The following is a 114,074-nucleotide window of genomic DNA, read 5'->3' on the forward strand; positions in this document are numbered from 1 at the left end:
CTAGGCCCGGACGGGCCGGGATGCCACGCGCAGGGTCGCAGGCGGATCGGGTGGCGGGGAATCCGGGGGCGGCTTCGTCGTCACGGACGGTCGCCGCGAGCGAGCGGGACTCCCGGAGAACGCCCGAGCTCCGGCGCGGAGGCCGAGCCGGCCCGTACGCCGGGCGGCACCACCGCGATGACCCCGGCTCGGGCCGTTTCCCCATGACCACGAGCATACGACGTGCCCGGCCCACATCGGGGCCGGGCACGGGGAGCGGTCAGTGGAGGCCGGCGGCGATGCTCTTGGTGAGGGTGGCGTTCTCGTCGTCGCCGTCGAGGGACCACATCATGGCGCCGCCGAGACCGCGGCTCCGGATGTAGAGGGTTTTCTGCAGGAGGACGGCCGGGTCGTCGTACGTCCAGAAGGTGTTGCCGTTGAAGAGCCAGGCGTGACCGTTCCGCAGGTCCCGGTGCACGGTGTAGCCCCGCGCCGGAAGGGTTTTGAGGGTTTTCCAGTCCTCGGTGCCGGCCGCGAACACGCCGGGGGCGGGGCCGGTGGCGGGCTGGAAGAGGCCGTTGCCGGTGCCGGTGACGCCGGTCCAGCCCTGGCCGTAGTACGGGACGCCGAGCACCAGTTCGCGGCGCGGGGCACCGCCGGCGAGCCAGGCGTTGACCGTGTTCTCGACCGAGAAGTCGGGGTTGTCGGGGGCGCCGGCCGGGACGCGGATCGCGGACTGCTGGTTGGTCCGGGCCTCCCAGGTGCCGTGGTAGTCGTAGCCCTGGAGGGTGCCGAAGTCGAGGTACTTGAAGATCTTGTTCGCCTCGAAGCCTGCGGCGATCTTGGCCGGGGCGGCGGGAAGGAACGCGGTCAGGTCGTAGTGGCGGCGGGTGCTGCGGCCGAGTTCGTCGAGCCGGGCGCGGAACTCGGCGGCGAGGAGGGTGAAGTTCTGTTTGTCCTCGGGGCGGATCACGTTGCCGGTGTTGCCGTCCGAGCCGGGCCATTCCCAGTCCAGGTCGACGCCGTCGAAGATGCCGGCGGCGACGCCCGCGGTGAGGCCGGGCAGATTGCCCTTGATCCACAGGTCCAGGCAGGACGTGACGAGTTTCTTGCGGGAGGCGTCGGTCAGGGCCGCGTCGGAGAAGTATGCCGAGCCGCTCCAGCCGCCGAGCGAGATCAGCACCCGCAGCTTCGGGTTCTTCTTCTTGAGTTCGGCGAGCTGGTTGAGGTTGCCGGAGATCGGCTGACCGGCGACGTCCCCGACGCCGTCGACGCTGCCGGCGTCGGAGAACGGGGTCTGCCAGTCGGCCCACGGGTCGGCGGAGGCGCAGACGCCGTCCGCGGTGACCGGGCCGAACGCGTAGTTGAGGTGGGTGAGCCGGGCGGCGGCGCCGGACTTCTGGACCTTCGCCAGCTGGAAGTCGCGGCCGTAGATGCCCCACTGCGTGAAGTACCCGACTTTGACGTATTTTTCAGCAGCGGAGGCGGGAGCGGGCGCGGCGGCCACGAGAACCGCCGCAGCCGCTCCAGCGGCGACCAGACTGCGGGTGAAACCCTTCATGAGCCCCCCAAGGCGAAACGGTTAAGAACGTTTCCTGATCGAGGAAACTAAACGTCTCGCACCAAGGGGGTCAATATCTCTTATCGAAGATGGGCCGTCTCGTTCACGGATCGGACGGCGATGTTGCCATCAGGCCAGATGTCCATGGTGGAAACGCCCGCCGCGTCCAGAAAGAGCCGATGCAGGAACGCATCACCGGCCGCGAGCGCATCACGGAGGATCAGCTTGATCGGCGAGACGTGCGAGACGACCACGACGACCTGACCCGGGTACGCCGAGAGGATCTTCGCCATCGCCCCGCGCACCCGCTTGGCGACCGCCTGGAACGACTCCCCCTGCGGCGGCGCCACACTCGTCGACTCCAGCCACGCCGCCATCTCGCGCGGCCAGCCCTCCTGCACCTCGGCGAAGGTCTTGCCCTCCCAGAGCCCGAAGTCGCACTCGATCAGGTCGTCCATGATCGTCACGGGCACGCCACCGACCTCGGCGGCGATCAGCTCGGCGGTCCGCACGCAGCGGCCCAGCGGCGAGGCCAGCACGGCGCCGACGTCCCGGGACAGGCCGGCCACGCGACCGGCCGCCGCCATCGCCTGGGCCTCCCCCTCGTCGGTGAGCGGCACATCGCCCCGGCCCGAGTAACGGCCCTGCGCGGTCATCGCCGTCGCGCCGTGCCGGACCAGGACCAGCCGGGTCGCGTTCTCCAGCGACGGGGGCGCCCACGAACGGGGCTTAGGCACCGACGCCTCCGGCACCGAGGTCTCCGGCAGCGGCGCGTCCTTCGGGATCTTGCCGGCGGCCTCGTCCATGGCCCGGTTGGCCAGGGCGTCGGCAGCGGTGTTGCGCTCGCGCGGGATCCAGTCGAAGGTGACCGCCTGGAACTTGGCGACCAGCCCGGCCGCCTCGGCGGCGAGCGGGCGCAGACCCGGGTTCTTGATCTGCCAGCGACCGGACATCTGCTCGATGACCAGCTTGGAGTCCATCCGGACGTCGACCCGGGTGGCGTTCAGTTCGGCGGCCGCGCGCAGGCCGGCGATCAACCCCGAGTACTCCGCGACGTTGTTCGTGGTCGTGCCCAGCGCGGCGTAGCGCTCCAGCAGGACCTCGCCGTGGGTGTCCAGGACGACCGCGCCGTAACCGGCCGGGCCGGGATTGCCCCGCGAGCCGCCGTCCGCCTCGACGACGACCCGCAGGTCACCGCTCATAGACCCGACTCCGACGTACGGACCATGATCCGGCGGCACTCCTCACAGCGCACCACCTCGTCGGCCGGGGCGGACTTCACCCGGTTCAGGTCGGCACCGTACAGCTCGATCCGGCACGCGCCGCAGCGACCGGCGTAGACCAGCGCGGCACCCATGCCGGTGTCGGTGCGGATCTTGTCGTACAGGGTGACCAGGTCGGCCGGCAGGTCGGCGGCGAGCGGGCCGCGCGACTGCGACTTGAACTCCTGCTCCTTGCCCAGCTCGGCGGAGGTCTCGTCACGCCGGCGCTCGGCGTCGGCGCGCCGCTCGACCGCCGCACTGATCCGGCTCTGCACGTCGGCCAGCGCCGCGGACGCGGTCTCCCGCTGCTCCATCAGCTCCAGCTCGGCGTCCTCCAGCTCGGACTGCCGCCGGTTCAGCGTGGCCAGCTCGTGCTGCAGGCCCTCGACCTGCTTCAGCGAACCGCCCGCGTCCAGCTGCTGCTGATCCTTAGCCTTGCGCTGACGCACCTGGTCGATGTCCTTCTCGAACCGGGAGATGTCCCGGTCCAGGTCGTCGACCGCGACCTGGGCGCGCACCCGCTCGTCCTCCAGCGCGGAGATCTCCCGGGACGCCGCCTCGATCTCGGCGAGCTCGGGCAGATTCTTCCGGCGGTGCGCGAGCTGGGCCAGCGCGGTGTCGACGGCCTGCAGGTCGAGCAAGCGGCGCTGGGCTTCCGGGGCGGCCTTCACGAGTGGGTCTCCTTCTGCGCGTACGCCGTTGAGGGCGCGGATGCGAAATGTTCGGTCCAGGGATCCGTGTCCAGGTCGGACACCACCACATCGACGGGGAAGCGCTCACGCAGCCAGGCCGCCACATCGTCCAGCCAGGGGCGCTCGGTGGCCCAGTGCGCGGCGTCGAGCAGCGCCGGGCCGCCGTTAGCGAGGTGCTCACCGGCGGGGTGGTGTCGCAGGTCAGCGCAAAGATACGCGTCGACTCCGGCGCGAGCGGCGTCGGCCAGGAACGCATCGCCGGCACCGCCGCAGACCGCCACCGTACGGACAAATCGGTCTTGATCTCCCGCGGAGCGGACCCCGGCGGAGGTGGCGGGCAGGCGCTCGGCGGCGAGGGCGGTCAGCTCGCGGAGGGTGAGCGGCTCGGCCAGCTCACCGACGCGGCCCGCGCCACGGCCCTCACCGGCGGCGGCACCCTCGGCCGGCGCCAGCGGGCGCAACCCGGTCAGGCCGAGCCGCGCGGCGAGCGCGTCGGAGACCCCGGGATTCGCGACGTCCGCGTTGGTGTGCGCGGTGTAGAGGGCGACCTCGCCACGGATCAGCTGATGCACGATGCGCCCCTTGAACGTGTCCGGGGCGAGTGAGGACACCGGCTTGAGCAGCAGCGGGTGGTGGGCGACGATCAGGTCGGCGCCGACGGCGAGAGCCTGATCGGCGGTTTCCGGAACGCAGTCCACGACGCAGAGGACGCGGGAGACGGCGTGCTCGAACTCACCGAGCACCAGGCCGACCCGGTCCCAGGACTCCGCCCAGCTGTGCGGGTAACGCGCGTCGAGCGCGTCGACCACCTGACGAACGGTAGGTACAGCGGCAGGGTCCACGAGCGGAAACTCTATACGGCTAGGAAACCGCCCCAGGCTCGACTCGGCTCGCGGCCGCGATCGGGGTGCTCACCGCCTGCAGCGCGCGACGCCACGGGAACTGCGGGCGGAAGCGGTCGGTCTGGCCCGGAGCGCCCAACCGGCACACGTCCTCGCCGTAGAGGACGTGAACACCCCAGTCACGCAGCTTGGCCAGGCTCTCGTGCAGCGACGGGTGCAGGGCCATCACCTTGTTCGTGTACGGCACGACGGCGGTGGGCACGCCGTACCCGTAGCCCTCGACGAGCAGGCCGAGGACCAGCGTGTCGGTGATCCCGGCGGCCCACTTGTTGACCGTGTTGACGGTGGCCGGCGCGACGATCATCGCGTCGGCCGGCGGCAGCACGTCCGGGTCGCCGGGACTCTTGTAATCGGTGCGGACGAGATGTCCGGTCTGGGCTTGAAGGGCCGCCACGTCGACGAACTTGCGGCCGTCCGGGGTGGTGATCACGCAGACCTCCCAGCCGTCCCGCTGAGCGAGGTCGACCAGGATTCCGACGTCCCGGGCCATCGGTGAACCGCACACGAGGATGTACAGCACACCGGGTGAGGGGTTACCCGTCATCACGCGCGGACCCCCCACCCGCCGCCCGAAGACGGAATAAAACCCCTCTCATACGCCGACTCCCATCTGTTCGGCCAGCTCCGCGATCGGAGCCGGCGGCGTGCCCCGCGTCCGGCGCAGCACGTCGGAAAGGACTTCGTGGGCGAGCGGGCGGCAGCGGATCTCCGAGGGGGCGAGACGGTCGCCCTCCAACAGCATCTCGCCGGCCTTCTCCACGTCGCCGATCTGTGTGTAGCCGCGGGCGATGTCCAGGTAGTGGTGCGCGCGCCGCTCCGGCAGCAGGGCGTGGAACCCCGCCTTCTCCATGCGGTCGTGAACCTCCACCGCCGTACGGCCGTCGCCAAGCTCGACCGCGGTGGCACAGCGATGCAGCTGCACGTTGGTCGGACCGAACGAGGTCCAGTAGTGGTTGAAGTCGCCGCCCAGCTCCATGGCCGCCTGCTCGGCGCCACTGAGCAGGTCGCGGACGGTGGCGCTGTCCCCGATCCGGGAGGCGGACATCGCGCCGTTGAGCAGCAGCATCCCGTACACGGAAAGCTGTTCCGCCTCGGGCCGGTTCGGCCCGGGCGCCAGGCGGTTGGCGATGTTGACGTTGACCTCGAGCGACGGGCGGACCCGGCCGAGAGCCAGCAGCGCGCTGCCCACGCGGTAACTGGCCAGCCCGGCGAGAAGCTGGTCGCCGGCCCGCTGGGAGACCGCGATCGATCGGTCCGCGGCGAGCCAGGAGAGCTCGTGCTCGCCGACCTTCCGCAGCGCCGACGAGGCGATCTGGTAGACCTGCCCGAGCAGGTGCGCGGCCTTCGCCGCCTGGTCACTGTTGGCATGCGCGCTGTCCGCGGCCTGCGCGTCGCGCAGCAGCTTGGGCAGTGCCCGGGCCAGCGCGCCGTACTTCGCGTGCTGGTACGTCAGCCAGGCGTGGCTGACCGCTTTGTGCATCTCCGCCAGCGGCGGCGATTGTGGCACCGCCTGGAAGAACGCACTCATCTGGTCATATCGCTCCAGAGCCGCACGAATCTCCTCGACCTCCACCTGGTCGATGCAGTTCTGCGTCTCCGGCTTGCGCTCCACCTCCTTGCCCAGCAGCAGCTGGACATCGACCTGGAGCACGTCGGCGATGTCGTACACAACGGAGAACTTGTCGAGTCGGCGGACCCCGCGCTCCACCTTGTCGACCCAGCTCTTGCTCTTGCCCAGCCGGTCTGCGAAGACCTGCTGGGACATCTTGCGCCTGCCCCGCCAGTAGGCGACGCGGCGGCCGATCGGCAGCTCGTCCACGGTGCCTCCCCCACTCACCCGGCGGCCGTTCCGCCGGTGAGCCACTCGGTGACCTGCAGTGTGAACCGCTCACGTGCGCACAGATCGCACAGCGTGTGTGATCGCCTGCTCACCGATGCTCGTAGTTTTTCTTGCAAGTTGCAAAGGGTGGATCTGACCGGCCCAACGACGTTCGTCTCGCTGGGATACGGCCGGGCCTCTCGAATCCGGGGGAGTTGGGCTATGCAGTGGAGCAGCCGTCAGCCGTTCGTCCCACCGTCGTTCGTCGATCGACTCGATCGGATCCGCCTGCGCCGGGCCGCGCAGGCTTACGCCGCACACGGCTGGGCGGTGGCGCCCGGTGCCTACCTGACCGGCGCACGGTTCGACTGCGGGCGCCCCGGCTGCCCGATCACCGGGTGCCACCCGGCCGTCGACTCCCTCGCCGAGTCGGCCACCACCGATCCGGCCCGGCTGGCCGGGTGGTGGCGGCATCGACCGCACAACGTGTTGCTCACCACCGGCGACGCCTTCGACGTGCTGGAGGTGCCGGCCGTGCTGGGCCGCCCTGCCGCGGACCGGGACGCGGGCCTGGCCGGGCCGGTCGCGGTGACCGCGGCCGGACGCTGGATGTTCCTGGTCCGGCCCGGCTGCCCGCTCCGGGCCGAACTCGACCTGCGCCTGGACGTCGTGCACCACGCGCAGGGGTCGTGGATCCCGGCGCCACCGAGCCGGATGGTCGAAGGACCGGTCCGCTGGGTGATCACGCCGGGACAGGCGAACTGGACCCTGCCCGACCCGGAACAGGTGCAGGAGACGCTCACGCGCTCGGCGAGCCGGGCGGCCCGGCCCGCGGTCGTGCCCCGTCAGCTCTCCACCATGCGCCGCGCTGCCTGAATCGGACACACCCACGCCGCCGGCCGCCTGATGGTTGCCGGCGGCAGGTTGCCGGGCGTGGGCACGGGAACACATGTCATCCGACAAGGTAGCCCCGTCCCCCGCGTGGGGCGAGTCACCTGAACGGATGATGCTGATGAAGGAAAAAATCAGAGACCGAGCTCCCGGTACGCGGTGATCACCGCTTGGGTCCGGTCGGCCAGTTCCGGTCCGCTGTCCGCGATCGGGGCGCCCCCGACCCGGGCCAGCGCCCGCTCGGCGTGCCGCGCGGTCGCCGCGACCTGCTGCTCCCGGATGAAACCCTCCCCGGCCCGGGCCGCGGTGTCGATCGCCCGCAGGATCCGGTTCGCCGCCGCGCCGGTCTCCCGCCACAGCTCGTCCGCACGATCCCACTGCGTGTCCGCGGCCAGCCGCGCCGGACTGTCGGCCGGGATGTCGGCGTCGTGCGTCGACTCCAGGCCGGCCCGCACCCGCCGCAACTCCTGACGCCGGGCCAGCAACGTGGCCAGCTCGTCCAGGGACCGGGTCAGCGAACGGTCGGCGAGCAGCGGATCGACCATGCCACCCAGCGCCGGCCAGGTCCGCCGCACCCGGTGGGAATCCGCGAGCGCCCGCGCGAACGCGTCCCGCTCCGGCTCGGTCCACAACACCCGGGACTCCGCGTCACGGGGGACGGCGAGAACGGCGGGCTGGGCCGCACGGGCCTGCCGGCGCCACGTCCAGGCGAGCAGGCCGGCACTCACGGCCGCCGGGAACCACCAGGTCAGGCCAGTGGCGGCGAGGAACGCGGAGGCGAGGAGAAGCCCGAGGGCGAGACGGCTGACGGAGGCCACGCGCACCTCGCGACCACGTCCGGAGGGCGGCCGGGGGACGGCTTCGATCATTGATCCCGTACGGCGGTGGCGGGCGCGGCCGGTCCGGGTACGCACCGGCCGGTCGGCGACGACGACCTTCTCCGCGTCCACGCCGATGTAGAGATCCGTGCTCACGCGACTCCCCGTCGTACCTGATCCGCCGGGGCGGGCCCGAACCGCCGAGGGGACACCGGCCGGACCCGCCCACCGCGGGGGTTGGCCCCGCGAGCAACAGTTGAATCGGTGAACGGCCGGGCCGGTTGAGTCACGGCCGGTTGCGTCGTCGTTGCGTCCCGGTCGCGGGATTGCGCTAGCGTCGCGAGCGTGGACGTGGTCGACCTGGTTCTCCTCAAGTACGACGGCCGGCCGCACCGCCGGGTCACCGGGCAGCTCCTCGGGGAGGACGAGTTCGGCACCTGGATCGGCACCCCGCGCGGCACGATGGTGCGTTACAGCTACGGCCTGCGGCGGGTCTCCTGGACGAAGTCGGACTCGGTCCGGCTGGTGCCACGGGACGCCTGGTGGATGGCGATGTTCTCGGCCGCGCCCAGCCGGTCGGAGATCTACTGTGACGTGATCACTCCGGTGCGGCGTACCGGGGAAACCGAGCTGACCGTGGTCGACCTGGACATCGACGTGATCCGGATGCGCGCCGGCGGCGGGGTGGTGATCGACGACGAGGACGAGTTCGCCGAGCACCGGATCCTGTTCGGATATCCGGACGACGTGGTGGCCGCGGCCACCGGCGCCGCCGCCGAACTGCACGCGGCGCTGACCGGCGACACCGAGCCGTTCGCCGGGAAATACCGCGAGTGGCTGGGCCGGGTCACCGGGCCGGGCCGGCGGGAGCCCCGGCATCGCTGAAACTGTCAGAGGGTGGTCCTACCGTCGCCGCATGACCGACACAGCACTCCGGGACTCCCCGATCACCCTCGACCGCCGCCTCCGGATCGGCGGCACGGATTATCAGGTCACCGTCTTCCCCACCGAGGATCAGCGGCTCGACCTGTGCATCGTGAGCAGCGACGACGACGGCCAGGTGGTGAGCGAGATCAGCGGCAGTCTCGCCCCGGGCGACCTGGCCGGCCTCACCGAGGTGCTCACCTCCACCCTGGCCGGCCTGATCGCGATGACCGGCACCCCCGCTCCCGGCACCGTGCCGCCGCCCGACCGGCGTGACCGCGCGCCCAACCGTGGCGCCCGCTGGGGCGCCACCGACGACGAGCGGCTCCGGGAGCGCTATCGGGCCGGCGCCGGGCAGGCCGAGCTGGCCGCCGAGCTCGGCCGCACCGCCGGTGGCATCCGGGCCCGGCTGGAGCATCTGGGCGAGATCCCACCCGGTGTCCCGTGGCGACCGGCCCGGGCCGATCCGCCGGTCGGCGCGTGACCGGCGGCGGTGGGCCGGTCCGGCATCGGCCCACCGCCCCGGCCCTCTCCCGGTCCGGCCGCCCGCCGAGCCCGGCAAGCTCTCGCTGCCGCCCTCGGTCTCCACCCCACTGGCCGCACTGACCACCGACGACCAGACCTGTCTGGACTCGGCGCGGGAGGAAAATGACCACGGCCGAGGCGAGGCCATCACCGGGATCGAGAACGTGGTGCAGCTGACCACCGAGCGCGACCGGCTGGGCTTCAGGGGTGCATCAAGTCCCGGGAAGCACCTCTGAGGACCAGGAGAAGACCGCGGCCGGGTGCCCGTCGAACACAAGGCCGGACTGAGGCTCGACGGCGGGCGCACGCAGCGCAGCAACCGACCGTGATGCGAGATGCGACGCTCGGCCCCAGGGCACAAGCACCGCAACGCAGCAACCGACCGTGATGCGGAATTCCACGCTCGGCCCCAGGGCGCAAGCACCGCAACGCAGCAACCGACCGTGATGCGGGGCTTCCGGGGGCTCGGCCCCCGGAGCCAGCATGACAACCGCCCTAGGTCCGCGCACCCCGCGGACAGGGGGTGCCCAAGGTGGTGGGCGCGGTAGGTTTCGAACCTGCGACCCCCGCTTGTAAGGTCTGCGACCCACGATCCGGGCTCGTCCTAGTGCCTCGTCTTTGAACGTTGGCCGTGTAATCCGCCGGTTCTGAGACCGTTTCGGGCAGGCTGTTCCTCTCGCGTTGTGGTGTGGGAGGTGATGCCGGGTGGGCCGACGCCCGGAAGTGTTCGTGCGGGCGCTGTCGATGGCTGAAGATCAGCGGCTGAAGAAGATCACGCGGACCGCGAAGAACCCGGTCAAGCTGCGCCGCGCGATCGTCGTTCTGATGTCCGGCCAGGGTCAGCCGGTGCCGGATATCGCGTACCTGCTCAAGGCCACCGAGGACTACGTCCGCGACGTGATCCACGCGTTCAACGAGTGGGGGTTCGACGCGCTGGACCCAAAATGGAGAGGGGGCACACCGAACAAGATCAGTGAGCCGGTCCGCGACTGGATCTGCGTGATCGCCCGGTGTGACCCCCGATTCCTGGGCCGGCCTTTCTCCGGCTGGTCGCTGTCGAAGCTGCGTGACTACCTGATCACCACCGGCCACCTGGAGACGGTCAGCGTCGAGACCGTCCGGCGGATCCTGCACGAACGCGGCGTCACCTGGCAGACGTCGAAGACCTGGAAAGCCAGCAACGACCCGGACTTCACATCGAAGATGCGAGCGGTCCGCGACCTCTACGACCATCCACCCGCCGGCGGCCGGGTCGTCTGCGTCGATGAGTTCCGGCCGCTGAACTTGCAGCCCCGGCCGGGCAAAGCCTGGAAACCGCAGGGCAAGCCAGTCCGGCTGCGGGCGACTTACCACCGTGACCACGGCGTCCGGCACATGATCGCCAGCCTCGACCTGACCACCGGGAAACTCCACTACCGGATCCGGGACCGGAAACGCTCGGCCGAGTTCCTCGACTTCCTCAAAAGCCTGCGACGCCGCTGGCCAGGCCAGCGGTTGCATCTGATCCTGGACAACTTCTCCCCGCACAAACACCCGACGGTTCGAGCCTGGTGCCAGAGCAACGACGTCGAGCTGGTCTTCCTACCGACCTACAGCTCGTGGCTGAACTGGATCGAAGCTGAGTTCGCGCGGTTATAACAGTTGCGTCACTACCTGCCGGCCAATATCAATTGCATGATTACCCGTGTGTTCGCCTAGGCGAAAACTTGTTCCTTTGACTCTTACGTCCAGCTGTGACTCGAGCATCTGGCAGAGATTGAGGAAATCGACATATTTTTGTGTTTGGCGAGGAGTGAAGGTGTCACCGTTGTGCGCAATCGCATTACGAAGCTCAATCAGTGCCGACAATCGAGCATTTACATCTTCACTAAGGGTCCTCGAAAAACCTCTGGATAGCCATTGCAATCGACTATGCCACGATGCCTTCATTTCTGACCTCTGATCCCTGATCATGGCACGCTCAAGAGGGGAGTCGGTCTGATTCTCGCGCGCTCGCAGCAGGTCATCGAGAAGATCAGTACAAGCTGTTTCCAGCGTAGTGCTGACACTCGCAACAATCCATTCCTCCGAAACCTGGCTTTGGCGGAGCGAACGGCGGATAGTCAGCAGGCGCCGCATAGCATCTTCTTGCCGCACCGAGAATCGGGTAAGCGGATCAACCATGCGACTTAGCCCATTCCACTGCAGCCTCATTTAGCGGCTGTCGATTCCGGATTGCGGCAGCCACTTGATTGAGATTATCCCTGCTGCGGCCTTTGGCCTTCTTGGCAGCCAGGGCGGCGGTCGCACTTACGCCTGCGATTGTGAGACGACTGGAACGCAGGTGTAAAGACTGCAGTTGAGCGGCTGTCAGAGAGTGAAACTTCGCCATGTACCAAGCTGATTGCGCTCGAACCAACTCAGCGCTGTCAGTCAAGCCAGCCTCCGCCAGCAAGCGAACACCAGGCAGGTCGTCGAACCTCTTCAGGTCCGCGAGACGAGAGGCCACCTCCAGCAGCCACAGAATATTCCACGATGTACGCGGCACCTGATTTAGAAGCATATCTATCGCCTCCTTCACCAGGTCGTCATCTTCTGCCGATGCATCCGCAAAGCGGATGATCGCCCCGACTACATATTCTAGGTGAGGTGGGTAGGCGAACACAAGATCGGTCAAAAGCTTAGGCGTGACCCTGTCAGACGTCTTCAGGAGGCGGATATCCCGGGCCGACGGAGGGTCAATGATCCTATTCTTTTTACGCGCCGCCTGCCATTCTTTATGCCAGTCGAGAAGAGCTTCGACAGGCTCATCCTCCTCTTCCTCATCTGCATATTCCAGCTCACCATCGGGCTCTGGCGAGCTGCTCGATCGAGTTCTTGCTTTGGGACCGACGGCCACGATCCGGGTTTTGTTGGCAGATAAGATAAGTCCGACAGCCCTTACCTCTTTGTCCAAAAGCGCCAGAACGGCCAGCGCCTCAGCCCACGTCGGCACTACGATCTTGTAGTCATCTGCAGTGCGCACCCAACGGAGGTTGGCGCGGTCGAGAGCCCTATCGACGATACTGAGATAAAGGTCGGCCAAGTAGTCGCTAGCCTCAAGCATCTGCGGAATACCGCGGCCCAGCGTAGCAAGTTCTTGTAGCACTTCCGCAAGGCTCGCTACCAATTCGTAGTCGTCAGATCGAAGGAAAAGTTCATCGACCAAAATTTGCGGAACAATGTATTCATAACATGCAGCAATGTCCGACATGACTACATATCCAGGGCTCGACTCGTCCGTCCCGAATTCTCGAAACTCTTCCCTTACGCTTTCCTGTCGAGATGATGGCTCCAGAGCGGGCTGCCCAAGGGTTACAAGCCCGGCATAGGCAATCCTCGTCGCCAGATCCATATAGACGACTGGCCTGTCTCCACTGAATCCGCGCGGCATAGGCAAGATTTCGAACTGTGGCGAATAGCCACGCTGAAGGTTGGCAACCACATGCTTAAGAATGGCGGCTGGGTTCCCGATTATGCATTCGTCCGACACCAAATTTGGCAAATGCTCTAATTTGATTGCTGCAGGGTTGGCCGCCAGCGCCAGCGAAACGCCTCGGTCCAGCAATTCTGGCGTCCACCGGATCATAGCTCTCCCAAAAGAGGTAGGACTTCAATACGTCCGGTCAGCTTACAAGAATCGGGTCGGCGTGGCGGGCGGTGATCTGAACGTCGCGGAGGATGACCCCGGTGCCGAGCATGCTGGTGACGAAGGTGTGTCGCAGCATGTGCGGGTGCATCTTCGGGATCCGCAGGTCCCAGCTTCGGCCAAGTGCCTGAGTCGCCGTGTTGGCGCGTGCCGGTCCACTCGGCTGCCACGGGCGTTGCGCAGGAACGGGCCGTCGTCACGCTCGCTGATGGCGCGGTCGATCACTCGGCCACCGCTGGAGGCAGCGGGATGAAAACGACCTTGCCGCCTTCGGGAGCAGGCTCAGAGGAGGTCGACATATCGACCATGTTGACAATCCTTCGCAACGCACGGCCGGCCTTGATCAATTCGACAGCGATTGCGCTGGCGGACCTTGTAATCGCGTAGGTCGCTGAAGGTACCAGGCTGGCCGTGTTGGGTACGGGGCTCCAGCGCAGATTCAGGTATCGGCACCCCACGGACGACGCGTTAACTGGTTGCCCGCGGGCCGGCCCTGAACCGCGGCAATGTGCCTTGCCAAGTGCCGCAGGATGCCGCCTACGGTCCTTAGAATCAGCGTATCGACTTCTCGCACTCGTACGCGAACTTTCTCATACCCAGAACTCCCGGCGTTTTGACGTTTCCAGCAGAGGCTTGCGCACCGTTGCCGTCAGGATCTGAGCAGGTTGCGCGCGCCAGTAGCTTCGATCAGTTCGCGCTGATCTCCAACGGGTGATCGCTAAGATCAGCGTGTACCCAAACGCGCTGTGCCGAAGATTGCGCACTCCGTAAGGCGACAGCCTTGTCGTGTGCAACCCGGCTACCAATGTCCCGATCAGTGTTCAGCCACGGGCCGGTCCGGCCTGTTGTCTTCGCCTTCGTCCTGCCTGCTTGGGCGGGACAACTGAGACCAAAAGTGAGACCGGAGCGGACCGTCGATCCGACGGGGTCCGCTCCGATGCTGGTCCAGGTGGTGGGCGCGGTAGGTTTCGAACCTACGACCCCCCGCTTGTAAGGCGGGTGCTCTCCCACTGAGCTACGCGCCCGGCTGCGGCTAAGCGCCGGAGTGGTCATCCTACCCTGCCGCGGATCAGGGCCCGAGTGCGCCGCAGATCACAGCCCGGGCCGAGCCTGGATGGTGATGCCGGCGGCCCGGAAGGTGCCGGCGGCGACCGCCGGGCAAGGGACGACCGCAGGCGTGGCAGGGGTGAGAGCCGCTGCGAGCGGGGCGGGGAGAGCCGCTGCAAGCGGGGCGGGGAGAGCCGCTGCAAGCGGGGCGGGGAGAGCCGCTGCAAGCGGGGCGGGGAGAGCCGCTGCGGCGGGGGCAGGGAGAGCAACCGCGGGCGTGGCTGGGGTGAGAACCGCCGCGGGCGCGGCGAGAGCGTCCGCCGGGTGGGGCAGCGGGTCAGAGGGTGGTGAGGGCGGCTCGCCAGGCGGACTGGTTACGGGTTTCGCCCGGGCCGGTCATCTCGGCGAAGCGGATCACCCCGTCGGAGGAGATCAGGAACGTGCCCCGGTTCGCGAAGCCGGTCTCCTCGTTGAGGACACCGTAGGCGCGCGCCACCGCCCCGTGTGGCCAGAAGTCGGCGAGCAGGGGGAAGTCGAAGCCTTCCTGCTCGGCCCAGACCTTGTGGCTGTAGATCGAGTCGACGCTGACGGTCAGCACCTGCACCCGGTCGTTGACGTAGTCGGCCAGGTGCTCCTGGATCTCGGTCAGCTCGCCGTGGCAGCGGCGGCTGAACGCGAGCGGGTAGAAGACCAGCAGGACTGCTTTGCGCCCGTGCAGGTCGCTCAGACGTACGTCCTGATTGTTCTGGTCCTTGAGCAGGAAATCCGGCGCCGGCGCGCCCACCTCGATCGGCACGACCCCAGACTAGCCATGCCGCCACCTGCGCTGCGCTGCGGCGTCGGCATGGCTTTCGAGCCTGAAATCGCTCGTGCCGAAGGGCCGGCGTCCTCCGGGGACGCCGACCTGGCGGGGATGGCGGCGAGCTACTTCTTCTTGGCGCCCCGAGGGGAGACGAGCCGAGCCCCGGTCCAGTCCTTGCCGGCATTCACCGTCGAGGTCTGCTGCAGGCCGGCGGTCGGCGCCGACTCGCTGATCTCGCTCGGCTCGACGTGTCCGTCGCGGCCGGCTTTCGGGGTCAGCAACCACACCACGCCGTTGTCGGCGAGGGGTCCAAGTGCGTCGGTGAGCAGCTCGAACAGGTCACCATCGCCGTCGCGGTACCACAACAGCACCGCATCGACGACCTCGTCGGTGTCCTCGTCCACCAAATCACCGACGCGTTCGGTCAGGGCGTCACGGAGCTCCTCGTCGACATCGTCGTCGTAGCCCATCTCCATGACCACCATGTTCGGCTCGAAGCCGAACCGGTCCGCCAGGCTGCGTACGCCGTCGGCCTGACCCGCGGTCGCGCTCACTGTCCAAATCCTCCTAGCCGTGAAAAGCCTCGAATTTTGCACCGGAACTGTGGGGGTAGTCCACACACTCCGGGCTCCCGGCGCAAGTGGCGCACCGAGTGTGTGGCAATTTACCGCGCCAGCAGGGCCTGGGCACCCTCTGTGATGGCATCCTCTCCCACCAGCACATGCTGAGCGGCCGGTCCCAGTGGAACGGGTGCGTCGGCGGCGGCGACCCGGCGGGCCGAGCCGACGAACGCGCCGTCGACGAGCGCCGCCAGCACGCCCTCGCCGACGCCGCCGGAGCGACGGGTCTCGTCGACGATCAGCACGCGGCCGGTCTCCAGGGACTCGCGCACCAGGTCAGCGACGGGTAACGGGTTGAGCCAGCGTAGATCGACCACCCGGGTGCCATACCCGTCGGCAGCCAGCCGCGCCGCCACTCGCAGGGACATCCGCACCCCGCCACCGTACGTGACGATCGTCAGGTCCTGCGCCGTGCCCAGGGTGTAGGTGCGTGCGCGGCCGATCGGGGCGTGCTCGTCGGCCCATCGTTCGGGTGCCGGGTAGGGCGCCAGCCACCCGTTGTCGCCTTGCTGATAGAGGTCCCTCGTCTGATACAGCGCGGCCGGTTCGAGGAAGACGCTGACGGTCCCGTCCGTCTCGGCGGCGGCCAGGCAGGTGCGCAGCATCGGCGCGGCGTCCTCGGCCCGGGCCGGCGCGGCGACGACGATCCCGGGGACGTCGCGGAGCACGGCGAGGGAGTTGTCGTTGGCGAGCGGGCCACCGATCCCGTACGGGTCGGCGAGCGCCGGGATGCGCAGCACCATCGGGTTCAGGTAGGCGCCGGAGGACAGGAACGACATGGTCGCCGCCTGCACCCGCACCTGATCCTCGCCGTTGTGCAGATCGGCCAGGCCGGCCAGTTCGGGGACCGGGAGCAGACCGGCCAGCCCGGCACCGAGTGCGAGCCCGATCACACCGGTGGCGTCGGGCAGGGTGTCGAAGACCCGGTCGCCGCCGCGCTCCCGCAGCCCCGCGGTGACGCCGTGCCGCCCGCCGCGGGTGGTGCCGGGCCCGAAGACGCGCAGCTGGGGACGGTCGGCGAGGGCGTCGGTGAGCCCGGCGTTGATGATCTGGGCCAGGGTCATCGGCCCGGCCTGCTCGGGCAGCCGCCCGCCGAAGATCTGGGCGCGCCCGGCCGCGCCCGGCCCGGTGGCGCGCTTCGCGGCGTCGGCGACGGCGTGCGCGATCCGCAGCGGGCGGCGCGGGGCCAGGGAGGCGACGATCTCGCCGACGGTGGCCAGTTTCGCCTCGCCGAGCACCTCCTCGGCGGCCTTGCGGACCTGCCAGCCGATCTCGTCGTACCGGTTGATCAACTGTTCGGGCTCGATCAGGCCGGCCTCGATCAGCAGCCGGGCGGTGCTCACCAGCGGGTCCCGGCTCAGGTCGGGTTCCGGGTCGCCGGGTTCGCCGAGCAGGCGCACCGTGCCGAGGTGCAGCACCGCGGGGCGGCGTTCGCGGCGTACGAACTCCGCCGCCTCGGCCGCGGCCTCGAAGGTGACGGCGAGATCACACCCGTCGGCGTACGTGTACCGCACGCCCGGCCGGCCGCGCAGCACCGCCGCCACCCAGCCGTCGGGGGCGGGACCGCCGGGCGCGTCGTCCTCGCAGATCAGCAGCAGCGGGATCCGCTCACCGGCCCGGTCGTGCCAGCCCGCGGCGTGCAGGGCCGCGATCGCCCCGGGCTGGTCGACGCCCTCGTCGCCGAAGCTCGCCGCGACGATCGCGTCGGCGGGGCGGTCCGGGCCGGGTGCGCGGCTCAGCCCGTACGCCAATCCGACAGCTCTCGGCAGATGACCCGCCGGCGTCGAGATCACCGGGACCAGATGCAGTTCGCGGTTGCCGAAGACCTTGTCGCGCCCGCCGCTGATCGGGTCGCGGACCGAGGCCACCACACCGCGCAGGATGTCGCGGGCGGCGTCCTCCAGCCGCTGGGTCCGGCTCTCGCGGGACCGGATGGCGGAGAGCGCGGCGCGCATGCAGTAGAACGCCGCGGCCCGGTCGTGGAGCAGGGCAGGGTCGTCGCCGCGCAGGGCCGCGGCCACGGCGGCGTTGCCCTCGTGGCCGGCCGAGGCGACGGTGTGGAAACCCTCGTTGAAGCTGCGCAGCCAGCGCGCGGCGAGGTCGAGGTGGCGGCTGGTGAGCTGGGCGTCGAAGAGTTCCAGGGCACGGGTGCCGGTCAGCGTGACGCCGTCGCGGACCGGGTCGCCCGGGGCACGCCGGTGCTCCGGGGGTCGCAGGGCCGAAACCGCGTCGCGGAACCGCTCGTCGAGGCTTTGCGGGGTGGTCACGAAATCAGCATTGCGGACCGCGGCGTGCGCTGCCACCCGCCGGAAACCCGATCACACATGTCGATCTTCCGGCGCGCCGGCCGTACCGGTGATGGAATGTCTTGATGATCATGTCCCGGCCGGCGCTCCGGGCAGCGTGGCCGACGATCACCGCGGCGCTTTTCCTGGCGCTCGATCGCTACGCATAGGCTCGCCGGATGCGTACCGAAGTGATCACCGTACGAACCGGGAACTCGCCCGTCGTCGTCGACATCACCCGTGAGGCGGAGCGGTTCGTGGCCGCCGAGAAGGACGGCCTGCTGCACGTCTTCGTGCCGCACGCGACGGCCGGGCTGGCGATCATCGAGACCGGCGCGGGCTCCGACGACGACCTGCTGACCGCGATCGACGACCTGCTGCCGGCCGAGGACAAATGGCAGCACCGGCACGGTTCCCGCGGGCACGGGCGGGATCACGTGCTGCCGGCCTGGATCCCGCCGTACGCGAGCCTGCCGGTGATCGGCGGGCGGATCGCGCTGGGCACCTGGCAGTCGATCTGTCTGGTCGATCCGAACGGCGACAACCCGGTGCGCCAAGTGCGGTTCTCGTTCCTCGCCGGGTGAGATCTTAGAAGTTACTGCTCAGTACATGTGTCGCGTATCGCTGCGCCGACCGTTAGGCGTGACGATGCCCACCGTTAAGGGGCAGGATGGAGACCTCCGGGCGATACGCCACCTTGATCGCACCGGTTCCGACAACTCACACCAAGAGGATTGCCTGTGGCCACGGAGCGCAAGCGCCCGGTGATCAGCGATGGCCTGCCGAGCCAGCTTGTGGACATCGACCCTTCGGAAACGAACGAATGGATCGAGTCCCTCGACGGAGTCATCGACGAGCGGGGCGCCAAACGAGCCCGGTACGTGATGTTGCGCCTGTTGGAGCGCGCTCGCGAACGACAGGTGGGCGTTCCGCCACTGACGTCCACCGACTACATCAACACGATCACGCCCGAGCAGGAGCCCTGGTTCCCCGGTGACGAGTTCGTGGAGCGGCGCATCCGGGCCTACGTCCGGTGGAACGCCGCCATGCTGGTGCACCGCGCGCAGCGACCCGAGATCGGCGTCGGAGGCCACATCTCGTCGTACGCGTCCAGCGCCAGCCTGTACGAGGTGGGCATGAACCACTTCTTCCGGGGCAAGGACCACCCGGGTGGCGGCGACCAGATCTTCTTCCAGGGCCATGCCTCCCCCGGCATGTACGCCCGGGCGTATCTCGAGGGCCGGCTCACCACCGACCAGCTCGACGGCTTCCGTCAGGAGCTGTCCCACGCGCCGAACAGCCTCCCGTCGTACCCGCACCCCCGGCTGATGCCGAACTTCTGGGAGTTCCCGACCGTCAGCATGGGCCTCGGCCCGATGAACGCGATCTACCAGGCGCGGTACAACCGCTACCTGCACAACCGCGGCATCAAGGACACCAGCCAGCAGCACGTCTGGGCGTTCCTCGGCGACGGCGAGATGGACGAGGTCGAGTCGCTCGGTGCGATCGGCGTCGCGGCCCGCGAGGAGCTGGACAACCTGACCTTCGTGGTCAACTGCAACCTGCAGCGGCTCGACGGCCCGGTGCGCGGCAACGGCAAGGTCATCCAGGAGCTGGAGTCGTTCTTCCGCGGCGCCGGGTGGAATGTGATCAAGGTCGTCTGGGGCCGCGAGTGGGACTCCCTGCTCGCCGCTGACACCGACGGCGCGCTGGTCAACCTGATGAACGCGACGCCCGACGGTGACTACCAGACCTACAAGGGCGAGTCCGGGGCGTACGTGCGGGAGCACTTCTTCGGCCGGGACCCGCGCACCCGCAAGCTGGTCGAGAACATGACCGACGACGAGGTGTGGAACCTCAAGCGCGGTGGCCACGACTACCGGAAGCTGTACGCGGCGTACAAGGCCGCCACCGAGCACACCGGTCAGCCGACGGTGATCCTCGCCAAGACCATCAAGGGCTGGACGCTGGGCTCGCACTTCGAGGCCCGCAACGCCACGCACCAGATGAAGAAGCTCACGCTGGCCGACCTGAAGAGCTTCCGGGACCGGCTCTACCTCGACATCAGCGACAAGCAGCTCGAGGAGAACCCGTACCTCCCGCCGTACTTCCACCCCGGTGAGAAGTCCGACGAGTACCAGTACATGCAGGAGCGCCGGCGTGACCTCGGCGGGTACGTACCGTCCCGGCGGACCAAGGCGAAGTCCCTCGCCATCCCGGACTCGTCTGCTTTCAGCGGCGTCAAGGCCGGCAGCGGCAAGCAGAAGGTCGCCACCACGATGGCCTTCGTCCGGCTGCTCAAGGACCTGATGAAGGACAAGGAGTTCGGCGCCCGGTGGGTCCCGATCATCCCGGACGAGGCCCGCACGTTCGGCATGGACTCGCTCTTCCCGACCAAGAAGATCTACTCGCCGCACGGCCAGACCTACACCTCCGTGGACCGGGAGCTGTTCCTGTCCTACAAGGAGGCGACCAACGGTCAGATCCTGCACGAGGGCATCAACGAGGCCGGCTCGACCGCGAGCTTCATCGCCGCCGGTACGTCGTACGCGACGCACGACGAGCCGATGATCCCGCTGTACATCTTCTACTCGATGTTCGGCTTCCAGCGCACCGCCGACGAGCTGTGGGCCGCGGCCGACCAGATGACCCGGGGCTTCCTGCTCGGGGCCACCGCCGGGCGTACCACGCTCAACGGTGAGGGCCTGCAGCACGAGGACGGGCACTCGCTGCTGATCGCGGCGACGAACCCGGCCGTCGTGGCGTACGACCCGGCGTTCGCCTACGAGATCGCGCACATCATGGAGAACGGCCTCCACCGGATGTACGGGGAGAAGCAGGAGAACATCTTCTACTACCTCACCATCTACAACGAGCCGGCGATCCAGCCCGCCGAGCCCGCCGGTGTGGACGTGGAAGGCCTGCTCAAGGGCATCTACCGGTACTCCGAGGGCACCGGCAACGGCCCGAAGGCGCAGCTGCTGGCGTCCGGCACCGGCATGCGCTGGGCGCTGAAGGCGCAGGAGCTGCTCGCCCAGGACTGGGGGGTCAGCGCCGACGTCTGGTCGGTCACCTCGTGGGGCGAGCTGCGCCGCGACGCGATCGAGGCGGAGGAGCACAACCTGCTCCACCCGAGCGACCAGCCGCGCAAGCCGTTCATCCAGCAGAAGCTGGAAGGCGCCGAGGGCCCGTCGGTGGCGGTCAGCGACTGGATGCGGGCGGTGCCCGACCTGATCGCCCGCTGGGTCCCGAACGGGTACACCTCGCTCGGCACCGACGGCTTCGGCATGAGCGACACCCGGCACGCGCTGCGCCGCCACTTCCACGTGGACGGCGAGTCGGTGGCCGTCGCCACGCTGCGCGAGCTCGCGCTGCGCGGCAAGATCCCGGCGCACGTGCCCGGTGAGGCCGCGAAGAAGTACGCGATCGACGACGTCAACGCGGCCCCGGTCGGGGAGACCGGCGGCGACAGCTAGTTCGTCTGACCTTCGGGGGCCCGTCGCGAAAACGCGACGGGCCTTCGTCTTGTCCGGAAGACTATGGTTTGTGCGGCTACGTATCAGTCACCAACTGATGATCCTCGGCCTCGGCAGTGTCCTGGTCACCGCGCTGGTGCTCGTCCTGGTCGGCGCCTGGCAGAGTGGCCGGTTCGCCGACAGCACCGAGAACGCCGTCAATCAGTCGAACCAGACCGAGCTGGACCGGGCCATCACCGACATCAGCACGCTGGTGTCGTCGGTCGGCAACGAGGTGCAGCGCGAGGTCGACTCCGGCATGCACAGCGCGGACGGGCTGCTCGCCCAGCACGGCGGGATGAAGCTGGACTCCCGGACCGCCGCCTGGAACGCGACGAACCAGGTCGACCAGTCGAAGCGCAAGGTGACCCTGCCCCGGGTGACGGTCGACGGCGCCTGGCTCGGGCAGAACGCCGACTTCAAGAAGGTCACCCCGTTCGTCGACGACACCGCGGACCTGGTCGGCGGCGCGGTCACGTTCTTCCAGCGGATGAACGACGCCGGTGACCTGCTGCGGGTGGCGACCACGGTGAAGGCGGCGACCGGGGCACGGGCGATCGGCACGTACATCCCGGCGACCGGGGCGGACGGGAAACCGAACCCGGTGGCGGCGGCGATCAGCTCCGGCCAGGGGTACCGCGGGGTGGCGCTGGTGGTGGGCACGCCGTACATCTCCGCCTACGACCCGATCAAGAACAGCGCCGGCAAGGTGATCGGCGCCCTCTACGTCGGCCTGCCGCAGAGCGCGGCGCTGACCAACCTGACCACGGCCATCGCCGCCTCGAAGATCCGCGAGAACGGCTGGGTCACCGTCTACAGCACCTCCTCGACCGACCGGGGCCGGGTGGTGGCGTCCAGCCTGAAGGACGCGACCGGTGACCTGACCGCGACCGACGCGAACGGCACCACGTACGTCCAGGAGATCGTCACCCGGGCGCCGCAGCTCGCCGACGGCGGGACGTGGCGGACCACCTACCGGCTGCCGGGCGCGTCCGGGGCGGCGGCCGGGAGCACCACGACGACGGTGGCGTACTACAAGCCGTACCAGTGGGCGATCGCGGTCGGCGGGTACGACGCCGACGCCGCCGAGGCGATCGCCGTGGTCCAGGGCGGCCGGAAGACCATGCTGACCGCGTTCGTCATCGCCGCGGTGCTCCTGGCGCTGCTCGGCGCGGCCGCCGCGTACTTCCAGGCGTCCAGGATCGCCGGCCGCCTGGCCGGGCTGACCGGCGCGCTGAAGCGGCTCGCCGCCCGCGACCTGACGGTGACCGTGACCGACCGCGGCCGGGACGAGATCGGGCAGGCTTCCGAGGCGCTGAACACCGCCGCCGCCGAGCTGCGCGCGGTGATGGCCGACGTGGCGTCGGCCTCGGCCCAGGTCGCCGGCACGGCCGAGCGGGTGGCCGGTGCGGGCGCCGAGCTCTCCTCGGCCGCCGAGACCGCCGCGACCCGGGCCGGGCAGGTGACCGGTTCGGCGTCGACGGTGTCGCACGTGGTGCAGACGGTCGCGGCCGGTGCCGAGCAGATGGGCGCGTCGATCACCGAGATCTCGCACAACGCCCAGGAGGCCGCGCAGGCCGGCCGGGACGGGGTGGGCCTGACCTCGGCGGCGGCCGGGGTGGTGGCCGAGCTGCGGGAGTCCACCACGAAGATCACCGACGTGGTCCGGCTGATCGCCACGATCGCCGAGCAGACGAACCTGCTCGCACTGAACGCGACGATCGAGGCGGCCCGGGCCGGCGAGACCGGCAAGGGCTTCGCCGTGGTCGCGAACGAGGTGAAGGAACTGGCGCAGGAGACCGCCCGGGCGACCGAGGACGTCACCGCCCGGGTCGCCGCGATCGAGAGCGACACGGCCCGCGCGGTCAGCTCGATCGACGCCATCTCGGCTCGGATCGCGCAGGTCAACGACTATCAGACGGCGATCGCGGCGGCGGTCGAGGAGCAGGCCGCCACGACCGCGGAAATGGCCCGCAACATCTCCGAGGCGGCCGGCGGGAGCCGCGAGATCGCGGACGGGATCAGCTCGGTCAGCGGCGCGGTGGACGGCACCCGGCAGTCGGTGGCCGCGGCGCACCAGGCCGCGGACGAGCTGAACGCGACCGCACAGCGCCTGACCGGCCTGGTCGGGCGCTTCACCGTCTAGGCCGGCACGTAGGTGACGACCTGCACGCCGGTCGAGGTCTGCCACGACTTCTTCAGGCTGAGGGCGATCTTGGTGCCGTCGTCCCAGAGCCTGCGCCCCTCGCCCTGGACCACCGGGTAGATCATGATCCGGTACTCGTCGATCAGGTTGTGCCTGGTCAGATAGTTCACCAGCGTCGCGCTGCCGTTGATCAGCAGGGTGCCCGGCTCGGTCCGGAGTCGGGCCACCTCGTCGGCGACCTCGCCGGTCAGGAACGTCGCGTTCCACTCCGGGGTCTCCAGGGTGGTGGTGGCCACGTGCTTCGGCATCGTGTTCATCTTCACGCCGAAGTCACCGGTCGCCGCCTCCATCTGCGGCCAGGCCGCCTTGAAACCCTCATACGTCCGCCGGCCCAGCAGCAACGCGTCGGCCTCGGCGAGGTTCTCCGCCTGCCAGCCGCTCAGCTCCTCGTTGAAGTAGGGGCTGCTCCAGGCCGGCTCCTCGAACACACCGTCGAGCGTGACGTACTCCACCGCGACAACCTTGCCCATGGCTCTCAGCTCCTTATTTAACGACCACGTTAATTAACTGATCGGTAAAGTACGCCGTTCCCGACCGCATGTCAAATACCCCTCGCGGGCCTCGGTAGGCTGGGTGCGTGACTGTTCGCGTACGTTTCGCCCCGTCTCCCACCGGCATGTTCCACGTCGGCGGCGCCCGTTCGGCGCTGCAGAACTGGATTTATGCCCAGCAGCACGGCGGTGTCTTCGTGCTCCGGATCGAGGACACCGACGCGGCCCGCAACAAGCCCGAGTGGACCGAGGGCATCATCTCGGCGCTCGACTGGATCGGCATCGAGCGCGGGACGTACGAGGGCCCCTACTACCAGTCGTCATACGCGGCCGACCACACCGCCGCCGCCACGAAGCTCTACGGCGAGGGCAAGGCGTACTACTGCGACTGCAAGCGTGAGGACGTGGTCGCCCGCACCGGCAACACCCACACCGGCTACGACGGCTTCTGCCGCGAGCGCGGGCTCGGGCCGGGCGAGGGCCGCGCGCTGCGCTTCCGCACCCCCGACGAGGGCGAGACCGTCGTCGTCGACCTGGTCCGCGGCAAGCCCACGTTCGAGAACAAGCTGATCGAGGACTTCGTCATCGCCCGCAGCGACGGCTCGGCCGTGTTCCTGCTGGCCAACGTCGTCGACGACATGAGCATGGGGATCACCCACGTGTTCCGGGCCGAGGAGCACCTGCCGAACACGCCGAAGCAGCAGCTGCTCTGGGAGGCGCTCGGCGTCACTCCCCCGGTCTGGGGTCACGTCCCGGTGATCGTCAACGAGAAGCGGCAGAAGCTGTCGAAGCGCCGCGACAAGGTGGCGCTCGAGTCGTACCGGGACGAGGGCTACCTCGCCGCCGCGATGCGCAACTACCTGATGCTGCTCGGCTGGGCGCCCACCGGCGACCGGGAGATCGTCCCGTGGTCGGTCGTCGAGGAGGAGTACCGGATCGAGGACGTCAACCACGCCCCGGCCTTCTTCGACGTCAAGAAGCTGCGCGCGTTCAACGGGGAGTACATCCGCGCCCTCACGCCGAACGAGTTCACCCAGGTCTGCGCCCCGTGGCTGAGCGGCACGGAGACGATCCCGGCGCCGGCGTGGGAGCCGGAGAAGTTCGACGCCGAGGTCTTCGCCGCGATCGCCCCGCTCGCCCAGACCCGGATCGCGGTGCTCTCCGAGATCGTGGAGAACGTGGACTTCCTCTTCCTCGACGAGCCGGTCAACGACGAGGCGTCGTGGGCGAAAGCGATGAAGGAGGGCGCCGCCGACATCCTGGACGACGCCGCCACCGCGTTCGCCGGTCTCACCGAGTGGACCGCCGAGGCGTTGAAGGCCGCCCTGGAGCAGGTCGGCGAGGCCCGCGGGCTGAAGCTCGGCAAGACTCAGGCCCCGGTCCGGGTCGCGATCACCGGCCGTACTGTCGGGTTGCCGCTCTTCGAGTCGATCGAGCTGCTCGGCCGGGAGCGGTCGCTGGCTCGCATCTCCGCCGCCCGGGCACGTCTTTCCGCCTGATCGGCCCCCTTTTACCGCATTCGGCGGGCCGCGACCATAGCGGTTCGTCGAATGCGGTGATGCGGTCCGCTACATGGGTGGCCGCCGACCCCACGACTTGCGGGGACTGGGTAATATTCGGCCGCTGATCAACGGCTTTACCGTCCTCCCCCCACATAGCTCCAATTCACCCTGCCGCGAGATGCGGACAGGGCGGCGCTCGGGAAGGCTGGAGGCTGCGAACAGCGTCCAGTGACCATGTCATCCACGGGCGGGGGAGGTCGGATGGTGGTTCGACGAGTAATGGAACAGGTGGCCGCGGCGGCCGGTGCGCTGGCGATCGCCGCGGCGGTGACTCTGGGCACGACCCCGGCTGTGGCGCAGGCCGCACCGTCCGGGCAGACCGGCGCCGCCGCGACGCCCAAGGCGACGCCGAAACCGAAGCCCACGCCGGACACGATCACGATCACCGGCGGTGAGCTGCCGGAGAGCGGGATCAAGGTCCTGCAGGCCGACGACCCGAAGCTGTTCCGCATGCTGATGGAAGAGGTGAGCTGGATCGCCTCGGCCACACCGCAGACGTCGACGCCGGCGAAGGACAAACTGGGTCAGGGGTACACCGTCCAGGTCCTGATCAAGGACAAGGCGACCCAGCTCTACGAGCTGTACCCGCTGGCCGCCGGCGGTCCGCGGGCCCACCGGCCGGAGAACCAGCCGTCCGGGAAGAAGACCGACGGCTGGTTCTACGGCCGCCTGTCGATGTCCGAGTCGCTGCGTCTGAGCGGCGTCCCGCTGAAGGCGAAGCCCGACGTGGTCAACGGCGGCATCGGCGGCGGCATCGGGGAGAACCTGAAGGCCGACGACAGCGATCCCGCCGCCAGCGAGTACATCGGCGAGTTCCGCCGCCTGTTCCTGCTGAACGGCGCAGTGCTGCTGATCATCCTGACCGGCCTGGCCGGGATGGCGTTCCTGATCCGCCGCCGCATCTAGCACGACCTGCAGAGACCGCCCCGATCCGCGTCAGGATCGGGGCGGTTTCCTTTACCCCGAAGATCAACTTCAAGATCTTCATGTCCCCTCTCCGCTGTGGTCGCCGATCGTCGCTCCCGCGGGGACCCTTGCGGTCCGAGCAGGGCGCGGGGCGCCCAGAACGCTCAGACCGCAAGGGCGACGTCCGTGGGTGGTCACGGTCAGAGCAACAGACCCGTCCACGGCTCCCGCCCTGGCACCGCGCCTGCGCAGCCGCCCGCCGGCGGGCTGGAGCCGGCCGCGGAGTCCCGCCCGCCGGAGCCCGCGAGGCGGACGGCTGGTCACCGCCGCGGCCGCGCTCCCGGTTCCGGCCGGGGGTCGCGTCGGTGCTCGGACGCGCGCGGGTCAGGTGCGGTCGTCTGCGGGGTGAGGGGCGGCGTGGGCGACGAGCGTGATCAGGTCAGCCAGGTCGGCGTCGAACTCCGCTTCGCGGGCCGCCGCGTCCGCCGCCTCCGAGGCCGGGTCAGGGGCCGACTCCGGGTCGGGCGGAACCCGCGGGAGGCCGCCGGTGACCTCACCCGTGGTGTAGCCCAGCAGGAAGGCGCAGATCATCCGGGCCAGCCGCGGGATCGCGGAGGCGGGCACGCCCGCGTCGTGCAGGATGCCGCGCAGGGCCGCGGTCAGCCAGGAGGCCGAGGCACCGGCCGCGGAACGGTTCAGCAGGAGCGGGAAGGCACTCGGATGCGCGTGCGCCAGGGACCGCACCGCCCGGCCCAGCGCCCGGAGCCGCTCCCGCCAGCCGAATTCCGCCAGGTCGTCGCCGACGGACGTGCCCAGTTCCAGGTGCAGCAGGTCGACGAGGCCGTCGAGCAGGGCGTCCTTGCCACCGACGTACGGGTAGAGCGCCATCGACGTCAACCCGACCCGCTCGGCGACCGCGCGCATCGACATGGCGGCCAGTCCCCGCTCGTCCACCAGTGCGAGCGCCTGGTCCAGGATCAGCCGTCTCTTGTCGTCCACCCGTTCACCTGACCAGCGGGAGCACTCGGAGCGCCGGGACGCGCCCGGAGGAGCGTGACGCTCTCACCCGACGGGGTGACGGCTCGACGACGTACGGGAAAAGCGCGAAGCGTCAGCGGAGCCCGCGCCGATCGGCGGAGCGGAAGCTCAGCACCAGCGACCCGGGGGCCGGCCGCGACCGGCGGCCCGGCGGCGTGGACGGACCGCGCCGTGCAGGTGGGCGCCGGCCCAGCCGCGCAGATCGGTCCGGCAGCCGACCCGGCCCGGGTCCGACACGACGATCGGCTCCTCGTCGGTGACCAGTGGCAGGTCCTCAAGGGCAGGATCGATCTCGGCACGCATGTCGTCCCGGTCCATCGTCTCCCCTCCTCGATCCTCGGTATCGGCTGTCGATCGGTTGGTCGGCACCGTTTCTTCATCGGCATGCGCGGGCCCGGGTGAAGGTCCGGCACGGAGCACACGATGCCAGGTCACCGACCGGAATTGCGGGAGAGGCGCACCGCTACACCGGACAAATGTCATAAAAATCATTAAACAGGCGTGGTTCGCGTCAGCTCGAGGCGGCGTGTCACTCTGGGGCCCGTGTCCACCGAAATGTCGCCCGAGTCTCCCGCGAACCCTCTCCAACCAGCGACTTTGCGCCGGATCGAGCGGCACGCGGGCGCCCTGGCGAGTTCCGCGGTGACCCGGATGGACGAAACGCTGCCGTGGTTCCGCGCACTCCCGGCCGATCAACGGTCCTGGGTGATGCTCGTCGCACAGGCCGGGGTGCGGTCACTCGTCGAATGGTTGCGCTCCGGCGCCACCGTCGCGGCCAGCACCCAGGAGATCTCCGACGAGGTGTTCGCCGCCGCGCCACGGGCCCTGGCCAGGGCCATCACACTGACTCAGACCGTTCAGCTGATCAAGGTGACGATCGACGTGGCCGAGGTGGAGGTGCCCGGTTTCGCCGCCAAAGGGGAAACGGACCTCCTGCTCCAGGCCATCCTGCGGTTCTCCCGGGAGATCGCGTTCTCGGCCGCGCGGGTCTACGCCCGGGCCGCCGAGTCCCGCGGTGCCTGGGACGCGCGGCTGCAGGCGATGCTGGTCGACGCGCTGCTCCGCGGCGACTCGTCGGACGTGCTGGCCAGCCGGGCGGCCGCGCTCGGCTGGGTCGACTCGCCGCCGGTCGCCGTCGTGGTGGGCCGCTCCCCCGGCGGTGACATCACGGCCGTGCTGCACGCGCTCTATCGGGCCGCCCGGCGCGCCCGGCTCGAAGTGATCGGCGGGCTGCACGGCGACCGGCTGGTCGCGGTCGTCGGCGGCGCGACCGACCCGGTGGTCACCGCGGCGTCGCTGAGCTCGGGGTTCGGCGACGGGCCGATCGTGGTCGGCCCGGCCGTGCCGGCGCTGGAGCAGGCCACCGAGTCGGCCCGGGCCGCCCTGGCCGGGTTCCGCGCCGCGCCGGCCTGGCCGGGGGCGCCCACCCCGGTCGCCGCCGACGACCTGCTGCCGGAACGCGCGCTGGCCGGCGATCTGGACGCACGCCGCAAACTTCGCAACGACGTCTACGGCGCCCTCGCCCGCGCCGGCGGTGGCCTGCTGGAGACGCTCGACGCGTTCTTCGCCGCGGGCGGGGTGCTGGAGAGCGCGGCCCGCGAGCTGTACGTGCACCCGAACACCGTCCGGTACCGGCTGAAGCGGGTCGCCGAGGTGAGCGCGCTGTCCCCGCTGGACGGGCGCGAGGCATTCGCCCTGCGGATGGCCCTGAGCATCGGACGCCTCGACCCGGCCGCCTGAGTGCCGAGGGTCACAGGGTGTTGAGCACTAACGACCGCAGCATCAAATGGTGCCGAACCGGGTCAACTTGACCCCCTTTTTGTAGAGAACCTACAACGTCTGTCGTAGGGTTTCGTCGCGCCCGGCACCCCCGGAACGCTCCCCCATCCGGAAGAGTCGAAGACGTGCTCGCCGTACTCTCGCCCGGCCAGGGTTCCCAGAAGCCCGGCTTCCTGATCCCCTGGCTCGAAATTCCCGGTGCCCGGGAGCGTCTGACCGCCTGGTCGGCGCTCGCCGGCGTCGACCTGGTGCACCTCGGCACCGACGCGGACGCCGAGGAGATCAAGGACACCGCCCGCACCCAGCCGCTGCTGATCGCCGCCGCACTGCTGGCCGCCGAACAGCTACCGCTGGAGCAGGTCGGCGTGGTCGCCGGCCACAGCGTCGGTGAGCTGGGGGCCGCCGCGGCCGCCGGGGTGCTCACCCCGGAGGACGCGATCACCCTGGCCGGCGTCCGTGGCCGGGAGATGGCCGCCGCCTGCGCGCTGGAGCCGACCGGGATGTCGGCCGTGCTCGGCGGCGACCCGGACGAGGTGATCGCCACGATCGAGAAGCACGGCCTGTACGCGGCGAACCGCAACGGCGCCGGTCAGGTCGTCGCGGCCGGTGCGCGGGACGCGCTCGCCGAGTTCGCGGCCACCCCGCCGGCGAAGGCCCGGGTGATCCCGCTCGCGGTCGCCGGGGCGTTCCACACACCGTTCATGGCGCCCGCCGAGACCGCGCTGGCCGCTGTAGCGAAAAACACAGCCGTCACCGACCCGGCCCGTGCGCTGTTGTCGAACCTGGACGGCACGGCGGTGGCGAGCGGGCGCGAGATGCTCGATCGCCTGGTCCGCCAGATCACCGCCGGCGTCCGGTGGGACCTGTGCATGGGCACGCTCAAGGACCTCGGCGTCACCGCGGTGATCGAGCTGCCCCCGGCCGGCACCCTGGCCGGCCTGGTCAAGCGCGAGCTGAAGGGTGCCGGCGCACCGGAGATCGTCACCCTCAACACCCCGGACGACCTGCCCGCCGCGCGCGATCTGATCGCCCGGCACGCCACACCCCAGCACTGACGCGCGCAGTCGCGACTGAAGGAGGAACAGGATGGTTGCGGGTTCCCGCATCGTCGCGATGGGTCACTACCAGCCCTCGCGCGTGGTCACCAACGAGGATCTGACGAAGACCCTCGACACCAACGACGAGTGGATCCGGAGCCGGGTCGGGATCGCGGAGCGGCGCATCGCCGACACCGAGACGGTCGCCGACATGGCCGGTTTCGCCGCCGAGAAGGCGCTCGCCGCGTCCGGGCTGACCGCCGCCGACATCGACCTGGTCGTGGTCGCGACCTGCTCGTCGATCGACCGCTGCCCGAACGTGGCCACCCGGGTGGCGAACAAGCTCGGCATCACCGCCCCCGCGGCGTACGACCTGAACACCGCCTGCTCCGGCTTCTCCTACGCGGTCGGCAGCGCGGACCACGCGATCCGCGCCGGCGCCGCCCGCAACGCGATCGTGATCGGCGCGGAGAAGCTCTCCGACGTCACCGACTGGTCGGACCGCAAGACCGCGGTCCTCTTCGGTGACGGCGCCGGCGCCGCGGTGATCACCGGGGTGCCGGACGGCGAGGAGCCCGGCGTCGGCCCGGTGCTCTGGGGTTCCGCCCCGGACAAGGGCGACGTGCTGCGGATCGAGGGCTGGCGCCCGTACATCGAGCAGGAGGGCCAGATCGTCTTCCGCTGGGCGACCACCGAGCTGGCCCCGTTCGCGATCGAGGCCTGCCGCCGGGCCGGGGTCGCCCCGTCCGAGCTGGCCGCGTTCGTGCCGCACCAGGCGAACACCCGGATCATCGACGGCATCGTGAAGCGGCTCGGCCTGAACGAGAACGCGATCGTCGCGAAGGACCTGGTCGAGTCCGGCAACACCTCGGCGGCGAGCGTGCCGCTGGCCCTGTCCAAGCTGATCGAGCGGCGCGAGGTGCCCTCGGGCGCCCCGGTGCTGCTGTTCGGTTTCGGCGGCGGTCTGACCTATGCCGGTCAGGTTGTCCGCTGCCCGTAAGCTCATCCAGCACAAACCGTAAAAAACCGAGAGGAAAAAGAACAAAAATGGCTACTCGTGAAGAGATCACCTCCGGCCTCGCCGAGATCCTCGAGGAGGTCGCCGGGGTGAACCCGGACGACGTCGCCGAGGGCAAGTCCTTCACCGACGACCTGGACGTCGACTCGCTGTCGATGGTCGAGGTCGTGGTGGCGGCCGAGGAGAAGTTCGGGGTCAAGATCCCGGACAACGAGGTCCAGAACCTCAAGACCGTCGGCGACGCCGTCACCTACATCGAGGCGAACGCCTGACATGAGCACTGTCGACGTCGTCGTCACCGGGCTCGGCGCGACGACCCCGCTGGGCGGGGACGTCGCGTCCACTTGGGACGCCATGCTCGCCGGCCGCTCCGGGGTGAGTCCGCTCACCCAGGAGTGGGCCGGGCAGTTGTCCGTCCGCATCGCCGCGCAGATCGCCGTGGATCCCTCGGAGGTCATCGAGCGCGTCCGGATGCGGCGGCTGGACCGCAGCGAGGCGATGGCCATCGTCGCCGCCAAGCAGGCCTGGGCCGACGCGGCCCTGGAGGGCACCGGGCTCGACCCGGAGCGCCTCGCGGTCAGCTTCGGCAGCGGCATCGGTGGCGCCATCACCCTGCTCGACCAGGACGACATCCTGGAGCAGTCCGGCCCGCGGCGGGTCAGCCCGCACACGGTGCCGATGCTCATGCCGAACGGCCCGGCGGCGTACGTCGGGCTCGAGGTCGGCGCCCGGGCCGGGGTCCGGGCGATGGCCAGCGCGTGCGCCACCGGCGCCGAGGCGGTCGCCCTGGGTCTCGACCTGATCCGCGCCGGTCGGGCCGACGTGGTGGTGGCCGGCAGCACCGAGGCCGTGATCCACCCGCTGCCGATCGCCGGTTTCGCCTCGATGCGCGCCATGTCGACGCGCAACGACGAGCCGGAGCGGGCGTCCCGCCCGTGGGACAAGAACCGGGACGGTTTCGTCCTCGGTGAGGGTGCCGGCGCGCTCATCCTCGAGCGTGCCGACCACGCGGCTGCTCGCGGCGCCCGGGTGTACGCCCGGCTCGCCGGCGCGGGCATCACCTCGGACGGCTACGACATCGTCCAGCCCGACCCGGAGTGCAAGGGCGGGATCCGGGCGATGTCCATGGCGATCCGGGACGCGGGTCTGACCGGCGCCGACATCAAGCACGTCAACGCCCACGCGACGTCGACCCCGGCCGGCGACATGGGCGAGGTCAAGGGCATCCGGGCCTCGGTGGGTGACCACCCGGTGATCACGTCGACGAAGTCGATGACCGGGCACCTGCTGGGCGCGGCCGGTGCGCTGGAGTCGATCGCCACCATCCTGGCGATCCGCGACAGCGTCGTTCCCCCCACGATCAACCTCGACGACCCGGACGACCGCCTGGACCTCGACGTGGCGGCGTTCAAGGCCCGCCCGCTCGACATCCCGGCGGCCATGAACAACTCGTTCGGCTTCGGCGGCCACAACGTGGCTCTGGTCTTCACGCGTCCCTGACGCCACGGACCAGGGGAAAGACATGGAGGAGCCGTGATCCGCGACCCGGGATCACGGCTCCTCGCCCTTTTCGACCACGACACGATGCGCCCGCTCGCCCCGCCGGACGAGTCGGGCGTGCTGCACGCCCGTGGCTCGGTCGACGGGACCCCGGCGATCGCGTTCGCCACCGACGCCTCCCGGATGGGCGGCGCGATCGGGGTCGACGGCTGCCGCCGGGTCGTCGAGGCGATCGACCTCGCGATCCGCGACCGGGTCCCGGTGATCGGCGTCTGGCACTCCGGCGGGGCGCGGCTCGGCGAGGGCGTGGTGGCCCTGGACGCGGCCGGGCAGATCTTCGCCGCCACGGTGCGGGCGTCCGGGCGGATCCCGCAGGTGTCGGTGCTGGCCGGGCCGACCGCCGGCAGCGCGGCCTACGCGGCGGCGCTCACCGACGTCGTGATCTCCGCGACCGGTGGCTCGCCGCGGATCGCGCACGTGCTGGCCGACGGCGACGAGGCCGCGACCGGCGCGGCCCGCCGGACGGTCCGGATGCTCGGCCATCCCGGCCGGCTGTCGCCGGACGACGTGCGGCCCGGAGGCTCGCTGGGCCGGTCACCGCGGTCCCTGGTCCAGGCCGACGCTTATGACGTACGGCCATTGCTCCGCTCCCTGCTCGACGAGGACGGCCTGGAGTTGCACGCCGGCTGGGCCCCGAACCTGGTGACCACGCTGGGCCGGTTCGCCGGTCGCACGGTCGGTGTCGTGGCCAACAACCCGCAGCACCTCGACGGCTGCCTGGACGCGCCCGCCGCCGAGAAGGCCGCCCGGTTCGTCCGCATGTGCGACGCACTGGCCCTGCCGCTGATCGTGCTCGTCGACACCCCCGGCTACCTCGCCGGCCCCGATCCGGTGGTGCTCGGCGGCGCCCAGCTCCTGCACGCGTTCGCCGAGGCCGTGGTCCCCCGGGTCACGCTCGTGACCCGTCGCGCGTACGGCGGCGCCTACCTCGCCATGAACTCCCGCGCGCTCGGCGCCTCCGCCGTCTTCGCCTGGCCCGGCACCGAACTCGCCGTCCATGATCCGGTCGCGGCCGTCCCGATCCTGCACCACCGCCGGATCGCCGCCACCCCACTCGCCGACCGCGGCGCCCTCCACGACCGGTTGGCCCGCGAGCAGGTCGAGACCGCGGCCCGGGCCCACGAGATCGGCCTGCTCGACGCCGTCATCACCCCCGACGAGACCCGCCGCCGGATCGCCGACGCCCTGGCCGCCGCCCCACCGGCTCGAGGCGCCCACAGCAACATCCCCCTGTAACCACCCCGCCCGCGGGCACGTCGCCGCGCGGCCCGCCGCGGGTCCGGCAAGCAGCGCGACTCACCGCCCTCGGCCGGCCCCCGGGGTGTCTCGACCTACCCGAACACCTCTCGAGCCCAGCCACCACCCGGCGGCCGGGCCCCGGCGGTGCCTCACCGCCCGAACACCCCTGTCCCCGCCACCGGGGGTGCCTCCACCCAGCTGAGGCCCCCGGGATCCAGCCACGAGCCGGCGGCCGGGGTGGGGGCTACTTGGCGCAGGCGCTTCGGGGCAGGCCGGCCACGGCGATCGGCGACCGGCCCGGCGCGCTCGCCTTCCCGGCGATCACCGCGGCGAGCGCCGTCAGCGACAGCCGGCTCGACGAGTACGTGGCCAGCAGCGTCGGCGACTTCGCGTAGGCGAGCAGCCCGGGCAGGTCCATCATCACGGTCACCGGCGCGTCCGGGGACAGGTCGATGGGCTTGTCGCCGTACCCCACGAGGTGGATCTCGGCCCCACCGGCCGCCCGCACCTCCACGCCGGCCGCCTGCAACGCCTTGACCAGGGTGGACCGGGCGAGTTCGCGCGACGACGGCGCGGTCACCGTGACCGGCCCGTTGACCAGCGGCCCGCTGCAGTTTCCGCGCAGCACGGTCACCGCGGCGGCGTCCAGCGCGGCGACCGCCTGCTCGTGGGCCTGCGCGCCGACCACCGACAGGTCGGGCCGGGCTGTCGCGGCGGTCCGGAACTTGAGCGTGAGGATCCGGGTGACCGCTTCCATCAGCCGCTCGCGCTTGAGGGTGCCGTTCTTGAGCCCGGCCAGGATCCCGTCCCGGGCGGCGCCGATGTCCGGCGGCATGAGCAGCATGTCGTTGCCGGCGTTGAGGGCGCGGACGGCGGCCTCGCCGGGCGCCCATTTCTTGGCCGGTTCCATGTTCATCGCGTCGGTGATCGCCACCCCGGTGAACTTCAGCTCGCCGCGCAGCACGTCGGTCATCACCTTGTGCGAGAACGTGGCGGCCACACCCTTGTCGATGGCCTGCAGGTCGAGGTGGCCGGACATCACCACGCCCACCCCGGCGTCGACGCCGGACTTGAAGGGCGGCAGGTCCTCCGCGCGCCACTGGGCCGCGGTCTGCTTGATCACCGGCAGCACCTCGTGGCTGTCGCCGGTGGTGTGCCCGTGGCCCGGGAAGTGCTTGAGGGCGGCGGAGACCCCGGCGCCCTGCAGGCCGCGGACGGCGGCGGCGACCTGCGCGGCGTTGGCCTTGGCGTCCGAGCCGAACGACCGGGAGCCGATCACCGAGCTGCCGGCCGCGCCGAGCGTGTCGGCGACCGGGGCGAAGTCGACGGTGACGCCCATCGCGGCCAGTTCCTCGCCGGCCGCGTGCCAGGCGGCCTCGGTCAGCTCGGGCCGGCCGGCGGCCCCGGCCGCGAACGCCGACGGGAGCGCGGTGACCCCGTCGGTGATCCTGGTCACCACGCCGTACTCCTGGTCGGTGCCGATCATCAGCGGCGCCCCGGCCGGCAGCTGTTTCGCGGCCGCCTGCAGCCCGTCGGTGAGCGCCCGGACCTGCTTCGGGTTCTCCACGTTCGACGTGGGATTGGTCTTGCCGGTCGGGTCGTTCTGCGTGAACGAGACCAGGATCAGACCACCGATCTTGTACTTGGCGATCATCTGGGCGGGCGTGTCCACCCCGGCCAGGCTCCGGTTGCCGGCCGCCGACCCGGCGTCGACCTGGGTGGCCGAGCCGCCGTAGGCGTACGGCATCAGCACCTGACCGGCCAGGTCCTCGTCGCTGAGCCGGGCCACCGTCTCGGCCGCCCGCACCAGCGGGTCCGCGGCCGGCGCCGAGGCCGACTCGGAGACCGCGCCGGACGCGGCGGACGCGACCGGCCCCGCGTCCGGTGGAGCCGTGGGAGCCTTCGCGTCGTTCCCGCAGGCTCCGGCGAGCAGCAGCAGCGGTGCGACAAATGCGACACGGGACAGCTTTTTCACGAACGCCATCGAATCAGGTCGCGGAAACCGCCGCCATGTGAACCCCTCAGCCCACCCGGGTCAAAAGGGTCACCGGCGCGCCGTCGCCCGCGTACCGGTACGGCTCGAGCTCGGCGTCCCACGCGGTGCCGAGTGCCTTCTCCAGGGCATGCGCCAGCGCTTCGGGAGCCCGGGCGGACGCCATGATGGCGCGCAGCCGGTCCTCGCCGATCTGGATGTCGCCCGAGGCGCCCATCGTGCCGTGGAACAGCCCACGACCGGGGACGTGCATGAAGCGCTCGCCGTCCAGTCCCGGACTCGGCTCTTCGGTCACCTCGAAACGGATCATGGGCCACTGCCGGAGGGCAGCAGCCAGCTCGGCGCCAGTTCCCGCGCGTCCGGTCCAGCTGCACTCGGCTCGGCGCATGCTGGGGTCGACCTGCTGCACGGTCCAATGAAGATTGACCGGCGCAGTCAGGACGCGCGCTATGGCCCATTCGACGTGCTGGCACACGGCGAGCGGGGTTGAGTGGACGTATACGACGCCACACGTTGGCACGGTGACCTCCCGGAGACCGAGGTGCGTCTTCCCCTACGACCTCGACCGCGGTTGATCGTGTCCCATGATGCCGGTTGGTACGGATGGTGCGCCAGAGAATCCGCAACATCGACTGCGGGACCAGTCGTAGTGGCACATCCAGTCCAACGCCTGTACCTGCTCCGACGGTGCGGTTCACCAGGCGTCGTGTAGAGTTGCCACGGCCTTTTTCTTTGCCCGCAGCTTTTCCTCAAGGAGTACCGCCGTGGCAGGCAACACCTCAAAGACCGCCCGCGCATCAGTCCGCGCCGGCCAGGGCACCGGTGGCGCCCTCAGCGTGCTCGGTGAGTACAAATACCTCATCCCGCTGGCCAACGGCAGCTACGCCTACGTGCGGAACCTGACCAACGGCAAGACCACCCACCTCGCGACCAACTCGGACGCGTTCGTGGAGGAGATCCGGGTGCTGGTCGGTGCCGGTCACGGCGCCAAGATCCGCGCCGAGCTCCAGGCCCTGAACACCGTCAGCCCCAAGGACGGCTGGGACGCCACCGAGAAGCGTCTCGTCGACGCCGGCGTCTTCGAGGGCTGAGCAGCCTCACGCGTGACGAAAAGGCACCTCCCGGCTCGGCCGGGAGGTGCCTTTTCACGTTTCCTGAAGATCAGACCAAAAGATCATGACAGGATCAGGGTCGAAATCCGATTTGCGCGTACGGCCATGAGCCGCCCTCAGGAGCGCTCCAGGAACTCCACCCACCCCGTGTCCAGGTCGTAGATCGCGCCCACCACGTCCACCGTCCCGGCCACGATCGCCGCCGCCAGCTCGGGCGTCTCGCGCAGCCGCTCCACGGTCCGTTCGACGTGCGCGCGGATCACGTGGTCGGCCGCGCCCGGGTCGTCCAGGTCGACCCCGTCGGCGGCCGGTGCGATCTCCTCGACCAGGTATCCGACGTCGCCGCCGGGACGGTCGCCGGAGCGCACCGCGCCGACGGTGGCGGTCACCGCGCCGCACCGCTTGTGGCCCACCACCAGGGCGAGCCGGACGCCGAGCGCCGACACGGCGAACTCGACCGACCCGATCAGCGAGCGGTCCAGCACGTGCGCGCCGGAGCGGGCCACGCAGATCGCGCCGAACGGCTGGTCGAAGACCGCTTCGAGCGGCACCCGCGAGTCGATGCAGCCGAGCACGACCGAGTGCGGCTGCTGGCCGCCGGCGGTGGCCGCGGCCTGGGTGACGTTGTGCCCGTATTGCGGATTCCCGTACACGAAACGCTTGTTGCCCGTGATGAGCTCGCCCAGAGCAGTCCTGGGCGTGATGGCCTGGGCAGCGCGGATGGCTGTCATGACGTCGATTCTCGCCGTCCGGACGGCCAAGAAAAGTAATTGGGAGGCAGCTCACGGTCACCGCGTCGGACAGTACCGATTCGGGTGATCGCGAGTGATGATTATTACCCGTGGGTACGACGGGGAGCGTGACCAGCGCGGAGGTGCCCATGTTCGAGCGAACCGAGATCGAGATGCCCGACGGCGTGCGTCTGCACGCCGAGATCTCCGGTCCGGCCGATGCCCCGGTGACCGTGGTGCTGCTGCACGGCTGGTGCCTGGACCGGCGCACCTGGCGGCGGCAGGCCGAGGCGCTGAGCGGGCTGGGCCGGCGCGCGCCGCGGGTGATCGTCTACGACACCCGGGGCCACGGCCGGTCCTCGGCGATCCAGCGCAGCTCGGCCACCCTGGATCAGCTCGGCGACGACCTGGCCGAGGTGCTGCGCCGGCTGGCCCCGTCCGGTCCGGTGGTGCTCGGCGGGCACTCCATGGGCGGCATGACGATCATGGAGTTCGCGCACCGGCATCCGAGCGAGTTCGCCGCCCGCGTGGCCGGGTTGCTGTTCGTCTCCACCACCGCCGAGGGGCACACCCACACGCGGTACGGCCTTCCCGAGAGCCTGGCCGGTGTCCTGCGCGTCGGCGAGACGCTGGGGGCCGGCGTGCTGGCACGGTCGGGCGCCTGGCGTCCGCACCGGGCGGTGCTGCCCGCCCTGGCCCCGGCGCTGCGCTGGCTGCTCTTCGGGGACCGCTGCGCCGACGACGCGCTGGGCCTGACCCTGCGCAGCGTGGGCCGCACGTCGTTGCGGTCGATCGGCGGGTTCCGGGCGTCGATCGGCGCTCAGCAACGGCTGGACACGCTCGCCTCGATCGGCGACGTGCCGGCCGCGGTGCTGGTCGGCGACCGGGACCGGCTGACGCCGGTGCCGTGCGCCGAATCGATCGCGGGCGCCCTGCCGCACGCCGCGCTGACCGTCTGCCCGGGCGCCGGCCACATGCTGCCGCTGGAGCGCCCCGAGGAGGTGTCGGCCGCGCTGGTCGAGATCGTCCGCCGGGCGAACCGTGCCACTCGCAAGGCCACGCGCCGCACTTCCTACAGCAAGGCGGCCTGAACCGGGTATCAGCGGCCACGCCGGACGCCCTCCCGCGACGAGCTTGAGCGGAACATCCGCGCGCCTCCGGTCGTTTCTGTAACGCTCGAACGATGCGGTGAAACACCAGGCCGCTTTTCGGCGCGTTGCGGGGCAGGAGTAAGTTCGATTGCCCCCTTCGCGTGAGCGCTGGTGGTGCGCATGAAAGGGAGAACGACCGACTTGAGCGACGCCACCGTCCTGCAACAGGAGATCGCGGTCGAGCAGCAGCACGTGGACCGGGTCTACGCCCGTCTCGCCGAGCTGCGCAAGGACGCGTCCCGCGCCGAGAAGGAGGGCTATCAGCTCGCCGGAGTCGGCACGTTCGGCGCCCTGGTCGAGCGCGACGCGATGGTCTTCCACGCGGCCCGCCGCCGGCACGCACTGGACACGGAATACGAGGGGCTGGTCTTCGGCCGCCTCGATCAGAAGGACGGCGCTACCCATTACGTGGGCCGGATGGGCATCCGCGACGACACGTCCAAGCCGCTGGTCGTCGACTGGCGTGCGCCGGCGGCCGCGGCCTTCTACCGGGCCACCCCGGCCGATCCGCTGGGGGTCGTGCGGCGCCGCATGATCCAGTCCAGCCGGGAGAGAGTCACCGGCATCGAGGACGACCTGCTCGACCCGGAGTCCGCGCCGGACGGCATGCGCGTGGTCGGCGACGGCGCGCTGCTGGCCAGCCTCTCCAAGGCGACCGGTCACGGCATGCGCGACATCGTCGCCACCATCCAGCGCGAGCAGGACGACGCGATCCGCTCCCCCGCGGGTGGCGTGACGATCGTCACCGGCGGCCCGGGCACCGGGAAGACCGCGGTCGCCCTGCACCGCGCGGCGTACCTGCTCTACTCCGACCGCAGCCGCTTCGCCGGCGGCGGTGTCCTGGTGGTCGGGCCGTCCGGGGTCTTCGTGGAGTACATCGCGACCGTTCTGCCCTCGCTCGGCGAGGACACCGCGACGCTGCGCTCGCTCGGCTCGCTGGTGCCGGGCTGGAACGCGACCCGGGTGGACTCGGGCGAGGTAGCCGCGATCAAGGGCTCGCTCCGTATCCGCCGAGTCCTGGAGCGGGCCTCGCACGACGCCGTGCCGGGCGGCCCGACCGAGTTGCGCCTGCTCTACCGGGGTGCGCTGCTGCGGCTGGACGCGGCGCAACTGGATCAGATCCGGCGCAAGGCACTGCCCCGCGGAGCGCGCCGCAACGAGGTGCGTGGGCACGGCTTCGACCGGCTCTTCGACGCGCTGTGGGCGCAGGCCCGCGACCAGAAGCTGAGCGGTCTGCCGGAGAAGCGTGAGTTCGAGGCGGAGCTGGCCGACCGCTCCGACTTCCGGAACTTCCTGCGGGAGTGGTGGCCGCGCTTCACGCCCCTGCGTGTCCTGCGCTGGCTGGCCGACCGGGGACGGCTCCGGGCGTACGCCAATGGGATCTTGTCTCGTGAAGAGATCGAAACCCTGCAGGGCTCTTTCGACGGGCTCGCGGAGTTCGGACCGACGATCGCCGACGTGGCGCTTCTCGACGAGCTCGACGAGTTGATGGGTCGCCCGCGGCAGCCGCAGAAGAAGAGCAAGAACCCTTTCCATGTACGGGACGGAGTCCAGGAGGTCAGCACGTTCGCCGATCGTCAGGCGGCCGCGCGGACCCAGCACGCCCAGCGCGAGGAGGACTACCGGGACTTCGCGCACGTCGTGGTCGACGAGTCGCAGGACGTCTCGCCGATGCAGTGGCGCATGATCGGCCGCCGCGGGCAGTACGCGTCCTGGACGATCGTCGGCGACCCGGCGCAGACCGCGTGGTCCGGCGACCCGGACGAGCTGGACCGGGCCCGGGAGAAGGCGCTCGGCTCGCGCAAGCGCAACAGTTACGCGCTGACCACCAACTACCGCAACTCGTCGGAGATCTTCGCGGTGGCCGCGGGGGTGATCCGGGCGATCCTGCCGGATCTGCCGCTGCCCTCGGCGGTGCGGTCGACCGGCGTGGACCCGGTGGACCTGGTGACCGGCGCCGCCGCGCTGCCGGCGGCGGTCCGTGACCTGACCGAGAAGCAGCTCGCCGACGTGGACGGGACGATCGGCGTGATCACCCCGGTGCCGCGGCGCGACGAGATGGCCGCGTGGGTGACCGGCCTGCCGGAACGTGTCCAGGTGGTCACCGCGCTGGAGGCCAAGGGTATGGAGTACGACGCGGTGGTGCTCGTCGAGCCGGGCGAGATCGCCGTCGACCGGGCCGGGGTGCGCACGCTGTACGTCGCCCTGTCCCGCGCCACCCAGCGCCTCACCACGGTCGGCACCGACCCCGGCTGGCATCCTTAGGCCGGCTCAGGGACCCGCGTGCCACCGGCTGGGCCACAGGGGTGCCTCGACCCACCTGAAGCACCTCGGACAGCCGGCCACGACCGGGTGGGTGGGCCGCAGAGGTGCCTCGACCGGCCGGAGGCGCCTCCGGGGCCGGCCGACGAGCCGCGGCTGGGCCGCAGGGGTGCTTCGACGCGCCTGAGGCACCCCTGGAAGCCGGCCACGGGTGGGCTCTCGGGCGGGTGATTGTGCTGGTCGAGGCGGGCGTCGGCCACGCCGGGGCGGGCCCGGCCGTTACCGTCACCGCGAGAGCGCCGGCCGTCGATTGCATACATTGCGATGTGCGCATACCTTGGCGGCGGCGCGCCCGACGACGGAAGGTGGAGACATGGGAGCCGGTCACGACCACGGCGCCCGGGCCCTGCACGCCGGCGCCCGGCATCGGAGCCGGCTGTGGTGGGCGGCGGCGCTGCTCACCGGATTCATGCTGGTCGAGGCGGCCGCCGCCGGGCTGACCGGCTCACTGGCACTGCTCTCCGACGCCGGGCACATGTTCACCGACGTGCTGGCGATCGCGATGACGCTGGCCGCGATCACCGCCGCCGGGCGCGCCGGCTCGGATTCCGCCCGCACGTTCGGGCTCTACCGGCTGGAGGTGCTCGCCGCGCTCGCCAACGCGACGCTGCTGACCCTGGTCGCCGGGTTCGTGGTGGTCCAGGCGGTGCGCCGGTTCACCGGCCCGCCCGAGGTGCCGGCCGGCGCGATGCTGCTGGTCGCGCTCGGCGGGCTGGCCGCCAACCTGGTCGTGTTCGCGCTGCTGCGGTCGGGCGCGAAGGAGAACATCGGGGTCCGCGGGGCGTACCTGGAGGTGATCGGCGACCTGCTGGGCTCGGCCGGCGTGATCGTGGCCGCGGTGGTGATCTGGCTGACCGGCTGGGCGTACGCGGATCCGATCGTCGCCGTCGGCGTCGCCCTGATGATCCTGCCGCGCACGTTCGCGCTGGGCCGTTCGGCGGTGCGAATCCTGGTCCAGGCTGCCCCGGAGCACGTGGACGTGGCCGCGGTCCGCGAGCGGCTGGCCGCCGTCCCGGGTGTCTGCGACGTGCACGACCTGCACGTCTGGACACTGACCGAGGGCATGGAGGTCGCCTCTGCGCACCTGCGTCTGGAGCCGGCCGCCGAGCTGGGCGCGGTCCTGACCGTGGCCCGGGAGGCGCTGCACGACGAGTTCGCCATCGAGCACGCCACCCTTCAGGTGGAACCGGCCGGCGTGGGCGGGGACTGTACTCCTACCGGCTGGTGATTCAGGTATGGCGATCATCACATCGATGGCGGAGTATCCAGCCATGACGGTGCAACATCTGCCCCGCGTGGTCTGGGACGGCGCCCGGGCCTTCGTCCGCGCCGCCCGCGGCCCGGACTTCTTCGACTTCGTCTGGGCGGCCCGCGAGCTGCTCGGCAAGGACACGTACACCGAATTGATCGCCACACGGGAGCGCCTGACCGAGGCGGACGTCCGGGCCGGCGGCGATCCATCCGCCATCGACATGGAGGCGGGCCGGTGGCGGGTACGTCTGGACGAGCTGCTGCACGCCCGCCCCGATCTGACCTCCGCCGTCGTAGACCTCACCGCCAGGTCCTGTCCCGCGGATCACGCCGGGCTGCGGCGTGGCCCGGGCGGCGGGTGACCGCGTCCGGGGGCGGCCACATACAACACCGGTAGGCGACTTCCGCCCGGCCGAAGCCACCCGCCGCCCGGACCACGCCTCGCTCCCCCGTGATCCGCGGGCCAGAACCTGGGGTCTTCACGGTGTAGAACGTGGCTTCTGTTCTTTTTGCGATCCGCCACGCCGGATGCGCAAAAAGATAAGAATGCGAATCATGAGTGACGGCCGGGTCATGGTCTTCGCGCCGGCTCCCCAGCTGACGGTGACCATCGAGCAACACCACGACGAGCCGGAGCTGCACGTGCATCCGGGTGGCCAGGGCATCTGGCAGACCCGCATGATCACGTCGCTCGGCGCCGGGGTGACGCTCTGTACCGCGGCCGGCGGCGAGGTCGGCCGGGTGCTGGCCCCGCTCATGTCCGAACTGCCGGGCGTGACCATCCGCCTGGTCCGCCGCGAGCACGGCAGCGGCTGGTACGTCCACGACCGCCGCAGCGGCAGCCGCCAGGAGATCGCCGAGCGCCCCGGCGTCCCGCTCTCCCGCCACGAACTCGACGAGCTCTACAACCTGTCCCTGGCCGAGGGCCTCCGGGCCGGCATCGCCATCCTCAGCGGCCCCGCGCACCCGTCGGTGATCAGGCCCGAGGTGTACGGGCGACTCGCCGCCGACCTGCGCGCGAACGGCTGCCGCGTGATCGCCGACCTGTGCGGGCGCTACCTCGAAGAGGTGCTCGCCGCCGGCCTGGACGTCGTCAAGATCAGCCACGAGGAGCTGATCAAGGACGGGCTGGCCGCCGACGGTTCCACCCGGGAACTGACGAACGCCCTGGTCAAGCTGAACGCGGACGGCGCCGGAGCGGCTCTCGTCTCGCGCGCCGGCGAGGGCGCGCTGGCCCTGATCGACGACGAGATCTACGCGGTCACCCTGCCCCGGCTGACCGCCGCCGAGCATCGCGGCGCCGGCGACTCGATGACCGCCGGTGTCGCCGCCACCCTCGCCGGCGGCGGCACGATGACCGACGCCGTCCGCACCGGCGCGGCGGCCGGCGCCCTCAACGTCACCCGGCACGGACTCGGCACCGGGCACGTCGACGCCGTCCGGGTACTGACCGAACGAGTCCGGCTGACCCCGATCAAGAAGGCATCATGACCCCTCGCGACCTGCGCATCCTGATCACCAACGACGACGGCATCGAGGCACCGGGCATCCGCTGGCTGGCGCGGGCACTCGCGCATGCCGCCTACGACGTGGTGGTCGCCGCACCCCTGAGCGAATCGAGCGGCAGCAGCGCGTCCATGACCGCCGTCGTGCAGGACGGAAAGATCGTCTCCGAGCCGCGGGAGATTCAAGGAGCCAAGAACATTCCCGCGTACGGCGTGGCGGCCTCCCCCGCGTACATCGTCCTGCTCGCCCTGCGGGAAGCGTTCGGCCCGGCGCCCGGCCTGGTCGTCTCCGGCATCAACCGGGGCGCGAACGCCGGAGCCGCCGTGGTCCACTCCGGGACCGTGGGAGCCACCCTGACCGCGTCCCACGCCGGCCTGCGCGGCCTGGCGGTGTCGCTGGACGTGCTCACCCCGGCCCAGGCCACCGCGGCCAGCGGCGGAGCGGCGATCGACGCCATCCACAAGGCCGACGAGGAGCAGCACCACTGGGCCAGCGGCGCCGAGCTCGCCGTCCGGATCCTGCCCGCTCTCCTGCACACCCCGCCCGGCACGGTCTTCAACCTGAACGTCCCCGACCTGCACGTGGACGGCATCCGCGGGCTGAGGCAGGCGTCACTGGCCCGGTTCGGCCAGGTGCAGATGAGCATCGCCGAGGCCGGTGACGGTTACGTCCGCACGGCCGTCCAGGCCGCCGAGGAGGAACTCGAGGCCGGCACCGACCTGGCCGCCCTCGCCGACAACTTCGCGGTGGTCACGCCACTGCGGGCCCCGCACGAGGACACCGGCATCCGCATCAACGTCGACGGCATCCGCATCCAGACCCCGGCGATCTGAGCGTCGCCGCCCGGCCCGACCACCGCGAGGGCCCGGCACCGTCCAGCCCCGGCGATCCGAGCGTCGCCGCCCGGCCCGACCACCACGAAGGCCCGGCACCGTCCAGCCCCGGCGATCCGAGCGTCGCCGCCCGGCCCGACCACCACGAAGGCCCGGCCCCCACGAGCGGGGACCGGGCCGTTTCGAGTCCGGGTCGGTGCTGCCTCAGGCGCCGGAGAGTGCGGCGTCGTCCTGATGAGGCTGCGGGTTGCCGAAGAGGCCGAGAAGGCCGGTGACCCACAGCTGTCTGTGCGCGAACCGGCTGGGCCGGGTCACGACCACCTTGACTCCGCTCACGCCGGCGAGCTGGAAGGCCGCCACGAGTGCACTGATGCCCACGGAGTCGATGAAGGTCACGTGCTGCATGTTGAGCTCGATGCGAGCCGGGATGCCCTCGCCGAGCTGGGCCGCGACGGCCTCACGGATCTCATACGCGTTCTCGACGTCGATCTCGCCGCGCGGCGAGACCTCGACGGCGCCGTCAGCGAGCGTCGACGTCGTTATCGACAGCGTCACGCCTTTTCCCCTCCACCCGCCCGGGTCGTTCCGGGCGTTGTTCCTCTGTTCGCGGGTCGTCACGAGCACCCTGTTTGCAGGGCGGACGGACTACCCCCGGAAGGTTCGGTGAAACTGACCGAAAGGTTAGGCCCCGAACCTGTTAGACACCTGAGTGGCCCGTGTGAACGTGGTCAAGAGTACTGCGGAGCGTCAAATCGTTTTGGAACTGTGATGCCGTCCATACCGGACGTTTGACGTCACCACCATCGGGGCAGGAATCTTCAGAGCTGGGCGAGCGCAGGAGGTAACCGACGATGTTCGCGACAAGGAAGAACCGGGCCGAACGGACGACCGCCCAGGCCTGGGAGTACCTGTCCGCTGCCATGGCGTCCGCGGGCGAGGCCGCCCGGGATGCCGGTAAGCAGGCGGCGGCCACGGCCGACAGCGCCGGCCGGGGCACTCAGAGACTGGCCGATCGGGCGAACCGGCGCGGGCGGAAGATGGCGGCCCGGGTCGACAAACGGAGCCAGAAGCTGGCCCGGAAGGCGAGTAAGAAGGGTCACAAGTTGGCCGGCCGCGCGAGCGGGGCCGCCGACGAGGCCTGGAGCCGGGCCAACGCCGCGGCGAACGCGCTGGCCGGGCAGAAGCCGGGCCGCCCGTGGGGCCTGATCGCCGGGTTCGGCCTGCTCGGGCTGGCCGCCGGCTGGGCCGCGGCCACGACCGCCCGCGCCGCGGTGGAACGCGCGGCGGAGGACGAGCAGATCGAACTGGCGGAGACCGCGCTGGTGGTCACCCCGACGTACGACGGGAAGTAAAGCCGGAAAAAAGGGGGTGTGGCGGCCGTCTCAGGGCGCCGCACCCCCTTTCCGCGCACCGCATCGACGAAGGCCGCGGATCGGCTCTCCAGGGCACGCCGGGTGCCGAGCGCGACGCCTGCGGACACCCGGGAACGACGTCCCGCCCAGCTCATCGCCGATTCCGCAACCGGGCAAAGGGTGTCTCCGCTGACCTCCCGTTGATCCGCCGGGCTCTGTACTCTTGAGCGGCATTGCGTTCGATCAGAGATCCATCCGAAGTTGATCAAAGATCGATCAGAACTTGCCAGCGGCCCGGCCGCCCGATCAGAAAAGGTCCACCTGGTGCTCAGTGCGGGACATCTCCTGGACAACCGCTACCGGTTGGACGAACGGATCGCGACCGGTGGCATGGGTGACGTGTGGCGTGGCACCGACGTGGTGCTGGGGCGCACGGTCGCGGTGAAGGTGCTGCGCACCGCGATGCTGGACGATCCCGAGTTCGCCGCCCGGTTCTACGGCGAGGCGCGGATGATGGCCGCGTTCCGGCACCCGGGCGTCGTCGAGGTCTACGACTACGCGGAGGCCGGCGACTCCGGCGGGCCGGAGAAGGTCGCCTACCTGGTGATGGCGTTCGTCGAGGGCGAGCCGCTGTCCAACCGGGTGAAGCAGGGCCCGATCCCGGTCGCCGAGACGCTGTCGATGGTGGCGCAGGCGGCCGACGCGCTGCACGCCGCGCACGAGGCCGGCATCGTCCACCGGGACATCAAGCCCGGGAACCTGATCGTGAAGCCGTCCGGCGCGGTCATCCTGATCGACTTCGGCGTCGCCCGTTCCAATGCGCTGACCAGCATGACCGGGCTGAACGCGATCGTCGGCACGGCGCTCTACATGGCACCCGAGCAGGTCGCCAAGGGCAACCTGACCCCGGGGACGGATGTCTACGCCCTGGGCGCGGTGGCCTATCACTGCATCGCCGGCCGCCCGCCGTTCGACGGGGACAACGCGCTGCAGGTCGCGCTGCGTCACCTGGAGGACGAGCCGGATCCCCTGCCCGACCACGTGCCCTACGAGGTGCGCGAGCTGATCGCCCGGGCGATGGCCAAGCAGCCCGCCGACCGCTATCAGAGCGCCGCCGAGTTCGCCGAGGCGGCCTACGCGGTGGTCGGCAGCCCGCAGGACTGGAAGCGGCTCACCGGCACGGCCATGATCGCGCCGAGGAGCCCGGTGCCGGTCAGCCCGTCCGGCCCGCCGTCGGGCGCCTACACCGGCCCGCCGTCGGGGGCCTACTCCGGCCCGCCGTCGGGCGCCTATGCCAGCCCGCAGTCGGGGGCCTATCCGACGATGCCGGTCGCCCGCCCGCGGATGTCGCCGTCCCCGCCGCCGATGCCGGCTCCGGTCTACACGCCGGAGAAGCCGTTCGCCCAGCGTGGCCTGATGATCGCCGTGATCGCGCTGTTCATCGTGGCCGGCGGCCTCGGGATCGCGTGGGCGGTGAGCGACAAGGACAAGCCCGCCGACGCCAGCACCGACGGCGGCAAGAAGGACAACCCGGGCATCTCCCAGCAGGACACCAGCGAGGCGACGTTCGACCCGGAGTCCGCGGCCCCGGTGGTGGTGCCGTCCGCCCATGCGCCGTCGAGCAGCAGGAAGCCGTCGGCGAAGCCGTCCGTCACCTCGGCCTCGCCCTCGGCCACCTCGGCGTCGCCCAGCCCCACCCCGTCCAGTGCCGCTCCGTCCTCGTCGGCGCCCAGCAGCCCGCCGCCGAGCAGCCCGGCCACCAGCACGTCGCCGGCCACCCCGACGGAACCCGACACCAACGGTTGACCCTGACACAGTGTCAGACGGGACGGTGGACCGGCCATGTTGAGTATCGGAGACTTCGCCGGCCTGGGCCGGGTGTCGGTGCGCATGCTGCGCCACTACGACGCCATCGGTCTGCTGCTGCCTGCTCACGTCGACCCGCACAGCGGCTACCGGTTCTACACCGCCGAGCAGTTGCTGCGGCTCAACCGGATCCTCGCTCTCAAGGATCTCGGCTTCACGCTGCAGCAGGTGCAGCTGATGGTCGAGGAGAAGCTGGACCCGGCGGAGCTGCGGGGGATGCTGCGGTTGCGGCGGGCCGAGCTGACGGCTCAGGTGGAGCGGGACAACGCCCGCCTGGCCCTGGTCGACGCGCGTCTCCGGATGATCGAGACGGAGGGTCACATGAACACCGCGGACGTCGTTCTGAAGCAGGTCCCGGCGCTGCGCGTGGCAGAGTTGTCCGCCACTGCGCTGGGCTACGACCATCCCACGTCCATCACCGAGAATCTGACTCCTCTCTACCCGCGCCTGATGGAGCTGATGGAGGCGGCCGGAGTCACGATGACCGGGTCACCGCTCGCGTTCTACCGGCCGGCACCGACCGGCCCGGAGGACGAGACGATCACCGTGCACGCGGCTTTCCCGATCGGTGACGCCGACGTCGCCGGGGCCGGGTTCGACGTCACGGTGCTGCCGCCGGTGGAGGTGGCGGCCGCGGTGCACAAGGGTCCGATGTCGGAGGCGTTCCGCACCGGCGGGCGGATCGCGACCTGGATCGAGGAGAACGGGTTCCGGCCGGTCCCGCCCGGCTATGCCCGCGAGGTGTACCTGCACTGCCCGGACGGGCGCCTCGAGGAGTGGCTGACCGAGATGCAGGTCCCGCTCGCCGGCACCGGAAATGCAACCGGCGGCAACTGAATCCTCAACTGGGCCGGGTGGCGGCCGATGAACCCGGGTGGCACGGAACTGCACCCGAGCCGCTACCGGAAAGGCCGCACGATGACCGTCCAGACGCCGCACAACGAGTACCCCGTCGACTACGCCGTGTCACCGCCGTGGGCGCAGGAGACGGAGACCATGCCGTGGACGGACGGCCACCGGGCCGAGGCACCGGCCTGGCCGAACGAATCCCGGACGGCCGCGTACCGAACGGCCGGACATCAAACGCCCGGCGGCCCGGCGGCCGGCCACCGAGCCCCGGTCGCGGAGAACGGGGAGGCGGCGACCGAGGAGCTGGGATCGTTGCCGTTCGGCGGCACGATCCCACCCTACGGCTCCCCGGCGAACCGGCACGGCCAGCTCCTGGTCCGCTTCCCGCAGGCGGTTCTGGGGGAGAGCCGGCCGGACGCCCCGTCCTGGCGGCCGGTGGTGGCGTGGACGTTCTTCCTCAGCGTGCTCGGCGTGGTCTCCGCGATGCGCCGGTCGGGCAAGGCCAAGGCGTACGGCCGCCCCCGCGCCCCGTACTGGATCGCCTTCCTGGCCACCCTGGTCGCCGGGGGCGCGTTCTGGTCGTTCCTGATCGCCGACGTGGTGGTGCCGATGCACCGGAGCAGTGTGGAGAGCGCGGCGACCACGGCGGTGCAGGCCAAGGTGCTCGGCGACGGCCGGATCGAGGAGGCGGTCGGCACGAAGGTGAAGTCGGGTGGCTGCGCGCCGGCCGGGGTGCGGGGCGATGACGGGCTGCGCCCCTACACCTGCACGTTCCGGCTGGCCGACGGACGGTCGGCGTCGGTGCAGATCAAGGCCGATGCGCGCGGCAACTGGGAGACGGCGAAATAACGTACCGAAGGGGCGCCTTTGATCGTCGAAGGCGCCCCCGCGGAACCGATCGTCAGAAGGTGACCGGGACGCCCTCGCGGACGAGCTGCCAGTTCTTCACGAAGAAGTCGGCCGGGTTGATCTGGCCCTTGGCCTGCGCCCAGTCGATGAGGAGCTGGCGGATCTCCTTCTGCTCGTTGTAGACCTGGGTCTTCACGATGCCGGGGAACGCGCCGCCGCCGGACCGGCGGTAGTTGTTGACCGCGACGACGAACTGCGCGTCGGCGGCCACGTCGACGCCGTCGAGCTGCAGCTTGGTGATGCGGCTGCCGATCGGCTTGCTGATGTCGATGTCGTACTCGACCCCGGAGAGGATGTCGTAGTTGTAGTCCGGGATGGTGCTGTCGCTGATGGTGGCGACGTCGACCGGCGCGCCGGCGGCGAGGGTCTTGAAGAACTTCGCCGAGTACTCCAGGTACGCCCGCACCTCGGCACCGGTCAGCACGACCGCTTCCAGGGTGTTGTCGTAGATGTAGAGCCCCGCGACGTCCTTGATCTTGACGTCGCCCTTCGGGAACACCGCGGTACGGCTGAACGGCGCGGCGATCGACAGCACGGGCAGGCTCGCGTACTGCGTGCCGGCCAGCGCCTTGGTCACCTCGTCGGTCTGCACCTTGTTGATGTAGTCGAGGATCGGGGTGTCCTCGTACCGCGAGGTGGCGGCGGAGAGTTCCTCGGTGGAGGCGGCGACGACCTGGTTGACGTAGGCCACGGTCTTGTTGTGCTGGCTCTTGGTGACGGCCAGCACCTTCGGGTCGGCGTCGACCGTGTTGGTGTTCAGGGTCGCCGACGCCGCGGTCGTGACCTTCCACTTGCCGTGCTCGCGGACCAGGTCGAAGTCCATCTTGGTGACCCGCTGGCCCCACTTCGACGGCTCCGAGGTGAGCACCTGCTTGCCGGTCGCGGTGTTGGTGACGAACTTCTGCGCGATCTCCAGGTGCGCGTGTCCGAAAAGGATCGCGTCGATGCCGGGGACCTGCTGGGCGATCAGACCGACCGGGTTCTCGTTCGGCAGCTCGGAGCCGTAGCTGGAGACGCCGCTGTCGCCGCCGTGCGCGACCACGATGACGATGTCGGCGCCGCGCTTGCGGATCTCCGGCACCCACGTGGCGGCCGTCTCGACCATGCCGAGGAAGTTCAGCTTGCCCTCGACGTTGCCCTTGTCCCAGATCGCGACACCCGGGTTGGTCAGGCCGAGGATGCCGACACGCAGAGTGGGTGCGTGCCTGCCGACAGAGACCTTCTTGATGACGTACGGCGTGAAGGCCGGCTTCCCGGTCCTGGCGCTCACCGCGTTCGCCGCCAGGGCGGGGAAGCCGAGCTGGCGGATCCAGAGGTTCAGCAGCGGCAGGCCGTAGTTGAACTCGTGGTTGCCGAGCACGACCGCGTCGTAGCTGAGCACGTTCATCGACTTGGCCATCGGGTGCTTCTCACCGGTGGTGGTGATCGGCTCCTGCTTGGCGTAGTACGTGGCCAGCGGCGTGCCCTGGATCGTGTCGCCGGCGTCGAGCACCAGCGTGCCGCCGGTCGCCTCCTTGCGCAGCTTGTTGATCAGCGCGGCGGCCTTGGCGACACCGACGTCGTTGTGCGCGGAGTCGTCATACTCGGCGTCCTTGTAGTAGTCCCAGTTGTAGATGTTGCCGTGCAGGTCCGAAGTGCCCAGGACGGTCAGGTGGAAGGTCTCCGGAGCCTTCGGCGGCTGCGGGTGACCGTGGCCCTTGCCGCCGGCCTGCGCCGCGCCCGGGAAAGCGAGGGGCGCCGCGGCCGCGGCAGCCGAGACCGCCAGCACACCGCGCCGCGAAACGCCGTTGGGAAGCGTCATTGCGAACCTTTCGAGAAGATCGATGAGCCGCGCCTCGTGGGCGCCGCAACCCCAGCACCCTAACGGTCGATAGGGTCATCGGTCGATCAACGCAAGATTGCCCCCGCGTCAAGTTTGATCAAATCTCCTCCGGTGCCTCGATACCCAGCAGAAACAATCCGGTGTGGAGCGTCCGCGCGGTCAGGTCGGCCAGTCCGAGCCGGCCGGCCCGCACCTCCGGCTCGGCCCGCAGCACCGGGCACCGCTCGTAGAAGACCGAGAACGCCTGGGCCAGGTCGTGCAGGTAGACGGCGAGCCGATGCGGTTCGGCCTGCTCGGCGGCGGTCGTGACGGCCGCCTCGAAGCCGAGCAGCGTCAGCGCCAGCGCCCGTTCCGCCGGTTCGGTGACGGTCACCGGGCCCGGCTCACGGCCCGCCTTCCGGAAGATCGAACAGACCCGGGCGTACGCCATCTGCAGGTACGGACCGGTGTTCCCGGTGATCGCGAGCATCCGGTCGAGGTCGAAGACGTAGTCGCCCCGCCGGTCGCCGGAGAGGTCCGCGTACTTGATCGCGCCGATCCCGATCGCCGGTGCGGAGGCCCGGCCGACCGCCTCGTCGAGCAGCGTGGCCAGCTTGACCGAGTCACCGGCCCGGGACTTGAGCATTTTGCCGTCCGCGCCCAGGATCGAGCCGAACCCGATGTGCTCGGCGGTCACCTCCGCGGGCAGCCACCCGGCCGCTCGCGCGACCGCGAACACCATCGCGAAGTGGGTCTGCTGCGGGCTGCCGACCACGTAGAGCAGCCGCTGCCCGCCGAGCGTCCCGGCCCGGTACCGGATCGCGGCCAGGTCGGTCGCGGCGTAGCCGTACCCGCCGTCGGCCTTGCGCACGATCAGCGGCAACGGCTCGCCGTCCCGCCCGGTGAACCCGTCCGGGAACGCACAGAGAGCGCCGTCGCTCTCGCTGAGCAGCCCCTTCTCCCCCAGCTCGGCCACGATGGTGTCCAGATCGTCCTGATACCGGCTCTCCCCCGCGAAGTCGGCCGGGCCCAGCGTCACGCCGAGCCGCGCATACACGTCCAGGAAGTACCGCTCGGACTGCGCGACCAGCTTGCGCCACAGATCCCGGGACAGCGGATCACCGGACTGCAACGCCACCACCCGCAGCCGCGCCCGGGTCCGGAAATCGTCATCGCCGTCGAACTTGACCCGCGCCGCCTGATAGAAAGCGGTCAGGTCGCTGATCGAGTGCTCGGCGTCGCCGCCCAGGTCGACGAGATGCTCGACCAGCATCCCGAACGGCGTGCCCCAGTCGCCCAGGTGATTCACCCGGACCACGTCGTGGCCGAGCCACTCCAGCATCCGGGCCAGCGCGTCACCGATGATGGTCGACCGCAGGTGACCGACGTGCATCTCCTTGGCCACGTTGGGCCCGGAGTAGTCGATCACCACCCGCTGCGGGTCCGGCACCAGCGGCACCCCGAGCCGATCGTCGACGGCGACCGACTGCAGCGACCCGTCCAGCAGGCCGGCGGAAACGGTCAGATTCAGGAAACCCGGCCCCGATACGGCGATCTCGGCGAGACCGGTCAGATCGGCCTTGGCGGCCACGTCGGCGGCGATCTCCCGCGGCGGCCGCTCCAATTCCCGGGCCAGCGCCAGCGGCGCCCCGGACTGGAAGTCGGCGTGCGGCGACGACCGCACCGCGGGATCGACGGGCCGGCCCGCGACCGCTTCCAGGGCGGGCGCGAGCCGATCATGCAGAAGAGATTCCAAGTTCAAGGTCAACACCCGATTTCCTCGTACGGACGAGGCGGGTCGACCAGGACACACATGCGTCACCGGCGGGATCGACCCGCCGGCGGAATGCACAGATCAGCGGCGGCCCTGGGGACGCCGGCGTCGGGAGACGAACACGCTGTGCATGCCGCGAACTATAGCGGGCGCGGGCGTCGTGAGCGACGTGCTTCCTAACGCGTCCGGAGGGCGATCAGTCGTCGTGAGCGACGTGCTTCATCTGCGGCCAGAGGGCGATCAACGAGATCAGCGCGCACACGAACGCGACGCGGAACGGGGTGACCACGCCGTACCGGGAGGCCAGCACCCCGCCGAAGGCCGCGCCGACGACCAGGCCACCGTAGACGCACATGACGGTGACGGCGCCGACCCGGCCCTGGAGCTGCACCGGGACGGCCCGCTGCCGGACCGTGGTGGCGGTGCTCCGCCAGACGAACTCGTGCACTCCGAACAGGAAGAACGTCGGCAACGCGACCCACGGCGAACTGGTGACCCCGAGGATCAGGTGGGTGCCGGTCTCGATGATCAGGCCGATCCGCATCAGGTTGCCCAGGCTGATCCGGGCGGTGAGCCAGCCGTAGGCGACCGTCCCCAGGATCCCGCCGACCGCCCCGACCGTGGTGATCAGGCCGTAGCCGACCGCGCCCAGCCCCAGCCGCTCGGTCGCGTAGAGCACCAGCACCGACCAGGCCGCCCCGAACGCCAGGTTGAAGATCAGGACGATCAGGCAGAGGGTACGGACGGCCGGGTGCCGCACCACCCAGCGCACCCCTTCGAGCACGTCCCGGCGCATGCTCGCCCCGGACTCGGCCCGCCCGTGCGGCGGCAGCGACACCCGGGACACCAGCAGCGTCCCGGCACACAGCAGCAGCATCTCGGCGACCAGCGGCCAGGCCCGGCCCGCGGCGAAGAGCGCGGCGCCGATCGGAGGCCCGGCCAGCTGGTTCAGGGTGACGAAACCACCGGTCAGCCGCGCGTTGGCCAGCGTCAGATCCTCCCGGGCGACCAGCATCGGGGCCAGCGTCGCGGTGGTGTTGTCGGCGAACACCTCGGCCGTGCTCAGCAGCCCCAGCCCGGCCAGAGCGATCTCCACCGTGAGCCGCCCGGAGGCCAGCGTGCCGGCCAGCCCCAGCAGCACCAGGACCCGGACCGCGTTGGCGATCAGCAGGATCCGGCGGCGGTCGTGGCGGTCCGAGAGCACCCCGGCGTACAGGCCGAGGGCCAGCGGCGGTGCCCAGGAGAGCAGCGCGGCCAGCGAGATCCGGAACGGGTCGTCGGTGAGCGAGGCGACCAGCAGTGGACCGGCCGCCGCCGAGATGCCGTCACCGAGATTCGTGGCCCACGACGACGCGACCAGCCAGCGGAAACTCGACCCCAGGCGCGGGGGCAACAGGGTAGCCATCACAAGGCGTGCACGTTACGGAATAACATCCGGGAACATGACCGAATTTGCGGGCTGGGAGCCGGCCGGGGCCGGGGTGCTGCGGCTGCCGTCCGGGCGACTCGTCCGCGGCCGTGGGCTGCGTGCGCCCATGCCGACCGGGCATCCACCCCACCTCGGGGTGTACGTGCTGGGCTCACCGCCACCCGAGTTCGGGTGGGAGAGCCGCTGGGTGAGGTGGCCGGACTTCTGGCTTCCGGCCGACCCCTCGTACGCGAAATCGGTCTTGGCCGAAGCCCTGCGCCGGGCCGAGGGTGAGCGGGTCGAGATCGCCTGTTTCGGCGGCGTCGGCCGGACCGGAACCGCGCTGGCCTGCCTCGCCGTGCTCGACGGCGTCCCGGCGGCGCAGGCCGTGGCCTGGGTGCGCGAACGCTACAACCGGCACGCGGTCGAGACGCCGTGGCAGCGTCGTTTCGTGGCCCGCTTCGAAAGCGTCGGTGCCCTGCCCTAGGGTGCCGGCATGTCGATTCTCGCGACCGACGATCAGTACGTCGATCATCGGTTCTGGCCCCGGGTGTGGCGGTGGATCGCCGTGTTCGTGGTGGCGATGACCGTCGCCGCGCCGGCGGCCGGGTTCGGCGCCTGGCTCGGGTGGCGGGGTGCCGCGTCCCTGCCCACCGATCAGCGGGCGCGGGAGATCGCCGCCGCGGTCGTGCCCGGGATGACGGTCGGTGAGGTCGAGCGGCACGACATGGTCTTCGGCAGCTACTACCCGACGGGCTGCGAGGCGTTCGCCGGGGCGGAGGAGTACGACGCGGGCTCGGTGTCGGTGGTCAAGGCCGGTGCCGTTCCGGTGATGGATCTCGCCGGGGCCCGGGCCGCCCTGCGGCGGGACGGCTGGCAGCTCCGGCCGGATCAGGAGCCGGGCTCGGTGACCGCCCGGCGCGACGGGATCCAGATCGCCGTCCACCAGGGTCCCGGCCCCGGCGGTGTGGTCTTCCACCGGGTGGAGCCGGCTCTCGTCCGGGTTCTCGCCTTGGTCGGCTGGGGCGCGGGGCTGCTGCTGGGCGGGTGGATCGGGTTGCGCTTCAGCCGCCGGTCACGGCCGGCCGCGGCCCGGGTTCTGGGCGGCATCGGCACGGTCCTGCTGCTGGTCCCCACGATCGCGGTCACCGGGGGGCTGTTGCTGCCCGGGCCTGCGCCGATCCCGCCGGACGGGCCGGACGCGCTGTGGGAGCCGTATGTGGCCTGGCCGTTCACCTTCTTCGTGCTCGTCGCGCTGTGCTGCTGGGCGGTGGCCGGCGTGCTGCGCTGGTCGCCGCGGGCGGCCCGCTTCACTCGCGAGTGGACACGCTTCCTGTTCGGCTGAGGCCCCGGCGACCTCACCACGCGCATCCATCGAAACTCGTCATTAAGCGGCGGGTAACGGGCCGGAAATCGACGGCTCCAAGACTGGCGGTGCCCCAGCCGGCGACCCCGGAGGCATGGATTTCCGCTTTCTGTGAGCCAGGAGACTTCATGTTCAGAAATCGCGCGGCCCTCGTCGCGGCGGTCACCGCCGTAGCGCTGCTCACCGCCTGCGGTGCCAGGACCAACGACTCCGCGACGGCCTCCGGGGCCGGCGCCACGATCGACACTTCCGGCTCGTCCGTCAAGGTCGGCCTGCTCAACTCGCTCTCCGGGACGATGGCGATCAGCGAGGTCACCGTCCGGGACTCGCTGAAACTGGCGATCGACGAGATCAACACGGCCGGCGGTGTGCTCGGCAAGCAGATCGAGCCGGTCAGCGAGGACGGCGGGTCGGACTGGCCGACCTTCGCCGAGAAGGCACAGAAACTGATCAGCCAGGACAAGGTCGCGGCGGTCTTCGGCTGCTGGACCTCGGCGTCGCGCAAAGCGGTCAAGCCGGTCTTCGAGAAGAACAAGTCGCTGCTCTTCTACCCGGTGCAGTACGAGGGCCTCGAACAGTCGCCGTACATCTTCTACACCGGCGCCACCACCAATCAGCAGATCGTGCCCGGCCTGGACTACCTCAAGGCGCAGGGCAAGACCTCGCTCTACCTGGTCGGCTCCGACTACGTCTTCCCGCGCACGGCTAACAAGATCATCAAGGCGTACGCCGAGGCCAACGGCATGAAGGTGCTGGGCGAGGACTACGCGCCGCTGGGCTCGACCGAGTTCTCCACGATCGTCAACAAGGTGAAGGCGTCCGGGGCGTCGGCGGTCTTCAACACGCTCAACGGTGACAGCAACGTCGCCTTCTTCAAGGAGTACAAATCGGCCGGCCTGACCGCGGCCGCGATGCCCGTGGTCTCCGTCTCGATCGCCGAGGAGGAGGTCAAGAGCATCGGCACGCAGTACCTGGCCGGGCAGCTCACCGCCTGGAACTACTACCAGACCACGCCGGGCGCGGCCAACGAGAAGTTCGTCAAGGCGTACAAGGCGAAGTACGGCGCGGACAAGCCGACCAGCGACCCGATGGAGGCCGCCTACACCTCGGTCTACCTGTGGAAGTCGATGGTCGAGAAGGCCGGCTCGTTCGACGTGGAGAAGGTCAAGGCGGCTTCCGAGGGAATCACCTACGACGCGCCCGAGGGCAAGGTCACCGTGGACGGCGCGACGCAGCACATCTTCAAGACCGCGCGGATCGGCAAGATCGGTGACGACGGGCTGATCACCGAGGTCTGGAACTCCGGCCAGCCGATCAAGCCGGACCCGTTCCTCAAGGGTTACCCCTGGGCGAGTGGCCTGTCGTGACCCTCGTCCTGAGCCAGCTGTTCACCGGGATCAGCATCGGTGCCGTCCTCCTGCTGATCGCTCTCGGACTCTCGCTGACCTTCGGCCAGATGAACGTGATCAACATGGCGCACGGTGAACTGATCGCGGCCGGCGCCTACACCGTCTACGTGCTGCAGAAAGTGATCAGCGGGGCCGGGGTCTCCCTGCTGATCGCCCTGCCGGTGGCATTCGTGGTGGCCGGGCTGCTCGGCGTGCTCATCGAGGTGCTGCTGATCCGGCGGCTCTACGCCCGGCCGCTGGACACCCTGCTGGTCACCTGGGGTGTCTCGCTGATCCTGCAGCAGGTGTTCCGGGACGTCTTCGGCGCGCCGAACGTGCAGACCCGGGCGCCGTCGGCGCTGACCGGCAGCATCCACGTCACCGACGACCTGGTGATCTCCAGCAGCCGGGTCTTCATCCTGGTGCTGGCCCTGGTCGCGGTCGCCGCGCTGACCGCCGGCCTGAAGACCACACCGCTGGGCCGGCGGATCCGCGCGGTGGTGCAGAACCGGGATCTGGCCGCCGTCTCCGGGCTGGCCACCGGCCGGGTGGACCGGCTGACCTTCTTCATCGGCTCCGGGCTGGCCGGGATCGCCGGGGTGGCGCTCACCCTGGTCGGCCCGATCGGCCCGACCATGGGCACCAACCTGATCGTGAACGCGTTCCTGGTCGTCGTCGTGGGCGGGATCGGGCAGCTCAAGGGCACCGTGATCGTGGCGTTCACGCTCGGTGTCCTGCAGTCCACCGTGGAGTACACCACCACGGTCAGCGTTGCCAGCGTGATCGTCTTCGTGGTGATCGTCGCGTTCCTGCAGTGGCGCCCGCAGGGCTTGTTCACGCTCCGGACGAGGAGCCTGGCATGACGAGCGGGATGAATCGGCCGAGGGCGAGGAGCCGACGATGACGTTGCTCCAAGATCCGCCGGAGACCGCGGTGGAGGTGCGGCCGACGAGGAGCCGCGCGCTGGTCGGATTCGGACTCGGCGCCGTCGTTCTGTTCGGGGTGGCGCCGGTCGTGCTCGGTGACTTCCGGCTGAGCCTGCTCGCGAAATACCTGTGCCTGGCGATCGTCGCGGTCGGCATCGGCCTGGCCTGGGGCCGCGGCGGCATGCTCACCCTCGGCCAGGGCGTCTTCTTCGGCCTCGGCGGCTACGCGATGGCGATGCACCTCAAGCTCGCCGACGCGGGCCCCGGCCGGCTGCCGGACTTCATGCAGCTGTACGGGCAGTTGGACGCCCTGCCCTGGTGGTGGACACCGTTCGCGAACCCGGCGTTCGCGCTGGGTGCGACGGTCCTGCTGCCGATGACGGTGGCGCTGCTCCTGGGCCTGCTGATCTTCCGGCGTAAGGTGCGCGGGGCGTACTTCGCGATCCTCTCCCAGGCGCTCTGCGCGGCCCTCGCGATCTTCCTGATCGGACAGCAGGGCACCACGGGAGGCACCAACGGTCTCACCGACATCCAGGGCTTCTTCGGGTACGACCTGAACGACCCGGTGAACCGCCGGACCGTCTACTTCGTCGTGGCGGCCGCCCTGCTCGCCGTGCTCGGCCTCGCCTGGCAGCTGATGCGCAGCCGGTACGGGGAACTGCTGGTCGCGGTCCGGGACGGCGAGGAGCGGGTCCGTTTCCTCGGCTACGACCCGGCGAACGTCAAGCTCGTCGCGTACGTGGTGGCGGCCGGCATGGCCGGGCTGGCCGGGGCGCTCTTCGTCCCGGCGGTCGGGATCATCTCGCCGGCGATGATCGGGGTGGTGCCGTCGATCGAGTTCGTGATCGGGGTCGCGGTCGGTGGACGGGCCGGCCTGGTCGGGCCGGCGGTCGGCGCGATCGCCGTGGCCTGGGCGCGGACGGCACTGTCCGAGCGGCTTCCGTCGGCGTGGACGTACTTCGAGGGGCTGCTCTTCATCCTGCCCGTGGTGTTCCTTCCCGGCGGACTGGCCTCGCTCGCGGTGTTCCTGCGGCGCCGCTCCTCGAAGAAGGAGGTGACTCCCGCGTGAGCGACTGCACCGAGCGGCACCCACCGGAAGCGCCAGGCGGCCCCGCAGGCGAGGGCCAGGAGCGCACGCGAAAGGCAGGCACAGCGTGACTGCTCTGTCCGTACACGATCTGCGGGTCGTCTTTGATGGTTTCGTGGCCGTCGACGGGGTGGATCTCGAGATCCCGGCCGGGGACGTGCGGTTCATCATCGGGCCGAACGGCGCCGGCAAGACCACCCTCGTCGACGCGATCACCGGCCTCGCGAAAGCCACCGGCTCGGTCACTTTCGACGGCCATGAGCTGCTCGGACGCAAGGTCCACCGGATCGCGCGGCTCGGCGTCGGCCGGACGTTCCAGAACTCGACGGTCTTCGAGGAACTGACCGTCCTGCAGAACCTGGACATCGCCGCCGGGTGGAACCGCGGGCCGCTCACGTTGCTGCGCCGCCGCTCGTCGGTACCGCCGGAAGTCCAGCACGCGCTGGAGACGATCCGGCTCACCGCGGTCCGCGACCAGCTCGCCGGCACGCTGCCGCACGGGCAGAAACAGTGGCTGGAGATCGGCATGCTGCTGGTCCAGAACGCCAGGCTGTTCCTGCTCGACGAGCCGGTCGCGGGCATGAGCCACGAGGAGCGCGACGCGACCGGCGAACTGCTCGGCGAGCTCAGCCGCGACCACACGGTCGTGGTGATCGAGCACGACATGGACTTCCTGCGGCGATTCGCCCGGACGGTCACGGTCATGCACGCCGGCACGATCCTCTCCGAGGGCACGGTCGCCGAGGTCCAGGCCGATCCACGGGTCCAGGAGGTCTATCTCGGTCACGCCCTGGAGGCCGGAAATGCTTGAGATCACCGACCTGCATTGCGGGTACGGCCGTAGCACCGTCCTGCACGGCGTGTCGCTCGACGTCCCGGCCGACGGGGTGGCCGCGATCCTGGGACACAACGGCGCCGGCAAGAGCACGCTGCTCCGCGCCGCCGTGGGCCTGCTCAGACCCCGGACCGGCGCGGTCCGGCTGGACGGCGAGGACATCACCCGCCTCGCGCCGCACGAGCGGGTGGCGCGCGGCATGGCGTACGTCCCGCAGGGTCAGCAGAGTTTCCCGCACCTGACCACGCTGGAGAACCTGCAGCTGGTCGCGGACGGCCGCAAGGACGGGCGACCGGCGATGGCCGAGACGCTGGACCTGTTCCCGGCCCTGAAAGAGCTGCTCGGGCGGCGGGCCGGGCTGCTCTCCGGCGGGCAGCGGCAGCAACTGGCGCTGGCCCGGGCGCTGATCACCCGCCCGCGGCTGCTCCTGCTGGACGAGCCGACCGAGGGCATCCAGCCGTCGGTCGTCGCCGAGATCGAGCAGACCATCCTCGGGCTGGCCGCGCGCGGCGGCATGTCGGTCCTGCTGGTCGAGCAGCACGTGGGCTTCGCCCTGCGGGCCGCGGCCCGTTACTACGTCCTGGAGGCGGGCCGGGTCACCTCGACCGGCGACGGCGGCACGGGCGCGGAACCCGCGGTCCGCCAGGCCCTGACTGTTTAGTTGATCACTTAGTGGTACGTGGTCCGGCCGCAGGCACAAGGCTGTGACCATGTGTGCTGCCTGCGGCCAGACCGCGCATGTGCCCGCCGCGCCCCGGCGATTCGCGGCGCTGCGGAACTCCGACGCCCGGACGTACCTGGTCGGCGCGGCACTGGCGATGATGGCCGACAACATCGAGCACGTGATCACGTACTGGGTGTTGTGGGAGAAGTTCCACTCGCCGGTGCTCTCCGGGTTCCAGGTGATCAGCCACTGGCTGCCGTTCCTGTTCCTGTCGGTCTGGTTCGGCTCGCTGGCCGACCGCTACGACTGCCGCCGGGTGATCCAGGCCGCGCAGGGCCTGTTCGCGCTGGTCTCGGTGGCCTGGGGCGTGCTCTTCCTGACCGGGACGCTGCAGATCTGGCACGCGTGCGTGCTGCTGGTGCTGCACGGGATCGCCGGTGCGCTGTGGGGTCCCGGCGAGCAGTTGATGCTGCACGACTTCGTCGGGGACGAGGAACTGCCCAGCGCGGTCCGGCTCAACGCCACGTTCCGCAGCCTGGGCGTGCTCTTCGGGCCGGCGGTCGGCTCGGCGCTGCTGCTCGGGCTCGGCCCGACCTGGGGCATCTTCGCGAACGTGGCCTTCTACCTGCCGCTGACCGTGTTCCTGTTCGTCACGAGGTTCACCGGGCACACCCGGGACGGTGGGGTGCCGCGGAACCGGCAACGGGTCGGGATCAGGGACTCGGTCCGGGTGCTGCGACAGGTCAGCGCCGATCACACCCTGGTCAGCATGATCGTCCTGGGTGGGCTGGGGTCGTTCTTCGTGGGTGCGTCACTGCAGTCCGCGATGCCGCTCTTCGCGCAGGATCTGGGCAGCGGGAGCGCCGGGACGGCGTACGGGATATTGCTCTTTGCCAATGGCGCCGGAGGCGTGCTCGGCGGCCTGGTCCTCGAGGCGACCGGCTGGATCAAGCCGACGGTCCTGTCCGCGGTGATCAGCACCGGGCTCTACGGCCTGTTCACGCTCTTCTTCGCGGTCACCCCGAGTTATCCGGTGGCGGTGCTGCTGCTGGTCGCGGGCGGGGTGGCGAACCTGGCGTCGATGTCGGTCGGGCAGACCGTGGTCCAGCTGATGGCGCCGCCGGCCGACCGCGGGCGGGTGATCGGCGTCTACGGGATGTCCGCGAACGGCCTGCGTTTCGGCAGCGGCGTCACCGTCGGACTGTTCGGCGCGGTCGTCGGGATCCACTGGTCGCTGGGCCTCAGCGCGGCGGCCCTGTGCCTGGGCACGCTGGTGGCCGCCTGGTACGCCCGGGGTCAGTTCGCCGCCAGCGGGGCGTGATAGCACTTCAGGTCCCAGGCGACCGCGTGCGGCGGCGCACCCCGCCGGGCCTTGCGGTGCCCCGCGGCGAACGTGACCGCGGACGAACCGGCCAGGTAACACCAGACGTCCATCTCCTCCTCGTTGCCGTAGTAGAAGAACTCGAACGCGGTGACCCGGTCACCGGCGACGAACGGCTGCTGCAACCGCTGCTGGGCCTCGGCGGGCAGGTTGCCGAGGAAACCGCGCAGGCTCTCGCTGAGCCCGAGATCCACCGGCGGTGGCCCGGCCGCGGTCAGGCCGCCACCCGGGCCGGTGCTCGACGGACTCTGTCGCACCCGCGTCTGGGTGAGTGACCGGCGCACGTAGCGGTGGGCGATCAGCCGCTCCGGGGTCCACACCACCAGGGCGTTCGCGCCGAGCACCACGGCGACCGGCAGGCTCTCGTCGTCGTAGGCGTACCACTCGACGGTCGCGCCGGCCGAGGCGGCGATCCGTCGCCGGGCCTGCTCGGACAACCGGCCCCACCAGTGATCGCGGCCCTGGCCGGGCACCAGGCCGAGCTCGCCGGCCGCGTGCAGAGGGACGGAGGCGGATTTCCCGGGCAGGAAACTCATGGACGTCAGCCTATGCGATCACCAGGTGAAATCACCCGGGTACGTCACGTCGGCGAGCTCGTTCTGGCCCTTCAGGTTCGGGTGGAAGAAGTCGAACGTGTTCAACAGGTCGATGCTGAACCGGACGTCGTGCACCCGGCCCTCGTCCCAGCGGCACCGGCTGCCGTACTTCGCGCAGGCCTCGCGCAGCTCGGCGTCGTACGCGTCGATCCGGTCCCGCACCGCGCGCCGCCGCTGCTCGTCCGCAGCCGCGCTCGAACCCGGGTTGACCAGCATCGACGGACAGACCCCGCCGGCCCGCCACACCCGCACCACCTCGGCGTCGTCGCGCCCGACCTGCCACAGCCGGTACAGGTCGGGGATGCTGGCCACCAGCACCCGCGCCTTCGGCAGGCCCTTCTTCAGCCGGCTCAGCGCCGCGTCCACCCCGTCCCGGAACCTCGCCACCGAGGTCATGCCGCTGACCGAGGCGGCGCAGGCGTCGTTCGCGCCGATCAGGACCGTCACGTAGGACACCTTCGCGTCGACCGCGCGGGTCGCCTGCGCGGCCAGCGCGTTCGCCTCGGCACCGGGCTCGGCGAAGTTGTGCGCGTGACCCTTGATCTTCGGGTTCTCGGCCAGGATCCGCCGGTAGTGGCTGTCCACGTCGTCGCCGGTCCCGGTCGACCAGGAGTTCCGGCTGCACGCCAGGTAGGCCAGGCAACTGCCGACCCCGGCGGTGATCGAGTCGCCGAGCGCGGCCATCGACGCCGGATAGCCGCTGACCGCGGTGGCCGGAGGCTTCGTCCGCGTCCGCGTCGGCTGGGCTCCGGAGTCGGGATCGGCCGCACCGGCGCCGCCCTCGCAGGCCAGCGCCGTGACCGCGAGCAGGGCCAGGACAGCGAGGTGCCAGCGGCGCAGCATCATTCGACCCAGCCTAGGTTCTGTCCGACGATTCCGGCGGCCACGGCCCGGAAGTGGGTGTGCCGAAAAAATCGCGTACAACCAACAGGGCATCCATCGCGTCGGATATGCGGAAGAGGCCGTCACACCGGAAGCAGGGACCATGTCGGACGGGCTGGACAGGGAGTACCTGGCGTACGTGCACGGACGTGTCCAGGAGTTACGCCGGACCGCGTACCTGCTCAGCGGCGATCGGCATCAGGCCGACGACCTGGTGCAGGAGACGCTGACCAAGCTGTACGCCCGATGGCCGCGCATCCGCGGGGTGGACAACGTCGACGCGTACACCCACACCATGCTGGTGCGCGCGTTCCTCGACGACCGGCGTCGCGGCTGGTGGAAGGTGCGCCTGCTCAACTGGACCCCGGAACCGCCGCCACCCGACCAGGGCGAGCCGGAGGACCGGGCAGTGGTGCGCGCGGCCCTGGCCGGGCTCCCGCCCCGGCAGCAGGCCGTGCTCGTGCTGCGCTACCTGTGCGACCGCCCGATCAAAGAGGTCGCCGAGCTGATGCGCTGCTCCGAAGGCACCGTCAAGAGCCAGACCGCGCACGGGCTGAACCGGCTCCGCGAGCTGCTCGGCCCCCGATTCCCGCAGAACACCGTCGCCCGGAGCCGAGGATGAACAACGACAACATGACGATCGACGACGAGGGTGCGGTCCGGTTGCTCGCACCACTGCGGGGGGAGCCGGACGTCCGTACGGCCGTCGACGTTCCCCGGGCCATGGCCGAAGGACTGCGGCGCCGCCAGTTGCGCCGCTGGTCCTCGGCCATGGCGGCACTGACCCTGACCGGCGTCACCATCGGCGGCGGGTCACTGGCCGTCTCCGCCCTGCGCGACTCCCCCGCGCCGGTGCCGAAACCGACGACGACGAACACGCCGGCCGTCGTCCCGACCGCCGCCGCGCCGACCGGCATCACCTCGTGCACGGTCGCCCGCCTGCCCACCGGCGGAGTCGAGAAAGCCGTCGCCACCGCCGGGGACCCGAGCGGACGCTGGGCCGCCGGGCGGCTCTACTCCGTCCAGGGGCACCCGTCGGAGACGATCGTCTGGAAGGACGGCGCGATCCACCAGCGGCTGCCACTGCCCGGGGCGGACGCCGACATCGTCGACCTGAACCCGGCCGGCGTCGGAGTCGCCAACGGCAACGACGCCGACGACCACGAGCTGGCGTTCCTCTACCAGGACGGGAAGTTCACCCGGCTGCGCGGCGACGCCGTGAGTGCCCGGGCCATCAACGAGAACGGCGTCATCGCCGGCTCCGCCGGCACGGCCGAGCAGGACCCCTACCCGATCCGCTGGGCCTCCGGGGCCGCGGTTCCCGCCCGGCTCCCGCTGCCGCCCGGGGCCACCTCGGGCACGACCGCCGACATCGCCGAGGACGGCACCGTCCTCGGATCGGTCGCCACCGGCAAGAAGTCGGGGACCGCGTACCTGTGGTTCCCCGACGGCACCGGACGCTACCTGCCGCTGCCGGTCATGCGGGACGGGAAGAAAGCCACGTCGTTCTCAGGATCGGCGATCAGCAACGGGTGGGTGTCCGGGGAGGCGGTCTACGAGACGCCGGACGTCACGATGTTCACGCCGATGCGGTACCGGATCTCGACCGGAGAGTTCGAGACGCTGACCACCGACATCGGCAGCGCGCCCGTCATCTCGGCTGACGGATGGGTCGCCGGGGAAGGGCGGGTCTCGCCCGTCATGGTCGGTGCCGGGCGGACGGTGGAACTTCCGGCGTACGGGGCGAAGAGCGCCGGTCCGGGCGATGTCAGCTACGACATACGGGCGATCAGTGCGGACGGGCATGTTGTCGTCGGGTATCGGGTGGGGTCCGGGGTGACCGACGATCCGCTTCGGTGGAGTTGCCGGTGACGGGGTGACGGCGGTCCCGGCCGCCCCGTCCCGGCTGGTGCTCAGCGTTGTTCCGGAGTCGGGTCGGCCCCGGCCGGCAGGCGGGGGTGTCGCGTTCTCAGGTGGGTGGCTCGGCGGTGACCGTGCGGATCTCGGCGAGTCCGGCGTTGGCCGTCGTGGCGGAGACTCCGGTCACCGTGAAGCGCAGGCCGGACACCGTCCGCGGCGGGAACGTGACCTGCAGCGGGGCGCCGCCGTCGGGCAGCGGGCCGACCTCGACCCGGCTGCCGTCGGAGAACCGCAGGATCCCCGCGGTGATCCGGTCCACCGGGTTCGGGCGGTCGTAGAGGACGACCCGGTCCAGCCGCTGCGGGGCGGGCCAGCGCAGGTCGAGCCACGCGCCGGCGGTCTCGCCGGCGGTGACCCATTCGCCGGTGAGGGCGGGGCCGAGGCGCCCGTCCACGGCTTTGGCCGGCAGTTGCACGGTGGCGACGTTCGCCGAGGACGCGGTGACCCGGGCCTGGGCGGCGACGTTGCGGCCGGGCCCGACCGGGGCGGCGACCAGCACGTTGCGTCGCAGGTAGGCGCCGTACGTCCCGCGCATGCACCAGTCTGCGGTCTGGCACACCACCGGGTCGTGCGGGGCGTAGGTGAGGAAGTGGCCGAGCTTGGTCGCGTACTGTTCCCCGGTCAGGTTCGCGGGGTGCCGGTCGACCGGGTACCCGAGGTGGCCGATCGTCCGGTGCGGGCCACGATAGCGCTGCTGGGCGGCCCAGACGAGGTAGCCGACGGTGTGGTGGTCGTCGTGGTCGCCGTCGCCGTAGGCACCCCGGAAGTCGAGTGTCCGGATGATCCGCGGCCGATGGGTCTCGAACAGCGAGCCGAGCACGCCGAGCAGGCTCGCCCGGGTGTAGGCGGGGCTGCCGTCGAGCGGTCGTACCCGGGTCGACGGGTCGAGCCAGAGCAGTTGCAGGGTCTGGTCGGGCCAGCCGCCGACCCGGTCGGGCAGGCGCAGGAAGAGCAGGGTGATCGCGGCGCCGTCAAGGGTGGCGCGGTGCACGGCGTGACCGTTGACGGTCAGCGTGTCCTCGGTCCAGCGTGACGGGCGGGCGGCCATCCGGGCGTACGCCGCCATCTCGCCCTCCTCACGCCCGCGCCAGTACGCCGGCCCGCGGGCGGCGTCACCGGACGTGACGTAGAGCGTCGTGACGCAGCGCCCGGCGCGGACGTCGTCGCTGATCTCCGGGTTCACGAAGAGCAGGTCGTCGTCCTCGTGCGCGACGACGGTCATCGCGTCGGGGCACGTCACGGCGGTGTGGGCGGCGGGGGTGGGCACGAAGGCCGACGCCAGGGCGAGCAGCACCGCGGCGAGCTTGACCAAATGCGTACGAAACGGACACACAGCGGGTCGAACGGTCGGGGGCCGGGTCCGGTGATGACCTCCGTGCGTCGGAAAGAGAAATCATTTGGTGAATGAAGTTACGTTCTCTTTGCAAGGTCTTGCACAGCGCCGTTCCGGCCCTAGGCTGAGCGAGCCCTGTCCGAAGAGGATGGTTCCGGCTTGCCGGACATCATCAGTCACCTCCAGGAGAGTTATGCGTTCGCTCAGCAAGGTGCTGATCGCCCTGATCGCCGGGTTCGCCGGAGTGCTCGCGGCGATCAGCCCGGCCACCGCGGCGTCCTCGGCGCCCGAGCAGCTCGGCGGGCTCGATCTCGGCGCCTACTGCCGCTCGATCGGCTACACCGATGCCGCGCTGACCGGTTCGACCGCGTACGACTGGCACTGCACCGCCGGTGACGGCAGCCGGCACGACCTGACCTTCGAGGCCGCCTGCCGGTGGACCTACGGCACCGACGCCGCGGTCGACCGGATCGACAGCTTCACCGACCCCACGTCGGTGCGCTGCTGGAAGGTCACCTCGACGGTGATCACCCCGGCGATCGACGACTACTGCACCTCGACCGGCCACAGCGGCGCCGCGCTGCTGGGCTCCACCGTCTACGACTGGCACTGCGTCAACTACAGCCGGGTGGACCCGGTCTACTTCGACGTCAGCCTCCCGGCGGTCTGCCGGTACACGGTCGGCAGCACCGCCACGATCGACCGCTTCGTCGACTTCCACGACGCGAGCACCTGGCAGTGCCGGGTCTGACGTGACGGCCCGGTGGGCGGGTGACCTCACCCGCCCACCGGGCTGTTTCCCCCCATATTCGAGCGAATGTCGTTCCCCGCGACGGCGGCAACTGGCACTATGCACCCGTGCCGGCCAGCGTTCAGCAAATCGTCCTCAAGGTGCACAGTCGATGCAATCTTTCGTGCACGTACTGTTACGTCTACGAAAGTGTCGACCAGACCTGGAAGCGGCAACCGTTCACGTTCCGTCCCGCCACTCTGCAGCGCATCGCCGAGCGCATTCACGAATACCTGTCGGAACATCGGCCGCCGGCACTCTCGGTGGTCCTGCACGGCGGTGAACCGCTACTCGCCGGGCACGACGGGATCGCCGCGACCCTGGCCGCGATCCGCGCCGCGGCGCCGGACGGGACCCGGCTGCGCTTCGGGATCCAGAGCAACGGCATCCTGCTCGACGACCGTTTCCTCGACCTCTTCCACGAGTACGGCGTACGGGTCGGTGTCAGCCTCGACGGCGGCCGGGACGCACACGACCGGCACCGGACGTTCGCCGGCGGCGCCGGGTCGTACGACCGTACCGCCGCCGCCCTGCGGACCCTGGCCGAGCCACGGCACCGCGCGATCTACAGTGGCCTGCTCTGCACCATCGACGTCCGCAACGACCCGGTCGGGGTCTACGAGGACCTGCTGCGGTTCGACCCGCCGGCGATCGACCTGCTCCTGCCGCACGGCAACTGGACCAACCCGCCGCCCCGCCCGCCGGGTGCACCGAGTTACGCCGAGTGGCTGATCGCGATCTTCGACCGGTGGTACGACGCGCCGGTCGCCCGGACCAGGATCCGCCTCTTCGAGTCGATGATGTACCGGATGCTCGGCGACGCCAGCCCCACCGAGTCGGTCGGCGGCGACCAGGCCGGCGTCGTGGTGATCGAGACCGACGGCAGTTACGAGCAGACCGATTCGCTGCGCACCACCGAGGACGGTGCCGCCGCGACCGGCCTGAGCGTCGACACCGCCTCGCTGGCCGAACTGGCCGCCCGCCTGGACGTGCCGTCGCCGCTGGCCGGGAAGTGCCTGAGCTGCCCGGTGCTGCGGGTGTGCGGGGGTGGGCTGCGCGCGCATCGCTGGTCCGACGGCTCGTTCACCCATCCGTCCGCGTACTGCGACGACCTCTACGCGATCATCCGGCACGTCGAGCAGCGCGTCGCCGCGGACCTCGGGGTGCGGGTGTGATCCTCACGCCGGAGCAGCTCGACGGCATCGCGGCCGGTCGGTGCACGCCCGCGGCGGCGGTCCTGCTCCGCGACTTCCAGCTGGCCAAACGCAAGCTGCTGATGTGGCGCCTGATGGCCGGGGCAGGCGGCGACCCGGCGATGGACCTGCTGATCCGGGCGGACGCGGCGAGCCCGGCGACCACCGCTGACGTGCTGCGGCACCCGTATCTGGACGCGTGGGCCACGCACACGCTGAACGCCGGCGGCGACCTCGGATACCTGGGCCAGTTCGCGGCGGCGGCGGCGGTGCGGGCCGGGCTGACCTTCAGCGTCGAGGTCCCGGTCACGCACGGCGGCGTCTACCTGCCGACGCTGGGCGAGGCCCGGGTCGGCGGCGCGACCACGACCGTCCGCCGCCTCGCCGACGGTGACACCCTGGTCGGCCCGGTGCGGCTCGGCGGCGCGGGCTGGGCCGACGCGCGGCGGGCCGAGCTGGAACCCGGCTTCGGGGTGAGCATCGAGGACCAGGAGCCGTACCGGGACACCTACGACTTCCGGCCGGCCGGGCGCCTCGACGCGGCGACCGCCGAGCGGCTCACCGGGCTGCTGCGCGAGGCCTGGCAGATCCTGCTGCGGCGGCATCCGGACCATGCCGCGGCGATCAGGATCATGCTGCGTACGGTGGTGCCGCTGGCCGCCCGTCCGACCGCCGGCGGGATCAGCGCCGCGTCCCGGCAGGCCTCCGGTTCGATCGCGTTCGCCGTCCCGGACACCGCCGAGGAGCTCTGCCTGCTGATCCTGCACGAGTTCCGGCACATGCAACTCGACGCCGTACGCGACCTCACCGACCTGCACGATCGGGAGTCGGCCGGGCGGTTCATGGCGCCGTGGCGCATGGACCCGCGGCCCGCACCGGCCCTGCTGCAGGGGATCTTCGCGCACGCCGGGGTGGCCGAGTACTGGCGGCAACGGCGGGACGAGCCGGGGGCGCCGGCGATCACGGCGATCGAGTACGCGTACTGGCGCCGCCAGAGCCGGATCGCGCTCGACGCACTGGCCGGTTCGGGCGAGCTCACCGAGGTCGGCGAGCGGTTCACCACGGTGCTGCGGGAGACACTCGACTCGTGGCCGGCCGACGACCCGCCGGAGGTGGCGGCGATGGTCCGCGCCCAGACGATCCGCTGGCGGCTACGGAACTGGCGGCCCGCCCCGGGCGAGGTGGACGCGGTCGTGAAGGCGTGGCGCGATGGCCGTACGCCGGAAGGGGTGGGATTTTCCGGGGTTCTGCGGGGCGACGCGGACGGCGAGCCCTCCGGGATACCGGGGATCGTCGGGGTGATCCGGCGCGCGCTGGCCGGGGCGGAGATCGGCGACCCGGCTGACCGCCTCTTCCTCAGCGGTGATCGTGCGGGGGCGGCGGCGCTCTACGCGACGGCGCTGGACAGCGACGACGACTGGGTGAAGTTCATGCTGGCGACCGGGGATCCGGTAGTCCGGCAGCGTCCCGACCTGTTCCGGGCGGTGGCGCGCGAGCTCGGCGCCGATCCGGTCCGGCTCGCCGGATGGTTCGGTGCTTGTCACCTGACCGCGGGACGATCGGGCGAAACGGTTGCTCAGAACTCCCGGTCGATATAAGACTGGAAGGGGAAGATCTCGCCCATGGAGCGCAGGAAGCGCTCTTCCAACAGCTTCATCAACACCGGCGAGACGTCACGGGACCGAAGGTCGGCGAGAGAGACCTGCGTCAGGTCGAGCATTTCGGACTCGACCTCCCCCACGGGGCCACTCTTCAGACGCATGACCGATCCTCGCAGGTTGGTGGGCGCGGGCAAACCCAGAGGGTTTTCGCGCAGGCGGAGTCCGGGTCCTGGAGAAGTAAATCACAGCGGCGAGTACACATACGAATGATCCCACCGCAACGGTGGTCAAAGCGCACACGAACAGGGAAAATTCCGTCACCCTGTCGGGTGTGGCGGGGTGCGGCGGCCCTCAGATCGGCGGCGGGGAGATGTCGCAGTTCAGGCGACGCCCGTTGATCATCGCGGTGACGTTCGGGTGCGCGTCGCCGAGGATCCGCTTGGCCCGCCGGATCGTGTCGAACCGCAACTCGTCCGCCCCGCCCCGGTCGCCCACCTGCCGCCGGCTGACCGCCAGGTTGGCCGCCACGGCCAGAGTGTCCGGATTATCCTCGGTGAGTACCTCCCGCAACGCGACCCACGTCTGCTCGTCCTGCCGGAGCGCGGCGTCGTACTCCCCCGACTCGAACATGTCACTGGCCAGATTGGCCTGCGAGGACAGGGTGTACGGGTGCCGTGCGCCCAGGGTAGCCCGGAAGGCGGTCAGCACGTCGGCGTTCAGGCGACGGGCATCGGTCGGCGCCCCCGCGAGCCGGGTGAAGATCGCCAGGTTGTTCAGCCCGGCCAGCACGAACGGGTGCTCCTGCGAGTAGACCACCTTGAACCCGTTGACCGCCTGTTCCGCGGTGATCCGGGCCGTCACGTGATCACCCAGGGCCGATTCCTCGCACGCCCGGTTCATCAGGCAGGACAGCGCTTCCGGGTGCTCGGTGCCGACCGTCTCGCGGTACCGCCGGAGGGTGTCGTTGGTGAGCGCGTGCGCGGCGTTGAACTCGCCCAGTTTGCGCAGGGTCGCCGCCAGGCTCTTCGCGGTCCGCAGGGTCAGGGACGCACCGGAGCCCAGCACCTCCTGGTACCGGCCGAAGATCCGTTCCAGCAGCTCCCGCGACTCCGCGAACCGGCCCAGGGCGCGCAGGTCGTGCGCCAGGTTGTCGGTCGCGCCAAGCGTCATCGGGTAGTCGTCGCCGAAGTAGCGCCGCCGGTCCCCGACCACCCGCTCGTCGATCTCGGCGGCGCCCGCGAAGTCGCCGACCAGCCGCAGGGACACGGCCAGGTTGGTGGCGGCCTTGAGGGTCCGGTCGTCGGCCTCGCCGAACACCTCCAGCGCCCGGTCCCGGGTGTTGCGGGAGATCTCCAGCGCCTCCTGGTAGCGACCGAGGGCCCGCAGGTCCGCGCCGACGCTGCCGGCCACGATCACGGTGTACGGGTGGTCCGGCCCCGCGGTCTCGGTGAGCCGGTCCAGCACGTAGCGGTCCAGGTCGTACGACTCGGTGTACCGCGCCTGCCAGCGCAACGCGTTGCCGAGGTGGAACGCGAGCAGATGGGTGTGGGTGTCCTCGCCGAACCGGTCGCGCCAGATCTGCAGCGCGTTCCCGGCCAGCTCCCGGCTGCTGGAGTAGTCGCTGCGTTGTTCGAGGTAGCGGGCCATGTCCGACACCAGTTGCCGGACCGCCGGGTCGGCGGACTCCAACGCGCCCGAGGCCCGCAGGTGGGGCCAGATCAGCGCGTACGTCGGCCAGTTCTCCGGGTTCTCCGGGCTGCCCCGCTCGAACGAGGAGAGGATCGACTGGACGTCGGCCCGGTCCTCGGCCTGCGCCGCCTCGTCCAGGCTGTTGCGGATGACCGCCTGCACCAGCCGGTGGATCTGGATGCCGCGGCGGCCGCTGTCCATCGTGGCCAGTGCGTAACGCCCGATCTCGCGCAGCAGCTGCCCCTGCAGGATGGGGTCCCGCAGGGCCGGGTCGAACGGCAGCAGCACCTGGGTGAAACGGCTGCTGTAGATCAGTTTCGTGGAGATCGGCTCGGGCGCGAAGAAGGCACAGATCTCCAGCAGCTTCGCCGCGGCCGGCTTGGTCTGGCGCAGCCGTTCCAGCGAGAGCAGCCAGGTCGCGGCGGTGGTCTTCTCGTAGCCCAGCGGCGGGTTCTCGTCGAGCACCCGGATCAGCTGGGTGTCCAGCAGGCCGAGGTACTGCGAGACCGACATCGCGGTCGCGGTCAGCCAGGCACCGGCCTGCTCGATGGCGAGCGGCAGATGACCGAGGCGCTCGGCGACCTGCTCGGCGTCGGCCAGGCTGATCTGCGGCACCCGGCGGCGCAGCAGTGCCACCGACTCCTCCAGGGTGAACACGCCCAGCTGCAGGGCGTGCGCCTCCTGGTTCCAGGCCTGGTTGCGGGAGGTCAGCAGTACGTGACCGGCGCCCTGCGGGATGAAGTCGCGGATGTCCTCGGGCCGGTCGACGTTGTCGAAGATGATCAACCAGCGCTGGTACGGCCGGCCCTGCCGCAGCGCGTCCAGCACGATCCGGACCGCCTCGTCCAGGTTGTCGCCGCTCTCCAGGTGCAGCGCGCGGCCCAGCTCGGCCAGCGACGAGCGGACCATGTGCGGCTGTTCCGCGGAGATCCACCACACGGCGTCGTAGTTCGCGGCGAAACGGTGGGCGTACTCCAGCCCCAGCTGGGTCTTGCCGACGCCGCCGAGGCCGAACAACGCCTGCGGCACCACCGCGGTGATGCTCGCCGAGAGCCGGTCCCGCAGCTGCTCCAGCACCACGCCCCGGCCGGTGAAGTCGGCGTTGCGCTGCTGCACGTTCCACACCGGGGGCAGCAGACCGGGGAAGCGCGGCCCGACCCGCGGGCCGTTCGTCGTGTTCGGCACCGCGCCGACCGCGGCGAGCAGCAGCTCCCGGGCCCGTTCGGCGGTGGCGCCGGCCAGGTCCACCGGGGGCCGGTCGGTGTACGGCGCGTCGATCCGCGTCCCGTCCAGCCGCACCGGCACCAGCGGCACCCGGCTGCCCGCGTCGAGCCGGGCCACCTGCTGCCAGACCGTCGCGGCGTTGCGCGAGGCCACGTAGTCCCGGGAGAGCAGGACCAGCGCGAACCGGACGCCGGCCAGGGTGCGATCGATCTGCTCCTGGACGTCCACGTCGGCGCTGGTGGCGAAGTCGACATCGGACAGAGTCGCGCGCAGGCCGGCCGCGGTGAGCTCGGAGACGACCCACTCGGCCCACATCCGGTCGACGGCGACGTAGCTGACCACGACGTCGGCGGTGGCCGGTGGGCGGCGGCGCTCGAACTCGACCAGCCAGTTGCGGCGCAGGGTCTCGTCCATCGGCGGCAACGACTGCACGTGGCCCCGGGTGATCCAGCCGGTCAACCGCTCGTACGCGGCCAGCAGCGAGTTCTCCACCAGGGGACGTTCGGCGAAGGGGGCGAGGATCTCCTCGTACGCGAAAAAGGGTTTGTAAGGAACCTCGACCTCGCCCCAGTAGCGGTCGGCGGCCTCGCCCATCTCCCCCAGGAACGGGCGGAACTCCTGGCGGGCGTAGTCGCGCCCGGCCTCCAGCTTGAGCGCCTCGGCGTTCTCGATCCGCATCGGCACCGGCAGGACCCGGACCGGGCGGCGGTCGCGCTGGGCCACCACCGAACGGGCGACCGAGGCGGCGCCGTCGATGCTCTGCGCGCTGAGCGTGAAGCAGTTGACGATGGTGTCCGGCAACTGGATCGTGCAGATGCCGGCGCTGTCGCTCAGCCCGGTGCGACTGTCGATCAGGATGTAGTCGTAGTGCTGCCGCGCGTCGGCCGCGATCGCGTTGATGAAGTCCCCGCCGCCGAGCCGGTCCCAGAAGCTGGCCCAGTCGAAGGTGCTGACCCGGCGTGCGTACGACCGATCCTGCCGCCCGGCCGGCAGCAGGTCGATGCCGCCGCCCTCGGGGAACTGCCAGTCCAGCGAGACCGCGTAGTCCAGGACCGCGGCGTGCTCGTGGACCCAGTCGGTGGACTCGGTGTGCCCGGGCTCCATCGCGGCCGAGGCGTAGTCCCACATCATGTCGATCACGCCGGGCGACGAGACCAGCTTCTTGTCGAGCAGGAACGGGTGGAAGTAGCGGTGCAGGCCGGGCGACTCCAGGTCCCAGTCGATGGCCAGCACCCGCAACCCGTTACCGGCCAGCAGCCAGGCCGTGTTGGCCAGGCTCATGGTGCGGCCCGTTCCACCCTTGTACGAGTAGAACGTCACGATCTGACCGGCACTCATGTCGTCTCCTAGCCGTCGAGAATGGGCCGGCTGCCCGCTGAGTCGGGGGTCGGACGGCGGAGGCTGCCGTTGGCGATCGCCCGGCTCCGGCACTCGGTCAGCACGAGTTGGAGCTCTTCCCCGAAGGTATCGCTGCTGAGCACGGCGGGGCGATATGTGGCGGTATGCGGACGAGCGGCGTTGCGCGGGAACGTCCGGCGGACCGACTCCAGCAGTTCCTCGGACTTGGCCTGGGTCTCGGCGTCGTCCCGGCTCCACGGGATCATCACGGCCGCTTCCTGCTCGTCGCGCTGGTCGTAGTCGCGCAGGATCCGGCTGTGCCGCTCCATCCGGGTGCTCCACGGGTCGACCAGCAGCACCACGATCTGGTTGTTGCGCCGCGCCTGCTCGATGCAGTCGGCCAGTTCGCCGACCTCCATCACCTCGGCCTTCAGCTCGCGGCCGTGCGCGATCCGGGTGGCGAACCGGGCCAGCGCCTCGTCGGTGGCCGGACGGTACGGCGACCAGTCACCGGCCTGCTCGCCGTAGAACATCCGCTCGTCGCGGCCCAGCGACGCGTCGGCGGACTCCTCCAGCGTGGGTGCCGACATGACGAAGTAGACCTGGCTGGAGAGCGGGAGCATCGCCGCGGTCCGCCCCGGGTCGAGGACCAGGCCGGCCGCGTGGGAGTTGGGCGTGGTCCGGGTGTGGAAGGCGCTGGGCAGGCGGCGGCGCTCGGCGGCCGGCGGCAGCCCGGCCTGCAACGCCTCGACGACACACTCCGCGACGTCGGTGACGAACGCCAGGTAGTCGTCCCGGTTGCGTTGCAGCCGCAGCAGCTGCCGGATGCCCCGCTCGCGGCGCGAGTCACCCTGGAACGGCTCCGACATGTACTGCACGGTCTGGGCGGCCGCGGGCAGGGTCCGCGAGGGCACCCAGCGCAGCGGGATCAGCGTCGAGTTGCCGACGCCGGTCCGCAGGTGGTGCCGGTTCACCCGGTCGGCGAAGATCGCCCATTCCTCGCCGCAGGCCTCGCTCAGGAAGTACGCCGGGGAGCAGAGCGCCAGGAACGTCCGGCATTCCGACAGCGCGTCGTGCAACCGGTCCGGCCACCGATTGCCGGGGCGGATGCCCTGATAGTCGATGAAGCCGACCTCGGCGTCCGAGTCCAGCCCCTCGAGAACGCGGATCTCCTCGCAGAGATCATTAAAGAATTGGCGCACGTAAATGTCGTCGCCACCGCGGGCGTAACTGAGGAAGAAATACAGCACACACGTCTCCGACACGGCTCGGACCCATGCGGCGGACGTTGCCGCGTAACGCACAGTACATGAACTGGAACGTGACGTGAAACCATCCGCGTCGATCTGTCACAAACCCCGAAACCGAAGAGTGTTGTCGTAGTGCAGCCGATGGAATACCTATAAGTAGGGTCCTCGCGATCCGCGGGAATCGTCAAACTATGGCATGCCGTCGGCCCGGTTCCAGACCAGACAAACGATCGCCGCCGCCCTGCGGGCACTGGGCGTGCCCCGCGGCGGCGTGCTGCTCGTACACAGTTCGCTCAGCTCGATCGGCTGGGTCAGCGGCGGGAGCGTGGCCGTCGTGCAGGCCCTGCTCGACGTCCTCGGGCCGGACGGCACCCTCGTCGTCCCGAGCCTCACCACACCGAACCGCGACCCGTCGCGGTGGGACCCGCCGCCGCCGGAGTCCTGGTGGCAGGATATCCGCGACTCGCTGCCGGGCTTCGACCCGGCGATCACTCCCAGCAGCAACGTCGGCGTGATCACCGAGCAGGTCCGCACCTGGCCCGGCGCCGTCCGCAGCGTGCACCCGCAGACCTCGTTCGCGGCGCTCGGCCCGCGGGCCGCCGAGCTGATGGCCGGCCACCGGCCGGACTGCCACTACGGCGAGGAGTCGCCACTGGCCAGACTGGAGAAGGCGGGCGCGTGGACGCTGCTGCTCGGCGTCGGGTTCTGCCGGACCACCGCGTTCCATCTCGCCGAGTACCGGATTCCGGGGGCCGGCACACGGACGTACGGCTGCGCGGTTCTCGACGCCGACGGTGAGCGCCGCTGGATCGAGTACCAGGACGTCTCGCTCGACGACGGCGACTTCGCCCTCCTCGGCGCCGACTTCGAACGGGCCGCCGGGCACGTGATCGCCCGGGGTCTCGTCGGGACGGCCTCCTGCCGGCTCTTCCCGATCGCGGACGCCGCCGCCTACGCCGAGAAGTGGCTGGCAGCCCACCGCTGATCGCACACGATCGCACAAGCTTTCGTACTTGTTGACATCGATCACGAATATTGCGAGTGTGCGTCCAGCATGTTTCGTGTGTGAATTTGTGAACGTCTCCTCAAGGAGAGGCTCGATGTCACCGACCACTCATCGCTTCGGCCGTGCGGGTGTCGCCCTGCTCGGCACCCTGCTCTTGACGCTTACGTCTGTGAACGTTCCCACATCGGCTTCAGCAGGCACGATACCCCGAACGGACACCTCCTGCGCCACCACCGGCTCGGTCGATTTCGGCGTGGACCTGGCCGGCTCCGGCTGGAAGTTCACCACCGGCGACGACACCGCGTGGGCAGACCCGTCGTTCGGTGACGGCGCCTGGCGGGACTGGACCGTCCCGGACAACTGGGGCGACCACGCCGACCTGTCGAACTACGACGGTTACGCCTGGTATCGCAAGACGTTCACACTGCCCGAACGGCCGGCCGGGGTCACCGACTCGGCCGTGGTGGCCGCGCTCGGCAAGATCGACGACGCCGACCAGACGTACCTCAACGGGCAGGAGATCGGGCGCACCGGCGGGCTGCCGCCCACCTTCGACTCCACCTGGGAGGTACCGCGCGAGTACTACCCGGCCGACGGACTGCTGCACTGGGGCGCGACCAACGTCCTCGCGGTCCGCGTCTACGACGGCACCGGGGGCGGCGGCTTCTACCAGGGGCCGGTCGGGTTGTTCTCCAAGGCTCGGCTGCGAGCGCTCGCCGGCACGACCGGGACGGCGGCAACCCGTACCCAATTGGCTCATGTCTGCGAGGTTCTGAACCGCCAGCATCGCGCCATCGCCGCCGGGGACCTCCGGACCTACGCCGCGACCCTCGCGCCGGGCTTCTTCCACCAGGGCGACACCACGCAGCGACGGCTCGCCTCCCTCCGCGGCGGCCGCACGACGCTGACCGACACGCAGGCCGAGGTCTTCGTCGACAGCCAGGGCCGGCTCGTCGTCGACACCATCCGCACCTGGGGAAACCTTTCGCCGACCCGGGAACTGCTCTACCTCGACCCGCGCAAGAACCTGGAACTGGGTGACCACGCGCGCTTCTTCCGCGACGACTACGACTCCGCGGCGATGGGCCGGCGCACACAGTTCAACGTCTACCTGCCGCCGAGCTACACCCGCACGACCAACCGGAAATATCCGGTCGTCTACATGCTCAACGGCTTCAACGGCAGCAACATCGAGTGGGAGGCGCGCGACATCGACAGCGTCCTCGACAAGCTGATCAAGGACAACGGCCTGGAGGAGAGCATCGTCGTCTTCCCGGACGGCGGCAGCGGCTGGTACGTCGACACCTCCGCCGGCAACTACCGGACCATGATCGTCGATGAGATCGTGCCGCTCGTCGACCGCAGCTACCGGACCATCGCCGATCGTGACCACCGCGGGATCAGCGGCGTCTCGATGGGCGGCCAGGGCGCGTTCACGCTCGGCCTGAGGAACCCGGCCGTGTTCAGCTCGATCGCCAGCCACATGGGCGCGCTCAGCCTGTCCCCGCTGGTCGGGACCGCCGCTGAGCAGGCCACGAACGCCGGACTGCGCCCGCTCACCCTGGTCGCCGGCATGACCGCGGCCGAGCTGAACCAGCACCGGTACTACTTCGACGGCGGCGACTCCGACGACTACCGCTTCGGGGTGGCGGCGCAGCAGATGAGCACGGCGCTCGCGGCCAAGGGCGTCCGGCACGACTACCAGCTCGGCCCGGGGCGGCACGACGACGCGTACTGGATGCCGAAACTGGACCGGTCGTTCGGACTGCACAGTGAACAGTTCCGGGCCCATCCGGTGCGGCAGGCACGTGAACCGAAGCCGGTGCGAACGCCGTACACCTGGCCCTGATCCGGAATCTCGATCCTGCTGGGCTCTCGATCGCGGACCCAGCAGGATCAACCCCCTTCCGCCGTACGGCGTCAGCCGTTGAAGCCCGTCCGCGACGCGCGGTAGCGTGCCGTCCATGCAGCCCGTCACGAAGCTGGAGAAGCGGGTGGTGACCGCGGCCGATCAGGCACTGACGAGTCAGGGGCACGTCTGCCCGATCGACGTCCTGTCCGGAATGGGATGGTTGCCACTCGGCCTGGTGACCGACTGGCGACAGGGCCGGGTCGCGCACCTGGAAGCGGTCGCGGCCGTCCCCGCCGACCGACTGAGCGACGCGCTGGAGATCTTTCACCGCTGGGTGCGCAGCCGTGGCCTGCGCGCGAGCGAGATCGACTACGTGTCCGCCACCCGGGACAGGCGGCCGTTGCGCTTCACCGAGGACGGCGACCCCGGCCGGGAGCTGGCCTACCGCACCCACTGGATGCCGGTCGACCTGCCTGAACGTCAGCGCGAGAAGATCACCACCCGGCAGAGCAAACCACCCGACCTCGTCGTCGTCATGCCGCTGCGCGCATTCACCTGCGCCGCCTGCGGCGAGGAACGCGACGACATGCTCACCATGGACGACGCCGGCCCGCTCTGCCTCGGCTGCGCCGACCTCGACCACCTCGTCTTCCTGCCCGCCGGCAACGTCGCCATGACCCGCCGCGCGAAACAGGCCAGCCGGCTCTCCGCGGTCGTCGTCCGCTTCAGCCGCTCCCGCCGCCGCCACGAACGCCAAGGCCTGCTGGTCGAACAGGCCGCCGTCGAACAGGCCGAGGAACAATGCCTCACCGACGAGGAAGCCCGGGCCCGCCGCCGCGACCGCGAACGCGAACGGCGCGAAGCCCGGGACGAGACGTTCACGGAAGACCTGGCCGCGGAGATCGGGCGGCTGTTCCCCGGCTGCCCGCCGGAGCGGGCCGTGGCGATCAGCCGGCACGCGGCGGTCCGGGGCAGCGGCCGGGTCGGGCGCAGCGCCGCCGGGCGCGCCCTCGACCCGGAGGCGGTCACCCGGGCCGTCATCGCGTCGATCCGGCACGAGGACACGCCCTACGACGAGCTGCTGATGGGCGGCGTCCCGCGGGACGAGGCCCGCAGCCGGATCCGGCAGCGGATCGACGAGGTCCTCGACCACTGGCGCCACCCCGCCTGACCTTTCCGGCGCGCCACCTGCGCCCGGTGGCGACCCGCTGCTGGTGTACCGGACGCTGGGGCACTATCACGCGCATCCCGGACAGCGAGCGCATCCCGGACAGCTCACGCATCCCGAACAGCGCGCGCATCCCGGACAGCGCGCGCATCCCGGACAGCTCACGCATCCCGAACAGCGCACGCATCCCGAACAGCGCGCGGAGCTTTCCACCGCTGCGGGGCTCAATGGCGTACGCCGAATCGGGGTTTGTCGTGAAGAGCGCCGTCAGGGGGCGTAGCCGCGCTGGATGAAGGCGATCGTCTCGGCCAGGCCCTCTTCGATCTCGTCGTCGGAGAAGCCGCCGCTCAGCGCGAGGTCGGTGACGCCCTGCAGGATCGCGGCGAGGGGGACGGCGAGCAGGAGCACCGGGCCGTCGCGGACCTCGCCGCGGCGCTGTCCGTCTTCGATCAGGCCGGTGGCGAGGGCCATCAGCCGGTGGGTCGCCTCGATCAGGTCGGCCGGGGCGCCCGGCTCGTGCTTGCGCGAGAACATCAGCTCCAGCAGCGCCGGGTTGCCGGTCGCGAACGTCACGTAGGTCCGGGTGAGCACGGTGAGCCGGGAACCGAACGCGTCGCCGGCCTGCTCCAGCGCCCCGGTCATCGCGGTGGTGAGGCGATCGAAACCGGTCATCGCGAGGGCGTCCAGCAGGGCCTGCTTGGTCTTGAAGTGGCGGCTCGGCGCCGCCGGGCTGACCCCTGCCTCGCGGGCCAGCTCGCGCAGCGACAGCTCGCCGGGCCCGCGCTCGCGCAGGGTCTCCTCGGCCAGGGCGAGCAGGGCGGCGCGCAGGTCCCCGTGGTGGTAGGAGGGGCGGGTCTTCATGACCGCCAGCCTACCGTGATGTAGGCGACGAACACATTGTGATCGTTGCCTACATTGTTATCACCGCTTACATTGAGCGCATGCCCTTCACCATCGCAGCCCAGATCGGCGGCAAGTCCACCGGCGCCCGCCTCGCCCGCGTCGAAGCCTCACCCCAGTTCGCCGACGGCAAGTTCCGCAACAGCGTGCCGACCCCCTCCTCGCTGTCCCTGACCGCTCTCCCCCGGATCGCCGTCGCCGCGTTCACCGGGACGGCCGAGCGCCGCCCCCACCACGCAATTCCGCTGGTCAACCCGGCCCTCGACGAGGCCGGCGGCCTGCACGTCACCTGGCTCGGCCACTCCACCGCGCTGATCGAGATCGAAGGGCGCCGCGTCCTGCTCGACCCGGTCTGGAGCGAACGCTGCTCCCCCACCCGGTTCGCCGGCCCGCGGCGCCTGCACGAGCCGCCGCTGCCGCTGCACTCGCTGCCGCCGATCGACGCCGTGGTGATCTCCCACGACCACTACGACCACCTGGACATGACCACGATCCAGGAGCTGGCCGCGCACCACCGGGCGACGTTCGTCGTGCCGCTCGGCGTCGGCGCGCACCTGGAACGCTGGGGCGTCTCCCTGGCCCGCATCGCCGAACTCGACTGGAACGAGACCCATCGGCTCGGCGACCTGGAACTGATCGCCACGCCGGCCCGGCACTTCTCCGGCCGCGGCTTCAGCCGGGACGAGACCCTCTGGGCCAGCTGGGTGATCAAGACGTCCACCCGGCGGGTGTTCTACTCCGGCGACACCGGCTACTTCCCCGGCTTCGCCGCGATCGGCGCCGAGCACGGCCCGTTCGACGCGACGCTGGTCCAGGTCGGGGCGTACGGGACCGACTGGCCGGACATCCACATGGTGCCCGAGGACGGCGTCGCAACCCATCTGGACGTACGCGGTGGCCTGCTCATCCCGGTGCACTGGGCGACCTTCGACCTGGCCACGCACAAGTGGGCCGAACCGGCCGAACGCACCTGGCGCGAGGCGAAAGCCCGGGGCGTCCAACTGGCCATTCCGCGCCCCGGCGAACGCGTCGACGTGGACAACCCGCCCGAGGTCGACGCCTGGTGGGAACAGGTCGCCTGATCACTTTCCGCCAGACTGGCCCGGTGGAGCCACTGATCCGTCAATCCGGCAGATAGAACCGGAGGGCGGCCATCTGCCCGACGGTGACGAAGGAGGGATTCGCGGCCTGCGGCTGCCGCAGCACCTCCAGCGCGGCGAGGCCCTCATCGGCCCGCACCGTGTCCCGGTGCACGCGCTGATCATCGTCCAGCCAGCGCCACTCCAGCGGCACGCGCAACTTGCCGTCCATCATCGCGGGCGGGCCGGTCAGTTCCCCGACCGCCCAGATGCCCGGCCCCACCCGGCGGCGATCACCGCTGACCCAGAGCATCACCGGCTGCCCGGCCGCCATGAGCCGCGCCCGGTAGCCGGGCCGCACACACCACCGCCGAACCGACTCCCGCCGCCCGGCCACGCCGACGATGCCGGACGTCATGCCATTGGCCTTGAGCAGCCAAGACCCCAGGTTCTCGACAGTCACGGCCGGCACCGGCTCACTCACCGTTCAACCCATCGCCGGCATTGCTGAGCGGCCGCACGCGCCAAGGATAACCACCGCCCCCACACCATTTTCCGCGTACGTCGTTCGAGTGCCCCACGACCAGGCAGCTCTTCCGACGCCGGCCGCGCGGCAAGGGAACGTACGGGTCGGGCATTCCCCGCCGTACACCGGGTGGGTCAGGTTGGTCGTAGCTCGGCCGTTCTGCCGGGCCTTGGCGAAATCCGAAGGTGGTCTTTGCCAGGGGGATGTTCAAGGAAGTGCCGCGTCCACCGGCCTGGCACGGCACCTGGGACATGGCGGAGATCAACGAACCGGGTTTGTGGGGGTGACGATGGCGACGGGCGGGACCTCGACTGTCGATGCCGCCGAGGAGGTGCTGCACGAGAGCGACCGCACACGGGTGACCCGGATACGAACGGACGCCGGGGCGGTGATCCGCAAGGAGGCAGATGAGGGGACTCCTGCTGGTCGGCGCGTACCGGGAAACCGAGATCGACGGAGTTCATCCGCTCACCGCACTGTTGTCCCGGTCGGCGCTCCACGGACCGGCACCGGACCGGATCCAGCTGGTGAACCTGCCCCCGGCCGACCTGGGCGTACTGCTCGCACAGATGCTGCGGCTGGATCCGGACCGTGCGGCCGGCCGGGCCGACGCACTCACCGCCCGCACCGGTGGCAATCCCTACGACTGCGTCGAGGTGGTCAACTCGCTGCGCCGCGAAACGGAGCTCCCGTCAGTTTCGTGTCGCGCCTCGTCACGTCGCCGAGAGCACAGGCACCCCCGGCATACGCATGTCGATGATCCAGCCAGAGGACTACGGGCGACCAGGCGCGCCGTTCGGCGTCGGGCCGATCTCGTATCCGTCGGAACAGGTCTGGTCTCGCACATGGCACTGACGAGATCGTCTCGGCATTCCGGTGGCCCGCAGACAGCCGGTTCCGCCCGTACGTGGCCGATACCAGGAGCGGCGAAAACCTCTCCTCATGACTGGTTCAGGGGCTTGCATCCATTTGTCAGTGTCTATCGTGGAGCCGGGACGGGCCCGGCACGGGGAGGCACCAGATGCGTCGACGAAGACTGCCCGCCGTTCTGCTCATCTCAGCCCTGGCCATCGGGGCGTTGCAGGCACCGGCGGCAGCCGCTCCGTCCACGAACACCGGCACACCCGCACAGGTGAAACCCGGCTCGGTCACGCTGATCACCGGCGACCGGGTCGTCACTCGTGGCACGACCGCCTCGATCCAGCCCGGCCCGGGGCGCAACAAGATCCGCTTCCTGAGCTACACGGCCAAGGGCCACCGCTACGTCATCCCGTCCGACGCGCTCGCACTCCTGCGCGCCGGACGGCTCGACAAGCGGCTCTTCGACGTCAACGACCTCACCACCCAGGGCGGCAGCGACCTTCGCCTGCTCGTGACGTACGCCAAGAACGGCGCGAGCGGTGCACGCGGCGCGATCACTGCCGGCGGAGCGCGCGTGACACGGGACATCGCCCCGGCGAAAACCCTGGCGGCGAGCGTCGACACCGCAGAAAGCACGTCCCTCTGGTCCGGCCTGACCAGCGGTACGGCGAAGGCGAAAGCCCTCAAGCCCGGCGTGCAGGGCATCTGGCTGGACGGCAAGCGCAAGGTGACGCTCGACCACAGCGTGCCGCAGATCGGCGCGCCGACCGCCTGGCAGGCGGGCTACGACGGCACCGGCGTCACCGTCGCGATCCTCGACACCGGCGTCGACGCCACCCACCCGGACCTGGCCGGGAAGATCGTCGGCGCGGAGAACTTCACCACCACCGCGTCCACCGACGACGAGGTCGGGCACGGCACCCACGTCGCCTCGATCATCGCCGGCAGCGGGGCCGCGTCGGGTGGCCGCTACAAGGGTGTCGCCCCCGGCGCCAAACTGCTGATCGGCAAGGTGTGCGAGACCGAGTTCTGCGACGACTCGGCGATCCTGGCCGGCATGGCCTGGGCGGCCGCGCACGCTCCGGTCGTCAACATGAGCCTCGGCGGCGGCGACACCCCCGAGATCGATCCGCTCGAACAGGCCGTCAACGACCTGACCGCGCAGTACGACACGCTGTTCGTGATCGCGTCCGGCAACGCCGGCCCGAACTCGGTCGGCTCGCCCTCGACCGCCGACGCGGCGCTGTCGGTCGGCGCCGTCGACCGTGACAACCAGATGGCGGACTTCTCCAGCACCGGCCCGCGAGCCGGGGACCACGGCCTCAAGCCGGAGATCACCGCGCCCGGCGTGGACATCGTGGCCGCCAAGGCGAAGAACGGATTCATCGGTGACCCGGCGCCGGTCGACGGCTACGTCGCCCTCTCCGGCACGTCGATGGCCACCCCGCACGTGGCCGGCGCCGCGGCGATCCTGACCCAGGAGCACCCCGGCTGGTCGTCGAGCCTGCGCAAGAACACGTTGATGGGTTCGGCCGAGCCGACCGCCGGGGTCAGCGCGTTCGACCAGGGCGCCGGCCGGGTCGACGTGGCACGGGAGATCACCCAGTCGGTCACCGCCGACGAAGGCAGCCTCGGCTTCGGCCTGCAGAACTGGCCGCACGGCGACGACAAGCCGGTCACCAGGACCGTCACCTACCGCAACTCGGGCACGGCCGCGGTCGACCTGACCCTGTCCACGCCGGCCGCGCCGTTCACCGTCGCCGCCACCCACCTGAGCGTCCCGGCCGGCGGCACCGCCAGCACCACGGTCACCGCCGACACCAGCAACCCGGCGCTCGCCGACAAGCTGTACGGCGACCGCCTGGTGGCCACCGCCATCGGCGGCATCCGCGTGGTCACGCCGATCGGCGTCGACCGCGAGGTGGAGAGCTACGACGTCACCGTCGAGACGATCAACCCGGACGGTACGCCGAGCCTCGACCACTACGCGTCGCTGTTCAACCTGGACGGCACCGGGTTCTACGACGTCTACCAGGCTCAGGGCACCGAGAAGCTCCGCCTGCCGAAGGGCACCTACGGCGCCTACGTGTGGATCAACAACGCGGAGGCCGAGACCACCGCGATGCTCACCCACACCGAGCTGGTCGTCGACGGACCCGCCACGATCACCTTCGACGGCCGTAAGGCCAAGCCGATCACCGTGACCGCGCCGCAAGCCGGCGCGGGCGTCGCGCTCGCCGCCGTCAACGCGGAGTGGCTGCTCGACGACCTCGTTGTCGGGACGACCACGCTCGGCGCCGACTTCACCTCGCTGTCCGCGGCGCCGGCCTCCCCCGTCGCCAAGGACTACTTCCTGGCCAGCGTTAACGGCTCGTTCGCAGAGCCGGGCCCGGCCGGCACGTTCGAGAACAGCACGTGGAGCACCGACCTGGCGTACGGCCGGCGCGGCAAGATGTTCGACGGCCTCACCAAGAAGCCGCGGCTGCGCGACCTGGCCACCATCAAGGCCGACTACTCGGTGTCGGCGATCGGGGCCGATGGCGTACGGAGCAACTTCGCCCAGTTCGACGAACGATCCAGCGGCTGGGCGGCGGCCGTGCCGTTCGACCTGCCCGCGCACCGCACCGAGTACCTGAGCGTCGAAGCGCCCTGGATGCTCGACTTCACCCAGCAGACGCCTGCCGCCACCGAGCAGGACCACCCGGAGCTGATCACCGACCAGACCGCCAGCGGGGCCACGTTCCGTGCCGGTCACACTTACCATCAGGCATGGAACACGGCCGTGTTCGGCCCGAACGTCACCCAGCCGTCGTGGGAGGGCGGTTGGGCCGGCCGCCAGGGCGATCACCTGTTCGCCGCCGTCCCGCTGTTCGGTGACGGTGCCGGCCGCCCCGGCTGGTCCACCGGCGACAGTGAGGTGGTCGCGCTCTACCGGGGCAAAACCAAGATCGGCGAGGGGAACGAGTACGACCTGCCCGCCGAGCAGGCTACGTACCGGTTGGAGGCAGCGGCCACCCGCGGTGCCCCGCACCTCTTTTCCACCTCGGTGAATGCGGCGTGGACGTTCCGATCCGGACACGTCTCCGGCACGACGTACACGCGGCTGCCGATCTCGACGATCCGTTTCAGCCCGCGTCTCGACGTCAACAACGCGGCGCCCGCCGGCCGCCGCTTCGACATCCCGCTGACCGTCGAGCAGCAGCCCGGCTCCACAGCCGGTAAGGCCCGCACGGTCAAGGTCGACGTCTCCTACGACGACGGCAAGACCTGGCACCGCGCCGACGTACGCGGCCTCGGCAACAACCGGACCGTCACGGTCAACCACCCGCGCGGCACCGGTTTCGCCTCGCTGCGCGTCTCCGCCACCGACACGAGGGGGAACACGGTCACCCAGACCGTCATCCGGGCATACGCCCTGCGCTGACACGTCCGGTGACACCGGGCCGGGCCACTTCTGGCCCGGCCCGCCTGCGGCCGCCATCGGTACACCTGGCTCTATGGCGCACCATCAGGCAACGAGAGGTCCAGAATCCCGATCGCCTGCCGCAGCCGGCCACGGTGACAGATCGCCACGATCCCCGACGAACGCCGACCAACCTTCCGGACCACCCATCGGCACCCCGGGAACCTCGATACCGAACAGCACCGCCCGATCGTCCTCGATCGATGAAGCAGAGGCCACTGAGCTGCTCATGCTCGCCGTAGCAAGCCACAACCGCCTCGGCACCAAAGGCACCCAGCGCGGCAGCTCATTCGACCCGCGAGGAGTCGCAGGTCAACAGGTTGTGGGCCGGACGTTACACCACACGAACCACCTGGTCATCGTCACCGGCGACCCGCTACCGGGACGTTTGACCAGCTCACGCGGCAGCCAAGGTCCGTCGTATGCACTGGCAGCTGTCAACCGGCCGCCGCTCGAGCACTCGAAACTCAAGGCGGACAACGCCTCAGAAGATCTGCCGGAGGTCATCGCCGCAGTCGAAGATGTTCCGCATCCGGCGCTCTCGAATACCAGCTCAGCTGACGCGGGCCAGTACCGCACCTTCCCGGACAGAGTCAACGACGTCTACCTCGACGGCGACCGTGGTCTTCGACGATGCGGCGTGCAGTTCGATGGACCTCACCACTGCAAGACCGGAGGGTGTGCCACCGTCCAAGACCGTGAGTTCGTCACCGATGCGTAGGGCGTCGCCCTCAAGTTGCCCGGTGACGAACAGCCAGGGGCGACTCGACAAGCGGTGCACTCGCTCGATGGTGAGCCGGGTCATGCGCGGTTCCTCCTCCATGTCTCGACGAAGCCTTCCTCAGCCCCGTACGCCTCATCCTCCAGTGGTCCCGTCATGGTCGTGATCCGGCCATCCTCGTGCTGGCGGACATGCACGCTTTCGTGCCCGAGAGTCCGTACCAACGTCTCCTCATCCTGAAACGCCGCAGGGCCCAACTGGACGCCGAGCGAGTCAGTCCTGGCCACAGCACCCTGAAAATCCAGGTAGGCGATATCATCGGCGCTCTCGACGACTTCGACCGACACTCCCCGAAAATCAACGCCAGCCATTTCGGCATAGTGCTGAACGGTATCCACGGTTAGCGGCAAACCGACGTCCTGCTCGAGAACCTCACGATTCGACAATGCGCCGGATCGCGAGTACAAACTCACACCACGAGGTGCTGTCGAGCTTGCCGGCTCGCTGCGACTGAGTCGTGCGAGTAGCCGCTTGAGCCGGTCGAGGATGCCGGCGAGTTCGCCGAGTTTGCCGTTCAGACGTCGCAGGCTGTTCAGCAGCGCCCGGATGAAATGCTGGATCCGGTTGACCCACTTGGCGACCAGCGTGGCCACCTGGGCGGCGACCACCGGGGTAGCCAAGCCGAGCGTGACGCCCTCCGCAGCCAGCCACTGCGGCAACCGCACGGCGAGTGTCGCAACGAACTGGGTGACCAGATCCCGCACGATCTCCCGGACCAGCCCGACCAGTAGACCAGCACCTTCGACCGCATACGAGATCGCGTTCGCCACGGTTGCGATCCCGTCGACTGCGGCGATCTGCTCACCAGCATGGGCGCGATAAGCGTCGCCGGACGCACCGAACCAGCCCGCGGTCTGCGCGCGGACTGCAGCCGAATATTGAACCTTTTCCAACCTGATCTTGCAGGTCAGATCGGCCGGCAGGGCCGCTGATCGACGAGGGCGAGGCTCCAGGTAGGACAGCTGTCGACCAAGACTCGAAGCCCCAACCGGGAGCCTCGCCATGCTGTCCTACCCTGCCACGATCTCGTTGTCCAGCCGCACCCTGAACCACCTGGCCGAACGCATCCGCATCCACCGTCAGCAGCGACGATCCCGCTGGCGGCGCCTCAACCCAGGTCGCCAGGCCCTACTCGCCCTCGCCCACCTGCGCAACGGCGACACCTACATCCGCCTCGCCACTGGCTTCGAGATCGGGATCGCTACCGCATGGCGCTACGTGCAGGAGGCAATCGCCCTGCTCAGCGCGGCCGCCGACAACCTCGCCAGCGCGATGCGGCGCATCCGGCAACTGGCGTACGCCATCCTCGACGGCACCCTTGTCCCGATCGACCGGGTCGCCGACCAGCGGCCGTACTACTCCGGCAAGCACCGACGCCATGGCGTCAACGTGCAAGTCATCGCCGACGCAGCCGGCCGTCTCGTCTGGGCCTGGCCAGCGCTGCCCGGCTCGACCCATGACCTGACCGCCGCCCGGACTCACGGCATCATCGACGCGCTGACCAGTGCAGACGTCATGACCTTCGCAGATAAGGGATACCAAGGTGCCCGCGGCAGCGTGCGTACCCCATTCAAGCGGCGGCGCTTCCGGCCGAAGCTGTCACGCCGGCAGACGGCGGTCAACCGCGCCCACGCGAAGATCCGTGCCCGCGGTGAACGAGCGATCGCCACGCTCAAGACTTGGAAGATCCTCGTCAAGCTGCGCTGCTGCCCACGCCGGGCCACCGCAATCGTGCAAGCCATCCTCGTCCTGCACCACGTCGAAGCGAACCGCTACGCAGGATGAAAAAGGCTCAATGTGCGGGTCAACCGAGCTGTGGGCCGGACGTTGCACCATACGAACCACCCGGCAACCGTCACCGGCAACCCACTGCCGGGGACATTTGGCCAGTTCAAGGGGTATTCGACCAGCCCGATAGTCTGATTCAGACCCACCCTCAGCCGCCTCGGAGTGCTGCGCTACCAGGCCGGGGGGCCAAGATGGCGTCGTACTTCAGCCGCGAATCTAGGTACGCCGGTGCGTTGCAGAAGGACGAGGACCTCCGGCACGGTGTTCGGCGCTCGTCGGTAGGACGCGGCTTGGTGACGGAGCACGTCCATGGTCAAGCCGGGGTAGAGATCGAGTTGGTCGAGGAGGAAATCGTCGGGGTGGATGGCAGCGATGTCGTAGGGCTTGAGGGCCGGCTCGGGGAAGTCGCTGAGGTTGAAGGTAACGATGACTTCGGCATTGGCGCGTACAGCGGCAGCCAGAACGTGCCGGTCCTTCGGATGGTTCGTCATACCGTCGACAAGTGACTCATAGCCAGTGACCAGGGCGTCGGGAAATGACCGGCTCATCTGGCCGAGCCGCCGATCGACCCGGTCCGGTGGTAGCCCACGCTTGGTGAGGTTGTGACGTAGTTCGGCCGAAGACGTCGGCCGACCAGAGCGGCCGGTATGCGGAGGCTTCGGCGAGGCGAAGCAGGGTGCCGCACAGGTAGGCCGGGTAGAGCACGCAGATGTCAAGGAACGCGGGAAACGCCACCATGACCGGCTGTCACCTCGACGGCGGTGAGCCGAGGGTGATCTCGTACAGGTCGTCGTCCTCGGCGTCTGCGGCCATCTGGTCCAGGGCGCGGCGGCGTTCGGTGCGGGTGCGTTCGGAGTAGTCGAGGATGTCACGCAGCAGAACTCGCCGATGCCGGCCGCGCAGGCTGTGCGGAATCTCGCCGTCGGTCAGCAGGCGGACCAGCGTAGGTCGTGAGATGTTGAGCAGGTCAGCTGCCTCTTGGGTGGTCAGCATCGTGTTGTGCGGGGCGATCGAAATGGCCATCCCCTGCGACAGGGCACCGACGACGTCACGTAGCAGTTCGTAGAGTTCGGCGGGGATGTCGAGCTGCGAACCGTCCGGGCCCACCAGCTTCGCTCGGGCGGGGGCCTCGGCGGCGGCCATACCGCGCGCGAAGCGCACCAGGTCCGCGGGATTTTCAGGTGGCAGAACGGTTCGTTCACGCAGGGTGCTCGACATGAAGCCAGCATACCGCTATTCGAAAAATCCGAAAGCCGCTACGGCTTGGTGAAGCCCAGCGCGCGATAGCCGGGCATTCGGCGTTGCAGCGAGACAGCCAGGATCGGCGTCGCCGGGTCGTGGTAGTCGTGTACCTCCGCGACGTCCTTTCCGGGCGCCGATCGGATTACCCGGCCGGCGCACTGGACCAGGAGGCCGTCGAAGGAGATCGGCCCGGCCAGGAACAGGGTGTCGAGGACGGGTGCGTCGAAACCTTCACCGATGAACGGAGTGGTGCCAATGACGAGGATCCCATCGCCGGCCTTCGCCTCGGCGAGCCGGTCGACTGCCGCACGACGATCCGCAGCGGTCATGCCGCCTTGCAGCAGGAGTGCTTGATATCCGCGATCCGCGAGGAGGGAAGCCAGGGTCTCGACATGGGCGACCCGGCGGGTCAGCACGAGACAGTTGCGCCCCTTGGCGAGGGCAGCCGCGACATCGTCGACGATCTGGGCGTTTCGTGCTTCATCCCCGATCAGGGATCGGTGCACGGCCGCCAGTGCGCCCGGTGACGACAGGTCCTCGTCATCGGCCCGGAGCTGGGTCTCGTGGACGAACAACAGGCGGCGTGGACCGGTCTCGTCCTGCCAGACGGCGGCGAGCGTGTCCGGGTCCTCGTTGGTCACGGTGTGCCGAACAGGGCCGAGCTGCCAGGTCACGAGTTCCCCGAGGCCGTCCCGGCGGGTCGGCGTCGCGGTGAGGCCGAGCCAGAATTGCGCGCCGATCCGTTTGACCGCATGGTCGTACGCGGCTGCGGCAAGGTGGTGACATTCGTCGACGATCACGTGCCCGTACCCTGCGGTGAGGTCCGCGACGTCGGCACGACGGGCCAGCGAGGGCAACATCGCGACATCTACGACACCAGTGAGCTTGCGCCGGCCGCCGCCGATCTGCCCCGGCCGTACGCCGAGGAACCGCTCGATGCGCGACCGCCACTGTTCGGCCAGCGCTTTGCGATCGACGAGAATCAGGGTCGAGGTGGCGCGTTCGGCGATCATCGCGCAGGCCATCACGGTCTTGCCCGAGCCCGGTGGGGCCACCAGCATGCCGTCGTCATGGGCAAGCATCGCACTCACCCCGGCGCTTTGCCTGGTGGTCAGTTCAGCGGTGAAAGCGACCTCGATCTCCCTGCCGGCATCCCGCGTATCCGTGACTGCCAATCGGGATCCGGCATCCTCAACAATTCGTCCGACTGCGTGCCGCAACCCGCGCGGAAGGACCAAGCGGCCGTCCAGCGTGATGTCGTAGCCCCGAAGGAATCGTGGTGTATCCCAGGTCGACTTGCGAAACCGCTGCAACTCGTAGAACTTCGGATTGGCCAGCGAGGCCGCGTGCTTGAACGTGGTCAGCGCGGCCGCCGGCAGTTGCGAGATGTCGATACTCAGGCCCGCCGCGAGATCTGCCTTCACCGTCGTTGGCAGCGGCGGGTGGACCTTGGTGGCATCCGACCTACTCATCTTCGCCACACCGGTGCCGACGACGGCCTGTTTCGCGCGACGGGCGACTCTCTCCGCATCGCCCGGGCTGAGCCGGTCGAGGACCGACAGGAAGGCCCACTGGTCCTCGTACGGTTCCAGGGTCGCCAGGTCGAGGAAAAGCGTCAGGCCATCTTTGCGGCGCCGGCCCTGCAGCGGCGCCGCGATCAGGTTGCCGAGGCCTCCGTCGGGTAGGACGTCCTGGTTCGGGAACAGGCGATCGTACGAGCGCAGGTCCACGGAGCCGCGCAGAACCATGGCCTCATGCAGCAGGACCGTTCCGACCGATCGGGCCGTAGGCGCGGGAATCGGGCCAGTGAAGAAGATCCATGCGTGCGCGCCGCGTCCCGACTGGGAGATCTCCAAAGCCGCCGGGACACCACTGGCTCGGGCAGCTTTGCAGTAGGCCAGCACGTCGAGCATCGCAGTGCTGCCGTCGAAGTCCGCGGCCAGGAAGTGGCAGCTGTTGTCGGTGAGCAGCGGATACAGGCCCATCAACACGTCACCGACGAGATGGGCGGCCGTGACCTCCGGGGTGAGCGGCAGATAGGCCGCCGTGCGCCGGCCCATACCCTTGCGCCAGCCACCCGCCACCGCCGGAGACCACCCCGCCGAACCCAGCCGGCTGTTCTCCCATCGCTTCGCATAAGCATCTCGCCGCCCCCGGAAGAGGTTGGCGTAGAACGCCAGCTTCTCCGGCACTGGCGACGCCATCGTGACCGGCCCCGGCGTGGCCGTCGCGGCGAGTTGCTCCGGCGCCGGAGCGGTGTCCTGGCCCCGCAGTTCCAGCAGACGCGACAGCCGATGGTTCTCCGCCCGCAACCGCTGCAGCTCACGACGAAGCCGAGCGCCCTCGTCGTCAGTCGCCGCGTCAACGGACACCACCGGCCAATCTTCACACGTCGGCCGCCGCGACCCCGGCAGCCAACTCAGTCAGCCGGGCCCGGTCGAAACGATCGATCAGGCTCGGCTTACGGGCATGCCGGTCCCGCAGCCGGGTCATCTGCTCCGCGAACTCGAAGATCTCACCCTCCCGTACCGCCAGCGCCTGAAGATCCAAAAGCAGGGTCACCGCCGCGTCGTAGTCCTTCGGACGTTTCGTCGCGATCAATTCGTCCACCTGGTCCCAAGCGCGGACTGGGTTCCGTGCCAGCTCGTCCAAGCGCTGCTCGCGAGCCGCGGCGGCCGCTTCCTCACGACGCTGACGCTCGGCCGCCTCTCGCGCCCGCTGCCGCTGCTGCCGGGCAGCCCACCGTTCCTCAGCGGCGGCGAGTAGGTCTCCGGCGGTCCGCCCCTCTCCGGCAGGCGACTCCTCCGTCACACCGTGGAACCGCCGCAGCAACTCCGACCGCAGCAACCCGGCATCACCACGCAACACCCGCAACAGCACCTCGTCCTTGTCTGCCGTCGGCAGGGATTTGACCCAGCGGCGCAGGTCGACGGCGGAAGGCTCCTTCTCATTCAACGGCCGGCTCGCCGTTGCCGCCGCGTCCAGCAGATCGGGGTCCAGGCGAAGGAAGTCGGCCAAGGCCCGCAACGGCCCGCTCAGCTTCGCCAGCCCGGCCGGAACCGAAGGCTCCGGCTCTTCACCATTCAACTCACGGTTCTGCACACACAGCAGCCAAGCCAGATATAGCAGCCGCCGATCACCGCCGGCCAACTCCGCCCGGACCGGCACGATCGCCGCGAGTCGTCCTTCCTCGTCCGACCATTCTTCGTCGCCGTCCTCGTCCTCACTACGAAGATCGAGGATCACATGGGTACGGGTCGCCCAGGATGCGGCCGAGTCGCCGACACAGAATCTCTCCACCGTTTCCGGGTCCAGCACCGCTCGGGGCAGTCTCAGCATGATCCGCCGCGTGCCCCAGTTCGCCAAATACAGATGCGCGTCGAAATACCGCTCCATCCACTTGGCCGGATCAGCCTTGAGATCGCCCCACTGATAGTCGTTGACGAAACTCGACGACGTGATCCGCCCCCGCGACGACACCGCCCGCAACTCGCCCTGCTGCTTCGGCGTCAAAGTCTCGTCAAGCGCTACGAACTCGTAGTACTGGTACTCGCTCACTGTGTGCCCGCCCACCACCGGTACGCCTCGATCCACTGCGCACCGTCCGGCGCTGGATCCGGCAACGAAAGATCCAGAATCCCGATCGACTGCCGCAGCCGGCCACGATGGCAGATCGCGACGATCCCCGACGAGCGCAGATCCACCTTTCGGACCACCACCGGCACGCCGAGAACCTCGGTCTCGAACGGCACCGCCAGATCGCCCTCAATCATGGCGAACAGGCCACTGAGCTGCTCATGCTCGTCGTAGCAGTCCACGACCGCCTCGGCGACCAAGGCATCAAGCTCGGCATCACTGAGCGAAGACACCCGCGCAGGATAGAGAACCGCCGCCGGCGCTTCGCCAGCAGCCGACGACAGCGAACCACCCGGCTGTGGTTCGCATGCAAGATCAACGTGGGCCGGACGTTGCACCATGCGAACCACCCGAACGTCGTCACCGGCGACCCACTGCCGGGACGTTTGACCAGCTCACGCAGCCGTCAACGTCCAGCATGAGCACTGATTACGGCCAACTGGCCGCCGATCGAGCGCTCGAAACTCAAGCCGGGCAGAGCCTCAGGCGATCTGCCTGGGCCGCTGCCGTAGTCGCCGACATGGGGCGGATCGCAGACGGACGTCAGTCGCGGTGTCGACGACGTAGCAATGCCGCCACCTCAAGCTTGAACGGAAACGGCTCGTCGGAGGCAAGCGTCTGACCGGGGCGCACGACCTCGGCAAGGGCGTAGTGACCGTCGACCAGCTTGTGAAGGTGCAGTTCGACGGTGTCCTGCGGCTGCTCGACCCGCAAGTACCATGCGATTCCCGCTGCCGCGTACAGCTGAGGCTTGAGGAGCCGATCCGTTCCGGCGTTGCTCGGTGAGACCACCTCGACGACGAGCTTGGCTTCACCGGCCTCGACCGTGGTACCGATGTCATCGGTATCTGCCACAACGATGTCGGGCTGGAGGATGCGCCCGCCGGCCAGGCGGAGATTGACGTCCTGCAAGACCAGAAGTCCCGACTGCTCAGCCGCCGTGTAGAGCCCCATGGCGAGCAGGAACGCGATGTGCTGGTGCCGTTTGCTCGGGGCGGGACTCACCCACAGGCTCCCATCGATCAGCTCGATCCGATTCGAGGTCTCACCGAGCGCGAAGTATTCGTCCTCGCTCCATGGCTCCGGGTGCTCCAGCACTGCCACACTCATCGGATCACCTCACCTTCTCGGCAGATTCTGCCCCAAGCGTGCCATGCCGGACCGTACCCTCGCGAGGGCAACAGGCGTCATCAGCCCTACCGACCATCCGCTACGAGACGGCCGCCTTCAAGCAGCCCTGCCCCGCCCGCAGGAAGGACTCCACCGGCCGTACGGATCGGCAGCGGCGGTGATCAGCTCTCCTGCGCCAGTGACGCACGATATGCGAACCACTCGCCCCGCCATCAGGGCTCGGTGGTTCGCATGCAAGATCAACGTGGGGCGGGCGGGACTCGAACCCGCGACCGAGGGATTATGAGTCCCCTGCTCTAACCCACTGAGCTACCGCCCCGTACCGGCGGCGATCCTATCCCGCGGCCCGCTCCGGCAGCTAGCGATCTATTGCTCGACCAGCGTCTGTGGCAACAAAACTATTTGGTGTCGTGGGTCGGTGACCATGTCGCGCGGCTGGAGGTCGATGGTTGCCGGGCCGTCGGTGAGGGCGATGCTCGGCGAGTCGGGGCCGTCCGAGGTGGTGAATTCGGCGAAATTCTCCGGGTTCAGGTCGCTCATCACGCCTCCGTGCGTTCATGATCCGACCCGGGCGCCGAGTGACGCCAGGACTTGGCCGGCTGTTCGCCAGCCGCCGGCCAGCGCGCCTTGGATGGACGGACTGTCGCGATGATCACCCGCGACGAAGAGGCCGTCGCCGAGGGCGACGGGCTTGCGCAGGGCCCTTTGGGGGACGCGGGCGGCCGGGAGCGCGTGCGGGATGCTGACGACGTTGAGCAGGTCCCAGTCCTCGGTGGGGGTGCCGTACATCCGGGACAGTTCGACGCGGATGACGGCTTCGGAGGCGCTGGACGGGGCGGAGACGCCGACGACGGTGGCCGCGATCAGTGAACGGCCGCTGGGGGCGTACTCGGGTGCGGCGTTGCTGACGACCACGGTGTTCGCGATGATTTCCCGCCGGTCGCCGTCGAGCAGCAGGATCGGCTCGTCGATGGGGGCGTGCGGGGCGCCGAAGTAGAACGTGGTGAGCCCGTGCATGTCCGGTTTCGGCAGTTGCGGGAGCAGTTCGGAGGCGTGCACCGGGTCGGTGGCGACGATGACGGCGCGGCAGTGGATCTCGCCGCCTTCGGTGACGACCATGCCGGGGCCGATGCTGAGGGTGCGGGCGCCGATCAGCAGTTGTGGGAAGGGCAGCGGGCCGGCGATCGCGGCGGGCAGCGCGGCCATGCCGGCGGCGGGAACTCCGATCCGGCCGCGGGTGAAGGAGCGCAGCACCATCGCGGTGACGTGGCTGGAGGTTTCCAGTGACCGGTCGGCGAACACGCCGGAGAAGAACGGCCGCAGCACCTCTTCGATGATCCGGTGGGACAGTCCGGCTTTGCGGAGCATCTCCTGGGTGGTCATCTCGGGCGTGTCGAGCAGCCGGTCGACGGGTGTGGTGGCGCATCGGGTGGCGAGCGCGGCGAACTTGAGGCGGTCGCTGAGTGTGCCGACGCCGGAGAGCAGGGTCTGCGGGGTGGTGAGCGGCTCGCGCAGCGGGTTCTCGAGCCGGTGCAGGTTGCCGCCGCGGCGGACGAGTACGCCCGAGGTGAAGTAGCGCATCTGCAGCGCGTCGACGTCGACGAGTGCGGGCAGCCGCGGGTAGGCGGTGTTCAGCACCTGGAAGCCGCGGTCCATGTGCCAGCCGTCGACGACGTCGGTGGCGATTCGCCCGCCGACCCGGTCGGAGCCTTCGACGAGCAGCCATTCCACGCCGGCGCGGTCGAGTCGGCGGGCAGCGGACAGCCCGGCGAGCCCGCCGCCGACGATCACGACGTCCACCTCGACCGGCTGCGACATAACCACCTCACTGAGAGCGAACAACGCAGGCCTCAGCGTAACCGCGCACTTCGGGCCAAGGAGGCGAAAGCACAACAGGCCCGAAAACCCCCAGCCGAGAAGCCGGAGCGCGGCAATGGGCGTACGCCAATCGGCTCTTGATCTGTCGGCCGCGACCAGCGGCGAACCGCAACCGACGGTAACGCGGGGTTTCCGGGAGGGGCTCGGCCCCCTGAGCAAAATGCGAGAGGCCCCCCATCCGCGGATGGGGGGCCTCTCGGCCGCTCGCTCCCCCGATTGGACTCGAACCAATAACCTGCCGGTTAACAGCCGGCTGCTCTGCCAATTGAGCTACAGGGGATCGTGCTCGCCGCCCGGTTTCCCTGGCGACGGAGAGAAGATTACACGACGACTCGGGGCCCGCGCGAAGGGGTATCCCCTGCGGCTCATCCTTCAGGTGTGACGCGCGGCAACAGGAGTGAAAGCAGGATGCGGGGAGTATCGGCGCGGCAGGATGGGTATGCACGCGGCAGACACAGTTGCTTCACACCACACGGAAGGAGCCGCCATCATGCGCGGAAAGCTCTTGTTCCTCGGCGGTCTCGCGGCGGGCTTCGTCCTGGGCAGCCGGGCCGGTCGCGAGAAGTACGAGGAGATTCGGGCCAACGCCGAGAAGTTCTGGCAGCACCCGACGGTCCAGGAGGCCGCCGGCGTGGCTCAGGCCCAGGCGAACAAGCTGTACACCGAGGGCAAGGACAAGCTGCAGTCGTCCAAGCTCGGGGAGAAGCTGGGCACCACGGGCACCGACAGCACCACGACCACCACGAGCAGCAGCACCGACGAGCTGCTCGCGCCGACGGATTCGCTCTCCGGCACCAAGGGATCCAGCAGCACGCTCTGATTGTTCCCTTCACGGTAAAAGCCGCTCCTCCGGGAGCGGCTTTTACCGTTTCGGGATCAGGTCGCGGTGCAGGGTTCGCTTTCCGGCACGAGGCCGAGGGCGGTCAACTGCCCGATGACGTACGTCATGTCAGCCACCGCCGTGCCGTTGCCGCCCACCTCGATGTACTCGGTGCGGGCCGTGTCCGCCGCGAGCAGGTGCCGCAGGATCGGCTGCCAGGCGGTGGCCGGGTCGGTGATCCGGACCGTGATGACGGAGAGCCCGGCGTCGGTGAGCCGGTCGATGCCGTCCTCGGGGGCGGGCCAGTCGCGGACCACCCGGGCGAGGTCGAGGCAGACGCCGAGCCGGTCCTTGTCGACGCGGGCCAGGGCGGCGACGGTTTCCTCGGGGCTGTCCAGGACGTACCCCGGATGGGGTTCGAAACCGACCCGGACCGCGCGACCGACTCGCCAGGCGAGGTCGGCCAGTCCGCCGGAGAGGCGGCCGAGGTGTCGTGCGCCGGCTCGTTCGTGGGCTTCGTCCCAGGTTTCGCGCGGGCCGAGGCCACAGGTGCCGACCGCGCCGCGGACCTCGTCCTCGGGCAGCAGGTCGACGAGTATGCGGGCGAGCTCGAGGGTGTGCTGGAGGCGGGCCGGCTCGCTCCAGTCGGGGAGAGCCGCCGACTCGGACTCGGGGGGTGTGCCGCCGCCCTCGGCGTCGGGCCCGCCGCTCAGCGTGACCACCTCGAGGCTCCGGGCGTCGAGTTCGGCACGCAGCCGGGTGCGGGCGCGCCCGTCGTCGACGAGGGCGGCGGCAAGGGGATGGGACAGGCGCAGGGCGATCGTGAGCGGGCCGGGATCGGCGGCGCTGCCGGTGTTCGCGAGGCCGCAGCGGTTCAGGGCGGCTCGCAGCTCGGTGGCGGCGGTGTCGAGTGCCGCGAAGGCGTCGGCCGGTGTCACCGCGTCCGTTAGGCTCAGCCCGCAGGTGAGGTGCACGATCCGGCCGGAAGGATGTCGCAGCCGCATCAATGTCCTCCCCGGACGAGACCACCCGTGCAGGTGCACGTGCATTCGCGCGTGCCAACGACTCCAGTATGGACCATCCGCGGCACCGCCCTTGATCGACCAGTACCCCGCCGGCGGGATGCCATAGGTGCCTCCAACCTGGAATGTCCTGCCCTCCGATACGAGCGTGCGGCGCCGCTCGGATCATCGGCACACTTGCCGTGCGACACCGTGACCGGCGCGTTCATGATCAAAACCCGCCGTCGGGATAGGTGATCGACGATCTCCACCCCCGGGGTGACCAGCGAGTAGCAATGCCGGACGACATTCGGGAGAGCGTTCTCGGACCCCCTCATGCGTGCGCCATCTGAACAAATGGACATGCAATGCGCGACTGCTCGTGCGTACGCCGCGTGCCCTCGCACGGGGCAAATGCCTACCTTGCTCCCTACCCGGCCGACACCGGCCTACTCCTCCACGCTGTGCCGGTATCCGGCGCCGACCAGGGCGGGAGGGTTAGTGACACGGGGTCGCGGGAACTACCGGGGAAGGACATATGCGCACGTCGTGACGGGGAGGAACGGCGTACGGCAGCCCACCGCCCCGCCCGAAGGGAAGCCCGCCATGAGACTGCGCCACAGCCCGGAAGGGCGCCACGGCTCCGACGACAAGAACGTCCCCGCGACCGGCCTGGCCTCGGTTTCCGGCCCGCCGTCCGCGCAATCCGGAGACGACTCGCCACCCCGATCCGGGGACACCGCCCGGGGCAAGGACGAGGCCGGCGACGCGAAACGGCGCGGCGGGGAGGACTATGACCTGGCCGCGGCCGGGACGACCGAGGTGGGGCGCTCCCCCGACCCGCGGGAACTGTCCGCGCCGGGGCCCGACGACGGACCGGACCGGCCGTCACAGCTGCGGGCCAAAGGGATCTTCGCGGCGGTGAAGCGGACCTTCAAACAGTTCTCCGAGGACAACGTCTCGGACTGGGCGGCGGCGCTCACCTACTACGGCGTGCTGTCGATCTTCCCGGGCGCGCTGGTGATCGTGTCGCTGCTCGGCATGCTCGGCGAGACCGGGCAGCGGACGGTCACCGACGCGGTCACCCAGATCGCCCCCAACGCGGAGCTGCGCGATCTGGTCAACACCGTGCTGGACCAGGTGCAGGACACCGGCAGCGCGGGGCTCGCGGCGATCCTCGGTCTGGTCGTCGCGTTCTGGTCGGCGTCCGGGTACATCGCCGCGTTCATGCGCGCGTCGAACGCGATCTACGACGTGCCGGAGGGCCGGCCGATCTGGAAGACCCTGCCGATCCGGGTCGGGGTGACCGCGGTCGTCGGCGTGATGCTGATCGCCTCCGCGGCCATCGTCGTGTTCACCGGCGACCTGGCCCGGATCGTCGGCGAACGGATCGGCCTCGGCGGCGCCGCCGTGATGACCTGGAACATCGCCAAGTGGCCGGTGCTGCTGGTGCTGATCAGCCTGATGTTCGCCATCCTCTACTGGGCGTCGCCGAACGCCAAGACCGGCGGGTTCCGCTGGATCAGCCCGGGCGGCATCTTCGCGGTGCTGCTCTGGGTGGCCGCGTCCGCGGGATTCGCGATCTACCTGGCGAACTTCGCGAACTACAACAAGACCTACGGGACCCTGGGTGGCGTCGTCGCGTTCCTGGTCTGGCTGTGGATCTCCAACATGGCGATCATGCTCGGCGCCGAGCTGGACGCGGAACTGGAACGGGGGCGGGCCATCGCCGCCGGGCACCCGGCCGACGAGGAGCCGTTCCTGGAGCTGCGCGACACCCGCGCACTGAAGAAGGGCTCCGAGCACGGGCTGAGCCAGGGTTGAGCCGGCCGCGCGGGCGGTGGAACAGCACCGCCCGCGCGCTGTCGAAAAACGGTCACTTACCCCAGAGCGGTCACTTACACAGCAGCTTGCCCATCCGGCGGCCGGAGACGGTCAGCCCCACCGCGAGCAGCACCAGCAGGAAGAGCACGTCGACGACCTGCACCCACCCCACCGAGCCCAGGCTGATGCCGCGGATCAGGTCCACCGACCGGTACAGCGGGGAGAGCTCGACCAGCCAGCGCAGCGCCACCGGATAGGCCTGCGCCGGCACGAACGTCCCGGAGAACAGGAACAGCGCGAACTGCCCGGCCCCGATCAGGTCGAAATCCTGCCAGCTGCGGATCAGCGTGGCCACGGTCATCCCCAGCGCGCCGAACGCGAAGCCGACCAGCACCGCGGCCGGGAACGCGGCCAGCGCCCGCAACGGCGTCGTCAGGTCCATCGCCACCATGATCGTCAGGAACGCGACCGAGTAGAGGGTGCCGCGGACCATGGCCCAGATCAGCTCGCCCACCGCGATCTCGAACGGCCGGATCGGGGTGGCCAGCATCCCGTCGTACAGCCGCATGAACTTCATCTTGCCGAAGAAGTTGAAGGTGGTCTCGGCGAGCGCCCCGCTCATCGCGGACGCCGCCAGCATCGCCGGGGCGACGAACTCGGTGTAGCTCACCGTCCGGCCGCCGGGCAGCGCGATGTCGCCGATCAGGGCGCCGACCCCCACCCCGATCGAGAACAGGTAGAGCACCGGCTCCAGCAGGCCGCCGGCCATCACCACCCAGTACGCCGACTTCAGCGCGTTGACGTTGCGTTCGGTGACCCGCACGGCCCGGCCGCCGCTGCCCTCGAACGACACCAGCTTCGGAAGGACCAGCGTCAGCACGATCTCACCCCGCCCATCGTCAGAACACCAACCGTCGCTGGAACCGCCAGCGGGCCAGGAACCAGCCGGCCACGCACCAGACGAGCAGATAGAGCACGTGCCACAACCTGGCCGGCCCGAAGCCGAGACCGAGCGTGGCGGCCCGGGTCAGGTCCACCCCGTGCCAGAGCGGCAACGCGTAGGCCAGCCAGCGCAGCGGCTCCGGCAGCGACTCGATCGGGAAGAACACCCCGGAGAAGAGCGACATCGGCAGCACCGCGAACCGGAACAGGATCGCCAGATAGCTGTCGCTGCGGATGCTGGCCGTGTAGGCCACCACGGGCGCGGCCACCGCGAGCCCGACCAGCACCGACAGCGGCAGCACGGCCACCGTCCAGATCGAGTGCAGTGCCCCGAACGGCGCCGCGACCAGCAGGAACGCGACGACGCTGAGCAGCACCCGGAACATCATGAAGGCCAGGTGCCCGCCTAGGATGTCGCCGACCCGCAGCGGCGCGGCGGCCTGCGCGAAGTAGACCTTCAGCCACTCGAAGCTGCTCAGCACCGGCCAGGTCGCCTCGCCGAGCGCGGTCTGCGCGGCGGTCGAGGCGATCAGCCCGGGCACGATCCAGTCGAGGTAGGCGGCGCCGTCGATGTCGGCCTGCACGTAACCGCCGACACCCAGACCGAAGCCCAGCATCGTCAGCAGCGGCAGCACCATCGTCGACAGCGCGCTCGACCGCCAGGTGCGGCGGTAGTTGACCAGGTGGTACTCCAACACGTACGCCGAGGAGGTCATCAGTCCACCAGCGTCCGGCCGGTCAGCTGCAGGAACACGTCCTCCAGGCCGGCCCGGCGGACCAGCGCCGACGCCGGGCTCAGCGAGCGCCGGTGCACCTGGGCCAAAGCCTCGTCCCCGTCGGCGACGTAGAGCAGCACCCGGTCGGGCAGCACCTCGACGCGCTCGGCGATGCCGGCGAGTTTCTCCGCACAGGTGCCCTGATCGTCGCCGGCGAACCGGAGCTCGACCACCTCACGGGTGGAGTGGCGCTCGATCAGGTCACGGGGTGAACCCTCCGCGACGATCTTCCCGCCGTCCATCACCACCAGGCGGTCGCAGAGCTGTTCCGCCTCGTCCATGTAGTGGGTGGTGAGGACCAGCGTCACCCCCTGCTGCTTGAGCCGGAACAGCCGCTCCCACACCAGGTGCCGGGCCTGCGGGTCGAGGCCGGTGGTGGGCTCGTCGAGCAGCACGAGGTCGGGTTCGTTGACCAGGGCGCGGGCGATCGTGAGCCGCCGTTTCATGCCGCCGGAGAGCGGCTCGACCTTGCTGCCGGCCCGCTCACCGAGCTGGACGAACTCCAGCAGCTCGTCGGCCCGGCGGCGCGCGGTGGCGCGGGGGATGCCGAAGAACCGCGCATACGTCGTCAGGTTCTCCCGGACGGTCAGCTCGACGTCCAGGTTGTCGAGCTGCGGGCAGACACCGAGCCGGGCCCGGATGGCCGGCCCGTCGCGCCGCGGATCCATGCCCAGGATCTGCAGCACCCCGTCGGTGGGCGGGGAGACGCAGCCGATCATCCGCATGGTGGAACTCTTCCCGGCGCCGTTCGGGCCCAGGAAACCGAACGCCTCACCGGGCTGCACGTCGACGTCGATGCCGTCGACCGCGGTGAAGTCGCCGAACCTCTTGATCAATCCGCGCGCGTGGATCAAGGGAGGATCTTTCTTCCCTTTTACGGGTGGTGGCGGGGTGGTCGGATGGGCTGTCACGCCCCGCACCTTACGGAGGGGGTGCGACAGATTTCTGTGCCCCGTCGACCAACTCGTCGGTCGCCTCGATCACGGCGGGCCAGTCCGTCCACGAGCCGGCGTCGTAGCGGACCGCCCAGCTGAGCCCGTCCTGCCCGGTCACGCGGCGGCCGACCACCCGGACGGCGCCCCGCTCCAGCTCGTGATGCGTCGTGTACGCCACCGAGCGGGTCACCCGGGTCCGCACCTGATCCGGCAGCTCCCCCGGCTCCAGCAGCAGGAACGTCGCCGTCGGCCCGTCCACCAGAACGGTGTAACCGTCCCGTTCCTCGGCGACCTCGGCCGGGGTGATCCGCAGTTCCCGCCCGGACCAGGCGACCTTGTGGATCTCGTGCCAGCCGAGGCGTTCGGTGGCGCCCGGCAGCCAGATGCCCCGGTTCGTCGCGACGAGCACGCCCTCCTCGGACCGGGACCAGGTGAGCACCCGCTCCTCCGGGTCGAGCGGGGGACGGTGCTCGGCCGGCAGCGCGGGCCGGCGTCGGAAGAGCTTCACATTCCACCTGCTGCCTGATCGCGCAGGGCGCGGGCCTGCTGTTCCAGCGAGAAGAGCTCCCCGGCGAGCGCCAGATACTGATCCTTGTGGGTGACCGGGTTGAGCCGCTGGACCTTCGATTTCAGGTCGCGGATCCGGGTGGTCACCGCGGCCGCCTGCAACCGGGCCAGGGTGATCTGCACATAGCGCGGGTCGGCGGCGCCGTCGACCCGCAGCGGCTCCACCGCCAGCTCGCTGACCAGGCCCTGCGCGCCCAGGTCGGTGCAGGAGTCACGGACCTTCTCGATCCAGACGACACCGGCGGTGGCCGAGGACGCGCCGCCGGCCTGGGCGATCGCCTCGCGCAGGGCGGCCAGCACCGGGTCGGCGTAATTCTCGGGGCCGAGCGCGTCGAACATCGGGCCGGCCAGCGCCGGCTCCTGCAGGGCCAGTTTCAGCGCCTCCCGCTCGACCAGACGCTGGGGCGAGTCGGCCTTCGCGGGACGGCCGGGCGACCGCTGCTCGGCGGCCTCGCCGCGCAACGCGTTGTTCACCGCACGCTGCACCGGCTCCAGGTCCATGCCGATGTCGCCGGCGAGCTTCCGCGCGTACTCAGGCCTCTTCTCCCTGTCCTTGATCTTGGCGACGAGGGGGGCGGCCTTGCGCATCGCCTCGACCCGGCCCTCGACCGTGTCCAGGTCGAAGCGGGAGATGGTGTGCCGGAGCGCGAAGTCGACCAGCGGCTCACGCCCGGCGATCATGTCGCGCACCGCGAGGTCGCCGCGGGTCAGGCGCAGATCGCACGGGTCCATGTTGTCCGGGCTGACCGCGATGAACGTGCGCCCGACGAAACGCTGATCCTCCTCGAACGCGCGCAGCGCCGCTTTCTGCCCGGCCGCGTCCCCGTCGAAGGTGTAGATGATCTCGCCGGTGAAACTGTCGCTGTCCATCAGCAGGCGGCGCAGCACGCCGATGTGGTCGATGCCGAACGCGGTGCCGCACGTCGCCACCGCGGTCAGCTCGCCGGCCTCGTGGCAGGCCATGACGTCGGTGTAGCCCTCGACGATCACCGCCCGGCCGCGCTTGGCGATCTCCCGTTTCGCGTGGTCGATGCCGTACAGCACATGGCTTTTCTTGTAGATCGGCGTCTCGGGCGTGTTCAGGTATTTCGGGCCGTCGTCGTCGTCGAACAGCTTGCGCGCGCCGAAACCGATGACGTCACCGCTCAGGTCCCGGATCGGCCACAGGAGCCGGCGGCGGAACCGGTCGATCAGCGACCCCGACCGCGCCGTCTTGGAGAGGCCCGCGGTGATCAACTCGTCCTGGGTGAAGCCCTGCAGACGCAGGTGCTTGCTCAGCGCGTCCCACGAGTCGGGGGCGAACCCGCACCCGTACTTCTCGGCGGCGTCGCGGCCGAAACCGCGACCGGCGAGGAACTCGCGGGCCTTGCGCGCGCCCGGCGAGCCGAGCTGGTCACGGTAGAACTCGACGGCGGACGCGTGCGCGGCGATCAGCCGCTGCCGCTGCCCGGCCTGGGGGCGCGGACCGGACGGCTGGGGACCGTCGGTGTCGTACCGAAGCTGGATCCCGGCCTTTCCGGCCAGCCGCTCCAGCGCCTCGACGAACGACAGGTGCTCCGCGTCCATCAGGAACTTGATGGCGTCGCCGCCCTGGCCGCACCCGAAGCAGAAATACACGCCGCGAGCCGGGGAGACGTTGAACGACGGGGACTTCTCGTCGTGGAAGGGGCACAGGCCCTTCAGGTTGCCGCCACCGGCCGAGCGCAGCGTCACGGTCTCGCTGATCACGTCGGCGATCGAAGTGCGGTCGCGGACCAGCGCGATGTCCTCGTCCTTCACCCTGCCCGCCACGGCATACATCCTGCCTCGCCCGGCGGCGGAACCGCCAGCAGGGTCCGGGCGCGGCGTCAGGCGAGGTCGCGGTGCCAGGCCACGGCGGCCGGATCGGTGAGCGACGCCACCTGATCGATGATCACCCGCAGGGCTTCCGCGTCCGACGAGGCGGCCGCGTGCAACGGCCGGAAGAGCGGATCCAACCTTTCCGGCGTACGGCTGAGCGCCGCCACCAGCTCGGCGATGATGGTGCGCTGCTGCTCGTACCAGTGTTCGGCCGCCCGGGTCCGCATCACGTACCGGAAGGCCATGCCTTTGAGCAGCGCACACTGGTTGCGCACGGTTCGCGGGACGACCAGGTCGGCGTCGTAGCGGCGCATCGGGTCAGTCCCGTACTGACTGTGAGTGGCGCCGACCGCGGACGAGACGAACCGGCCGGTCAGCACACTGGTCATCCGTTTGAGGGTGATCTGCGCGTCGTACGACCCGTCGTAGTCCCCCACCGCCGCCACGGCCGGATCGGCGAGCAGGTGGTCGAGTGCCTCGCCGAGTTCGTCGGGCGTCTCGTCGGAGTAGGTGGCGGCCACGTCCGCACACAGCTCGGCCCGTTCCGCCGGGTCGCGCAGCAGCGGCCCCAGGTGCAGGTAGCCGCCGTGGACGCCGTCCTCGACGTCGTGCACCGAGTACGCCACGTCGTCGGCCCAGTCCATCACCTGCGCCTCCAGGCAGCGGCGGTCGTCGGCGCGGCCGTCGCGCAGCCAGGTGAAGACCGGCTCGTCGTCGGCGTAGACCCCGAACTTGCGGGTGCCGGAGCGGCGGAACCACGGGTACTTGGAGCAGGCGTCGAGCGTGGCGCGGGTCAGGTTGAGGCCGGCCCCGGGGACCTTGGCCTCCAGGCGGGTGAGGACCCGCAGCGTCTGCGCGTTGCCCTCGAAGCCGCCGCACGGCTGTGCGACCAGGTCGAGCGCGGCCTCGCCGTTGTGACCGAACGGCGGGTGCCCGATGTCGTGGGCCAGCCCGGCGACGTCGACCACGTCCGGGTCGCAGCCGAGCCGGGCGCCCATCTCGCGGGAGATCTGGGCGACCTCCAGGGAGTGGGTCAGACGCGTACGCAGGAAGTCGTCGGACCCGGCGGTGTGCACCTGGGTCTTGGCGGCGAGCCGGCGGAAGCCGGCCGAGTGCAGCACGCGGGCGCGATCCCGCTGGTAGGGGGTCCGTCCGTAGCCGCTGTCCTTGGCGGGCTCGGAGGCCCAGCGCTGGGCGTCGGCAGCCGTCATGTGATCACCTTAGGTCGCTCAGCCGGTTTTCGATGTTGCCGATGGGTACAGCCGTGGAGTCCGTTTCCCGGCGCCGAGGCGTCACGATCGTGGGTCGTCTCGTCGTGATGGGCGCCGCCGGGCTCCTGTCGGTCGGCCTGGTGACCGGGTTCGCCGTGCGCAACGCGTCGGACCAGTCCGCCGCCAACACGGAGATCGCCGCGGTCAGCGAGGCGATGAGCGATCAGTGGAACGCCGACATGATGCACGACGCGCTGCGGGCGGACGTGATGTCGGCGATGTACGCGACGACCGCGGCGATGCGCGCCCGGCTGGCCGTCGAGGAGGTCACCGAGCACGGCCAGACCCTGATCGGCATGTACGACGAGGCCACGAGATCCGCCCCGGACAGCCTGAAAGCGGACTACGCGACGATTCGCCCCTCGGTCCTGAAGTACATCAGCGCGGCCGAGGACATGGTCGCCACCGCGGGAACCGATCATGCCGCCGCGGCCGAGAAGGTGCCGGACTTCCTGACGGTCTACTCCGACCTGGAAGGCAAGCTGGGGAACCTCGACGACCGGATGTACGCCGAGGTCGAAGCGGCCGCCGCCCGCGGTTCCGAGGCGTCCGCGTCGAGCAACCGGTTCATCGTGATCGCGGCGCTGCTGGCCGCGCTGATCACCACGACCGCCTGCGCCCTGACCGTCCGCGCGGTCCGCCGCCCGCTGCGCGGGATGCTGGAGGCGCTGCGGGCCCTCGCCCGGCGGGACCTGACCGTCCGCACCCCGGTGATCAACCGGGACGAGCTGGGCGAGATGGCGGCCGCGCTGAACGAGGCGACCACCGCGTTGCAGGGCACCGTCTCGGCCACCGCCGATCGGGTGACGGTCCTGACCGACGCCAGTGCGGAGCTGCGGATGCTGGCCGGCACGCTGGACCAGTCGGCCGAGGCGACGTCGTCGCAGGCGCGCAGCGCGGACGCGTCGGCGGGCAACGTCTCCGGCTCGGTCAACGACATGATGGCCGCGACCGAGCAGCTGTCCGCGTCGATCCGGGAGATCGCCAAGCAGGCCCTGTCCGCCGCGACGACCACGAGCGAGGCCACCACCAGCGCGAACCGGACCGCGAACGCGGTGGCCAAGCTCAGCGAGGCGAGCCGCGAGGTCGGCGACATCGTGCAGATGATCACGAACATCGCCGAGCAGACGAACCTGCTGGCGTTGAACGCGAGCATCGAGGCGGCCCGGGCCGGGCAGGCCGGGAAGGGCTTCGCGGTGGTCGCGACCGAGGTGAAGGACCTGGCTCAGGAGACCGCGCAGGCCACCGCCGACATCACCGCGAAGATTCTGGCGATCCAGGAGATGACCGAGGGCACGGCGACGGCGATCGAGGCGATCTCGGCGGTGATCAACCGGATCGACGACGGGCAGCGGACCATCGCCGCCGCGGTCGAACAACAGTCGGCGACCACCGATGAGCTGGCCCGCAACGTCGGCGCGGTGTCCGCGGCCGCGTCCGAGATCAGCGGCACGGTGTCGCACATCAGCACGTCCAGCGCGGACACGGCGGAGGGCGCGAACACCACCCGGCACTCGGCGGAACTCGTCAGCGGCGCGGCCGACGAACTCCGCGCCCTGATGGCCGAATTCCGTTATTGAGCTGATCCGCGGCGGAAAAACCGGAAGTGGGCTGCTTCCGGGCAGATCACTGGGCAGCAGCCTTGGCCGCCAGCACGCAGAACTCGTTGCCCTCCGGGTCGGCCAGCACCACCCACGGCACGTCGCTCTGGCCGATGCCGACCGGGCGGGCCCCCATCCCGACCAGGCGTTCCACCTCGGTCTCCTGATCGTCCGGCCGCAGGTCGAGATGTAGCCGGTTCTTCACCGACTTGACGTCGGCACTCTCGCCGAAGAGGAGCCCGGGCAGCTCGTCGGGCCGGCGGCGGATCTCGACGAAGTGACCGTCACGGTCGTCGCCCTCGTCGACGATCGTGTAGCCGAGCGCCTCGGCCCACCAGCGCGCCAGCCGGGCCGGGTCCTTCGCGTCCACCACGACCTGCTCCCAACGACTGGGCATGCGACCTCCCGACTATCGACGTGTGACGATCAGGTTACGCGACTCCGACGGGTGACCGACGGCACGGGAACGGACCCGCCGTCCGGCAGGGGAACCCACGGACTGCCCAGGCTCTCGGGGTTCACGGCGGTCCCGGGTAACGGTTACGGGCCTCCGGACCATGACGCACAAAGCGTGCGACCTGTCGGTTCTGTGTCACCGGAGGATGGCCCACGGTGGCGGGGAACGGCGATGCGGCCGTACGCCATAAGCAGGAAAGACCCAGAAAGCACGTCGAGGAGAGAAGTGCCCGGCGTCGATAACTGTCTACAGGAGGCCATGACGATCCCTGGCGCCGTCGGAGCCAGCATCGTCGACTACACCACGGGTTTCCCGGTCGCCACGACCGGAGCCGCACCCAATGCTGACCACGAGGCCGCGGCCTCCGGCACGGCCGAGGTGGTCCAGGCCGCGAACAGCAGGTCGCTGTTCGTCTCGGCGATCCCGCACGACCTGCTCGAGGACCTGATCATCACGACGGCCGGGGGTTACCACCTCCTGCGGGTCGTCCAGACCGAATTCGACAGTCGCCTGGTGCTCTACGTCTGGCTGGACCGGGCCCGCGGCAACCTCGCCGTGGCCCGCCGCCAGATGCAGCGCCTGGCCGACGAACTCGTCACGTCATGACCGGCTACAAGACCAACGCACACACCAGTGAGGAGTAACGGTGGCCGCCACGAAGACCGCCACCCCCGGTGACCTGCTCGCGCAGGTCGCCGACGGGCGGCAGACCGGAGCGCTGGTGGTCGGTGGCCATCCCGGCGGCGCGGTCTACGTCTTCGAGGGGCGCGTCATCTACGCCGAGTCGCCGGCCGCGCCCGGGGTGGGCGAGCTGCTCACCTCGTCCGGCCGGCTGGCCGGGCGCACCTGGCAGAACGCGCTCGACCTGGGCACCTCGACCGCCCGGGTGGGCCGGCTGCTGGTCGAGCAGGGTCACCTGACCCAGGGCGAGCTGGAGCTGTGCATGCTCGGTGCGACCTACGACGCGGCGTACTTCGTGCTCACCTCCGCCGGCGCACCGGTGGACTTCCTGCCGGCGGCGACGCACTGGCTGGGCGCGGTCGTGCACATAGACACCGTCGCCGTGCTGCGGGAGGTACGGCGACGGGCCACGCTGCTCGACGACATCTTCCCGAACCCGCGGATCGACACGCACCCGGTGACCCCGGTCGCGCGTCCGCCGCGGGAGCGGGTGACGGTGACCGCCCTGCAGTGGGAGCTGCTGATCCACGCGGACGGTCAGCGCACCCCGGCCGACCTGGCGCTGCTGCTGGGGCGCGCCGGCTACGCGACCATCCAGGAACTGCGGCGGCTCGCGGCCCTGGGGCTCATCGAGCTCCCGGAGGTACGGGCGCCGGAGGCCCCTGACTTCGTCCGGCTCCCCCAGCACCGCGCCGAGGCGGCCCCGGTGGCCCGTCCCGTCCCGGCGATCGAGGAGTCCCCGGCGGTGCCGGTGATGAGCGGACCACCACCATCGCTCCCCCCACCGGCGCCACCACCACCGGGCGAGGGGAACACCGGGCCGAACCGGCTGCCCCGGCTCGCCCGCCGTAAACCCGGGGCCAAGCTGCCGAAGGAGCTGGCCACCGAGAACCCGCCGGTGCATCAGGGCACCGACGAAGTCCTGCTGAAGCGCATACGCACCGCACTGAGGGCACTGCGGTGACGCGCGCACCCCCGATCGAGAGAAGGAGCGTCCCAGGATGACGGTGGATCCGGCGGTACTCGACGAGCTCGGCCGCCTGCGGAGCAGGGTGCCAGAGTTGTCCGGCAGCGTGCTCGCCACCGCCGACGGGATGGTCGTCGCGCACGACTCGCACGGGATCGAACCGGACACCCTGGCCGCTCTCGCCGCGGCACATCTGGCGCTGGCGCGCCGGTTCGCCCACGCGGTCAACCACGGCGAGTTGCGCGAGTCCGTCGTCGAGTGCGACGGCGGCTACATCACCTCGTACACCGCCGGTCCGAACGCGCTGCTCACCGTGGTCACCTCGGGCGACGCGAACCTCGCCATGGTGCACCTGGAGGCCCGGAGATGCGTACGCCGGATCGTCAAGCTCATCGCGGTGGAGACGGTCCAGCACAAGCAGCACCGGCGACCGGAGATCCCGCAACAGACCGGACCGGCACCGGTCCCGCTGGCCCGGCGGACCCCGATGGCCACCCTGCCGAACGTCTCGCGCCGCCGCACGGCGGCCGGCTGACCGGCAGGTGCAGAACCCGCGGCATCCGCCGCATCCCATCCGGCGCCGCCGTCGTCACGGCGAGCCGCCATCCCACCACAACGGAGGAACGAATCTCATGGCCGAGATGGAAACCGCACTGAAAGAGATCATGGAGATCGACGGCTGCATCGGCGTCGCTCTCGTCGACCACACCAGCGGCATGGCCCTGGGCACCCTCGGCGGCGGCAAGGACCTCGACCTGACGGTCGCCGCGGCCGGCAACACCGACGTGGTCCGGGCCAAACTGCGGGCGATGGAGATGCTCAACCTCTCCGAGAAGATCGAGGACATCCTCATCACCCTCGACACGCAGTACCACATGATCCGGCCGCTCACGAGCCGGTCGGGCAAGGGGCTGTTCCTCTACGTGGCGCTGCGCCGCGACCGGGCCAACCTGGCCATGTCGCGGCACCAGCTGCGCCGCATCGAGAACGACCTCGACGTCTGACCCGTGTGATCCGTGAGCGCCGCCCCTTGGCGGGGAGGGTCCGCACCACCCTCCCCGCCCTGAAACATCACGATCAAATTCTTCATTGCCCCTCTCCGCCGGGGTACCGACCGTCGCTCCCGCGGGGACCCTTCCGACCTGAGCAGGGCGCGGGGCGCCCAGAACGCTCAGGCCGCAAGGGCGATCTCCGTGGGTGGGCACGGTCAAGGCATCGACCCCGGCCGGCTCGCGGTTCCGCCGGGTGGGCACGGTCACCCCGCGAACCCGGTCACCGCCACCAGGAAATCGCAGCTCGGCGGCTAGCATTCGAGCCATGTCGGCCTGGGAGATCGTCGAACGTGTCCGGGCCGGGGAGCTCGACCACGAGACCGCGCTGGACCTGCTCACCGGGTCACCGGCGACGGAGGCCGACGCCGCGCTGACCGCGGCGCTGCGAGGCGAGTTCGAGCGGCTGTTCACCGGCGGCTGGCAACCGGTGGAGCTGCACCGGGCCATCGCGCGGCGCGGCGACCCGATCCAAGGACGGCTCGTCGCGGAAGCAGCCACCACCTTCATGATCGGCCGGGAGCCGGTCGACGACGGGTGGCGGGCACAGGCCGTACAGCTGCAAGGCTCTTCCGAGCAGCGCAGACGGGACCGCATCGCGGTGCTGGACGCGTCGCTGGGTCTTCTGCCCGAGCTGCGGCGCCTCCCGGCCGTCGAGATCCTCATCCCACCGCCCGGGACACCGGCGACGACCGTGCACCACCACGCCGACCGGCGACTCCTCGACCGGGTCCGGGCACTGCTGGCCAAGGCCGAAGCCACCGACTTCCCGGCCGAGGCGGAAAGCTACAGCGCGAAGGCGCAAGAGCTGATCACGCGGTACCGGATCGAGGAAGTCACCGCGCCGACGGCCGGCGTCACCGCGTTCGCGCGGCGCATCGGCGTCGACCACCCCTACGAGAACGAGAAGGCCGGCCTGCTCGACGCCGTCGCCCGGGCCAACGGATGCCGCACGGTCTGGTCACCGGAACTCGGCTTCAGCACGATCTTCGGCTTCGACGCCGACATCGACGCCGTCGAACTGCTGCACACCTCCCTGCTGGTCCAGGCGAACCGGGCGATGACCCGGGACGAGCCGGCCAAGGGCAAAGCGCGGGTGAAGGCGTTCCGCCGCTCCTTCCTGGTCGCCTACGGCATCCGGATCGGGGAACGGCTGCGCGAGGTGACCGTCCGCGAATTCTCCGGGCACAGCGACCTGCTGCCGGTCCTGCGCAGCCGGGACGTCGAGGTCCGCGCCGTGATGGACAAGGTCTTCCCCCACACGGTCCGCACCCGAGCCAGCCGCGTCGACAGCCTGGAAGGCTGGGATTCCGGCCGGGCAGCCGCCGATGAGGCCGTGCTTGATTGACTCGCTTCGCTGGGGGGTGTGTTTGATGGCTGTGCTTGATGGCCTCGCTTCGCTCGGCGGGCATTTCGCCCCTTTGGGTCGATGACGAGAGTGCCGGAAAACAACTGCGCTTCGCTGGTTGTTTTCCGGCACACACGTAAAAGACGGGCGAAAATCGCGGTGGTTAAGCAAAAAAAACAGGCGACCGGGATAGCAGGGAGGTTTAAGGCACGCACGGGG

101 protein-coding genes, 3 tRNA genes and 1 pseudogene are annotated in these 114,074 nt (G+C 70.1%); 55 read left to right on the forward strand and 50 right to left on the reverse strand.

All coding sequences use genetic code 11. The features are described from left to right. Positions 1 to 259: 259 nt before the first annotated feature. The 6 genes from ACH442_RS02790 to ACH442_RS02815 all read right to left on the reverse strand — a co-directional run bounded on the left by ACH442_RS02790 (position 260) and on the right by ACH442_RS02815 (position 6,215). The gene (locus ACH442_RS02790; protein WP_396120819.1) at positions 260 to 1,540 is read right to left on the reverse strand and encodes a glycoside hydrolase family 18 protein; all 1,281 of its coding nucleotides are present in this window, start codon (positions 1,538 to 1,540) and stop codon (positions 260 to 262) included. A gap of 80 nt (positions 1,541 to 1,620) precedes the next feature. After that, positions 1,621 to 2,742, reverse strand: a complete 1,122-nt coding sequence (locus ACH442_RS02795) for a bifunctional RNase H/acid phosphatase (RefSeq protein WP_396120820.1) — start codon at positions 2,740 to 2,742, stop codon at positions 1,621 to 1,623. Continuing rightward, positions 2,739 to 3,473 (reverse strand): zinc ribbon domain-containing protein, encoded by a 735-nt coding sequence (locus ACH442_RS02800; RefSeq protein WP_396120821.1) that lies wholly within the window; start codon positions 3,471 to 3,473, stop codon positions 2,739 to 2,741. The genes ACH442_RS02795 and ACH442_RS02800 overlap by 4 nt, the downstream gene beginning before the upstream one ends. Beyond that, positions 3,470 to 4,336 (reverse strand): Nif3-like dinuclear metal center hexameric protein, encoded by an 867-nt coding sequence (locus ACH442_RS02805; RefSeq protein WP_396120822.1) that lies wholly within the window; start codon positions 4,334 to 4,336, stop codon positions 3,470 to 3,472. Before ACH442_RS02805 ends, ACH442_RS02800 begins: the two co-directional genes overlap by 4 nt. Positions 4,337 to 4,355: 19 nt before the next feature. Beyond that, positions 4,356 to 4,940 carry a flavoprotein gene (locus ACH442_RS02810; protein ID WP_396120823.1) on the reverse strand — a complete coding sequence of 195 codons (585 nt, stop codon included), beginning with the start codon at positions 4,938 to 4,940 and terminating at the stop codon, positions 4,356 to 4,358. Positions 4,941 to 4,988: 48 nt separating this feature from the next. Next, the gene (locus tag ACH442_RS02815; protein WP_396120824.1) at positions 4,989 to 6,215 is read right to left on the reverse strand and encodes a helix-turn-helix domain-containing protein; all 1,227 of its coding nucleotides are present in this window, start codon (positions 6,213 to 6,215) and stop codon (positions 4,989 to 4,991) included. 222 nt (positions 6,216 to 6,437) lie between these two features. Between ACH442_RS02815 and ACH442_RS02820 the strand changes: the two genes are divergently transcribed. Continuing rightward, positions 6,438 to 7,091: a bifunctional DNA primase/polymerase gene (locus ACH442_RS02820; protein ID WP_396120825.1), complete on the forward strand. Its 654-nt coding sequence runs from the start codon at positions 6,438 to 6,440 to the stop codon at positions 7,089 to 7,091. Positions 7,092 to 7,240: 149 nt separating this feature from the next. Here the strand turns inward: ACH442_RS02820 and ACH442_RS02825 are convergent, their stop codons facing one another. After that, entirely contained in the window at positions 7,241 to 8,080 is an 840-nt protein-coding gene (locus ACH442_RS02825; protein ID WP_396120826.1) for a hypothetical protein, read from the reverse strand. Positions 8,081 to 8,269: 189 nt separating this feature from the next. On the opposite strand from ACH442_RS02825, the gene ACH442_RS02830 reads away from it, so the two are divergent. The 3 genes from ACH442_RS02830 to ACH442_RS02840 all read left to right on the forward strand — a co-directional run bounded on the left by ACH442_RS02830 (position 8,270) and on the right by ACH442_RS02840 (position 11,011). Continuing rightward, a complete protein-coding gene (locus ACH442_RS02830; protein ID WP_396120827.1) occupies positions 8,270 to 8,809 on the forward strand; it encodes a DUF402 domain-containing protein in 540 nt (179 codons plus the stop codon). 31 nt (positions 8,810 to 8,840) lie between these two features. Further along, positions 8,841 to 9,332, forward strand: a complete 492-nt coding sequence (locus ACH442_RS02835) for a hypothetical protein (protein WP_396120828.1) — start codon at positions 8,841 to 8,843, stop codon at positions 9,330 to 9,332. Between the two features lie 746 nt (positions 9,333 to 10,078). Further along, positions 10,079 to 11,011 carry an IS630 family transposase gene (locus ACH442_RS02840; RefSeq protein WP_396120829.1) on the forward strand — a complete coding sequence of 311 codons (933 nt, stop codon included), beginning with the start codon at positions 10,079 to 10,081 and terminating at the stop codon, positions 11,009 to 11,011. On the opposite strand, the gene ACH442_RS02845 is transcribed toward ACH442_RS02840, so the two are convergent. From ACH442_RS02845 to ACH442_RS02875, 7 genes and pseudogenes are all read right to left on the reverse strand, one after another. Then, entirely contained in the window at positions 11,006 to 11,536 is a 531-nt protein-coding gene (locus tag ACH442_RS02845; RefSeq protein WP_396120830.1) for a hypothetical protein, read from the reverse strand. The two genes, ACH442_RS02840 and ACH442_RS02845, sit on opposite strands and share 6 nt — an antisense overlap. After that, positions 11,529 to 12,980 carry a hypothetical protein gene (locus tag ACH442_RS02850; protein WP_396120831.1) on the reverse strand — a complete coding sequence of 484 codons (1,452 nt, stop codon included), beginning with the start codon at positions 12,978 to 12,980 and terminating at the stop codon, positions 11,529 to 11,531. Before ACH442_RS02850 ends, ACH442_RS02845 begins: the two co-directional genes overlap by 8 nt. Before the next feature lie 37 nt (positions 12,981 to 13,017). Beyond that, positions 13,018 to 13,176 (reverse strand): annotated as a pseudogene (locus ACH442_RS02855) (tyrosine-type recombinase/integrase); the annotation flags it as partial. 814 nt (positions 13,177 to 13,990) lie between these two features. Beyond that, a tRNA-Val gene (locus tag ACH442_RS02860) sits at positions 13,991 to 14,065 on the reverse strand. Positions 14,066 to 14,424: 359 nt separating this feature from the next. Then, positions 14,425 to 14,883 (reverse strand): peroxiredoxin, encoded by a 459-nt coding sequence (locus ACH442_RS02865; protein WP_396120832.1) that lies wholly within the window; start codon positions 14,881 to 14,883, stop codon positions 14,425 to 14,427. Between the two features lie 128 nt (positions 14,884 to 15,011). Beyond that, positions 15,012 to 15,443, reverse strand: coding sequence for a DUF3052 domain-containing protein (locus tag ACH442_RS02870; RefSeq protein ID WP_396120833.1), 432 nt, complete (start codon positions 15,441 to 15,443; stop codon positions 15,012 to 15,014). A 110-nt stretch (positions 15,444 to 15,553) separates the two neighbouring features. Further along, the gene (locus ACH442_RS02875) at positions 15,554 to 17,776 is read right to left on the reverse strand and encodes a transketolase C-terminal domain-containing protein (RefSeq protein WP_396120834.1); all 2,223 of its coding nucleotides are present in this window, start codon (positions 17,774 to 17,776) and stop codon (positions 15,554 to 15,556) included. A 197-nt stretch (positions 17,777 to 17,973) separates the two neighbouring features. Here ACH442_RS02875 and ACH442_RS02880 point away from each other — a divergent pair, with 197 nt between their 5' ends. The 3 genes from ACH442_RS02880 (at position 17,974) to ACH442_RS02890 (ending at position 23,455) form a co-directional block, all read left to right on the forward strand. Then, positions 17,974 to 18,378 (forward strand): YjbQ family protein, encoded by a 405-nt coding sequence (locus ACH442_RS02880; protein ID WP_396120835.1) that lies wholly within the window; start codon positions 17,974 to 17,976, stop codon positions 18,376 to 18,378. Positions 18,379 to 18,534: 156 nt separating this feature from the next. Then, the gene (gene aceE, locus ACH442_RS02885; RefSeq protein WP_396120836.1) at positions 18,535 to 21,270 is read left to right on the forward strand and encodes a pyruvate dehydrogenase (acetyl-transferring), homodimeric type; all 2,736 of its coding nucleotides are present in this window, start codon (positions 18,535 to 18,537) and stop codon (positions 21,268 to 21,270) included. 70 nt (positions 21,271 to 21,340) lie between these two features. Beyond that, positions 21,341 to 23,455, forward strand: a complete 2,115-nt coding sequence (locus tag ACH442_RS02890; protein WP_396120837.1) for a methyl-accepting chemotaxis protein — start codon at positions 21,341 to 21,343, stop codon at positions 23,453 to 23,455. Here ACH442_RS02890 and ACH442_RS02895 read toward each other — a convergent pair. Then, on the reverse strand, positions 23,452 to 23,985 hold the full coding sequence (locus ACH442_RS02895) for a dihydrofolate reductase family protein (RefSeq protein ID WP_396120838.1): 534 nt from the start codon (positions 23,983 to 23,985) through the stop codon (positions 23,452 to 23,454). The two genes, ACH442_RS02890 and ACH442_RS02895, sit on opposite strands and share 4 nt — an antisense overlap. A 107-nt stretch (positions 23,986 to 24,092) precedes the next feature. On the opposite strand from ACH442_RS02895, the gene gltX reads away from it, so the two are divergent. Both gltX and ACH442_RS02905 read left to right on the forward strand, forming a co-directional pair. After that, entirely contained in the window at positions 24,093 to 25,505 is a 1,413-nt protein-coding gene (gene gltX, locus ACH442_RS02900; protein WP_396120839.1) for a glutamate--tRNA ligase, read from the forward strand. Between the two features lie 264 nt (positions 25,506 to 25,769). Continuing rightward, positions 25,770 to 26,474: a hypothetical protein gene (locus tag ACH442_RS02905; RefSeq protein ID WP_396120840.1), complete on the forward strand. Its 705-nt coding sequence runs from the start codon at positions 25,770 to 25,772 to the stop codon at positions 26,472 to 26,474. A 384-nt stretch (positions 26,475 to 26,858) separates the two neighbouring features. Here the strand turns inward: ACH442_RS02905 and ACH442_RS02910 are convergent, their stop codons facing one another. Then, positions 26,859 to 27,473 (reverse strand): TetR/AcrR family transcriptional regulator, encoded by a 615-nt coding sequence (locus ACH442_RS02910; protein ID WP_396120841.1) that lies wholly within the window; start codon positions 27,471 to 27,473, stop codon positions 26,859 to 26,861. Between the two features lie 147 nt (positions 27,474 to 27,620). Further along, positions 27,621 to 27,830, reverse strand: coding sequence for a hypothetical protein (locus ACH442_RS02915; RefSeq protein ID WP_396120842.1), 210 nt, complete (start codon positions 27,828 to 27,830; stop codon positions 27,621 to 27,623). 237 nt (positions 27,831 to 28,067) lie between these two features. Here ACH442_RS02915 and ACH442_RS02920 point away from each other — a divergent pair, with 237 nt between their 5' ends. From ACH442_RS02920 to ACH442_RS02945, 6 genes are all read left to right on the forward strand, one after another. Then, entirely contained in the window at positions 28,068 to 29,252 is a 1,185-nt protein-coding gene (locus ACH442_RS02920) for a PucR family transcriptional regulator (RefSeq protein ID WP_396121028.1), read from the forward strand. A 164-nt stretch (positions 29,253 to 29,416) separates the two neighbouring features. Beyond that, complete coding sequence (locus ACH442_RS02925; RefSeq protein ID WP_396120843.1) at positions 29,417 to 30,346, forward strand: ACP S-malonyltransferase; 930 nt, start codon at positions 29,417 to 29,419, stop codon at positions 30,344 to 30,346. Positions 30,347 to 30,377: 31 nt separating this feature from the next. Then, positions 30,378 to 31,328, forward strand: a complete 951-nt coding sequence (locus ACH442_RS02930; RefSeq protein ID WP_396120844.1) for a beta-ketoacyl-ACP synthase III — start codon at positions 30,378 to 30,380, stop codon at positions 31,326 to 31,328. A gap of 47 nt (positions 31,329 to 31,375) precedes the next feature. Continuing rightward, positions 31,376 to 31,618 (forward strand): acyl carrier protein, encoded by a 243-nt coding sequence (locus tag ACH442_RS02935; protein ID WP_396120845.1) that lies wholly within the window; start codon positions 31,376 to 31,378, stop codon positions 31,616 to 31,618. Between the two features lies 1 nt (position 31,619). Continuing rightward, a complete protein-coding gene (fabF, locus tag ACH442_RS02940) occupies positions 31,620 to 32,846 on the forward strand; it encodes a beta-ketoacyl-ACP synthase II (RefSeq protein WP_396120846.1) in 1,227 nt (408 codons plus the stop codon). Positions 32,847 to 32,930: 84 nt separating this feature from the next. Continuing rightward, a complete protein-coding gene (locus ACH442_RS02945; protein ID WP_396121029.1) occupies positions 32,931 to 34,142 on the forward strand; it encodes a carboxyl transferase domain-containing protein in 1,212 nt (403 codons plus the stop codon). A 247-nt stretch (positions 34,143 to 34,389) separates the two neighbouring features. Here ACH442_RS02945 and ACH442_RS02950 read toward each other — a convergent pair whose 3' ends face one another. Together ACH442_RS02950 and ACH442_RS02955 are read right to left on the reverse strand one after the other, a co-directional pair. Continuing rightward, positions 34,390 to 36,129 carry a glycoside hydrolase family 3 protein gene (locus tag ACH442_RS02950; protein ID WP_396120847.1) on the reverse strand — a complete coding sequence of 580 codons (1,740 nt, stop codon included), beginning with the start codon at positions 36,127 to 36,129 and terminating at the stop codon, positions 34,390 to 34,392. Positions 36,130 to 36,166: 37 nt separating this feature from the next. Continuing rightward, a complete protein-coding gene (locus ACH442_RS02955; protein WP_203738543.1) occupies positions 36,167 to 36,658 on the reverse strand; it encodes a DUF3145 domain-containing protein in 492 nt (163 codons plus the stop codon). A 244-nt stretch (positions 36,659 to 36,902) separates the two neighbouring features. Between ACH442_RS02955 and ACH442_RS02960 the strand changes: the two genes are divergently transcribed. Beyond that, complete coding sequence (locus ACH442_RS02960) at positions 36,903 to 37,229, forward strand: hypothetical protein (protein WP_396120848.1); 327 nt, start codon at positions 36,903 to 36,905, stop codon at positions 37,227 to 37,229. 137 nt (positions 37,230 to 37,366) lie between these two features. On the opposite strand, the gene ACH442_RS02965 is transcribed toward ACH442_RS02960, so the two are convergent. Next, positions 37,367 to 37,981 (reverse strand): carbonic anhydrase, encoded by a 615-nt coding sequence (locus ACH442_RS02965; protein ID WP_396120849.1) that lies wholly within the window; start codon positions 37,979 to 37,981, stop codon positions 37,367 to 37,369. 149 nt (positions 37,982 to 38,130) lie between these two features. Between ACH442_RS02965 and ACH442_RS02970 the strand changes: the two genes are divergently transcribed. The 6 genes from ACH442_RS02970 to surE all read left to right on the forward strand — a co-directional run bounded on the left by ACH442_RS02970 (position 38,131) and on the right by surE (position 45,044). Beyond that, the gene (locus ACH442_RS02970) at positions 38,131 to 39,072 is read left to right on the forward strand and encodes an alpha/beta fold hydrolase (protein WP_396120850.1); all 942 of its coding nucleotides are present in this window, start codon (positions 38,131 to 38,133) and stop codon (positions 39,070 to 39,072) included. A 201-nt stretch (positions 39,073 to 39,273) separates the two neighbouring features. After that, positions 39,274 to 41,397: a HelD family protein gene (locus tag ACH442_RS02975; protein WP_396120851.1), complete on the forward strand. Its 2,124-nt coding sequence runs from the start codon at positions 39,274 to 39,276 to the stop codon at positions 41,395 to 41,397. Between the two features lie 370 nt (positions 41,398 to 41,767). Then, on the forward strand, positions 41,768 to 42,682 hold the full coding sequence (locus ACH442_RS02980; protein ID WP_396120852.1) for a cation diffusion facilitator family transporter: 915 nt from the start codon (positions 41,768 to 41,770) through the stop codon (positions 42,680 to 42,682). A gap of 43 nt (positions 42,683 to 42,725) precedes the next feature. Continuing rightward, positions 42,726 to 43,067 carry a hypothetical protein gene (locus tag ACH442_RS02985; protein ID WP_396120853.1) on the forward strand — a complete coding sequence of 114 codons (342 nt, stop codon included), beginning with the start codon at positions 42,726 to 42,728 and terminating at the stop codon, positions 43,065 to 43,067. Positions 43,068 to 43,260: 193 nt separating this feature from the next. Next, positions 43,261 to 44,196: a PfkB family carbohydrate kinase gene (locus ACH442_RS02990; RefSeq protein WP_396120854.1), complete on the forward strand. Its 936-nt coding sequence runs from the start codon at positions 43,261 to 43,263 to the stop codon at positions 44,194 to 44,196. Further along, positions 44,193 to 45,044 carry a 5'/3'-nucleotidase SurE gene (gene surE, locus ACH442_RS02995; protein ID WP_396120855.1) on the forward strand — a complete coding sequence of 284 codons (852 nt, stop codon included), beginning with the start codon at positions 44,193 to 44,195 and terminating at the stop codon, positions 45,042 to 45,044. The genes ACH442_RS02990 and surE overlap by 4 nt, the downstream gene beginning before the upstream one ends. Before the next feature lie 204 nt (positions 45,045 to 45,248). Here the strand turns inward: surE and ACH442_RS03000 are convergent, their stop codons facing one another. Then, positions 45,249 to 45,599: an STAS domain-containing protein gene (locus tag ACH442_RS03000; protein WP_396120856.1), complete on the reverse strand. Its 351-nt coding sequence runs from the start codon at positions 45,597 to 45,599 to the stop codon at positions 45,249 to 45,251. Positions 45,600 to 45,895: 296 nt separating this feature from the next. On the opposite strand from ACH442_RS03000, the gene ACH442_RS03005 reads away from it, so the two are divergent. The 4 genes from ACH442_RS03005 to ACH442_RS03020 all read left to right on the forward strand — a co-directional run bounded on the left by ACH442_RS03005 (position 45,896) and on the right by ACH442_RS03020 (position 49,960). Continuing rightward, positions 45,896 to 46,396, forward strand: coding sequence for a hypothetical protein (locus tag ACH442_RS03005; protein WP_396120857.1), 501 nt, complete (start codon positions 45,896 to 45,898; stop codon positions 46,394 to 46,396). A gap of 324 nt (positions 46,397 to 46,720) precedes the next feature. Further along, a complete protein-coding gene (locus ACH442_RS03010) occupies positions 46,721 to 48,202 on the forward strand; it encodes a serine/threonine-protein kinase (RefSeq protein ID WP_396120858.1) in 1,482 nt (493 codons plus the stop codon). A gap of 36 nt (positions 48,203 to 48,238) precedes the next feature. Next, positions 48,239 to 49,099 (forward strand): MerR family transcriptional regulator, encoded by an 861-nt coding sequence (locus ACH442_RS03015; protein WP_396120859.1) that lies wholly within the window; start codon positions 48,239 to 48,241, stop codon positions 49,097 to 49,099. Positions 49,100 to 49,126: 27 nt separating this feature from the next. Further along, positions 49,127 to 49,960 carry a hypothetical protein gene (locus tag ACH442_RS03020; protein ID WP_396120860.1) on the forward strand — a complete coding sequence of 278 codons (834 nt, stop codon included), beginning with the start codon at positions 49,127 to 49,129 and terminating at the stop codon, positions 49,958 to 49,960. A gap of 52 nt (positions 49,961 to 50,012) precedes the next feature. Here the strand turns inward: ACH442_RS03020 and ACH442_RS03025 are convergent, their stop codons facing one another. The 3 genes from ACH442_RS03025 to ACH442_RS03035 form a co-directional block, all read right to left on the reverse strand. After that, a complete protein-coding gene (locus tag ACH442_RS03025; RefSeq protein WP_396120861.1) occupies positions 50,013 to 51,821 on the reverse strand; it encodes a bifunctional metallophosphatase/5'-nucleotidase in 1,809 nt (602 codons plus the stop codon). A 118-nt stretch (positions 51,822 to 51,939) separates the two neighbouring features. After that, complete coding sequence (gene argS, locus ACH442_RS03030; RefSeq protein ID WP_396121030.1) at positions 51,940 to 53,583, reverse strand: arginine--tRNA ligase; 1,644 nt, start codon at positions 53,581 to 53,583, stop codon at positions 51,940 to 51,942. Between the two features lie 208 nt (positions 53,584 to 53,791). Next, positions 53,792 to 55,000, reverse strand: a complete 1,209-nt coding sequence (locus ACH442_RS03035; RefSeq protein ID WP_396120862.1) for an MFS transporter — start codon at positions 54,998 to 55,000, stop codon at positions 53,792 to 53,794. A gap of 37 nt (positions 55,001 to 55,037) precedes the next feature. Here ACH442_RS03035 and ACH442_RS03040 point away from each other — a divergent pair, with 37 nt between their 5' ends. The 8 genes from ACH442_RS03040 to ACH442_RS03075 all read left to right on the forward strand — a co-directional run bounded on the left by ACH442_RS03040 (position 55,038) and on the right by ACH442_RS03075 (position 62,590). After that, a complete protein-coding gene (locus ACH442_RS03040) occupies positions 55,038 to 55,490 on the forward strand; it encodes a protein-tyrosine phosphatase family protein (protein ID WP_396120863.1) in 453 nt (150 codons plus the stop codon). A 9-nt stretch (positions 55,491 to 55,499) separates the two neighbouring features. Beyond that, positions 55,500 to 56,348, forward strand: coding sequence for a hypothetical protein (locus ACH442_RS03045; protein ID WP_396120864.1), 849 nt, complete (start codon positions 55,500 to 55,502; stop codon positions 56,346 to 56,348). Between the two features lie 149 nt (positions 56,349 to 56,497). Further along, positions 56,498 to 57,736 (forward strand): urea ABC transporter substrate-binding protein, encoded by a 1,239-nt coding sequence (urtA, locus tag ACH442_RS03050; protein ID WP_396120865.1) that lies wholly within the window; start codon positions 56,498 to 56,500, stop codon positions 57,734 to 57,736. Continuing rightward, positions 57,733 to 58,620 (forward strand): urea ABC transporter permease subunit UrtB, encoded by an 888-nt coding sequence (gene urtB, locus ACH442_RS03055; RefSeq protein ID WP_396120866.1) that lies wholly within the window; start codon positions 57,733 to 57,735, stop codon positions 58,618 to 58,620. Before urtA ends, urtB begins: the two co-directional genes overlap by 4 nt. Before the next feature lie 37 nt (positions 58,621 to 58,657). After that, positions 58,658 to 59,752: an urea ABC transporter permease subunit UrtC gene (gene urtC, locus ACH442_RS03060; protein WP_396120867.1), complete on the forward strand. Its 1,095-nt coding sequence runs from the start codon at positions 58,658 to 58,660 to the stop codon at positions 59,750 to 59,752. Between the two features lie 85 nt (positions 59,753 to 59,837). Beyond that, positions 59,838 to 60,581 carry an urea ABC transporter ATP-binding protein UrtD gene (gene urtD / locus ACH442_RS03065; protein WP_396120868.1) on the forward strand — a complete coding sequence of 248 codons (744 nt, stop codon included), beginning with the start codon at positions 59,838 to 59,840 and terminating at the stop codon, positions 60,579 to 60,581. Next, the gene (gene urtE, locus ACH442_RS03070) at positions 60,574 to 61,266 is read left to right on the forward strand and encodes an urea ABC transporter ATP-binding subunit UrtE (protein WP_396120869.1); all 693 of its coding nucleotides are present in this window, start codon (positions 60,574 to 60,576) and stop codon (positions 61,264 to 61,266) included. Before urtD ends, urtE begins: the two co-directional genes overlap by 8 nt. 49 nt (positions 61,267 to 61,315) lie before the next feature. After that, entirely contained in the window at positions 61,316 to 62,590 is a 1,275-nt protein-coding gene (locus ACH442_RS03075) for an MFS transporter (protein WP_396120870.1), read from the forward strand. On the opposite strand, the gene ACH442_RS03080 is transcribed toward ACH442_RS03075, so the two are convergent. Beyond that, complete coding sequence (locus tag ACH442_RS03080; protein ID WP_396120871.1) at positions 62,566 to 63,186, reverse strand: hypothetical protein; 621 nt, start codon at positions 63,184 to 63,186, stop codon at positions 62,566 to 62,568. The genes ACH442_RS03075 and ACH442_RS03080 overlap by 25 nt on opposite strands. Before the next feature lie 18 nt (positions 63,187 to 63,204). Beyond that, positions 63,205 to 64,089: an SGNH/GDSL hydrolase family protein gene (locus ACH442_RS03085; protein WP_396121031.1), complete on the reverse strand. Its 885-nt coding sequence runs from the start codon at positions 64,087 to 64,089 to the stop codon at positions 63,205 to 63,207. Positions 64,090 to 64,231: 142 nt separating this feature from the next. On the opposite strand from ACH442_RS03085, the gene ACH442_RS03090 reads away from it, so the two are divergent. Further along, positions 64,232 to 64,750: a SigE family RNA polymerase sigma factor gene (locus ACH442_RS03090; RefSeq protein ID WP_396120872.1), complete on the forward strand. Its 519-nt coding sequence runs from the start codon at positions 64,232 to 64,234 to the stop codon at positions 64,748 to 64,750. Continuing rightward, complete coding sequence (locus ACH442_RS03095; RefSeq protein ID WP_396120873.1) at positions 64,747 to 66,000, forward strand: hypothetical protein; 1,254 nt, start codon at positions 64,747 to 64,749, stop codon at positions 65,998 to 66,000. The genes ACH442_RS03090 and ACH442_RS03095 overlap by 4 nt, the downstream gene beginning before the upstream one ends. 97 nt (positions 66,001 to 66,097) lie before the next feature. Here ACH442_RS03095 and ACH442_RS03100 read toward each other — a convergent pair whose 3' ends face one another. Continuing rightward, positions 66,098 to 67,360 carry a PIG-L family deacetylase gene (locus ACH442_RS03100; protein ID WP_396120874.1) on the reverse strand — a complete coding sequence of 421 codons (1,263 nt, stop codon included), beginning with the start codon at positions 67,358 to 67,360 and terminating at the stop codon, positions 66,098 to 66,100. Between the two features lie 214 nt (positions 67,361 to 67,574). On the opposite strand from ACH442_RS03100, the gene ACH442_RS03105 reads away from it, so the two are divergent. From ACH442_RS03105 to ACH442_RS03115, 3 genes are all read left to right on the forward strand, one after another. Continuing rightward, positions 67,575 to 68,132, forward strand: a complete 558-nt coding sequence (locus ACH442_RS03105; protein ID WP_396120875.1) for a hypothetical protein — start codon at positions 67,575 to 67,577, stop codon at positions 68,130 to 68,132. A gap of 107 nt (positions 68,133 to 68,239) precedes the next feature. Next, positions 68,240 to 69,346: an FxsB family cyclophane-forming radical SAM/SPASM peptide maturase gene (locus ACH442_RS03110; RefSeq protein ID WP_396120876.1), complete on the forward strand. Its 1,107-nt coding sequence runs from the start codon at positions 68,240 to 68,242 to the stop codon at positions 69,344 to 69,346. Continuing rightward, entirely contained in the window at positions 69,343 to 70,962 is a 1,620-nt protein-coding gene (locus ACH442_RS03115; RefSeq protein WP_396120877.1) for an HEXXH motif domain-containing protein, read from the forward strand. Before ACH442_RS03110 ends, ACH442_RS03115 begins: the two co-directional genes overlap by 4 nt. Here ACH442_RS03115 and ACH442_RS03120 read toward each other — a convergent pair. The 3 genes from ACH442_RS03120 to ACH442_RS03130 form a co-directional block, all read right to left on the reverse strand. Beyond that, positions 70,941 to 71,126: a hypothetical protein gene (locus ACH442_RS03120; RefSeq protein WP_396120878.1), complete on the reverse strand. Its 186-nt coding sequence runs from the start codon at positions 71,124 to 71,126 to the stop codon at positions 70,941 to 70,943. The genes ACH442_RS03115 and ACH442_RS03120 overlap by 22 nt on opposite strands. Positions 71,127 to 71,316: 190 nt before the next feature. Further along, entirely contained in the window at positions 71,317 to 75,216 is a 3,900-nt protein-coding gene (fxsT, locus tag ACH442_RS03125) for an FxSxx-COOH system tetratricopeptide repeat protein (RefSeq protein ID WP_396120879.1), read from the reverse strand. A gap of 8 nt (positions 75,217 to 75,224) precedes the next feature. After that, positions 75,225 to 76,466, reverse strand: coding sequence for a TIR-like protein FxsC (locus ACH442_RS03130; RefSeq protein WP_396120880.1), 1,242 nt, complete (start codon positions 76,464 to 76,466; stop codon positions 75,225 to 75,227). 196 nt (positions 76,467 to 76,662) lie between these two features. Between ACH442_RS03130 and ACH442_RS03135 the strand changes: the two genes are divergently transcribed. The 3 genes from ACH442_RS03135 to ACH442_RS03145 all read left to right on the forward strand — a co-directional run bounded on the left by ACH442_RS03135 (position 76,663) and on the right by ACH442_RS03145 (position 80,495). Beyond that, on the forward strand, positions 76,663 to 77,451 hold the full coding sequence (locus tag ACH442_RS03135) for an aminoglycoside N(3)-acetyltransferase (RefSeq protein WP_396120881.1): 789 nt from the start codon (positions 76,663 to 76,665) through the stop codon (positions 77,449 to 77,451). 115 nt (positions 77,452 to 77,566) lie between these two features. Next, complete coding sequence (locus ACH442_RS03140) at positions 77,567 to 79,321, forward strand: alpha/beta hydrolase-fold protein (protein WP_396120882.1); 1,755 nt, start codon at positions 77,567 to 77,569, stop codon at positions 79,319 to 79,321. 115 nt (positions 79,322 to 79,436) lie between these two features. Continuing rightward, positions 79,437 to 80,495 carry a DUF2293 domain-containing protein gene (locus ACH442_RS03145; protein ID WP_396120883.1) on the forward strand — a complete coding sequence of 353 codons (1,059 nt, stop codon included), beginning with the start codon at positions 79,437 to 79,439 and terminating at the stop codon, positions 80,493 to 80,495. Between the two features lie 264 nt (positions 80,496 to 80,759). On the opposite strand, the gene ACH442_RS03150 is transcribed toward ACH442_RS03145, so the two are convergent. Then, positions 80,760 to 81,353: a TetR/AcrR family transcriptional regulator gene (locus tag ACH442_RS03150; protein ID WP_396120884.1), complete on the reverse strand. Its 594-nt coding sequence runs from the start codon at positions 81,351 to 81,353 to the stop codon at positions 80,760 to 80,762. An 80-nt stretch (positions 81,354 to 81,433) separates the two neighbouring features. Here ACH442_RS03150 and ACH442_RS03155 point away from each other — a divergent pair, with 80 nt between their 5' ends. Then, entirely contained in the window at positions 81,434 to 82,474 is a 1,041-nt protein-coding gene (locus ACH442_RS03155) for an MBL fold metallo-hydrolase (protein WP_396120885.1), read from the forward strand. 40 nt (positions 82,475 to 82,514) lie between these two features. Here ACH442_RS03155 and ACH442_RS03160 read toward each other — a convergent pair whose 3' ends face one another. Further along, positions 82,515 to 82,934 (reverse strand): hypothetical protein, encoded by a 420-nt coding sequence (locus tag ACH442_RS03160; RefSeq protein WP_396120886.1) that lies wholly within the window; start codon positions 82,932 to 82,934, stop codon positions 82,515 to 82,517. A gap of 1,084 nt (positions 82,935 to 84,018) precedes the next feature. On the opposite strand from ACH442_RS03160, the gene ACH442_RS03165 reads away from it, so the two are divergent. Next, positions 84,019 to 87,282, forward strand: coding sequence for a S8 family serine peptidase (locus ACH442_RS03165; RefSeq protein ID WP_396120887.1), 3,264 nt, complete (start codon positions 84,019 to 84,021; stop codon positions 87,280 to 87,282). Between the two features lie 268 nt (positions 87,283 to 87,550). Further along, complete coding sequence (locus ACH442_RS03170; protein ID WP_396120888.1) at positions 87,551 to 88,042, forward strand: hypothetical protein; 492 nt, start codon at positions 87,551 to 87,553, stop codon at positions 88,040 to 88,042. 80 nt (positions 88,043 to 88,122) lie between these two features. On the opposite strand, the gene ACH442_RS03175 is transcribed toward ACH442_RS03170, so the two are convergent. Next, complete coding sequence (locus ACH442_RS03175) at positions 88,123 to 88,995, reverse strand: hypothetical protein (RefSeq protein ID WP_396120889.1); 873 nt, start codon at positions 88,993 to 88,995, stop codon at positions 88,123 to 88,125. A 109-nt stretch (positions 88,996 to 89,104) separates the two neighbouring features. Between ACH442_RS03175 and ACH442_RS03180 the strand changes: the two genes are divergently transcribed. Next, entirely contained in the window at positions 89,105 to 89,887 is a 783-nt protein-coding gene (locus ACH442_RS03180) for a transposase family protein (protein WP_396120890.1), read from the forward strand. A 194-nt stretch (positions 89,888 to 90,081) separates the two neighbouring features. After that, on the forward strand, positions 90,082 to 90,396 hold the full coding sequence (locus tag ACH442_RS03185) for a hypothetical protein (protein WP_396120891.1): 315 nt from the start codon (positions 90,082 to 90,084) through the stop codon (positions 90,394 to 90,396). A gap of 241 nt (positions 90,397 to 90,637) precedes the next feature. On the opposite strand, the gene ACH442_RS03190 is transcribed toward ACH442_RS03185, so the two are convergent. The 9 genes from ACH442_RS03190 to ACH442_RS03230 form a co-directional block, all read right to left on the reverse strand. Then, positions 90,638 to 91,108, reverse strand: coding sequence for a helix-turn-helix domain-containing protein (locus ACH442_RS03190; RefSeq protein ID WP_396120892.1), 471 nt, complete (start codon positions 91,106 to 91,108; stop codon positions 90,638 to 90,640). A gap of 38 nt (positions 91,109 to 91,146) precedes the next feature. Next, positions 91,147 to 93,507: a TOTE conflict system archaeo-eukaryotic primase domain-containing protein gene (locus ACH442_RS03195; RefSeq protein ID WP_396120893.1), complete on the reverse strand. Its 2,361-nt coding sequence runs from the start codon at positions 93,505 to 93,507 to the stop codon at positions 91,147 to 91,149. A gap of 10 nt (positions 93,508 to 93,517) precedes the next feature. Further along, on the reverse strand, positions 93,518 to 94,690 hold the full coding sequence (locus ACH442_RS03200; RefSeq protein ID WP_396120894.1) for a hypothetical protein: 1,173 nt from the start codon (positions 94,688 to 94,690) through the stop codon (positions 93,518 to 93,520). Continuing rightward, positions 94,687 to 95,109: a hypothetical protein gene (locus ACH442_RS03205; protein ID WP_396120895.1), complete on the reverse strand. Its 423-nt coding sequence runs from the start codon at positions 95,107 to 95,109 to the stop codon at positions 94,687 to 94,689. Before ACH442_RS03205 ends, ACH442_RS03200 begins: the two co-directional genes overlap by 4 nt. 202 nt (positions 95,110 to 95,311) lie before the next feature. Continuing rightward, the gene (locus ACH442_RS03210) at positions 95,312 to 95,878 is read right to left on the reverse strand and encodes a Uma2 family endonuclease (RefSeq protein ID WP_396120896.1); all 567 of its coding nucleotides are present in this window, start codon (positions 95,876 to 95,878) and stop codon (positions 95,312 to 95,314) included. Positions 95,879 to 96,144: 266 nt separating this feature from the next. Further along, positions 96,145 to 96,218 (reverse strand) — tRNA-Ile (locus ACH442_RS03215). 47 nt (positions 96,219 to 96,265) lie between these two features. Beyond that, the gene (locus tag ACH442_RS03220) at positions 96,266 to 96,439 is read right to left on the reverse strand and encodes a hypothetical protein (RefSeq protein WP_396120897.1); all 174 of its coding nucleotides are present in this window, start codon (positions 96,437 to 96,439) and stop codon (positions 96,266 to 96,268) included. 15 nt (positions 96,440 to 96,454) lie between these two features. Continuing rightward, positions 96,455 to 97,717 carry an NAD(P)/FAD-dependent oxidoreductase gene (locus ACH442_RS03225; RefSeq protein ID WP_396120898.1) on the reverse strand — a complete coding sequence of 421 codons (1,263 nt, stop codon included), beginning with the start codon at positions 97,715 to 97,717 and terminating at the stop codon, positions 96,455 to 96,457. A gap of 267 nt (positions 97,718 to 97,984) precedes the next feature. Further along, positions 97,985 to 98,057 (reverse strand) — tRNA-Asn (locus ACH442_RS03230). A 210-nt stretch (positions 98,058 to 98,267) separates the two neighbouring features. Here ACH442_RS03230 and ACH442_RS03235 point away from each other — a divergent pair. Then, the gene (locus ACH442_RS03235; RefSeq protein ID WP_396120899.1) at positions 98,268 to 98,597 is read left to right on the forward strand and encodes a hypothetical protein; all 330 of its coding nucleotides are present in this window, start codon (positions 98,268 to 98,270) and stop codon (positions 98,595 to 98,597) included. Positions 98,598 to 98,653: 56 nt separating this feature from the next. Here the strand turns inward: ACH442_RS03235 and ACH442_RS03240 are convergent, their stop codons facing one another. Next, positions 98,654 to 99,601: a sugar phosphate isomerase/epimerase family protein gene (locus tag ACH442_RS03240; RefSeq protein ID WP_396120900.1), complete on the reverse strand. Its 948-nt coding sequence runs from the start codon at positions 99,599 to 99,601 to the stop codon at positions 98,654 to 98,656. A 603-nt stretch (positions 99,602 to 100,204) separates the two neighbouring features. On the opposite strand from ACH442_RS03240, the gene ACH442_RS03245 reads away from it, so the two are divergent. Further along, positions 100,205 to 101,422, forward strand: coding sequence for a YihY/virulence factor BrkB family protein (locus tag ACH442_RS03245; RefSeq protein WP_396120901.1), 1,218 nt, complete (start codon positions 100,205 to 100,207; stop codon positions 101,420 to 101,422). 70 nt (positions 101,423 to 101,492) lie between these two features. Here the strand turns inward: ACH442_RS03245 and ACH442_RS03250 are convergent, their stop codons facing one another. The 6 genes from ACH442_RS03250 to ACH442_RS03275 form a co-directional block, all read right to left on the reverse strand. Next, complete coding sequence (locus tag ACH442_RS03250; protein WP_396120902.1) at positions 101,493 to 102,302, reverse strand: ABC transporter permease; 810 nt, start codon at positions 102,300 to 102,302, stop codon at positions 101,493 to 101,495. Between the two features lie 19 nt (positions 102,303 to 102,321). Then, positions 102,322 to 103,080 (reverse strand): ABC transporter permease, encoded by a 759-nt coding sequence (locus ACH442_RS03255; protein WP_396120903.1) that lies wholly within the window; start codon positions 103,078 to 103,080, stop codon positions 102,322 to 102,324. After that, complete coding sequence (locus tag ACH442_RS03260) at positions 103,080 to 103,994, reverse strand: ABC transporter ATP-binding protein (RefSeq protein ID WP_396120904.1); 915 nt, start codon at positions 103,992 to 103,994, stop codon at positions 103,080 to 103,082. Before ACH442_RS03260 ends, ACH442_RS03255 begins: the two co-directional genes overlap by 1 nt. A gap of 67 nt (positions 103,995 to 104,061) precedes the next feature. Further along, complete coding sequence (locus tag ACH442_RS03265) at positions 104,062 to 104,583, reverse strand: hypothetical protein (protein ID WP_396120905.1); 522 nt, start codon at positions 104,581 to 104,583, stop codon at positions 104,062 to 104,064. Beyond that, positions 104,580 to 106,442, reverse strand: coding sequence for a DNA primase (gene dnaG / locus ACH442_RS03270; protein ID WP_396120906.1), 1,863 nt, complete (start codon positions 106,440 to 106,442; stop codon positions 104,580 to 104,582). The genes ACH442_RS03265 and dnaG overlap by 4 nt, the downstream gene beginning before the upstream one ends. A 47-nt stretch (positions 106,443 to 106,489) precedes the next feature. After that, the gene (locus tag ACH442_RS03275; RefSeq protein ID WP_396120907.1) at positions 106,490 to 107,692 is read right to left on the reverse strand and encodes a deoxyguanosinetriphosphate triphosphohydrolase; all 1,203 of its coding nucleotides are present in this window, start codon (positions 107,690 to 107,692) and stop codon (positions 106,490 to 106,492) included. A gap of 41 nt (positions 107,693 to 107,733) precedes the next feature. Between ACH442_RS03275 and ACH442_RS03280 the strand changes: the two genes are divergently transcribed. Beyond that, the gene (locus tag ACH442_RS03280) at positions 107,734 to 109,332 is read left to right on the forward strand and encodes a methyl-accepting chemotaxis protein (RefSeq protein ID WP_396120908.1); all 1,599 of its coding nucleotides are present in this window, start codon (positions 107,734 to 107,736) and stop codon (positions 109,330 to 109,332) included. A gap of 46 nt (positions 109,333 to 109,378) precedes the next feature. Here the strand turns inward: ACH442_RS03280 and ACH442_RS03285 are convergent, their stop codons facing one another. Next, a complete protein-coding gene (locus ACH442_RS03285; RefSeq protein ID WP_396120909.1) occupies positions 109,379 to 109,750 on the reverse strand; it encodes a VOC family protein in 372 nt (123 codons plus the stop codon). A gap of 318 nt (positions 109,751 to 110,068) precedes the next feature. On the opposite strand from ACH442_RS03285, the gene ACH442_RS03290 reads away from it, so the two are divergent. From ACH442_RS03290 to ACH442_RS03310, 5 genes are all read left to right on the forward strand, one after another. Further along, positions 110,069 to 110,416 carry a hypothetical protein gene (locus ACH442_RS03290; protein ID WP_396120910.1) on the forward strand — a complete coding sequence of 116 codons (348 nt, stop codon included), beginning with the start codon at positions 110,069 to 110,071 and terminating at the stop codon, positions 110,414 to 110,416. Between the two features lie 40 nt (positions 110,417 to 110,456). Continuing rightward, positions 110,457 to 111,455 carry a DUF4388 domain-containing protein gene (locus ACH442_RS03295; protein WP_396120911.1) on the forward strand — a complete coding sequence of 333 codons (999 nt, stop codon included), beginning with the start codon at positions 110,457 to 110,459 and terminating at the stop codon, positions 111,453 to 111,455. Positions 111,456 to 111,492: 37 nt separating this feature from the next. Beyond that, positions 111,493 to 111,993 carry a roadblock/LC7 domain-containing protein gene (locus ACH442_RS03300; protein WP_396120912.1) on the forward strand — a complete coding sequence of 167 codons (501 nt, stop codon included), beginning with the start codon at positions 111,493 to 111,495 and terminating at the stop codon, positions 111,991 to 111,993. A 97-nt stretch (positions 111,994 to 112,090) separates the two neighbouring features. Then, complete coding sequence (locus ACH442_RS03305) at positions 112,091 to 112,462, forward strand: hypothetical protein (RefSeq protein WP_396120913.1); 372 nt, start codon at positions 112,091 to 112,093, stop codon at positions 112,460 to 112,462. A 313-nt stretch (positions 112,463 to 112,775) separates the two neighbouring features. After that, entirely contained in the window at positions 112,776 to 113,855 is a 1,080-nt protein-coding gene (locus ACH442_RS03310) for a DUF2786 domain-containing protein (RefSeq protein WP_396120914.1), read from the forward strand. Positions 113,856 to 114,074 lie beyond the last annotated feature (219 nt).

Origin of the sequence: Actinoplanes sp. NPDC020271 (assembly GCF_044388125.1) — a bacterium.
GTDB lineage: Bacteria > Actinomycetota > Actinomycetes > Mycobacteriales > Micromonosporaceae > Actinoplanes.

What these genes read in the sequence shown, in the direction of transcription:
- ACH442_RS03075 (WP_396120870.1), top strand. Translation starts at nt 61,316, where the DNA reads ATGTGTGCTGCCTGCGGCCAGACCGCGCATGTGCCCGCCGCGCCCCGG.
- ACH442_RS03300 (WP_396120912.1), top strand. Translation starts at nt 111,493, where the DNA reads ATGACGGTGGATCCGGCGGTACTCGACGAGCTCGGCCGCCTGCGGAGC.
- ACH442_RS03150 (WP_396120884.1), bottom strand. Translation starts at nt 81,353, where the DNA reads ATGAAGACCCGCCCCTCCTACCACCACGGGGACCTGCGCGCCGCCCTG.
- ACH442_RS02880 (WP_396120835.1), top strand. Translation starts at nt 17,974, where the DNA reads ATGCGTACCGAAGTGATCACCGTACGAACCGGGAACTCGCCCGTCGTC.
- ACH442_RS03080 (WP_396120871.1), bottom strand. Translation starts at nt 63,186, where the DNA reads ATGAGTTTCCTGCCCGGGAAATCCGCCTCCGTCCCTCTGCACGCGGCC.
- ACH442_RS03240 (WP_396120900.1), bottom strand. Translation starts at nt 99,601, where the DNA reads ATGCGGCTGCGACATCCTTCCGGCCGGATCGTGCACCTCACCTGCGGG.
- ACH442_RS02895 (WP_396120838.1), bottom strand. Translation starts at nt 23,985, where the DNA reads ATGGGCAAGGTTGTCGCGGTGGAGTACGTCACGCTCGACGGTGTGTTC.
- ACH442_RS02985 (WP_396120853.1), top strand. Translation starts at nt 42,726, where the DNA reads ATGACGGTGCAACATCTGCCCCGCGTGGTCTGGGACGGCGCCCGGGCC.
- fabF (WP_396120846.1), top strand. Translation starts at nt 31,620, where the DNA reads ATGAGCACTGTCGACGTCGTCGTCACCGGGCTCGGCGCGACGACCCCG.
- ACH442_RS03275 (WP_396120907.1), bottom strand. Translation starts at nt 107,692, where the DNA reads ATGACGGCTGCCGACGCCCAGCGCTGGGCCTCCGAGCCCGCCAAGGAC.
- ACH442_RS03090 (WP_396120872.1), top strand. Translation starts at nt 64,232, where the DNA reads ATGTCGGACGGGCTGGACAGGGAGTACCTGGCGTACGTGCACGGACGT.
- ACH442_RS02920 (WP_396121028.1), top strand. Translation starts at nt 28,068, where the DNA reads ATGTCGCCCGAGTCTCCCGCGAACCCTCTCCAACCAGCGACTTTGCGC.
- ACH442_RS03145 (WP_396120883.1), top strand. Translation starts at nt 79,437, where the DNA reads ATGCAGCCCGTCACGAAGCTGGAGAAGCGGGTGGTGACCGCGGCCGAT.
- ACH442_RS03165 (WP_396120887.1), top strand. Translation starts at nt 84,019, where the DNA reads ATGCGTCGACGAAGACTGCCCGCCGTTCTGCTCATCTCAGCCCTGGCC.
- ACH442_RS03025 (WP_396120861.1), bottom strand. Translation starts at nt 51,821, where the DNA reads ATGACGCTTCCCAACGGCGTTTCGCGGCGCGGTGTGCTGGCGGTCTCG.
- ACH442_RS03095 (WP_396120873.1), top strand. Translation starts at nt 64,747, where the DNA reads ATGAACAACGACAACATGACGATCGACGACGAGGGTGCGGTCCGGTTG.
- ACH442_RS02845 (WP_396120830.1), bottom strand. Translation starts at nt 11,536, where the DNA reads ATGGTTGATCCGCTTACCCGATTCTCGGTGCGGCAAGAAGATGCTATG.
- ACH442_RS02945 (WP_396121029.1), top strand. Translation starts at nt 32,931, where the DNA reads ATGCGCCCGCTCGCCCCGCCGGACGAGTCGGGCGTGCTGCACGCCCGT.
- ACH442_RS03020 (WP_396120860.1), top strand. Translation starts at nt 49,127, where the DNA reads ATGAACCCGGGTGGCACGGAACTGCACCCGAGCCGCTACCGGAAAGGC.
- ACH442_RS02930 (WP_396120844.1), top strand. Translation starts at nt 30,378, where the DNA reads ATGGTTGCGGGTTCCCGCATCGTCGCGATGGGTCACTACCAGCCCTCG.
- ACH442_RS03140 (WP_396120882.1), top strand. Translation starts at nt 77,567, where the DNA reads ATGTCACCGACCACTCATCGCTTCGGCCGTGCGGGTGTCGCCCTGCTC.
- ACH442_RS03105 (WP_396120875.1), top strand. Translation starts at nt 67,575, where the DNA reads ATGCGTTCGCTCAGCAAGGTGCTGATCGCCCTGATCGCCGGGTTCGCC.
- urtC (WP_396120867.1), top strand. Translation starts at nt 58,658, where the DNA reads ATGACGTTGCTCCAAGATCCGCCGGAGACCGCGGTGGAGGTGCGGCCG.
- ACH442_RS03170 (WP_396120888.1), top strand. Translation starts at nt 87,551, where the DNA reads ATGCTCGCCGTAGCAAGCCACAACCGCCTCGGCACCAAAGGCACCCAG.
- ACH442_RS02790 (WP_396120819.1), bottom strand. Translation starts at nt 1,540, where the DNA reads ATGAAGGGTTTCACCCGCAGTCTGGTCGCCGCTGGAGCGGCTGCGGCG.
- ACH442_RS03210 (WP_396120896.1), bottom strand. Translation starts at nt 95,878, where the DNA reads ATGAGTGTGGCAGTGCTGGAGCACCCGGAGCCATGGAGCGAGGACGAA.
- ACH442_RS03190 (WP_396120892.1), bottom strand. Translation starts at nt 91,108, where the DNA reads ATGTCGAGCACCCTGCGTGAACGAACCGTTCTGCCACCTGAAAATCCC.
- ACH442_RS03180 (WP_396120890.1), top strand. Translation starts at nt 89,105, where the DNA reads ATGCTGTCCTACCCTGCCACGATCTCGTTGTCCAGCCGCACCCTGAAC.
- ACH442_RS03135 (WP_396120881.1), top strand. Translation starts at nt 76,663, where the DNA reads ATGCCGTCGGCCCGGTTCCAGACCAGACAAACGATCGCCGCCGCCCTG.
- ACH442_RS02835 (WP_396120828.1), top strand. Translation starts at nt 8,841, where the DNA reads ATGACCGACACAGCACTCCGGGACTCCCCGATCACCCTCGACCGCCGC.
- urtA (WP_396120865.1), top strand. Translation starts at nt 56,498, where the DNA reads ATGTTCAGAAATCGCGCGGCCCTCGTCGCGGCGGTCACCGCCGTAGCG.
- ACH442_RS02980 (WP_396120852.1), top strand. Translation starts at nt 41,768, where the DNA reads ATGGGAGCCGGTCACGACCACGGCGCCCGGGCCCTGCACGCCGGCGCC.
- ACH442_RS02935 (WP_396120845.1), top strand. Translation starts at nt 31,376, where the DNA reads ATGGCTACTCGTGAAGAGATCACCTCCGGCCTCGCCGAGATCCTCGAG.
- ACH442_RS03310 (WP_396120914.1), top strand. Translation starts at nt 112,776, where the DNA reads ATGTCGGCCTGGGAGATCGTCGAACGTGTCCGGGCCGGGGAGCTCGAC.
- ACH442_RS03035 (WP_396120862.1), bottom strand. Translation starts at nt 55,000, where the DNA reads ATGGCTACCCTGTTGCCCCCGCGCCTGGGGTCGAGTTTCCGCTGGCTG.
- ACH442_RS03005 (WP_396120857.1), top strand. Translation starts at nt 45,896, where the DNA reads ATGTTCGCGACAAGGAAGAACCGGGCCGAACGGACGACCGCCCAGGCC.
- ACH442_RS02950 (WP_396120847.1), bottom strand. Translation starts at nt 36,129, where the DNA reads ATGGCGTTCGTGAAAAAGCTGTCCCGTGTCGCATTTGTCGCACCGCTG.
- ACH442_RS03015 (WP_396120859.1), top strand. Translation starts at nt 48,239, where the DNA reads ATGTTGAGTATCGGAGACTTCGCCGGCCTGGGCCGGGTGTCGGTGCGC.
- ACH442_RS03255 (WP_396120903.1), bottom strand. Translation starts at nt 103,080, where the DNA reads ATGACCTCCTCGGCGTACGTGTTGGAGTACCACCTGGTCAACTACCGC.
- surE (WP_396120855.1), top strand. Translation starts at nt 44,193, where the DNA reads ATGACCCCTCGCGACCTGCGCATCCTGATCACCAACGACGACGGCATC.
- ACH442_RS03040 (WP_396120863.1), top strand. Translation starts at nt 55,038, where the DNA reads ATGACCGAATTTGCGGGCTGGGAGCCGGCCGGGGCCGGGGTGCTGCGG.
- ACH442_RS03220 (WP_396120897.1), bottom strand. Translation starts at nt 96,439, where the DNA reads ATGAGCGACCTGAACCCGGAGAATTTCGCCGAATTCACCACCTCGGAC.
- ACH442_RS02810 (WP_396120823.1), bottom strand. Translation starts at nt 4,940, where the DNA reads ATGACGGGTAACCCCTCACCCGGTGTGCTGTACATCCTCGTGTGCGGT.
- ACH442_RS03280 (WP_396120908.1), top strand. Translation starts at nt 107,734, where the DNA reads ATGGGTACAGCCGTGGAGTCCGTTTCCCGGCGCCGAGGCGTCACGATC.
- ACH442_RS03245 (WP_396120901.1), top strand. Translation starts at nt 100,205, where the DNA reads ATGAGACTGCGCCACAGCCCGGAAGGGCGCCACGGCTCCGACGACAAG.
- ACH442_RS02990 (WP_396120854.1), top strand. Translation starts at nt 43,261, where the DNA reads ATGAGTGACGGCCGGGTCATGGTCTTCGCGCCGGCTCCCCAGCTGACG.
- ACH442_RS02820 (WP_396120825.1), top strand. Translation starts at nt 6,438, where the DNA reads ATGCAGTGGAGCAGCCGTCAGCCGTTCGTCCCACCGTCGTTCGTCGAT.
- ACH442_RS02915 (WP_396120842.1), bottom strand. Translation starts at nt 27,830, where the DNA reads ATGGACCGGGACGACATGCGTGCCGAGATCGATCCTGCCCTTGAGGAC.
- ACH442_RS02965 (WP_396120849.1), bottom strand. Translation starts at nt 37,981, where the DNA reads ATGACAGCCATCCGCGCTGCCCAGGCCATCACGCCCAGGACTGCTCTG.
- ACH442_RS02795 (WP_396120820.1), bottom strand. Translation starts at nt 2,742, where the DNA reads ATGAGCGGTGACCTGCGGGTCGTCGTCGAGGCGGACGGCGGCTCGCGG.
- ACH442_RS02905 (WP_396120840.1), top strand. Translation starts at nt 25,770, where the DNA reads ATGGTGGTTCGACGAGTAATGGAACAGGTGGCCGCGGCGGCCGGTGCG.
- ACH442_RS02850 (WP_396120831.1), bottom strand. Translation starts at nt 12,980, where the DNA reads ATGATCCGGTGGACGCCAGAATTGCTGGACCGAGGCGTTTCGCTGGCG.
- ACH442_RS03225 (WP_396120898.1), bottom strand. Translation starts at nt 97,717, where the DNA reads ATGTCGCAGCCGGTCGAGGTGGACGTCGTGATCGTCGGCGGCGGGCTC.
- ACH442_RS03085 (WP_396121031.1), bottom strand. Translation starts at nt 64,089, where the DNA reads ATGCTGCGCCGCTGGCACCTCGCTGTCCTGGCCCTGCTCGCGGTCACG.
- ACH442_RS03235 (WP_396120899.1), top strand. Translation starts at nt 98,268, where the DNA reads ATGCGCGGAAAGCTCTTGTTCCTCGGCGGTCTCGCGGCGGGCTTCGTC.
- fxsT (WP_396120879.1), bottom strand. Translation starts at nt 75,216, where the DNA reads ATGAGTGCCGGTCAGATCGTGACGTTCTACTCGTACAAGGGTGGAACG.
- ACH442_RS02970 (WP_396120850.1), top strand. Translation starts at nt 38,131, where the DNA reads ATGTTCGAGCGAACCGAGATCGAGATGCCCGACGGCGTGCGTCTGCAC.
- ACH442_RS03045 (WP_396120864.1), top strand. Translation starts at nt 55,500, where the DNA reads ATGTCGATTCTCGCGACCGACGATCAGTACGTCGATCATCGGTTCTGG.
- ACH442_RS03285 (WP_396120909.1), bottom strand. Translation starts at nt 109,750, where the DNA reads ATGCCCAGTCGTTGGGAGCAGGTCGTGGTGGACGCGAAGGACCCGGCC.
- ACH442_RS03305 (WP_396120913.1), top strand. Translation starts at nt 112,091, where the DNA reads ATGGCCGAGATGGAAACCGCACTGAAAGAGATCATGGAGATCGACGGC.
- ACH442_RS03290 (WP_396120910.1), top strand. Translation starts at nt 110,069, where the DNA reads ATGACGATCCCTGGCGCCGTCGGAGCCAGCATCGTCGACTACACCACG.
- ACH442_RS03155 (WP_396120885.1), top strand. Translation starts at nt 81,434, where the DNA reads ATGCCCTTCACCATCGCAGCCCAGATCGGCGGCAAGTCCACCGGCGCC.
- urtE (WP_396120869.1), top strand. Translation starts at nt 60,574, where the DNA reads ATGCTTGAGATCACCGACCTGCATTGCGGGTACGGCCGTAGCACCGTC.
- ACH442_RS03120 (WP_396120878.1), bottom strand. Translation starts at nt 71,126, where the DNA reads ATGCGTCTGAAGAGTGGCCCCGTGGGGGAGGTCGAGTCCGAAATGCTC.
- dnaG (WP_396120906.1), bottom strand. Translation starts at nt 106,442, where the DNA reads ATGTATGCCGTGGCGGGCAGGGTGAAGGACGAGGACATCGCGCTGGTC.
- ACH442_RS03185 (WP_396120891.1), top strand. Translation starts at nt 90,082, where the DNA reads ATGGCGTCGTACTTCAGCCGCGAATCTAGGTACGCCGGTGCGTTGCAG.
- ACH442_RS03205 (WP_396120895.1), bottom strand. Translation starts at nt 95,109, where the DNA reads ATGGTGCAACGTCCGGCCCACGTTGATCTTGCATGCGAACCACAGCCG.